The sequence below is a fragment of the Nocardia sp. NRRL WC-3656 genome, assembly GCF_000720265.1.
In the GTDB taxonomy this organism is placed as follows: domain Bacteria; phylum Actinomycetota; class Actinomycetes; order Mycobacteriales; family Mycobacteriaceae; genus Nocardia; species Nocardia nova.
On sequence record NZ_JOJF01000016.1, the window covers coordinates 56838 to 140608 of the forward strand.

General features: G+C 68.5%; 72 protein-coding genes, 1 pseudogene and 1 riboswitch (1 of these 74 only partly in view). Of the genes and pseudogenes, 28 read left to right on the top strand and 45 right to left on the bottom strand.

Annotated elements, in window-relative coordinates:
- The 4 genes in view from IG65_RS0120770 to IG65_RS0120785 are tightly spaced (at most 59 nt apart) and all read right to left on the bottom strand, a layout consistent with a single transcriptional unit that may run on beyond the window.
- Positions 1 to 1771 carry the 5' portion of a biotin carboxylase N-terminal domain-containing protein gene (locus IG65_RS0120770; protein WP_036525303.1) on the bottom strand. It extends 251 nt beyond the left edge of the window, so only the first 1771 of its 2022 coding nucleotides appear in the window; the start codon lies at positions 1769 to 1771; the stop codon falls past the left edge of the window.
- An 8-nt stretch (positions 1772 to 1779) separates the two neighbouring features.
- Positions 1780 to 3321, bottom strand: coding sequence for an acyl-CoA carboxylase subunit beta (locus tag IG65_RS0120775; RefSeq protein ID WP_369801573.1), 1542 nt, complete (start codon positions 3319 to 3321; stop codon positions 1780 to 1782).
- A gap of 59 nt (positions 3322 to 3380) precedes the next feature.
- Positions 3381 to 4532, bottom strand: coding sequence for an acyl-CoA dehydrogenase family protein (locus tag IG65_RS0120780; RefSeq protein WP_030516610.1), 1152 nt, complete (start codon positions 4530 to 4532; stop codon positions 3381 to 3383).
- Positions 4529 to 6244, bottom strand: coding sequence for an acyclic terpene utilization AtuA family protein (locus IG65_RS0120785; protein ID WP_030516611.1), 1716 nt, complete (start codon positions 6242 to 6244; stop codon positions 4529 to 4531). The genes IG65_RS0120780 and IG65_RS0120785 overlap by 4 nt, the downstream gene beginning before the upstream one ends.
- Before the next feature lie 269 nt (positions 6245 to 6513).
- Between IG65_RS0120785 and IG65_RS38580 the strand changes: the two genes are divergently transcribed.
- Complete coding sequence (locus IG65_RS38580; protein ID WP_167332006.1) at positions 6514 to 6666, top strand: hypothetical protein; 153 nt, start codon at positions 6514 to 6516, stop codon at positions 6664 to 6666.
- Positions 6667 to 6678: 12 nt separating this feature from the next.
- Here IG65_RS38580 and IG65_RS0120795 read toward each other — a convergent pair whose 3' ends face one another.
- The 6 genes from IG65_RS0120795 to thiO all read right to left on the bottom strand — a co-directional run bounded on the left by IG65_RS0120795 (position 6679) and on the right by thiO (position 12040).
- Positions 6679 to 7443 carry an adenylate/guanylate cyclase domain-containing protein gene (locus IG65_RS0120795; RefSeq protein ID WP_036525326.1) on the bottom strand — a complete coding sequence of 255 codons (765 nt, stop codon included), beginning with the start codon at positions 7441 to 7443 and terminating at the stop codon, positions 6679 to 6681.
- A gap of 631 nt (positions 7444 to 8074) precedes the next feature.
- Positions 8075 to 8836: an ABC transporter permease gene (locus tag IG65_RS0120800; protein ID WP_030516613.1), complete on the bottom strand. Its 762-nt coding sequence runs from the start codon at positions 8834 to 8836 to the stop codon at positions 8075 to 8077.
- Positions 8836 to 9801: an ABC transporter ATP-binding protein gene (locus IG65_RS0120805; RefSeq protein ID WP_030516614.1), complete on the bottom strand. Its 966-nt coding sequence runs from the start codon at positions 9799 to 9801 to the stop codon at positions 8836 to 8838. The genes IG65_RS0120800 and IG65_RS0120805 overlap by 1 nt, the downstream gene beginning before the upstream one ends.
- 133 nt (positions 9802 to 9934) lie before the next feature.
- On the bottom strand, positions 9935 to 10711 hold the full coding sequence (locus IG65_RS0120810; RefSeq protein ID WP_030516615.1) for a thiazole synthase: 777 nt from the start codon (positions 10709 to 10711) through the stop codon (positions 9935 to 9937).
- 1 nt (position 10712) lies between these two features.
- Positions 10713 to 10949, bottom strand: a complete 237-nt coding sequence (thiS, locus tag IG65_RS0120815) for a sulfur carrier protein ThiS (RefSeq protein ID WP_051756561.1) — start codon at positions 10947 to 10949, stop codon at positions 10713 to 10715.
- Entirely contained in the window at positions 10946 to 12040 is a 1095-nt protein-coding gene (gene thiO / locus IG65_RS0120820; protein WP_030516617.1) for a glycine oxidase ThiO, read from the bottom strand. Before thiO ends, thiS begins: the two co-directional genes overlap by 4 nt.
- A gap of 147 nt (positions 12041 to 12187) precedes the next feature.
- Between thiO and thiE the strand changes: the two genes are divergently transcribed.
- Positions 12188 to 12892 carry a thiamine phosphate synthase gene (thiE, locus tag IG65_RS0120825; RefSeq protein ID WP_030516618.1) on the top strand — a complete coding sequence of 235 codons (705 nt, stop codon included), beginning with the start codon at positions 12188 to 12190 and terminating at the stop codon, positions 12890 to 12892.
- 47 nt (positions 12893 to 12939) lie between these two features.
- On the opposite strand, the gene IG65_RS0120830 is transcribed toward thiE, so the two are convergent.
- On the bottom strand, positions 12940 to 13611 hold the full coding sequence (locus IG65_RS0120830; protein WP_081879629.1) for an NUDIX hydrolase: 672 nt from the start codon (positions 13609 to 13611) through the stop codon (positions 12940 to 12942).
- Positions 13612 to 13757: 146 nt separating this feature from the next.
- On the opposite strand from IG65_RS0120830, the gene IG65_RS0120835 reads away from it, so the two are divergent.
- The 3 genes from IG65_RS0120835 to IG65_RS0120845 all read left to right on the top strand — a co-directional run bounded on the left by IG65_RS0120835 (position 13758) and on the right by IG65_RS0120845 (position 18679).
- Complete coding sequence (locus IG65_RS0120835) at positions 13758 to 15107, top strand: hypothetical protein (protein WP_030516620.1); 1350 nt, start codon at positions 13758 to 13760, stop codon at positions 15105 to 15107.
- Positions 15104 to 16075 (top strand): glutamate ABC transporter substrate-binding protein, encoded by a 972-nt coding sequence (locus IG65_RS0120840; protein WP_030516621.1) that lies wholly within the window; start codon positions 15104 to 15106, stop codon positions 16073 to 16075. Before IG65_RS0120835 ends, IG65_RS0120840 begins: the two co-directional genes overlap by 4 nt.
- 315 nt (positions 16076 to 16390) lie before the next feature.
- Positions 16391 to 18679 carry a tetratricopeptide repeat protein gene (locus tag IG65_RS0120845; protein ID WP_369801572.1) on the top strand — a complete coding sequence of 763 codons (2289 nt, stop codon included), beginning with the start codon at positions 16391 to 16393 and terminating at the stop codon, positions 18677 to 18679.
- A 7-nt stretch (positions 18680 to 18686) separates the two neighbouring features.
- Here the strand turns inward: IG65_RS0120845 and IG65_RS0120850 are convergent, their stop codons facing one another.
- A complete protein-coding gene (locus tag IG65_RS0120850; RefSeq protein WP_030516623.1) occupies positions 18687 to 19883 on the bottom strand; it encodes an acetate kinase in 1197 nt (398 codons plus the stop codon).
- A gap of 73 nt (positions 19884 to 19956) precedes the next feature.
- Positions 19957 to 22038: a phosphate acetyltransferase gene (gene pta / locus IG65_RS0120855; RefSeq protein WP_030516624.1), complete on the bottom strand. Its 2082-nt coding sequence runs from the start codon at positions 22036 to 22038 to the stop codon at positions 19957 to 19959.
- A 176-nt stretch (positions 22039 to 22214) separates the two neighbouring features.
- Between pta and IG65_RS0120860 the strand changes: the two genes are divergently transcribed.
- On the top strand, positions 22215 to 23006 hold the full coding sequence (locus IG65_RS0120860) for an LLM class flavin-dependent oxidoreductase (protein WP_030516625.1): 792 nt from the start codon (positions 22215 to 22217) through the stop codon (positions 23004 to 23006).
- A 51-nt stretch (positions 23007 to 23057) separates the two neighbouring features.
- Complete coding sequence (locus IG65_RS0120865; RefSeq protein ID WP_030516626.1) at positions 23058 to 23567, top strand: nitroreductase/quinone reductase family protein; 510 nt, start codon at positions 23058 to 23060, stop codon at positions 23565 to 23567.
- Positions 23568 to 23570: 3 nt separating this feature from the next.
- Here the strand turns inward: IG65_RS0120865 and IG65_RS36010 are convergent, their stop codons facing one another.
- Both IG65_RS36010 and fgd read right to left on the bottom strand, forming a co-directional pair.
- The gene (locus tag IG65_RS36010; RefSeq protein WP_051756565.1) at positions 23571 to 25910 is read right to left on the bottom strand and encodes a serine/threonine-protein kinase; all 2340 of its coding nucleotides are present in this window, start codon (positions 25908 to 25910) and stop codon (positions 23571 to 23573) included.
- A 173-nt stretch (positions 25911 to 26083) separates the two neighbouring features.
- On the bottom strand, positions 26084 to 27091 hold the full coding sequence (gene fgd / locus IG65_RS0120875) for a glucose-6-phosphate dehydrogenase (coenzyme-F420) (protein ID WP_030516628.1): 1008 nt from the start codon (positions 27089 to 27091) through the stop codon (positions 26084 to 26086).
- 273 nt (positions 27092 to 27364) lie between these two features.
- Here fgd and IG65_RS0120880 point away from each other — a divergent pair, with 273 nt between their 5' ends.
- Positions 27365 to 28123: an HAD-IIA family hydrolase gene (locus IG65_RS0120880; RefSeq protein ID WP_051756585.1), complete on the top strand. Its 759-nt coding sequence runs from the start codon at positions 27365 to 27367 to the stop codon at positions 28121 to 28123.
- Positions 28124 to 28188: 65 nt separating this feature from the next.
- Here the strand turns inward: IG65_RS0120880 and IG65_RS0120885 are convergent, their stop codons facing one another.
- The 5 genes from IG65_RS0120885 to IG65_RS0120905 form a co-directional block, all read right to left on the bottom strand.
- The gene (locus IG65_RS0120885; protein WP_030516630.1) at positions 28189 to 28656 is read right to left on the bottom strand and encodes a MarR family winged helix-turn-helix transcriptional regulator; all 468 of its coding nucleotides are present in this window, start codon (positions 28654 to 28656) and stop codon (positions 28189 to 28191) included.
- The gene (locus tag IG65_RS0120890) at positions 28653 to 29279 is read right to left on the bottom strand and encodes a type 1 glutamine amidotransferase family protein (protein WP_030516631.1); all 627 of its coding nucleotides are present in this window, start codon (positions 29277 to 29279) and stop codon (positions 28653 to 28655) included. Before IG65_RS0120890 ends, IG65_RS0120885 begins: the two co-directional genes overlap by 4 nt.
- 46 nt (positions 29280 to 29325) lie before the next feature.
- Complete coding sequence (locus IG65_RS0120895) at positions 29326 to 30540, bottom strand: O-succinylhomoserine sulfhydrylase (RefSeq protein ID WP_030516632.1); 1215 nt, start codon at positions 30538 to 30540, stop codon at positions 29326 to 29328.
- 40 nt (positions 30541 to 30580) lie between these two features.
- Entirely contained in the window at positions 30581 to 31003 is a 423-nt protein-coding gene (locus IG65_RS0120900; protein WP_030516633.1) for a rhodanese-like domain-containing protein, read from the bottom strand.
- Between the two features lie 18 nt (positions 31004 to 31021).
- Positions 31022 to 31135: riboswitch (SAM riboswitch) on the bottom strand.
- A 54-nt stretch (positions 31136 to 31189) separates the two neighbouring features.
- Positions 31190 to 31621 (bottom strand): hypothetical protein, encoded by a 432-nt coding sequence (locus IG65_RS0120905; RefSeq protein WP_030516634.1) that lies wholly within the window; start codon positions 31619 to 31621, stop codon positions 31190 to 31192.
- Between the two features lie 265 nt (positions 31622 to 31886).
- Between IG65_RS0120905 and IG65_RS0120910 the strand changes: the two genes are divergently transcribed.
- From IG65_RS0120910 to IG65_RS0120925, 4 genes are all read left to right on the top strand, one after another.
- Positions 31887 to 33290: an FAD-dependent oxidoreductase gene (locus IG65_RS0120910; protein ID WP_051756566.1), complete on the top strand. Its 1404-nt coding sequence runs from the start codon at positions 31887 to 31889 to the stop codon at positions 33288 to 33290.
- 49 nt (positions 33291 to 33339) lie between these two features.
- Positions 33340 to 34224: an amidohydrolase gene (locus IG65_RS0120915; RefSeq protein WP_030516636.1), complete on the top strand. Its 885-nt coding sequence runs from the start codon at positions 33340 to 33342 to the stop codon at positions 34222 to 34224.
- A gap of 110 nt (positions 34225 to 34334) precedes the next feature.
- Positions 34335 to 35435 carry a CaiB/BaiF CoA-transferase family protein gene (locus tag IG65_RS0120920; protein ID WP_030516637.1) on the top strand — a complete coding sequence of 367 codons (1101 nt, stop codon included), beginning with the start codon at positions 34335 to 34337 and terminating at the stop codon, positions 35433 to 35435.
- Positions 35436 to 35564: 129 nt separating this feature from the next.
- A complete protein-coding gene (locus IG65_RS0120925) occupies positions 35565 to 38177 on the top strand; it encodes a LuxR C-terminal-related transcriptional regulator (RefSeq protein ID WP_030516638.1) in 2613 nt (870 codons plus the stop codon).
- Between the two features lie 24 nt (positions 38178 to 38201).
- Here the strand turns inward: IG65_RS0120925 and IG65_RS0120930 are convergent, their stop codons facing one another.
- On the bottom strand, positions 38202 to 38627 hold the full coding sequence (locus IG65_RS0120930) for a nitroreductase/quinone reductase family protein (RefSeq protein ID WP_051756568.1): 426 nt from the start codon (positions 38625 to 38627) through the stop codon (positions 38202 to 38204).
- Positions 38628 to 38825: 198 nt separating this feature from the next.
- On the opposite strand from IG65_RS0120930, the gene IG65_RS34935 reads away from it, so the two are divergent.
- On the top strand, positions 38826 to 39233 hold the full coding sequence (locus tag IG65_RS34935) for a hypothetical protein (protein WP_156055703.1): 408 nt from the start codon (positions 38826 to 38828) through the stop codon (positions 39231 to 39233).
- Between the two features lie 52 nt (positions 39234 to 39285).
- On the opposite strand, the gene IG65_RS0120940 is transcribed toward IG65_RS34935, so the two are convergent.
- Complete coding sequence (locus IG65_RS0120940) at positions 39286 to 39966, bottom strand: methylated-DNA--[protein]-cysteine S-methyltransferase (protein WP_030516640.1); 681 nt, start codon at positions 39964 to 39966, stop codon at positions 39286 to 39288.
- An 84-nt stretch (positions 39967 to 40050) separates the two neighbouring features.
- Positions 40051 to 40299, bottom strand: coding sequence for a hypothetical protein (locus IG65_RS0120945; protein ID WP_156055704.1), 249 nt, complete (start codon positions 40297 to 40299; stop codon positions 40051 to 40053).
- Positions 40300 to 40361: 62 nt separating this feature from the next.
- Here IG65_RS0120945 and IG65_RS0120950 point away from each other — a divergent pair, with 62 nt between their 5' ends.
- The gene (locus tag IG65_RS0120950) at positions 40362 to 41852 is read left to right on the top strand and encodes a PLP-dependent aminotransferase family protein (RefSeq protein WP_030516642.1); all 1491 of its coding nucleotides are present in this window, start codon (positions 40362 to 40364) and stop codon (positions 41850 to 41852) included.
- Here the strand turns inward: IG65_RS0120950 and IG65_RS0120955 are convergent.
- Complete coding sequence (locus IG65_RS0120955; RefSeq protein ID WP_030516643.1) at positions 41846 to 43141, bottom strand: adenylosuccinate synthase; 1296 nt, start codon at positions 43139 to 43141, stop codon at positions 41846 to 41848. The two genes, IG65_RS0120950 and IG65_RS0120955, sit on opposite strands and share 7 nt — an antisense overlap.
- 335 nt (positions 43142 to 43476) lie before the next feature.
- On the opposite strand from IG65_RS0120955, the gene IG65_RS0120960 reads away from it, so the two are divergent.
- Entirely contained in the window at positions 43477 to 44100 is a 624-nt protein-coding gene (locus tag IG65_RS0120960; protein ID WP_231509314.1) for a hypothetical protein, read from the top strand.
- Between the two features lie 60 nt (positions 44101 to 44160).
- Complete coding sequence (locus tag IG65_RS0120965) at positions 44161 to 44943, top strand: site-2 protease family protein (protein WP_036525309.1); 783 nt, start codon at positions 44161 to 44163, stop codon at positions 44941 to 44943.
- A gap of 382 nt (positions 44944 to 45325) precedes the next feature.
- Here IG65_RS0120965 and IG65_RS0120970 read toward each other — a convergent pair whose 3' ends face one another.
- A complete protein-coding gene (locus tag IG65_RS0120970; protein ID WP_036525311.1) occupies positions 45326 to 46420 on the bottom strand; it encodes an aromatic acid exporter family protein in 1095 nt (364 codons plus the stop codon).
- 71 nt (positions 46421 to 46491) lie between these two features.
- Positions 46492 to 46950, bottom strand: coding sequence for a DUF3151 domain-containing protein (locus IG65_RS0120975; protein ID WP_030516647.1), 459 nt, complete (start codon positions 46948 to 46950; stop codon positions 46492 to 46494).
- Between the two features lie 197 nt (positions 46951 to 47147).
- On the opposite strand from IG65_RS0120975, the gene IG65_RS38585 reads away from it, so the two are divergent.
- Positions 47148 to 49619 carry a hypothetical protein gene (locus IG65_RS38585; RefSeq protein ID WP_197039881.1) on the top strand — a complete coding sequence of 824 codons (2472 nt, stop codon included), beginning with the start codon at positions 47148 to 47150 and terminating at the stop codon, positions 49617 to 49619.
- Positions 49620 to 49823: 204 nt separating this feature from the next.
- Positions 49824 to 50867, top strand: coding sequence for a fused (3R)-hydroxyacyl-ACP dehydratase subunits HadA/HadB (locus IG65_RS0120990; RefSeq protein WP_030516649.1), 1044 nt, complete (start codon positions 49824 to 49826; stop codon positions 50865 to 50867).
- 16 nt (positions 50868 to 50883) lie between these two features.
- Here IG65_RS0120990 and IG65_RS0120995 read toward each other — a convergent pair whose 3' ends face one another.
- From IG65_RS0120995 to fbaA, 3 genes are all read right to left on the bottom strand, one after another.
- Positions 50884 to 52371 carry a DUF4185 domain-containing protein gene (locus IG65_RS0120995; RefSeq protein WP_030516650.1) on the bottom strand — a complete coding sequence of 496 codons (1488 nt, stop codon included), beginning with the start codon at positions 52369 to 52371 and terminating at the stop codon, positions 50884 to 50886.
- 131 nt (positions 52372 to 52502) lie between these two features.
- Complete coding sequence (locus tag IG65_RS0121000) at positions 52503 to 53660, bottom strand: BTAD domain-containing putative transcriptional regulator (RefSeq protein WP_231509317.1); 1158 nt, start codon at positions 53658 to 53660, stop codon at positions 52503 to 52505.
- A gap of 175 nt (positions 53661 to 53835) precedes the next feature.
- Positions 53836 to 54873 carry a class II fructose-bisphosphate aldolase gene (fbaA, locus tag IG65_RS0121005; RefSeq protein WP_030516652.1) on the bottom strand — a complete coding sequence of 346 codons (1038 nt, stop codon included), beginning with the start codon at positions 54871 to 54873 and terminating at the stop codon, positions 53836 to 53838.
- Positions 54874 to 55182: 309 nt separating this feature from the next.
- Here fbaA and IG65_RS0121010 point away from each other — a divergent pair, with 309 nt between their 5' ends.
- Together IG65_RS0121010 and IG65_RS0121015 are read left to right on the top strand one after the other, a co-directional pair.
- Positions 55183 to 55836, top strand: a complete 654-nt coding sequence (locus IG65_RS0121010; RefSeq protein WP_051756587.1) for a DedA family protein — start codon at positions 55183 to 55185, stop codon at positions 55834 to 55836.
- Positions 55833 to 56504: pseudogene (locus tag IG65_RS0121015) on the top strand (DedA family protein); the annotation flags it as partial. The gene IG65_RS0121010 and the pseudogene IG65_RS0121015, both read left to right, overlap by 4 nt.
- Positions 56505 to 56724: 220 nt before the next feature.
- On the opposite strand, the gene IG65_RS0121020 reads toward IG65_RS0121015, so the two are convergent.
- Together IG65_RS0121020 and IG65_RS0121025 are read right to left on the bottom strand one after the other, a co-directional pair.
- Positions 56725 to 57921: a glycoside hydrolase family 76 protein gene (locus tag IG65_RS0121020; RefSeq protein ID WP_081879633.1), complete on the bottom strand. Its 1197-nt coding sequence runs from the start codon at positions 57919 to 57921 to the stop codon at positions 56725 to 56727.
- A gap of 100 nt (positions 57922 to 58021) precedes the next feature.
- Positions 58022 to 59011 carry a YafY family protein gene (locus IG65_RS0121025; protein WP_030516656.1) on the bottom strand — a complete coding sequence of 330 codons (990 nt, stop codon included), beginning with the start codon at positions 59009 to 59011 and terminating at the stop codon, positions 58022 to 58024.
- A gap of 60 nt (positions 59012 to 59071) precedes the next feature.
- Between IG65_RS0121025 and IG65_RS0121030 the strand changes: the two genes are divergently transcribed.
- Positions 59072 to 61300, top strand: a complete 2229-nt coding sequence (locus IG65_RS0121030) for an excinuclease ABC subunit UvrA (RefSeq protein WP_030516657.1) — start codon at positions 59072 to 59074, stop codon at positions 61298 to 61300.
- Here IG65_RS0121030 and IG65_RS0121035 read toward each other — a convergent pair whose 3' ends face one another.
- Positions 61301 to 62005: a TrmH family RNA methyltransferase gene (locus tag IG65_RS0121035; RefSeq protein ID WP_051756578.1), complete on the bottom strand. Its 705-nt coding sequence runs from the start codon at positions 62003 to 62005 to the stop codon at positions 61301 to 61303. It lies immediately after the preceding gene.
- 107 nt (positions 62006 to 62112) lie between these two features.
- Here IG65_RS0121035 and IG65_RS0121040 point away from each other — a divergent pair, with 107 nt between their 5' ends.
- From IG65_RS0121040 to IG65_RS0121055, 4 genes are all read left to right on the top strand, one after another.
- Positions 62113 to 63516: a sensor domain-containing protein gene (locus tag IG65_RS0121040; RefSeq protein WP_231509320.1), complete on the top strand. Its 1404-nt coding sequence runs from the start codon at positions 62113 to 62115 to the stop codon at positions 63514 to 63516.
- The gene (locus IG65_RS0121045) at positions 63513 to 64190 is read left to right on the top strand and encodes a response regulator transcription factor (protein WP_174555025.1); all 678 of its coding nucleotides are present in this window, start codon (positions 63513 to 63515) and stop codon (positions 64188 to 64190) included. Before IG65_RS0121040 ends, IG65_RS0121045 begins: the two co-directional genes overlap by 4 nt.
- 100 nt (positions 64191 to 64290) lie before the next feature.
- Entirely contained in the window at positions 64291 to 64851 is a 561-nt protein-coding gene (locus tag IG65_RS0121050) for a Uma2 family endonuclease (protein WP_030516661.1), read from the top strand.
- A gap of 182 nt (positions 64852 to 65033) precedes the next feature.
- Positions 65034 to 65480 (top strand): hypothetical protein, encoded by a 447-nt coding sequence (locus IG65_RS0121055; RefSeq protein ID WP_030516662.1) that lies wholly within the window; start codon positions 65034 to 65036, stop codon positions 65478 to 65480.
- 36 nt (positions 65481 to 65516) lie between these two features.
- Here the strand turns inward: IG65_RS0121055 and IG65_RS0121060 are convergent, their stop codons facing one another.
- The 6 genes from IG65_RS0121060 to IG65_RS0121085 form a co-directional block, all read right to left on the bottom strand.
- Positions 65517 to 66209 (bottom strand): lysoplasmalogenase, encoded by a 693-nt coding sequence (locus IG65_RS0121060; RefSeq protein ID WP_030516663.1) that lies wholly within the window; start codon positions 66207 to 66209, stop codon positions 65517 to 65519.
- 57 nt (positions 66210 to 66266) lie between these two features.
- Entirely contained in the window at positions 66267 to 67325 is a 1059-nt protein-coding gene (locus IG65_RS0121065; RefSeq protein WP_030516664.1) for a beta-ketoacyl-ACP synthase III, read from the bottom strand.
- 69 nt (positions 67326 to 67394) lie between these two features.
- Positions 67395 to 67940, bottom strand: coding sequence for an orotate phosphoribosyltransferase (gene pyrE, locus IG65_RS0121070; RefSeq protein ID WP_030516665.1), 546 nt, complete (start codon positions 67938 to 67940; stop codon positions 67395 to 67397).
- A 6-nt stretch (positions 67941 to 67946) separates the two neighbouring features.
- A complete protein-coding gene (locus IG65_RS0121075; protein WP_030516666.1) occupies positions 67947 to 68768 on the bottom strand; it encodes an SDR family oxidoreductase in 822 nt (273 codons plus the stop codon).
- 69 nt (positions 68769 to 68837) lie between these two features.
- Positions 68838 to 70196: a hypothetical protein gene (locus IG65_RS39190; RefSeq protein ID WP_231509321.1), complete on the bottom strand. Its 1359-nt coding sequence runs from the start codon at positions 70194 to 70196 to the stop codon at positions 68838 to 68840.
- Positions 70197 to 70321: 125 nt separating this feature from the next.
- Positions 70322 to 71143 carry an alpha/beta fold hydrolase gene (locus tag IG65_RS0121085; RefSeq protein WP_051756579.1) on the bottom strand — a complete coding sequence of 274 codons (822 nt, stop codon included), beginning with the start codon at positions 71141 to 71143 and terminating at the stop codon, positions 70322 to 70324.
- Positions 71144 to 71218: 75 nt separating this feature from the next.
- On the opposite strand from IG65_RS0121085, the gene IG65_RS0121090 reads away from it, so the two are divergent.
- Positions 71219 to 72046 (top strand): helix-turn-helix domain-containing protein, encoded by an 828-nt coding sequence (locus IG65_RS0121090; RefSeq protein ID WP_030516669.1) that lies wholly within the window; start codon positions 71219 to 71221, stop codon positions 72044 to 72046.
- Between the two features lie 33 nt (positions 72047 to 72079).
- On the opposite strand, the gene IG65_RS0121095 is transcribed toward IG65_RS0121090, so the two are convergent.
- Complete coding sequence (locus IG65_RS0121095; RefSeq protein WP_030516670.1) at positions 72080 to 72946, bottom strand: DUF5666 domain-containing protein; 867 nt, start codon at positions 72944 to 72946, stop codon at positions 72080 to 72082.
- A 152-nt stretch (positions 72947 to 73098) separates the two neighbouring features.
- Entirely contained in the window at positions 73099 to 75666 is a 2568-nt protein-coding gene (gene clpB / locus IG65_RS0121100) for an ATP-dependent chaperone ClpB (protein ID WP_030516671.1), read from the bottom strand.
- A 273-nt stretch (positions 75667 to 75939) separates the two neighbouring features.
- Here clpB and IG65_RS0121105 point away from each other — a divergent pair, with 273 nt between their 5' ends.
- Positions 75940 to 77097 (top strand): FAD-binding oxidoreductase, encoded by a 1158-nt coding sequence (locus tag IG65_RS0121105; protein WP_030516672.1) that lies wholly within the window; start codon positions 75940 to 75942, stop codon positions 77095 to 77097.
- A 125-nt stretch (positions 77098 to 77222) separates the two neighbouring features.
- Positions 77223 to 78008 (top strand): FAD-binding oxidoreductase, encoded by a 786-nt coding sequence (locus IG65_RS0121110; RefSeq protein WP_081879635.1) that lies wholly within the window; start codon positions 77223 to 77225, stop codon positions 78006 to 78008.
- A 16-nt stretch (positions 78009 to 78024) separates the two neighbouring features.
- Here the strand turns inward: IG65_RS0121110 and IG65_RS0121115 are convergent, their stop codons facing one another.
- From IG65_RS0121115 to dnaK, 5 genes are all read right to left on the bottom strand, one after another.
- On the bottom strand, positions 78025 to 79194 hold the full coding sequence (locus IG65_RS0121115) for a globin domain-containing protein (RefSeq protein WP_030516674.1): 1170 nt from the start codon (positions 79192 to 79194) through the stop codon (positions 78025 to 78027).
- 383 nt (positions 79195 to 79577) lie between these two features.
- Entirely contained in the window at positions 79578 to 79973 is a 396-nt protein-coding gene (locus tag IG65_RS0121120; protein WP_030516675.1) for a heat shock protein transcriptional repressor HspR, read from the bottom strand.
- The gene (gene dnaJ / locus IG65_RS0121125; protein ID WP_030516676.1) at positions 79973 to 81145 is read right to left on the bottom strand and encodes a molecular chaperone DnaJ; all 1173 of its coding nucleotides are present in this window, start codon (positions 81143 to 81145) and stop codon (positions 79973 to 79975) included. The genes IG65_RS0121120 and dnaJ overlap by 1 nt, the downstream gene beginning before the upstream one ends.
- A 39-nt stretch (positions 81146 to 81184) precedes the next feature.
- Positions 81185 to 81829 carry a nucleotide exchange factor GrpE gene (gene grpE, locus IG65_RS0121130; protein ID WP_030516677.1) on the bottom strand — a complete coding sequence of 215 codons (645 nt, stop codon included), beginning with the start codon at positions 81827 to 81829 and terminating at the stop codon, positions 81185 to 81187.
- Complete coding sequence (dnaK, locus tag IG65_RS0121135) at positions 81826 to 83667, bottom strand: molecular chaperone DnaK (protein ID WP_030516678.1); 1842 nt, start codon at positions 83665 to 83667, stop codon at positions 81826 to 81828. Before dnaK ends, grpE begins: the two co-directional genes overlap by 4 nt.
- Between the last annotated feature and the right edge of the window lie 104 nt (positions 83668 to 83771).

An 83771-nucleotide genomic window follows, 5' to 3' on the forward strand; every position in this document is an offset into this window, starting at 1 on the left:
CGGCGACCTGGTCGGCCGGGTCCGAGAAGCGCGGGAGCCGGCGCACCGCGACCGGGCCGAGCGGCGAATCGACGGCCACCAGGTCGCCGTAGCGAGCGACCTCGAACCGTCGCCGCACCGAGCCACGCTCGCCGGGCACACCCAGGACCACGACATCCGGTGTGGCCTCGATCAGTTCGAGACCCGCACGGCCCTCGACCTCGAGCCCGGAGCGGGTCAGGCGGTAGCGCACCTCGTGCGTCCCCGACACCCGGCTCTCGTAGGACTTGCTCTGCGCCTGCGAGGGCAGATTGCGCCATCCGCTGGGCAGCGCCGCGCCGACGCGCGCTCGCGCTCGGTTGGCGGCCGCGTCGGCCAGCGCCGCCGCGACGATGGACAGCGCCTCGTCGTCGGCCGAAATCAGCGGCGCGGCAAGATTTTCCAGTCCGTGCGTGGCGAAGAACGCGGTATCGGTATCACCGGCGAGGAAGGCCGGATGCCGCAGTACCCGGACCAGCAGGTCGCGGTTGGTGACCAGACCGTGAATGCGGGCCCGCTGCAACGCGGCCGCCAGCAGATGCGCCGCTTCTTCGCGGGTGTCGGCGTAGGAGATGACCTTGGCCAGCATCGGGTCGTAGAACACCCCGACCGCCGAACCGTCCACCACACCGGAGTCCAGCCGCAGACCGGGCTCGGACAGCACGGCGAATTCGGCTGTGCCCGGGGCGAATTCGATCCGACGCACCGCGCCGCTCTGCGGCTGCCAGTCGTGCGCCGGATCCTCCGCGTACAGCCGCACCTCGATGGAGTGGCCGCGCAGCGGCGGCGGCTCCTGCGGCAGTCGGTAGCCCTGCGCCACCTGCAGCTGCAGCCGGACCAGATCCAGGCCGGTGGTGCATTCGGTGACCGGATGTTCCACCTGCAGGCGGGTGTTCATCTCCAGGAAGAAGAAATCGCCCTGCTCGTCGGCGAGGAATTCGACCGTGCCCGCACCCTCGTAGCCGATCGCCTCGGCGGCGAGGCGAGCCGCCTCGAACAACCGCTCCCGCATCCCGTCGACCCGCTCCACCAGCGGCGACGGCGCTTCCTCGACGACCTTCTGATGCCGCCGCTGAATGGAACATTCGCGCTCGCCCACCGCCCAGACCCGGCCGTGGGTGTCGGCCATCACCTGCACCTCGATATGGCGGCCGGTTTCCAGGTAGCGCTCGCAGAACACCGTCGGATCGCCGAAGGCCGATTCGGCCTCGCGCCGGGCGGCCTCGAGCTGTTCCGGCAGGTCCGCCTGCGAGCGGACCACCCGCATACCGCGCCCGCCACCTCCGGCCGACGCCTTGATCAGCACGGGCAGCATGTCCGCGGTGACCTCGGCCGGATCGAGTTCGGCCAGCACCGGAACGCCCGCGGCGTCCATCATCTTCTTGGATTCGACCTTCGAACCCATCTGCTCGATGGCCGCGACCGGCGGGCCCACCCATGCCAGGCCGGCATCGATCACCTGACGCGCGAATTCCGCGTTCTCGGAGAGGAATCCGTAGCCGGGATGGATCGCATCGGCGCCCGCGGCACGGGCGGCCTCGATGATCAGATCGCCGCGCAGGTAGGTCTCGGCGGGGGTGTTGCCGGGCAGCCGGATCGCCGCATCGGCCTCGGCCACATGCGGTGCGTTCGCGTCCGCGTCGGAATACACCGCGGTCGAGGCGACGCCCATACGCCGGCAGGTCGCGAACACCCGACGGGCGATCTCCCCGCGGTTGGCGACCAGGACGTTCGTGATCGGCCCTACTGTCATCTCAGACCTCACATCCGGAAGACGCCGAAGCCCTCGGCGCCCTTGATCGGGGCATTGTGGATGGCCGACAACGCCATTCCCAATACCGTGCGGGTGTCGCGGGGGTCGATGACACCGTCGTCGTAGAGCCGGCCCGACATGAACATCGGCAGCGATTCGGCCTCGATCTGGGCCTCGATCATCGCGCGCATGCCCTTGTCGGCCTCCTCGTCGAACGCCTGGCCGCGTGCTTCGGCGGCGGCCCGGCCCACGATGGAGATCACGCCCGCCAGCTGCGCACCGCCCATGACGGCGGATTTCGCACTGGGCCAGGCGAAGACGAAGCGCGGATCGTAGGCGCGCCCGCACATGCCGTAGTGCCCGGCCCCGTAGGAGGCGCCCATCAGCAGCGAGATATGCGGCACCTTCGAATTGGAGACGGCGTTGATCATCATCGCGCCGTGTTTGATGATGCCCTTCTGCTCGTATTCCTTACCCACCATGTAGCCGGTGGTGTTGTGCAAGAACAGCAGTGGGGTGTTCGACTGATTCGCCAGCTGGATGAACTGCGCGGCCTTCTGCGCCTCCTCGGAGAACAGCACGCCGCGGGCGTTGGCGAGAATGCCCACCGGGTAGCCGTGCAGCTCCGCCCAGCCGGTCACCAGGCTGGAACCGTAGAGCGGTTTGAACTCGTCGAAATCGGATCCGTCCACCACCCGGGCGATGACCTCGCGCGGGTCGAACGGAATCTTCAGGTCGGTGGGCACGATGCCGAGCAGTTCCTCGGAATCGTAGAGCGGTTCGATCACCTCGGCACGCGGGCGCGGGGCGGGTCCGGTCTTGCGCCAGTTCAGCCGTCGCACGATGGAACGGCCGATCCGGATGGCGTCCTGTTCGTCGGCGGCGAGATAGTCGGCCAGACCCGAGGTGCGGGCGTGCATCTCGGCTCCGCCGAGCGATTCGTCGTCGGACTCCTCACCGGTCGCCATCTTGACCAGCGGCGGTCCGCCGAGGAACACCTTGGAGCGTTCCTTGATCATGACGGTGTAGTCGGACATGCCGGGAATGTAGGCGCCGCCGGCGGTGGAGTTGCCGAAAACCAGTGCGATGGTGGGGATTCCGGCCGCGGAGAGACGGGTGAGGTCGCGGAACATGCGACCGCCCGGGACGAACACCTCCTTCTGCGTCGGCAGATCGGCGCCGCCGGATTCCACCAGGCCGATCACCGGAAGCCGGTTCTCCAGCGCGATGTCGTTCATGCGCAGGTTCTTCCGCAGCGTCCACGGATTCGACGTGCCGCCGCGCACGGTCGGATCCGGAGCGACGATCATGCATTCGACGCCCTCCACGATGCCGATTCCGGCGATCACCGAGGCACCCACGTGGAATTCGCTGCCCCAGGCGGCCAGCGGCGCCAGTTCCAGGAACGGCGAATCCTCGTCGATGAGCAGTTCGATGCGCTCGCGCGCGGTGAGCTTGCCGCGCTTGCGGTGGCGCGCCATCTTGTCCGGGCCACCGCCCGCGATGTTCTTGGCGTATTCGGCTTCGACCTCGGCCAATTTCTCGGTCATGGCGTCGGCGGCGGCGCGGTAGTCCGCCGAATTCGGGTCGATGGCTGTACGGAGAGTGCTCAAGATTGGTACCCCAATCGCTTGGCCGCGAGGCTGGTCAGGATTTCGTTGGTGCCGCCGCCGATGCCGAGGATGCGCACATCGCGGTAGTGGCGCTCCACCTCGGATTCGCGCATGTAGCCCAGGCCGCCGAACAGCTGAACCGCTTGGTGGGCAACCCATTCCGCGGTCTCCACCGCGGTGTTCTTGGCGAAGCACACCTCGGCGATCAGATCGGTTTCCCCGTCCGCCGCGCGTTCGGCCACGTGCCGGGTGTAGACGCGGGCGACGTCGATGCGGCGCGCCATCTCCGACAGCGTGTTCTGCACGGCCTGCCGGCTGATGAGCGGACGGCCGAAGGTCTCGCGGTCGCGGCACCACCGCAGGGTCAGATCCAGGCAGCGCTGCGCATGCCCGTAGGCCTGCACCGCCAGCCCCACCCGCTCGCTGACGAAAGCCTGTGCGATCTGGGCGAATCCGGAGTTCTCCGCGCCCACCAGATTCGACACCGGCACGCGTACGTCGACATAGGACAGTTCGGCGGTATCGGAGGCCAGCCAGCCCATCTTCTCCAGTTTGCGGCTGACGGTGAAGCCGGGCCGGTCCTTCTCCACCAGCAGCAGCGAGACACCGGAGGCGCCGGGCCCGCCCGTGCGCACGGCCGTCACGACGTAGTCGGCGCGCACGCCGGAGGTGATGAAGGTCTTCCACCCGTTGACCACGTACTCGTCGCCGTCGCGCACCGCGCTGGTGGTGAGGTGGCCGACGTCGGAACCGCCACCGGGTTCGGTGATGGCCAGTGAGCCGATCTTCTCCCCCGCCAGGGTGGGCTTGACCCAGCGTTCGATCAGTTCGGCGTTGCCGGACGCGGCCATGTGCGGCACCGCGATACCGCAGGTGAACAGGGACGCGAACAGTCCGCCCGAGCAGCCGGCGTAGTGCATCTCCTCGGCCACGATCGCGGCGTCGATGCCGTCGCCGCCCGCGCCGCCGACCGCCTCCGGAAACTGGATCCCGAGCAGTCCGAGCTCGCCCGCCTTCTTGTGCAGTTCGCGGGGGATCTCGCCGGCCCGCTCCCACTCGTCCAGGAAGGGCAGCACCTCACGCTCGGCGAAACCTCGTACGGTAGTGCGTAATTCACGCCGCTCGGGCGTCTCCCAGACACTGGTCACGGTAGTAACTCCACAGGTATGTCGAGGTGGCGGGACCGCAGCCATTCGCCGAGTCCCTTGGCTTGCGGATCGAATCGGGCCTGGTAGGCGACGCCGAGACCGAGCAGGTCCTCGACGATGAAGTTCACCGCTCGCAGATTCGGCAGGACGTGCCGGGTGACGGTGAGCTTCGCGGTCTCCGGCAGCAGCGCCCGCAGCGTGTCGACGGTGAGGGTGTGCACCAGCCAGCGCCACTGGTCGTCGGTGCGTACCCAAACCCCGATATTGGCGTTTCCGCCCTTGTCACCGCTGCGGGCGAGAGCGATGGAACCCAGTGGGACCCGGCGGGTTTCACCGGCGGGCAGGGGCTGCGGCAGCTCGGGTTCGGCCACCTCGTCCAGTTCCCGGGTCTGCGCGGGCGGGGCGATCGCCACGCGCGAGCCGTCGGGGAGCACCGCGGTGTGCGCGACCTCGGCCGCGTCGACATAGCCCGCGGTGTAGACGCCGTAGGGCGCACCGTTTCCGGGCGGTGTGGTCATCGTGAAGCCGGGATAGCTGGCCAGTGCCAATTCGACTGCGACGCTGGAGAACGCGCGTCCCACCTTGTTCGGGTCGGGATCGCGGACCACGCAGCGCAGCAGCGCGCTGGCCTGTTCCTCGGTCTCGGCGTCGGGACGGTCCAGCCGCGACAGCGACCAGTCGAGTTCGGCCGGGCGCACCGGCAGCCAGCTTTCCAACTGCCGTTGCGCCAGTGCGGCTTTGGCCTCGATGTCGAGTCCGGTCAGCACGAACGTCATCTCGTTGCGGAAGCCGCCCAGGGTGTTCAGCGAGACCTTCAGCCGCGGCGGCGGCGCCTCACCGGTCACGCCGCTGATCAGCACGCGGTCGTCACCGTCGGCGGCGAGCCGGATGCTGTCGAGGCGTGCCGTGGCGTCGGGTCCGGCGTAGCGCGCGCTCTGGATCTCGTACATCAGCTGCGCTTCGACGGTGTCGACGGTGACCGCGCCACCGGTGTTCGCGTGTTTGGTGATGACGCTGCTGCCGTCGCGGCGTACCTCGGCGATCGGGAAGCCGGGCCGGTCGAGATTCTCGATCTCGGTGAAGAACGCGAAGTTGCCGCCGGTGGCCTGGGTGCCGCATTCGATGACGTGCCCGGCGACCACCGCACCGGCGAGGGCGTCGAAATCGTCTCGGGCCCAGCCGAAGTGGGCGGCCGCCGGTCCGACCACCACGGAGGCGTCGGTGACCCGACCGGTGACGACGATATCGGCCCCCGCGTTCAGCGCCTCGGCGATACCCCACGCGCCGAGGTAGGCGTTGGCGGTGAGCGGTGCGCCCAAGCCCAGTTCCTGGGCGCGCGCCAACAGGTCGTCACCTTCGACGTAGGCGATCTTCGGTGTGAGGCCGAGCTTGCCGGCCACCTCGGCGACCCGCTGCGCCGATCCGGCCGGATTGAGTCCGCCCGCGTTCGCGACGATGCGCACGCCGCGTTCGAGAGCCAGGCCCATGCAGTCCTCGAGTTGCCGCACGAAGGTCTTGGCATAGCCGAGGGCCGGATCCTTCATCCGGTCGCGGCCGAGGATCAGCATGGTCAGTTCGGCGAGATAGTCACCGGTGAGCACGTCGAGTTGCCCGCCCTCGAGCATCTCGCGCATCGCGCTCAACCGGTCGCCGTAGAAGCCGGAACAGTTGCCGATCCGGAGGACCTCCGGGTCGGCGCCGAGACTCGTCATCTGCGCGGCGCCTCCTCATGCGACGTGCCTGCCGCAGCGCCTTCGCTGCGTCGGGTTCAAGGGTCACATCGGGTATGGAAAAAATCAAGCCTGCGTGCTTGTTAATTGCGGAAACCGCAGGTAGACACGGTGCGACGCCGCGCCACCGGTCCGAACGTGGCCCGATCGGGTACACCGCGCCCCGGACCGCCGGCTCGCCCGGCGGCTACCGCGAACCGGCGGAACCGGCCGGTGTCCGAGGTCCGCGAGCCGCCGGGCAAGATGGCAGGGTGTCCAATTCCGTGATCGTCGTACTCCTGCTGGCCGTGGCCGGATTCCTGGTCGGCGGCGCCTTCACCATGTGGAAGAACTCTCGGGTGCTGTCGGTGATGCTGGGCGTCTGCGCGGTCCTCGCGGTCGTCGGCGTGGTCACCTGGTGGTAGACCGCCCGGCGTCTAGTCTCCGGCGAGCCGGAAGATGCGCATCCCCTCCGGAACGCCGTTGAGCGGTGCGGCGAACATACTGCGCCGATAGGGCTTGGCCGCGACCTCGAGTTCCTCGAGTGTGCTCGGCTCCAGCGCTTCGAGCGTGGTCTCCGAGATCATCGTGTTGCCGTTGCCGCCGGCTTCCATCACTCGCGCGGCGATGGTGACGTCCACGCCCAGCCAGTCGCCGCCGATCTCGCGCGGCGTCCCGGTGTGCAGGCCCGCCCGCATGCGCGGCCGATACCCCGCCACCTCGACCCGGTCCAGATTCTTCTTCGCGGTCAGCACCGCGCGCACGGCACTGTCCGGGGAGGCGAAGACCGCCATCACGCCGTCGCCCATGCGCTTGACGACCTGACCGCCCCGATCGACGATCGGCGGTTCGATGGCCCTCGCCACCCGCCGCAACAGCTCCAGCGTCGCCTCGTCACCGGCAGACAGCGACCAGCGGGAGAACGCGACGAGGTCGGTGAAGACCACCGTGATCTCCGCATTGCCCTTACCGCGGCCGACACGCTCCAGCATCGCCTGCCAGACCTGCAGCGCGCCCAGCCCCAGCTCCTTGGCCGCGCTGGGATTGTCACCCACGATCTTGTCGGCCGCGCGAGCCACCGCCCGCGCGCCGCCGGGGCCGGACAGCGACAGCGGGTCGCCGAATGCGGGATCGCCGGGCAGGCTCTCACGCGCCTTGCGAATCACGCCGATGACGTCGGCCCGCTGATTGGCCGCGGCCATCAACGAGGACAGCTGACCGGTTCGACGCCGGCCGAACGACCGCAGCCGAGATTCCGCCTCGTCGGCCGGTGTGAGCGGAATCACGATCTCGACGTCCGAGTCGCCGTCGAATTCGACACCGGCCTCGGGCGCGTCGACCGGCAGCACCGTGTCGCCATCGGAACCCAGCCCCCTTTTGCCCCGCCGACCGGCGGTGCCGTTGCGACGCGAACCATCCGTGCGGTTTCGCGCATCTCCGGGACGGACTGCGCGGGACGCGTTTTCGCCGTCGCCGGAAGGTCTTTCGCTCACATCCCGAGCGTAGCCAATGATCGCCACCTGCCACCTCTCTATCGGACGGAGCGGGCACAGCGCTGGGTCCGCCGATGGATAACGTGCTGGTTGCCCGGCCGATGTTACCCATCGGCTCTTCCACACGGAAGGTCCGGCGGCGCTGTTTAACGAAGGCTTTGCACACAGCACACCGGCCCGATGCACAGCGCGAAACGGCTGCACATCGGGCCGGTGATCGTCACATTCGCCGGGCAGTGGCGGCTGTGACCGGGATAGCAGTCCCCCGACAGGACCGCCCTCCCGTTCCCGGGCTTCGCGAGGGTGAACGCCCGGGAGCGGGCAGGTATGAGGTTGTGGATCAGGCGTCGCGGCGATCGACCACGATCAGCGCGGCACCGAAGACGACCAGCACGAAGACGACGAAGTAGACCAGTCCGCCCCACGGCCCCCAGTGCCAGTGCGCCGCGGAGGAGGTGTCCTCGCCGAGGAACCGGTTGATGTTGGCGAAGGGCAGGAACGGCTGCACGGTGCGGCCGAAGCTGCCGAAACTACCCAGCAGCGTCTCGATCAGCAAGGGCCACAACACGATCAGCGAGATCGCCGCCGCCGACTGCCGCACCAGGGCGCCGATGCCGACCGACAGGACCACCGCCAGGAAGGCATAGATCGCCAATCCGTAGAGCGCGCGCCAATCGGCGTCCGAGCTCAGACTCATCTGCCGCCCCGCATCGCCGGCCAGCGGTTTCGCGATGAGATAGGCCAGCAGGCCCAGCACGAAGGTCAGCACCGCCGCGTAGGCGCCGGTCAGCAGGGCCTTGGTGGTGAGGACCAGCGATCGGTTCGGGGTCGCCTGGAACGTGGTCCGGATGATGCCGAAACGGTATTCACTGGTCACGGTGAGGGCGGCCATGATCATCAGGACCATGACGCCGAATCCGGAGACACCGACCGTGGCGCCGGCGGTGGTCAGCGTGGTTTCGTTCTCGTGGCCCATACTCGCCCGCGATACGGCCGCGAACAGAGCGGCCATGCCCAGGCCCAGCGCCACGACGATCGCCGAACACCACCACGGCGACCGGGTCGAGGTGAGTTTGATCCGCTCCGCGGTGACGACACCCATCAGAGCGCACCTCCCATCGCCTGCTCGATGCCCTCACCGTGGTACTGCACCGCACCTCCGGTCATTCGCATGAACGCCTCCTCGAGCGAAGCCTGTTGCGGCGCAAGCTCATACAGGGTGATGCTGTTCGCGCCCGCCAATTTGCCGATGGCGTCGCTGGTTTCCCCGACCACCACCAGGGCGGGGGCGGTGTCGATCGCCCCTTCCCGGTCGGCCGCGCTGCCGTCCTCGCGCACGGTCATCCCGTTCGAGGTGAGCAGGCTGCGCAGCTCGTCCAGCTGCGGACTGCGCACCCGCACGGTCGATTCCGACGACTTCGCGATGAAATCCTTGGTGTCGGTGTCGGCGATCAGCCTGCCGCGCCCGATCACGACCAGATGGTCGGCGGTCTGCGCCATTTCCGACAGCAGATGGCTCGACACCAGCACGGTGCGCCCCTCGGCGGCCAGCCGCTGCATGAACCGCCGGATCCACAGAATGCCCTCGGGGTCCAGGCCGTTGACCGGTTCGTCGAACAGCAGTACCGGCGGATCGCCGAGCAGCGCCCCGGCCAGGCCGAGCCGCTGCGACATGCCGAGCGAGAAGCCACCGGCCTTCTTGTTGGCCACCTCGGTCAGGCCCACCAGCCGCAGCACCTCTTCGACCCGGCCGGCCGGAATGTCGTTGGTGGCGGCCATCCAGCGCAGATGCGAGCGAGCCGACCGGTTCGGATGGACCCACTTGGCATCCAGCAGGGCACCGACCGTGCGCAACGGATGATCCAGCTCGCGGTAGCGCTTGCCCTGGATGAACGCCGTCCCGGCGGTGGGCTGGTCCAGGCCGAGGATCATCCTCATGGTGGTCGACTTACCGGCGCCGTTCGGGCCGAGGAACCCGGTCACCTTGCCGGGGGTGACGGTGAACGACAGGTTCTCGACGGCAACGGTCGCACCGAAGCGCTTGGTAAGACCTCTGCATTCGATCATGGGCACAGTCTTCCCGAGAAAACGGCACGCGACCATCGCTCACAGGTCGCGAGTCCGGTCATCCTCGAGGATGAGGGGGACCCCTAGGGTCCCGGTGGGCTCACCCAGCCGCGACCAGGGGACATCCCCGTGGTCACACCGCGGGTGAGGACGCCTGGGCCCAGAACCGCTTGGGGATACGCCCGGCGTGGCGCGCCAGATGACCGGCCTGCACCGCGGCGGCCATCGCCCTCGCCATCCGAGCCGGATGCCGGGCCCGGGTGACGGCGGTCGCGAGCAACACCGCCGAACAGCCGAGTTCCATCGCCAGCGCCGCGTCACTCGCCGTGCCGATTCCCGCGTCCAGCACGACCGGAACCCCGGCGGCCTCGACGATCATCTCGATATTGTGCGGATTGCCGATACCGAGGCCGGTGCCGATCGGCGAACCGAGCGGCATGACCGCGGCGCAGCCGGCATCCTCCAGGCGTCGCGCGAGCACCGGATCGTCGGTGGTGTAGGGCAGCACCACGAAGCCGTCGTCGACCAATTGCTCTGCGGCCGAGACCAATTCGATGGCGTCGGGCAGCAGCGTGCGTTCGTCGGCGATGACCTCGAGTTTCACCCAGTCGGTCTCCAGCGCCTCGCGCGCCAGCTGTGCGGTGAGCACCGCCTCGGCCGCGGTGCGGCAGCCGGCGGTATTGGGCAGCGGGGCGATGTCGAGGCGTTTGAGCAGGTCGAGCACGCCCGTTCCGCCCGCGGCGTCGATGCGGCGCATGGCGACCGTGGTCAATTCGGTGCCGGAGGCGACCAGCGCCTCCTCGAGCACCGCCAGATTCTCCGCCCCGCCGGTGCCCATGATCAGCCGGGAGCCGAATTCCCGATCCGCGATCCGCAGCGGCTCGGCCGGTAGCGGTTCGGTACCCGACATGTCAGCCACCCTGCACCGCCGTCAGGACCTCGATCTCCCAGCCGCGGCCGACCGGCTCGTCCCACCGCGACTTCGGGAACAGCGCACCGTCGACCGCCAGGGCGACGCCGCGGCACGGCAGTTCGAGCCGCTCGAGCAGTTCCCGGACGGTGAGCGGCTCCGCGAAGACGTGTTCGGTGCCGTTCACCGTGACGCCGATGGGGATCGATGTGGACGCGGAACTCGGTTGCGCGGTCACTGGTTACCTCCTGATGATGATGCGGGAGTAGCGGTTTCGGCGGCAGCGAAGCGGTGCGGATCGGCGGCCTTCGCCTCGGCGAGGACGTCTCCGGCCAGCAGCGCCGCCACCGCGTCGACGGTGATCGGTACGCCGAGGATGCCGTTGCGGCCGTGCCCGGTGGCGGCGATCACCCGATCCGAGAGCCATCCGATCAGCGGCAGGTTGTCGGGCGTGCCGGGACGTCCGCCCGCGGCGGCCTCCGCCAGTTCGTATTCGCCGAGGGCCGGCCACACGGCCTCCGCGTCGGCGATCAGATCGCGGACCCCCGCGACGGTCACGGTGGTGTCGAATCCGGCCTCGTACTGGGTGGCGCCGACCACCAGGCCGTCGGCGCGCGGGACCAGATAGACCGGCCGGCCGTGCACCCGTGCGCGGATCACCGAGGACGGCGGCGGCGGGGTGCCCGGGCGCCGGCGCAACCGCAGGATCTCGCCCTTGACCGGCCGCACCGGCAGATCCCACAGCCGGGCGCTGGCCGCACCCGCGGCCAGCACGATCCGGTCGTGGTCGAGTTCGTCCACCGCCGCCACCGAGACGGGCTCGATGTGCACACCGGCCTGTGCACAACCCCGGCGGAGGGCGTCGAGGAGCAGGCGGTTGTCCACCGCCGGTTCGTCCACCGCGAGCAGGCCGGCCCGGACGGTGCGCGACAGACCGGCCTCGGTCGCGCGGACCCCGGCCCGGTCGAGCACGCGCATCGGATATCCGTGGGTGCCGCAGAAGTCGGCGATCGTGCGCAGGTCGGCGGCATCGGCCGCGTCCAGCGCGAGGGTGAGGGTCTGTTCGGCCACGAAGACGTCGACCCCGGTGGCCTCGCGCAGCCGCGCGCCGAATTCCGGCCACCGCCGCAGCGACGCCGCACCGAATTCGAGCAGATCGTCCTCGCCGGGCCAGCCCTCCGAGAGCGGGGCGAGCATGCCGCCCGCGACCCAGGACGCGCCGGACCCCACGCCGGGATCGAGAATCGTCACCGACCAGCCCTGTTCGGCGGCCCGCCAGGCCACCGCCAGACCGATCACACCCCCACCCACGACGGCCAGACTTCGCATCACTCCACCTCGCTCGGGTCCCGGACTCGCACGCACCGCGCAGTGCACGGCCGACACCGGGAAATCGGCGTTCCCGCGCGGCCGCCATCGCTGCGGGAATGCCCTCTTGTTTCGCCTCTCCACGGTAGCGCGGCTACGGTCGAAGCCGTGCAACCGTCCCAACCGCAACGCCCGATGGCACCGCGCGAACGCCTGGCCTCGGCCCGGCTCTACCTGTGCACCGACGCCCGGCGCGATACCGGTGATCTGGCCGCGTTCGCCGAGGCGGCGCTCTCCGGCGGCGTCGACATCATCCAGCTGCGTGACAAGGGTTCGGCCGGCGAGGCGAAGTTCGGGCCACTCGAGGCCGGTGCCGAACTCGGTGCGCTGGCCGAACTCAAGGCCGCCGCCCGCCGCCACGGCGCGCTGGTCGCCGTCAACGATCGCGCCGATATCGCGCTGGCCGCCGGCGCCGACGTGCTGCATCTGGGCCAGGGCGACCTGCCGCCCTGGTACGCCCGCCGGATCGTCGGGCCCGATGTGGTGATCGGCCGGTCCACCCACAATCGCAATCAGGCCGGACTCGCGGTCGTCGACGAGCACATCGACTACTTCTGCACCGGGCCGGTGTGGAACACACCGACCAAACCGGGTCGCACCGCGGCGGGTATCGAGCTGGTGCGGTCGACCGCGGAGTCGCATCCGACCCGGCCGTGGTTCGCGATCGGCGGTATCGATCGCGACCGCCTGCCGGAGGTGCTCGCGGCCGGCGCCGACCGGGTGGTCGTGGTGCGTGCCATCACCGCGGCGCGCGACCCCCAGGCCGCCGCCCGCGAACTCAAACAGCGGCTGCTGGAGAACGCGGCGAACTGATCCACAGCCGTACACATGGGGAGGACACGGCTATTCACACACGGCGTTCAGCCCAGCACCTGGTCCAGGGTCAGGACCAGCGTTTCCTCGTACCGCACGAATCCGCCGGATCCGTTCTCGCGCTGGGCGATCCGGGCGGTCGGCGCGGCGGAGTCGTGAGCGTCCAGCCACAGGAATCCGCGATCGGCGAGGTCGACCGTGCGCGGCAGCGCCGCCGCGATGGCGGCCGCCTCGGCGAGGCCGTCGAGTTCGAGCCGGGCCGCGGCCGCCCGCAATCCGGGCCATGCGGCGGCGAATCCGGGATGCAGCGGCCGGGCGTCGACCTCCTCCTCGGGAACCCACGCCAGCTCCGCACTTTCGCGATTTGCCGTGGTAGCCAAGGTTTCCGACACATCGGCCACCACGGTGGTGTAGGTCCAGCCGGAGTCCGCGGTACTCGTCACCCGGCTGCCGCGCACCCGCACCGCATCCGGATCGATTCCGGCTTCTTCCTGCGCCTCGCGCACCGCAGCGTGCACGCTGGTCTCATGACTGTCGCGCGCACCACCGGGCAGCGCCCACGTTCCGCCCTGATGGCTCCACGGCGCCCGATGTTGCAGCAGCACCAGCGCGCCGCCGCCCAGCCGGGGTGCCCGCAGCAGCAGTCCGGCGGCCCCGAACAGGCCCCACTGCCGCGTCCCATCGGGGCTTTCCAAGAAGCCGTCTCCGTCACCGCGCATGCTCCGCCTCGTCCCGATCCGCGCCGGCGTCCTGCTCGCCGGCCTCCGGGTACCGCCGTCGTGACCGACACATATCGGGCGGTACCGGTACGACCACAATAAGCTCAGTCCGCACAATGCAACCCGCTGAACGAACGGAGGTGGGCATGGCTCGAATCGGGCATTCGCAGCTCGACGAGCTGTCCCCGCGGGCCGCGGCTGCCGCCGTGCGCAGCCGGCTCGACGCGACCGATGTCCGGGCGTTCGCGCGCTCGTCCCCCGCCCGGCTGATCGCGCTGGGCCTGCTGCTGCTCGGGCTGTGCCTGGTCGCGGGCGCCGTCACCTCGGGCGAGGTGGGCAACCGCCAGCACGCCCTGGACTATCTGCTCGACGAGGCCGAACCCGACGCCAATTCCGCCCAGCATCTCTACACCTCGCTGTCGGTGGCCGACGCGGCCGCCGGCACCGCCTTCATCTCGGGCGGGCTGGAGCCGAAACCGGTGCGCGATCGCTACGACCAGGCGGTCGGTGAGGCCGCGGCCGAACTGGTGGCCCAGTCCGACAACGCCGGGACGCCCGGCTCGGCCACGCCCGATGCCGATTCCCGCCTGCGCACCGGTGTGGCCACCGAACTGCCGGTCTACACCGGGCTGATCGAGACCGCACGCGCCAACAATCGCGAAGGCCATCCCGTCGGCGCCGCCTATCTGAGTGAGGCGTCGAATCTCATGCAGACCACCATGCTCCCGACCGCACAGGAGTTGCAGGAGCACCGGTCCGCCGCGATCGCGGCGACCCAGCGCCGGCACGTGCGGCCGCCGTGGGCGGCGATCGTACTGCCGATCCTGACCCTCGCCGCACTGGTGGCGGCGCAGTTCTATCTGGCCCGGCGCTGGCATCGGGTGCTCAATCCGGGGCTGCTGGTGGCCTCGGGCATTCTGCTGATCCTGCTGGCCTGGACGGTGATCGCCGGATCGTTCTCGGCGGTGGCGACCAGCTCGGGACGCGACGACGGCGCGGTCCCGGGCGCACAGCTGACCGAGAGCCGCATTCTCGCCCAGCAGGCGCGCGCGGCGGAGACGCTGAAACTGGTGCGCCGCGACGCCAGCGGCGACTACGACCACACCTACGACACGGCCACCGCGCGGCTCGACGATCTGCTCACCCACTATCCCGGCGACGCACCGGGGGCCGACGATGTACGCAATGCGCATGCGGCACTGGGCCGTTGGCGCTCGGCACATCAGCGGATGAACGACGCGCTGGGCCGCGGCGATTTCCCGGCGGCCACCGTGGTGGCGATCGGCGCGGATCCGGCGCAGGCCAGCGCCGCCGTCGACACCCTCGACACCGCGCTCGCCGCCGGCATGGGGGAAACGCGAAATACGTTGCGCGGGGAGATATCCGATGCCGCGCGTGCGCTGGATTTCCTGGCCCCGGGCGCACTCACCCTGGCCGCCCTGGCGGCAATGTTCGTGGTGGCCGGGTTGTGGCCGCGTTTGAGGGAGTACCGATGAGGGCGAGGCGGGTCGCGGCAGCGGCATTGGCGGCAACGGCTCTGCTGGCCGGGGGCTGCGGCGGTGCGCCGGCCACCCCGCGCACCGGCGGCAGCGGCAATTACACCGAACCGCCACTGCCCGCCAATGCCGTTGTGACACAACCGCAGTCGGCCCCCGCTTCCGATCTCGAACCACAATGCGGCAATCCCACCGCCAGCCTGCGTCCCGGCGCTGACCACGGACCGGCCCTCGACGCCGTCCGCGCGCGCGGGCGCCTGCTGGTCGGCCTGGACCCGGGCAGCAATCTGTTCAGCTTCCGCGATCCGATCAGCGGCACCCTGGCCGGATTCGACGTCGACGTCGCCGCCGAGATCGCGCGCGATCTGTTCGGCGATCCGCGCCGCATCGAATATCGGATCCTCGGCTCGGCGGATCGCGAACGGGCACTGCAGGATCACAGCGTCGACGTCGTGGTGAAGACCATGACCATCACCTGCGATCGACGTCAGCGCGTGGACTTCTCCACCGCGTATCTGATGTCGCATCAGCGCGTGCTGGCCGTGAAGGGCTCCGGCATCGGCTCGATGGCGGATCTGGCCGGGAAGCGCGTATGCGCGGTGGGCGGCACCACCTCCCTCGACCGGATTCGGCACATCCAGCCGACGGCCGCGATCATGACGGTCCCGACCTGGGCGGACTGCCTGGTGGTGTTGCAGCAGCGCCAGGTCGACGCGGTCAGCACCGACGACGCGCTGCTCGCCGGGCTGGCGGCGCAGGATCCCTACGCGGAGGTGGTCGGTCCCGCCCTCAGCGACGAACCCTACGGCGTCGGCGTGCCGAAGGGGAACGACGATATGGTCCGATTCGTGAATGCCACCCTGCAGCGGTTGCGCACCGACGGCACCTGGGATCGGCTCTATCAGCATTGGCTGGCGCCCGCGCTGGGTCCCGCGGCCGGACCGCCGGAACCGACCTATCGGGACTGATCGATGTCCGAACACCACGCATTCTCCGAATCCGATCCCCCGCCGACGTCGCTCACGTCCACCCCGGATACCGGCGACAATCCGACGACACCGCAGCCCCGCCGTGCGCCGGAACCGCCGCCGACCCAGCGAACTCCCGCGACACGGCACCACCCCGAGACCCCGCACATTCCCGAGACCCAGCGCACCCTGGGAACTCAGCACCCCCCAGGGCCGCGGAACACCCCCGGCACGCGACGCACCCCAGGGCCCCAACACACCCCAGGCACTCAGCACACCCCCGGCACGCAGCGCGCCGACACATACACGGCCGCAATGCCTTTCACCGGCCCCGACACCGCTGCCGCCGCGACCGGCACCGGAGGTCCCGACACCTCGTCGTATGCGAGCGAGCCGAGTCGCCCCACCGGGCGCAGCGGGCGCACGGTCCGCTCCCGCCCGACCGTGCGCCGCCTGGGCGCCGGCCTGGTGCCGATTCCCACTGTGCCGCAAATGGATCCGATGGTGGCCGTCCTCGCCGATCCGGTGGTGGCCGAGGGGCGGCGCTACTGTTGGCGCTGCGGCCGGCCGGTCGGGCGCACGACGCCTGCCCACGCCGCCACTGCCGTCGGAATCTGCGACAACTGCGGCGCCCCTTACGATTTCCGCCCTTATCTGCGTGCCGACGATCGCGTCGCCGGACAGTACGAGATCCAGGGCTGTATCGCGCACGGCGGACTCGGCTGGATCTATCTCGCGATCGATCGCAATGTCAGCGACCGCTGGGTCGTGTTGAAGGGCCTGCTGCACGGCGGCGATGCCGAGGCCCAGGCGGTCGCCGTCGCCGAACGGCAATATCTGGCCGAACTGGCCCATCCGAGCATCGTCAAGATTCACAACTTCGTCGAACATCCGGGGCCCGGCGGCTCGCCGATCGGCTACATCGTCATGGAGTACGTGGGCGGACGTTCGCTGCGCGATCTGCTCGACACACATCCGCGGCCGGAGCGGATGCCGGTGCCGGAGGCGATCGCCTACATCCTGGAGATCCTGCCCGCGCTGGAATATCTGCACGCACTGGAGCTGGCCTACAACGACCTCAAGCCCGACAACATCATGGTCACCGAGGACCAGGTGAAACTGATCGACCTGGGTGCGACGGCTCCCTTCGACTCCTACGGAAACCTATACGGCACCAAGGGTTTCCAGGCGCCCGAGATCGCCACCACTGGCCCCACCGCGGCCACCGACATCTACACGGTCGGCCGGACCCTGGCGGTGCTGACCGTGAACATCCCGATGGTCGCCGGCCGCTACACCGACGGCCTCCCGCATCCGGATATCGAACCGGTCCTGGCTCGCTACGAATTCCTGCATCGGCTGTTGCTGACCGCGACCGATCCCGATCCGGACCGCCGTTTCCCCTCGGCCCGGGTGATGACCACACAGCTCGCGGGTGTGCTGCGCGAAATCCTGGCCACCGACACCGGAACCGAACATCCGCAGCTCTCGACGCTGTTCAGTCCACCGCGTACCAGTTTCGGCACCGACGAGCTGATCGGGCAGACCGACGTCTACGCCGACGGCGTGGTCCGCGACAAGAGTCTCGCCGCCCGCGATATCGCCGCCGCCCTGCCGGTGCCGCTGATCGATCCGGCCGATCCCTCGGCCGCGCTGCTGGCCGGGACCGTGCATTCCGAACCGGAACATGCCCTCGACGCGGTGCGGGCCGCGCGGCGCCGAGCCGAGACCGCGCCGGGTGGTGCGCCGGACAGTTTCGCCACCGAGGCCACCCTGGCCGAGGTGCGCGTCCACCTCGATCTCGACCAGCCGGCCGCGGCCCGTGAACTGCTCGGTGACCTGGGCGTACAGGATTGGCGCACCGACTGGTTCCAGGGCCTGATCGCGTTGCGCGAGCAGGATTACGAACGCGCCTACGACTGTTTCGACGCGGTGCTGTGCGCGCTGCCCGGTGAGATCGCACCCAAACTCGCCATCGCCGCGACCGCGGAACTGGTTCTGCAACAGTGGGATTCGCCGGACCCCGCGCAGTGGCGGCACTGCGCCGAGAAGTTCTACGCGACGGTGTGGCGGACCGACCGCGGCGTGGTCAGCGCGGCCTTCGGGCTCGCCCGGCAATTGGCCGCCGACGGCCGGGTCACCGCGGCGGTGGCGGCCCTGGACGAGGTTCCCTCCGCCTCCCGCCACTACACCGAGGCGCGGCTGACCGCGGTCCTGTTACTCCTCACCGCACACCCCACCGAGCCCGGCGACACGGCGTCCGAAGGCGGCGGCGATCGTCGGCAGGCGCACGTCGGCACCGATCGGCCGGCGGAGTCGACCCTGCACGTCGCCGCGGCGCGCTTGCAGGCGCTGCCCGCCGCGGAACGCCGGGTCGCGCAGCTGCGGGTCCTGGTGCTCGGGACCGCCCTGGCGTGGTTGCAGGCCGGAAACCGCCCTCAGGCGTCCGACCGCACCCTGCTCGGACAACCGTTCACCGAACGCGGGCTGCGGCGGGGGATCGAATCAGGCCTGCGCGCACTGGCCCGCACCGCGCCCGGCCGGACGCACCGGTACGCGCTGGTGGATCTGGCGAACGCGATTCGCGCCAAAAGCTGGTTCTGAGCCCCGTTCAGCCCACCAGCGCGGCGGCCGCGCGGGCGATGGCCAGTTCCTCGTCGGTCGGCACCACCAGCACGGCCACCTCCGCGTCCGGCGGCGAAATACGGCGCGCCGCACGGCCTTTCGCGGTGTTGCGCACCGGATCCACCGCGATGCCGAAGCGTTCCAGCCCGGCCAGCGCGTCGGTGCGCACCTGCGCGTTGTTCTCCCCGACTCCGGCGGTGAAGGTGATCGCGTCGACCCGGCCCAGATCCACCAGATAGGCGCCGATGTAATGGCGCAACCGATGCACGTAGACGTCATACGCCAAACGCGCCGCGGCATCGCCGGATTCGATCAGCCCGAACAACTGCCGGAAGTCGTTGACCCCGGACAACCCCTTGATGCCGGAGCGGCGGTTGAGCAGTTCGTCGATGCCGTCGATGTCCAGCCCCGCGGTCCGCGCCAGATGCAGCGGAATACCCGGATCGATATCGCCGGACCGGGTGCCCATCACCAGTCCCTCCAGCGGCGTCAGTCCCATGCTGGTGTCCACGGCCCGGCCGCCGCGAATCGCCGAGGCCGAGGCGCCGTTGCCCAGATGCAGGACGATCTGGTTGTGCCCGGCCGGGTCGCCGCCGAGCAGTTCGGACACCCGCCCGGACACGTACTCGTGCGAGGTGCCGTGAAACCCGTAGCGCCGGACGCCGTGCGCGGCGGCGAGACCGGCGTCGATGGCATAGGTCTTCGCGGCGTCGGGCAGTCCGTGGAAGAAGGCGGTGTCGAAAACCGCGACCTGCGGGAGATCGGGCAGCAGGGCACGCGCGGAACGGATACCGGTGACGTTGGCCGGATTGTGCAGTGGCGCCAGGGTGGAGAGTTTGTCGATGGATTCCACCACGGCATCGGTGATCAGGGTCGGTTCGTAGAAAACTTCCCCACCGTGCACGACCCGATGTCCGACCGCCGAGAGCCCCTCACCGCTCAGATCGTGACCGCTGCGCGCGAACAGGTCGAACACCACCCGCAGCCCGGCGGCGTGATCGGAGATCTGGCCGGTGTGCTCGAAATTCTTTCCGTCACTGTGATGTTCGACGGTGACCTCGTCCTCGGAGACCGGCTCCCCGATGCGCGACACCAGCCCGGACGCCGCCACATGCGCCGAAACCGGTTCCAGCAGTTGATATTTGATCGACGACGACCCCGAATTGATCACCAATACCTGCATCAGCCCCGCGCCTCCTGTGTCCTGCGGGCCACCCGCACCCGGTCGGCACAGCGAGCCGCTGCGCGATGGTCGCTCACCGTGCCTCCTGCTGCTGCGCCTGAATCGCCGTAATAGCCACAGTGTTCACGATGTCGGCCACCAGGGCGCCGCGCGACAGGTCGTTGACCGGTTTGCGTAACCCCTGGAGCACCGGTCCGATCGCCACCGCGCCCGCGCTGCGCTGCACGGCCTTGTAGGTGTTGTTACCGGTATTGAGGTCCGGGAAGATGAACACCGTCGCGCGCCCGGCTACATCGGAATGCGGGAGTTTGGCGCTGGCGACCGTCGGTTCGATCGCGGCGTCGTACTGGATCGGCCCCTCCACCGGCAGCTGCGGCGCGCGCCGGTGCACGAGTTCGGTTGCGGCCCTGACCTTGTCGACATCGGCACCCGACCCGGACTCGCCCGTCGAATACGACAGCATCGCCACCCGGGGCTCGATCCCGAACTGCTGCGCGGTGCGGGCGGAGGATATCGCGATATCGGAGAGCTGTTCGGAGGTCGGATCCGGCACCACCGCGCAGTCGCCGTAGGCCAGGACCCGGTCCGCCAGGCACATCAGGAACACACTCGACACCGTCGAGACGCCGGGTTCGGTCTTGATGATCTCGAACGAGGGCCGAATCGTATGCGCGGTGGTGTGCGCGGCGCCGGAGACCATGCCGTCGGCGATGCCCCGGTGCACCATCATGGTGCCGAAATACGAGATGTCGGCCATGTATTCGCGGGCCCGGTCGACCGTCATTCCCTTGTGCGCGCGCAGCCGCGCGAACTCTTCGGCGAACTCCGCGCGCAACTCGCTGGTCCGCGGATCGAGTACCTGGGCGGCCTCGATATCGACGCCGAGTTCGGCCGCACGGGCACGCACGGTGGCCTCGTCACCGAGGATCGTCAGCTCCGCGATCTTGCGTTGCAGCACGCGGCCGGCCGCCCGCAGGATGCGATCGTCGTCGCCCTCCGGCAACACGATCCGGCGCGGATCGGCACGAGCCCGTTCCACCAGCTGATATTCGAACATCTGCGGCGTGACCACCGACGGCACCGGAACTTCGATGAGGTCCAACAGCTTCCGGCCGTCCACCCGCTGCTCCATCAGCGCCAGCGCGGTGTCGACCTTGCGCATACTGCTGAGCGAGACCCGCCCGCGGGTGTGGGCGGCGGCGCTGGCGGTGTCGAATGTGCCCAGCTGCGTGGTGAGGATGGGCAGTTTCGGCTTGAGGCCCTCCATCAGGCGCGCGATCGCCGGATCCGGCAACATGCCACCGTTCATGATGATGCCCGACAGCGACGGAAATCCCTCCGCCTCGTGCGCGTTCACCAGCGACAGCAGGACGTCGGAGCGGTCCCCCGGCACGATCACCGCGACGCCGTCGCTGAGCCGCTCGAGAATGTGCTCGGCGGTCATCCCGCCGACCATCACCTTCAGCGCCTCGCGCTGCAGCAGTTCCGGATCGCCCGAGTAGACGGTGCCGTCGATGGCCTCGCAGAGTTCGTTCATGGTCGGCGCGGTCAGCAGCGGCACCTCCGGCATCGTCCACGACGGACAGGGCAGCACCCCCATCGCCTTCCGCACGTCCTCGAGCCGCTCGGGATCGCAGCGGTTGACGATGATCGCCATGAGCTGCGCGTGCTCGTGTTCGAGTTCGGCCTCGCAGACCCGGGCGACCTGCACGACCTCCTCGGGGCTGCGTCCGGCCCCGCGCAGCACCAGCAGGACCGGCGCGCCGAGGTTGACCGCGATCCGGGCGTTGTAGCGCAGTTCACTGGGCCCGGCGACATCGGTGTAGTCGCTGCCGACCACCACCACGGCGTCGCAGACCTTGGCGACCTCGTGGAAGCGCATCACGATCTCACTGATCGCGGCGTCGGGATCGGCGTGCACCTGCTCGTAGGTCACCCCGACCGCCTGGTCGTAGTCGATATCGGCGGTGCAGTGGTCGAGCAGCAGCTCGAGAATGTAGTCGCGGCCGCGGTTGGACCGGGTGATCGGCCGGAAGACGCCCACCCGCGGCGTCGTCGCGGAGAGCATCTGCAACATGCCCAGCGCCACGGTGGATTTGCCGGTGTCACCTTCCAGTGACGCGATGTACACGATGGAGGGTGCGGGTTCGGCCATGGTCCCGAGCTTAGTGAGCGGATCCGCGCCCGCGGTCGTCCGCACGGGCGGTGCCGGTGAAATCACATTCGGGTGACTGTGGACTGGTTCTGCAAGCGGGCTCGATGAGTGTTGCGGACATACTCGTGCGCTTCTCGACCATTCAACGGCTCACGATCAGCCCATAGTCTCGTCTCATGCGACTCGGAACCTTCCTCCCCACGTCCACTCCCGATCCCCAGCAGCCGATCCTCGGCGATGTCGGCGCCGCGGCGCGGTTCGCCGAGGAGGCCGGGCTCGATTCGGTGTGGTCGACCGACCACCTCGTGGCCAGCGCGCCGATTCTGGAGAGTTCGGTCACGCTGGCGACCGCGGCGGCGGTGACCGAACGGATTCAGATCGGCTACGGCGTGCTGCTGCTCGCACTGCGCCCGGCCGCGTGGGCGGCCAAGCAGATCGGCGCGCTGCAGTACGTGTCCTCGGATCGGCTGCTGCTGGGTGTCGGCACCGGCAATCCCGCCCACGGCGATATCGGCTGGCGAGCGGCCGGGCTGTCGTTCGCCGATCGGGGCCGGCGCACCGACGAGAATCTGCGCGTACTGCCCGACCTGATCGCGGGCCGGCCCGCCGTCCTGCCGGACGGCACCGAGGTCACGCTCGCACCCGGTGCGAAGGTTCCGCCGATTCTGGTGGCCGGCGACGGTCCACGCGCCCGGCGCCGGGCGGCCGAATTCGCCGACGGCTGGCTCGCGATCGGCCTCGCGCCGCAGGAGGTAGCCACTGCCACAAAGGAATTGACCGAATTCGCCGCGGAGTTCGGCCGGAACACACCGGCCGTCTCCGTCGTCACGCCGCTGCCCGCGGAGCTCGGCGAAGCCCGGGAACTGTTCGACGCCTATGCCGAGGCGGGTGTGGAACACCTGCTCACCGCGCCGCGCGACGGCGACTGGCGCCGGGGCTACGAATTCGCGGCCGCGATCCGGCGGTAAACGCTCTCACCCGCCCTCGCGACTGCGGCCGGAGCCCTAGGATCACTGTCCATGACGGCACAGTTTCCGGATCGGCAGTGGGGTTCGCGGACCGGTCTGCTCGGACGCACCGCGAGCGCGTTCGCCGCGACGAAGTTCGGTTCGCGGGTGGTCCGCACCCTCACCCCACTGGACCGGAAGGTGTTGCAGCGCACCGGCGCTCGCTACACCGTGCTCGGACCGATCGGCGCGCCGATCGTCCTGCTCACCACCACCGGCCGCAGGTCCGGGCAGCCCCGCACCTCACCGCTGTTGTACGTCCACGACGGCGACACGCTGTACGTGATCGGCAGCAACTTCGGTCAGTCCCGCCATCCGGCGTGGACCGCCAACCTGCTGGCAGACCCCGAGGCGACCGTAACCCTTGCGGGACAGAGCATTCCGGTGCGCGCACAGCTGATCGAGGATCCGGAGCGTAAGCAGCGGATCTTCGACCGGTTCGTGGAGACGACCGAAGCCTATGCCGCCTACCGCAGCCGCACGACGCGCGATCTGCGCCTGTTCGCCCTGACACGGGCGTGAGGTTCACACGATCCGGCTGTGGGACAGATAGGCCCGCCCGGCGAAGGTCCGGATCGGGCTGCTGCCGAAGTCGAGTGACCACACCGGTTGCCGATTCGTTCCGGCCGCGACGACGGTGATGCCGCCCTGCCCGCCACGCGCGACGGTGACCACCCTTGTTCCATCGGTGGCCCAGGGGACCTGGTTGTCCGGCAGTACACCGCCCTCGGCCGTGTACGCGTCGAACCAGGCGTAGGCGAGCTTGTATCGGTTCTCGAGGTAGTCGGAGCCGGATTTCGTGGTGGTGTCCCAGCGAATCAGAATTTTGCTGCCGATTCCGGCGACGGACACACCGTGGCCGTAACTCGCTTCCTTCGGCAGTTGCCTGGACCAGAGCATGGACCCGGTCGCGGGATCGAAGGCGGCGAGCATGCCGCGGTTCGTCATCACCGGCAGCGCCGGGGCCGTGTCCGGTTCGGCGTAGCGCTTGTCGTTGCCGTTCGGCGCCGGATCGTCACCCTGGGTGGCATACGGCTGGCTCGCCACGACCCGCCAGCCGGGACCGGCACCGGCGCGCTTCGTTCCGTCGAGAGTGAAGAAGTCCGCACCGATCGCGAATCCGCCGGAGTACGCCAGCCAATCCGGAGCCCACACCGTATTCGGCTGAACGTGGTCCGGAGCCACCTGATACACGACCTTCCCGGTTTCGATATTGCGCAATTCGAAACCGGCCTTCGAGAACGGATCACCGGACACGGGATTCTTCTGCAGCGACAGCACACCGGAACCGTGGACCAGGCCCGGCTGAATGTCGTCGGCCTGCCAGAGCACCTTGCCGGTGACGTCCGCGGAAATGACCGAACCCGTCCCGGCCCCTTCGCGCTCGGGTTCGAACGTGGCGAATGTTTCGCCTGCGGAGACGATTTCGGTGGCGGCCGGCAGGCGGCCGGAGATCACGCCCGCCTGCGTATCGATGAGCAGCGTCGCGTACGAATCCGAATTCACGTCCCGGGTTCCGGCGGCGCTGTCCCCGGCCTCCGTACGGCAGCCGGCGTAGCGGCCCGAGGCCGTGAACACGCACTCGGCGTAGGAGATGTAACCCACACCGACGCTGTGCAACAGCGCACCCGACTCCACATCGATGATGTCGAGTTTCTCGGTGCCGTTGTAGAGCACCACCTTGTCCGTGCCGCCGATCGGGAGCTCCGATCCGTCGGCCGACCACCGCTTCCCGGTGGGTTCGGCACTCAGATCCGGGCTCTGCGGAGTGACCGAGATCCGGGCCAGCGCCCGGGCGGCATCGGTCGGACCGACCTCATCGGAGCCGGCCGACCGCACCACGAAAACCGTCACGATTGCGATCACGATCAGGACCGCGACACCTGCGCCCCACCAGATTCCACTCGACGGCGCACCGGTTCGCGGTAGCACCGTCGGTGATTCGGTCTGTGCTTCCGACCGGCCCCGCGACGGTACGGGCTGTCCCGCGAGCACGGTCGCGATCGCCGCTTGCGGATCGCCCTGCGGCGGGCCGGCAGTGGCGGCCCGCAAGGCCGCACCCAGCGCCGCCGCGAACTCCGACGACGAGGCGAACCGTGCCTCCGGTCGCTTCGCCATCGCCCGCGCGAGGACCGCGTCCACGTCCGGATGCAGGTGCGGACGCGCCGTCCGCACGCTCGGTGGCGTGGCCGTGGCATGCCGCGTGACGACCACGACGGGATCAGCGTCCGCGAACGGCGCGCCGCCCGTGAGCACGTGAAAGACGGTGCAGGCCAACGAATACTGATCGCAGCGTCCGTCCAGCGGTTGCGCGCTCAGTTGCTCCGGCGACGCATAGTTCAGGGTGCCGAGCATGACCCCGGTTCCGGTCAGATCGGAGGCAACCGCGGCCTGCCGGGCGATGCCGAAATCGGTGAGCAGCACGTCACCGTCCCGGCTCAGCAGGATGTTCGCCGGTTTCACGTCCCGGTGCACCAAACCCTGCGCATTCGCGCGATCCAGCGCTCCCGCAACGGTTTCCGCGATCCGGATCACCTCATCGATGCCGAACGGCCCGGTGGCGGCCAGTCGCTGGGCGAGATCGACGCCGTCGACCAATTCCATCGCGATCCACAGCCGGCCCTCGTACTCGCCGCGGTCGTACACCTTCACGATCGCCGGATGCGACAGACTCGCCGCCAGATCGGCCTCCCGCTCGAACCGCGCCCGGTACTCCGGGTCGGCCGCGTACTGGGCCGGTAGTACCTTCACCGCGTCCGATCGCGGTAACCGCGGGTGCCGGGCGACGTAGACCTCACCCATTCCACCGGCGCCGAGCACCCGTTCGATCCGGTAGCCCGCGAACAACTCCCCCGAATACAGCATTACTCCTCCTCGCCGTGAGCACCCTACCGAGTCCGACCGGCCTGCGAGGGACGGACGGACTGGGCGGAACGGGCACACAGCGGGCGGCTCCGCACCGTACCGGCCCGGAACGTACGGATGTCACGCTCGGGCGGCCGAGCGTGACATCCGAGGGAGCGGACGCGCGGGAAGGCTCAGAGTGCGCGCAAGCGCGGCGCCAGGTCGCGTGCGAACAGGTCCAGGAAACGGCGCTGATCGTGGCCGGGAGCGTGGAAGACCAGGTGGTTCAGCCCCGCATCGACATACGGCTTGACCTGCTCGACCGCCTCATCCGGATCGCTGGCCACGATCCAGCGCTTGGCGATCTGCTCGATCGGCAACGCATCCGCGGCCGCCTCCATCTCGATCGGATCGGTGATCGAATGCTTCTGCTCGGCCGTCAACGACAACGGCGCCCAGAACCGCGTATTCTCCAACGCCAGTTCCGGATCGGTGTCATACGAAATCTTGATCTCGATCATCCGATCGATATCGCCGAGCGTACGACCCACCTTCTCCGCACCCTCGGTCACCGCCGGCATCAACTTCTCCGTGTACAGGTCCATCCCCTTACCCGAGGTGCAGATGAAACCGTCACCGGCCCGGCCCGCATACCGCGCCACCACCGGCCCGCCCGCGGCGATATACACCGGGATCCCCGCCGGCGGCACATCATAGATCGACGCGCCGACCGTGTTGTAGTACTGACCCTCGAAATCGACCCGATCACCACTCCACAACGCGCGCATCAGATCCACCGACTCGCGCAGCCGAGCGAAACGCTCCTTGAACTCCGGCCACTCCCCCTGGTAACCGGTCGCGATCTCGTTGAGCGCCTCACCGGTCCCCACACCCAGCATGATCCGCTCCGGATACAGCACCCCGAGGGTCGCGAACGCCTGCGCGATCACCGCCGGGTTGTAGCGGAACGTCGGCGTCAGCACCGACGTACCCAGCTGAATACGAGAAGTCCGCTCACCGACCGCGGTCATCCACGCCAGCGAAAACGGAGCATGCCCACCCTGGTGCCGCCACGGCTGAAAATGATCACTGACGGTCGCACTGTCGAGGCCGTGTTCTTCGACCAGAACGCCGAGCTCGACGAGCTCGCGTGGTCCGAATTGTTCCGCCGACGCCTTGTATCCCAGTTTGAGATCACTCACTGCGCCACTCCTGTTCGCCGTCACGTGCGTGCTTGGGCCGGCTCCCGGGCGGGAGACGACCGCGTCGACCGAGTGCAGCGCCGGACGGGTGGCCCGAATTCCTGTCCCGACTGTCCACAGCGCGGCAAGCTGCGGTCGCATTCGACCATAACCACAGCGAATTCCGCGGCCGCCGCGCGTACGACCTACCGGAACATCACATCGCGACCGCCGATAGCCCACAATTGGCTCGTGACTGCCGACAGCGAACCGATTCTGTCCTACCTGACCGATATGGACGGCGTGCTGGTGCACGAGGATCACCTCATTCCCGGCGCCGATGCGTTCCTGACGGAGCTGACCGAGCGTGAGATTCCGTACCTGGTCCTGACCAACAATTCCATCCGCACCCCGCGCGATCTGCAGGCCCGCCTGCGCCGGATCGGGCTGGACATCCCGGCGTCCTCGATCTGGACCTCGGCGACCGCGACGGCCACCTTCCTGAACGAGCAGCGTCCCGGCGGGACGGCGTATGTGGTGGGCGAATCGGGATTGACGACCGCCCTGCACGAGATCGGCTACGTGCTGACCGACAGCGATCCTGATTACGTCGTCCTCGGTGAGACGCGAACCTATTCGTTCGAGGCGATCACCACTGCCATCCGGCTGGTCGAGCGCGGCGCCCGGTTCATCGCCACCAATCCCGACCCCACCGGGCCCTCCCGCGAGGGCGTGCTGCCCGCGACCGGTTCCGTGGCCGCGCTGATCACCCGGGCCACCGGCCGCGACCCGTACTACGTGGGGAAACCGAATCCGCTGATGATGCGCTCGGCGCTGCGGCAGATCGGCGCGCATTCGCAGTCGGCGGTGATGATCGGCGACCGGATGGACACCGATGTGATCGCCGGACTCGAGGCGGGCATGCGCACGGTCCTGGTGACCTCGGGGATCTCCACCCGGGCGTCGATGGAACAGTTCCCGTACCGGCCGACACTGGTGATCGATTCGGTGGCCGATCTCGTGGGCCGCACCGAGAATCCGTTCGCGGCCTGAGCGGGAAAGTCCGGCCGGCGCACCGGAGGTCCCGCCGGCACGGTACTTCCCGGCGCAGGATCCCATCAGTCCGGACTTCCGCCGCGCTCCCCGGATTCCAGCGCCTCCAGCGCGGCCGACAGATCACCCAGCGCATCCACCACTTCGGCGAACCGTTGCGAACCCAATTGTCGCGCAAGCTGTTTCGCCATGACAGCATGCTTCGGGGTGATCCGGCGGACGGCAGCGTAGCCCGCATCGGTGATCGCCACCAGCTTCGCGCGGCGATGCGACGGATTCGGCCGGTATTCGGCCAATCCCTTGCCCACCAGTAGATCCGCGATGCGCTGGACGCTCTGGCGGGTGATACCCATCTCCCGCGCGATCCCCGATACCGGCAGCGGTTCGTGCAGCACCGCACCCAGCACCTGCCACCAGGCCGCGGTGATCTCCGCCGGTTTCGCCAATTCCTCTGCGATCGTGAGGAATTGGCCGTTCAGTTTGAAGGTCGTGATCGCCGCCGCGGAGAACAGTTCGGCGTCACCGCGGCTCATGCCGGCTCGACCGCCGCGGCCTGCAGGGCGAAGAACCCGCTCGGATCCCGGTCCGCGTAGAGCCGATACCACGCATCCAGGACGGCCGGCTCGAACAGATCCAGCCGCGCGAAGATGTGGCGTGCGAAGTCGATCGGTGCGATCCCGCTCGCGGTGATCAGATCACCGTCGGTCACCGCCGGCTCGTCCACATAGTGGTGCGCTCCCGAATATCCGGTCGAGGCGAGATTGTCCGCCGCATTGCCGGTGTGCGGACGAGCATCGAGCAGGCCCTGTTTCGCCAGGCCGTAGGTCGCACCGCAGATCGCCGCGACCGGTACGCCGGCCTTCAGGAAGTCCTCTGCAGCCTGAGCGAACGGCGCGAGTTGCCCGTCCTCCCAGATGTCGGCGCCGGGCAGGATCAGCATCGCGCTGTCGGCCGGGGAGAGCTGGTCCAGAGTGAGATCGGGAACCACGCGCAATCCGCCCATCGAGGTGACCGGCGCGGAGGTGGCGCCGACCGTGCGAATCTGCCGGCTTCCCGGCTCGCGCTGCATCAACGGGCGATTGATGCCGGCCGTCACGTAGCTCGGCTCCCAATCCGCGAACGTGTCGTACACCGCCACATGAACCGTCTGAGTCATGACAGCATGCTGTCATGATTGACAGCATGCTGTCAACGCCCGGCGGTCAGCTCAGCGCCTGCTCCAGATCACCGAGCAGATCCTCCACATCCTCGAGACCGATCGAAATGCGCAGCACCCCGTCGGTGAGTCCCACCGCCGCACGACCTTCCGGACCCATCGCACGATGCGTGGTGGTCGCCGGATGCGTGATCAGGGTCTTGGCGTCGCCGAGGTTGTTGGAGATGTCGACGATGCGCAGCCGGTTCAGCACCTCGAAGGCCCGCTTCTTACCCTCGTCGGGGCCCGCGGCGAGTTCGAAGGTCACCACGGTGCCGCCGCCGGACATCTGCGCGGTCGCCAGTTCGTGCTGCGGATGCGAGGCGAGGAACGGATACTTCGTCCAGGCCACGCCCGGATGCTGTTCCAGGAACTCGGCGACGGCCAGCGCGGACTGCGTCGACTGACGCACCCGCAGCGGCATCGTCTCCAGTCCCTTCAGCAGGGTCCAGGCGTTGAACGGGCTCAGCGCCGGGCCGGTGTGGCGCATCAGATTCTTGACCGGCCCGTTGATGTAGTCGCTCGTGCCGAGGATCGCACCGCCGAGGACGCGCCCCTGTCCGTCGATGTGCTTGGTGCCCGAGTAGACCACCACATCGGCGCCGAGGTCGAGACTGCGCTGCAGCAGCGGCGTCGCGAACACGTTGTCCAGCACGACCTTCGCGCCGGCGGCATGGGCCAGTTCGCTCACCCGCCGCACGTCGACGAGGGTCTGCATCGGATTCGAGGGAGTTTCGAAGAACACCGCGGCCGTCGGCTGCGAGAGCGCCTGCTCCCACTGGTCGAGATCCTCACCGTCGACGAAGACGGTCTCCACGCCCCACCGCGGCAGGATCTCGTTGCACACCACGAAACAGGAACCGAACAGGCTGCGCGCTGCCACCAGCCGGTCGCCCTGCCCGAGCAGCGCGGCCAGCGCGGTGAACACCGCGGACATGCCGCTGGCGGTGGCGAAGCACGCCTCGGCACCCTCGAGCAGCCGCATCCGCTCCTCGAACATCGCGACCGTCGGATTGCCGTAGCGCGAATAGACGAAATGCTCGATATCGCCGGTGAAGGCCGCCTCGGCCGCCTCGGCGCTCTCGTAGACGAATCCGGACGACAGATACAGCGCCTCGGAGGTCTCCTCGAACCCGGAGCGGCGCAGCCCGCCGCGCACGCCCAGGGTCGCCGGTCCCACACCCTCGGGCAGCGGCCGATCGAATGCACCGCCGGTGATCATGACTGCCTCCACGAAAAGAATTGCCGCACAACAGATCCGCTCACGACTGCCGCCACGGCAGGCCGAGTGCGCGCCAACCGGCGCCGCCGCGATGCCCCTCGGCATCCAGCGGACCCTCGAAACCCTCGAGCACGTTGTAGGAGGGCGCGAAACCGGCCGCCGTCGCCGCCGTGGCCGCACCGATCGAACGCTGCCCGGACCGGCACAGGAAGATCACCGGGGCATCGCTTTCGCCCGCGCGATCGGCCAGCACCTGCTTCAACTGCTCCACGAATACGGGGTTGGGTGCGCCGGTGCCGTCGACCCATTCGATGAGGGCGGTCGGCCGCTCGATCGAGGTGGTGTCGGGCACTCCGACGAACCGCCATTCGGCCTCGGTGCGCACATCCACCAGCACCGCATCCGGATTGTCGCGCAACAACTCCCACGCCTGCCCGGGCGTGATGTCACCGGCGTAGCTCACTTGTCGAACCTCCTACGGAATCCGCACTTGCCGCGTCCGGTCGGACCGCGGCCAGGTCGTCACCCGGAGCACCCCACCGCGGAGGAGGGTTGCCGACCAGCGAGCCGGGGCTTACCGCTGGTACTCATGACCTGAACCGAGAATGCCTGGTCACAGGCCCGATTGTCAAACATGGACAGCGGCGGCTCAGGGGTTGACGCACACCAGCCAGGTGCCGTTCTCGCGACTGAAATTCCAGTTCGCCGCGGTCTGGCGGCCGTCGATCCGGCTGGTCACCGACGCCGTCGCGCGATCGCCGTCGATGTGCACCGCGTCGACTCCGGCGATCTCCACCTTCTTGCCCGCCGAGTCGGCACCCAGCGGCGACTTCTTCTGGTCGAACCCGGTGCATTCGGTGGTCTTGCGCCGGTCGGCGTCGGAATCGCTTCTCGCCGTGGCGAAGTTGCGCGCCGCGATGGCGACCCGATCCGGATCTGTGAGATTGTTCTCAGCCGGGCGGGTGATTCCGAGGATGACGACGGCGAGCACCGCCAGGACGGCGATGGCCGCGGCGATCAGGAACGGCTTCGCCGACCGCGTCGTGTCGCGCTGATCGATCGAGGTAGCCGGATCATTCATGCCTGCATCATCCCCGGCGGGTCGAAGTGTCGAAGATCACGCCCGCATTTTCGCGCGGATACCGGGAATAGCGGCGGTGTGTGCCACCGATAGAATCACCAGAACTCCGGCCACATCCGGTGCACGGATCGGGAGAGCTCCGCGCGGCAACGAGGCAGCATCGGCGGAGCAGTCGGGCAGGCGCCCGGCCCGCACGTCAACTTAGCCTAAGCTAAGAAGGACGGCTGACAAGACGAGAGTTTTCGACCAAAGGGTGCGCGTAGAAATGACCGAACACGCTGGAACGAATAGCGGCGCGGGCGACCGCCCCCTGCGCATCGCGATCGTCGGTGCCGGACCGGCCGGAATCTACGCCGCCGACGCGCTGATGAAGTCCGACGTGGAGGCGAGTATCGACCTCTACGAGCGCATGCCGGCCCCGTTCGGTCTGATCCGCTACGGCGTCGCACCCGACCACCCGCGCATCAAGGGCATCATCACCGCCCTGCACAAGGTGCTCGACAAGCCGCAGGTCCGCCTGCTCGGCAATATCGACTACGGCAGCGACATCGACCTCGAGGACCTGCGCCGCTTCTACGACGCGGTGATCTTCTCCACCGGCGCCAACGCCGACCGCGCCCTGGGCGTCCCGGGTATCGAACTGGACGGCAGCTACGGCGCCGCCGACTTCGTGTCCTGGTACGACGGCCACCCGGACGTGCCGCGCACCTGGCCGCTCGACGCGGAGAAGGTCGCCGTCCTGGGTGTGGGCAACGTGGCGCTCGACGTGGCCCGCGTGCTCGCCAAGACCGGTGACGAACTGCTGCCGACCGAGATTCCGCCGAACGTCTACGAGGGCCTGCGCAACAACAAGGCCGTCGAGGTGCACGTGTTCGGCCGCCGCGGTCCCGCCCAGGCCAAGTTCACCCCGCTGGAACTGCGCGAACTCGATCACTCGCCGAATATCGAGGTGATCGTCGATCCCGAGGACATCGACTACGACGAGGGCTCGGAGGCCGCGCGCCGCCACTCCAAGCAGGTCGACATGGTCTGCAACACCCTCGAGCAGTGGGCCATTCGCGACGTCGGCGACCGCCCGCACAAGCTGTTCCTGCACTTCTTCGAATCCCCGGCCGAACTGATCGGCGAGGACGGCAAGGTGGTCGGCCTGCGCACCGAGCGCACCACCCTCGACGGCACCGGCAACGTCAAGGGCACCGGAACCTACAAGGACTGGGACGTCCAGGCGGTGTACCGCGCCGTCGGCTACCTGTCGCAGAACATCCCGCAGCTGCCCTTCGACGACCAGGCCGGCACCGTGCCGAACGAGGCCGGGCGCGTGCTCGTCGACGAGGGCTCCGACGGCGCCGCCCGCTACCTGCCGCAGACCTACGTCACCGGCTGGATCAAGCGCGGCCCGGTCGGCCTGATCGGCCACACCAAGGGCGACGCCAACGAGACCATCGCCTGCCTGCTCGACGACGCCGCCTCCTTCACCCCGGCCGCCGAACCCGATCCCGAGGCCGTGACGAAGTTCCTCGAGGACAAGGGCATTCCGTTCACCACCTGGGCCGGCTGGTACCGCCTCGACGCCCACGAGCGCTCGCTCGGCGAGCCCGAGGGCCGCGAGCGGGTCAAGGTCGTCGAACGCGAGGACATGCTGCGCGCGAGCGAGCCGCACAAGGTCTGAACACCACGCCGGATCCGCATTCGTCACCGACCTGAGGCATGCTGATCACGTGTTCGATTCACACGTTCACATCATCGACCCGCGGTATCCGCTGGTTGAGAATCAGGGCTACCTGCCGGAGCCGTACACCATCGCCGACTATCGAAAGCGCATGGCGCACTTCGATGTCGACGGTGGTGCGGTGGTGAGTGCGTCCTTCCAGGGCACCGACTCGACGTTCATGATCGCCGCGCTGGCCGAACTCGGGCCGAACTGGGTCGGCGTGATCAATCTGCCTTCGGACGTCACCGACGAGCAGATCATCGAACTGGACCGGGCCGGGGTACGGGCCATCCGGTTCAATCTCAAGCGCGCCGCGGTCGACATCGTCACGCTGACCATGCAGGCCGTGCGCGCCTACGAACTCGCCGGCTGGCATGTCGAGCTCTACATCGACGGATCCATGCTGGGCTCGCTGGAACCGGTCATCTCCAAACTGCCGGCGCTGAGCATCGACCATATGGGCATGTCCGACGAATGCCTGCCCTATCTGCTGAATCTGGTCGATCGCGGGGCCCGGGTGAAAGCCTCCGGGTTCGGGCGGGTGTCGATGGATGTGGAATCGGCGATGCGGCGGGTGCACGCGGTCAATCCCGGTGCGCTGATGTTCGGCTCCGATCTGCCGGGTAATCGGGCCGGACGGCCGTTCCGCGATGCCGATATCGAGATCATCGGCCGGGCCGTCGGCGCGGACATGTACCGGGTGCTCGAGGACAACGCCCGCGCCTGCTACCGGCTGCCGGTGAAGGTGCGCTCGGCCGAGGATCCCGTGCCGACGCTGCCGATTCCGCGCACCGAACCGCCGACGCTGCGGCTGCGCCGCTCGGAACTGCCCCAGCCGCCGGGACGGAACCAGCCACCGGACCGGACGCGACCGCTGCGGATCGTCGAATAGCCGCGCACACCGCACCCGGATGCCGTGCGTCACATCCACCGCTTATTGTCGTAGTGTCAACACCGGCGCGCGCCGCCGGTCGCAGGATCGACGACGAACCGAGGTAGGGCGTGAGCACTTCATCCACCACCACCGGGCAGGGCCCACTCGCGGGCATCAAGGTTCTCGAGCTGGCCGGAATCGGCCCCGGCCCGCACGCGGCACTGCTGCTGGCCGATCTGGGCGCCGATGTGGTGCGCGTGCAGCGTCCCGGCCAGCTGCCGGGATTCATGGAACGACCGCAGTGGCGGGGACGCACCATCGTCGAGGCCGATCTCAAGGATTCCGCCGATATCGAGAAGGTGCTCGGCCTGATCGACAAGGCCGATGTGCTGCTGGAGGGTTTCCGGCCCGGTGTCACCGAGCGGATGGGACTGGGCCCGGACGTCACCCTCGAGCGCAACCCGCGCCTGATCTACGGCCGGATGACCGGATGGGGACAGTACGGCCCGCTCGCCGACCGTGCCGGCCACGACATCAACTACATCTCGCTGACCGGTGTGCTCAACGCCATCGGCCGCAAGGGTGAGCGCCCGGTCCCGCCGCTGAACATGGTCGGCGACTTCGGCGGCGGTTCGATGTTCCTGGTGATGGGCGTGCTCTCCGCGCTGGTGGAGCGGTCGATCTCCGGTAAGGGCCAGGTGATCGACGCCGCGATGATCGACGGTGCACTCTCGCTCTCGCACATGATCTGGGGTATGCGCGGCATGGGCCTGTGGTCGGACGAGCGGGGCACCAACCTGCTCGACACCGGTATGGCCTTCTACGACACCTACGAGACCTCCGACGGCAAGTACATGGCCGTCGGCTGCATCGAACCGCAGTTCTACGCCGAATTCCTGAAGGGTCTCGAGATCGACCCCGAGGGCCTGCCGATGCAACTCGACCCCAACGGCCAGGATCAGCTGCGCAAGCTGTTCACCGAGAAGTTCAAGACCAAGACCCGCGACGAATGGGCCGCGATCTTCGACGGCACCGACGCCTGCTGCACCCCGGTTCTCACCTTCACCGAGGCCACCGAGAACGGCCATATCGCCGCCCGCGAATCCCTGGTCGAGATCGACGGCGTGGTCCAGCACGCCCCGGCCCCGCGTTTCTCCCGCACCCAGGGCGGCACCCCCACCCCGCCTCCCTCGGCCGCCACGGCCATCGACGAGATCTGGGCGAACTGACCCGGGGCCCCGGTGGCGAGCGCCGCCACCGGGGCGTTCCCGGCAGGCCGGCATTTGCGCTGGATAGGGCTGCGGCCGTTCGCGGTTCGTTCATTCCGCGCAAATTCGCCAAGGCACTACAGTAATTTCATGGCTCGGAACTGGCCGATGATCGAGCGCGGTGGCGAATTGGAGTCGATTCGCGCCGCGTTGACCGGCACCGAATTCGTCGGCGCGATCCTGACCGGCGACGCGGGGGTGGGGAAGACGACCCTGGCGCGGCAGGCGACGGCCGCGGTGGGCGGGGGTGTGCGCTGGGTGGCGGGCACCGAGTCCGCACGCAGTATTCCGCTCGGCGTGTTCGCGCATATGGTCGGCGTGTACACCGCACACGACCCGGTCACCTTCATGGCCGCCGCGCGGGAGGCGCTGCTGGCCGACGGCGACACCATCATCGGCGTCGACGATGCCCACCTGCTCGATCAGCTCTCGGCAACACTGCTGCTGCAGTTGGCCATCGACAAGGCCGCGCGGATCGTCTGCACGGTACGCAGCGGGGTGCAGGTGCCGGACGCGGTGACCTCGCTGTGGAAGGACGGGCATCTGCTGCGGATCGACCTCACGCCGTTCTCCGAACCGCAGAGCGTCGAACTGGTCGAATCCATGCTCGGCGGGCAGCTGGAGGGGTTCACCGCCAATCTGATGTGGGAATCCTCGGGCGGCAATGCCCTGTTCCTGCGTCATCTCGTGGAGGGTGCGCTGGAGGCGGGCACGCTGCGACAGGTCAACGGGGTGTGGCAGCTGCGCGGGCGGGCGGCGGTGACCTCGGAACTGGCGGCATTGCTGGAGGATCGCGTCGAGCAGCTGCCGGAGTCGGTGCTGCGCGTCCTGGAATTGCTCACCTTCTGCGAGCCCATCGATCTCGACGTACTGGCCGAACTGGCCGGCGAGGATGCGGTCGAACAGGCCGAAACCCGTGGCGTGATCCGGATCGTCGAGAACGGTCACCAGTTGCTGGTGCGCTACAACCATCCGCTGTTCGGCGAGGTGATCCGGCGGCGGCTCGGTATCGCCTCGGCTCGCCGGCTCCGGGGCCGGTTGTATTCGTCGCTGCGGGAGCGGCCGATCAAATCCGCCTCCGATCGCATCCGGTTGGCCGAATTGGCTTTGGACAGTGACAAATCCGCGGATCTGGAGTTGTTCGAGGCGGCCGCGGCCGATGCCATCGGGCTGGCGAACATCCCCCTCGGTGAACGGTTCGCGCGCGCGGCGGTGGAGCGCCGAGGCGGTGTCGAGTCCGCGGATCTGCTGGCGCGCGCGCTGCTGTGGCAGGGACATCGCATCGAGGCCGAACGCACCCTGGCCAGTTTCGATCCGGATCAGTTGAACGAGGTGCAGCTGGCCCGCTGGGGCAGCACCCGCGTCTCGAATCTGTTGTGGGCCATGGGCGATGCCGACCGCGCCGACGAGGTGCTGTCCCTGGTCCGCAGCCGGGTCCGGCATCCGAAGATCGTCCTGACGTTGCAGGGCTTGGCTTCCGCGTGCGAGGTGAACGAAAACCGCCTGGAGGAGGCCTTCACCGACGCCGAGGCGGTGATGTCCACACCGGACGCGCCGGCCTGGGCGGTGTGGTGGGCATCGTTCGGCGGCGGTCTGGCGCTGGCGCTGATGGGCCGCAGTGCGGCCGCGCGCGAATACACTCTGCGCGGCCATCAGGTCGAGGAGCAGGTCGACGGGCCGACGCGCTTCATGTCCGCGCACGCGGAGGTGCTGGCGCTCACCTTCACCGGTGAACTGGAGGCCGCACGTCGCTGTGCCTCCGGCTATTTCGGATATTCGGCGCCGGGACAGTACCTGGCCTGGGGCCTCTCGAAGATCCTGCAGGGCACCGTCGACGTGGCACAGGGGCACTTCCCGGAGGGCGTCGAGAATCTCGAACAGGCGCTCGCGGCGCTGACCGCCGAGGGCGCCGCCGCGTGGATGTTCCCGGCGAGAATCCGTCTCGCCGAAGCCTATTCGGCCTTGGGCCGGGCCGCGGAGGCCGCCGAGACGATCGCCGAGGCGCGGCTGCGCGGTGGCCGGCACAGTGCGGTCTACGAACCACAACTCGAGATCGCGCGCGCGTGGCAGGCCGCGGCCGAAGGCACCGTCGCCCCGGCCGTGCGGCTGGCCATCGGCGCCGCCGACGCCGCGGCCCGGTCCCACCAGCACGCGATCGAGGCCATGGCCCTGCACACCGCGGCCCGCTTCGGCGACCGCACCGTGGCCGGGCGGCTCGCCGATATCGCGGCGCGGATCGACGGCGCGCTGGTGCAGGTGCAGGCTCGCCACGCGGTGGCCGTCGCCTCCCAGGACGGCCCCGGATTGGACAACGCCGCAGCGGAATTCGAGCGAATGGGCGCCCTGCTCTCGGCCGCCGACGCCGCCGCGCAGGCCGCCTCGGTGCATGAGCGGCACGGCGATCGGCGCCGATTGCTCGAATCCGCCGCGACAGCCAATCGCCTGGCCGCGGTCTGCGGCGGCGCGAGCACACCGGCGCTTCGGCAATCGGCACAACCACTTCCGCTCACCGCGCGAGAGCGCGAAATCGCCAATCTGGTCGCGGCCGGACTCAGCAATCGGCAGATCGCGGATCGGCTGACGGTGTCGGTGCGGACCGTCGAGGGACATCTCTATCGGGCCTGTATGAAGCTCGACGTCACCGATCGCGAGGCGCTCGCCGATCTGATGCGCGGCGAGCCACCGCGAGGCAAACAGCGCTGAACCTTTCGCCGCGGCCGGGCCGAGTCACTCCAGGTCGATGCGAATCGTCAGCAGGTTCGAGCCGACGGCGCGCACGACCGAACTGTTGACGCGGTTGAGCTTGCGCAGACGTGCCCGCGCATCGTCGTCGTCGAGCAGGACCGCCGTACCGTCGTGCCAGACACCGCGAATCTGCAAGCGCACCTTGGGATTCGCGATGATATTGCGCACATACTGCGAATTGCGCCCGAACTCGGAGACGAACCAGTAGGAGGAGCCGACCAGCCTCCCCCCGATCGGCGTCCGCCGCGGCTGACCACTGCGCCGCCCGATCGTCTCCAGTACGGCGAGTCCGCCGAGGTACCGCGCGACCCGGCTGCCCACGGGAATCGCGATATACCGCTGCACCGGCACCGCGAGCCGGCGGCGGATATCGCGGGCCGGAGGTGACGCTTTCCGTTCGTGTCCCATGCTGTCTCGCCCGCCACTCCCCTTCGTCATGACATCTACGGTAGGCCTCCGCTCCCGGGCATACATCGTTCGACGGGATGCGCCGCGTGTCCGACCACGGTTGGAGGCCGTCGCTGTGCGGAATTCGACACTGCGTCGCCGCTATCGGTCGATTACGATGCTGGCGGCGGCCGTGGTCGCCACACAGGCAGGCTGCTGATGAGGGTGGTGCTCGGCGTGATCCGTCGAAATCGGTATCTGATGACGGGTATTCGGGTCGCGATGGCGGCGGTGCCGCTCGCGGTGGTCCTCGGTTTCGCCGGTACGGCCGCGGCGATCGGTCCGGTTCAGCCCGGTGTCACCACCCCGGATGCCCCGGCTCCTTCCGACGAGCCCGCCGAATTGCGTTCCGCCTCACCGCAACACGTACCGGCTCCGCAGTCCGCGCCCCGGGCCGCGCCGAAGCCGGAACCGAAGCCGACCGAACCGCCCGCTCCGCGCGAAGTGCGCGTGGGCGGCTTCAGCGCACCGGTGCCGGATGCCGTACCGGATGCGGTGGTCGACGGCGTCAACCGCGCCAACGACGGCATCCAAGGCGCGATCAACCCGGACCCCGAACACAAGTAGCAGCCATCGGCGCCGGCGACTCGGTGCGGTCGCCGAGCCGGCCGACCGGCGCTCAGAACAGGGTCGGTTCGCCGAATCCCGAGGTGCGTTCGATTTCGAGCAGGCGGGCCTTGGTCGCGATGCCGCCGGGCGCGGAGAAACCGTGCAGTCCGTGATCGGCCGCCAGCACGCGGTGGCAGGGCACGATCAAGGGAATGGGATTGCGGCCCAAGGCTTGTCCGACGGCTTGGGCCGCGCCGGGCGCTCCGGCCCGGGCGGCGACCTCGCCGTAGGTGAGAGTGTGTCCCGGGGCGATGGCGCGCGTGATGTCGTAGACCGCGCGATGGAATTCCGGTTGCGCGCGATAGTCCACCGGAATCCACCGCAGATCGTCGAGTTCGCCGGTCAGATGCGCGCGAATGGCCCGGATCGCCTCGGCCATCGCACCGGACGGTTCGACGGTGCGAACCCTCGCGGACGCGATCGCGTCCACTCCGCGGCGCAGCATGCCGGACATGAGGGCGGAAGCGTCCGGGGAGTCGGCGAGCGGCGCGGATTCGTCACGTTCCGGGGATCCGACGAGCCCGGAGGATTCGGCGAACTCCGGAGATTCGACACGCTCCGGGACGCGCACGCCGACGACTTCCGGCAGTTGGAACCGCACGACGCCGTCATCGGTCCACCCCATGGCGCATCGGCCGATGGCGGTATCGAATTCGGTCACCACGACCGAGGACAACTTGCCCGCAGACATACCCCACAGTGTGCACCGAGGGTCCGACATTCCCGGCTGTTGCAGTCCAGTACCACACGACTGGACTGATGCCGCTCCCGAAGGTCAGGGTGTCGCAGGCGGTCGAGTCGCCGACCGGTCCCGTGCCACACCGGTCCCGCGGCCGCGCACGACCGCGAGATCCCGGGCCCGACCGCAGCGATCCGCCTCTCCCAGCGACCAATCCGCCATCGGCGCATGCGGTCGATACCGGTCGAAGAGTGCGACGACCCGGCGGCCGGATCCGGTGGCGTAGCGATAGACGGCCACGAGAACCACCACGACGACCAGCAGGGCGGCAAGACCGGAGAACATGAGGTCCACCCTGCCCGCATCTGGACTTGAATCAAATAGCCACTACCCGGATACTGGCCTCTATGGCGATACGCGTGATCAGTGCGGCCACCCTCACCCGCGACCTGGGCCGCTGGCGGCACGACGAATCCGGCGCCGCCCGCCGGGGTGCGCGCCCGGCCTATCTGGCACTCGCGGAGAGTATTCGCCTGCTGATCCACGACGGCCGCGCCCCGCTGGGTATCGCCCTGCCGAGCGAACGCGATCTGGCGACCGCGCTGGGCGTCAGCCGCACCACCGTCACCTCCGCCTACGCGCTGCTGCGGGAGCACGGCTATCTGATCAGCCGGCAGGGCTCGCGCAGCACGGTCGCCCTGCCCTCCGACGTCGCACACGACGGCACCAAACCGGCCCGCAGCATCCTGGCGGTGATGTCACCGACGGCCCAGCCCACCATCGACCTCACCTACGCCGCGATGTCGGCGCCGCCGCAGATGAACGACGCGTATTCGGCTGCGCTGCAGGGTCTTCCGATCTATCTCGGCACCCACGGCATGGACCCGGTGGGCGTGCTGCCGCTGCGGGAGATGCTCGCGCGCCGCTACACCGAGCGCGGCCTGCCCACCGAGCCGGATCAGATTCTGGTGACTCTCGGTGCGCAGCACGGACTTCGGCTGCTCCTCAATGTGCTCACCGCACCCGCCGAGCGCGTCCTGATCGACCACCCGACCTATCCCAACGCGATCGAGGCGATCCGCGACGTCGGCGCCCGGCCGGTCCCGGTGCCGCTGCGCCCCGAACAACCGGATGCCGCCTGGGATCTCGACGGAATCCGCAGTGCCGCACGGCAAACCGCCGCCAGCACCGCCTACCTGGTGCCGGACTTCAACAATCCGACCGGTCTGCTGATGAGCGCCGATGCCCGGGCGGAACTGGCCGCGATCGCCCGCGAGACCCGCATGACGGTGATCGTCGACGAGTCCATGGTCGATCAGCAACTCGACGGCGAAACCCCTCCTCCGGCGGCGGCTTTCGCACGCGGTTCGGAGATCGTGACGATCGGGTCGGCGTCCAAGTCGTTCTGGGGCGGCCTGCGCGTGGGCTGGATTCGCGCCAACCAGTCGCTCATCGCGAAACTTCTCGGCACCCGCTCCACGGTGGACCTCGGCACGCCGGTGATGGATCAGCTGGCCACCGGCTATCTGCTCGATCATGCCTGCGTCATCCTCGAACAACGCCGCGAACAACTACGCAGCCGGCGTGCGGCCCTCTTGGACGCCCTGTCCGAGGAATTGCCCGACTGGCAGGTGAGTCCCGGTTGCGGCGGCATGTCGATCTGGGTGCAACTTCCGGCTCCCGTCTCGACCGCTCTCGCCGCCACCGCGCCGAATCACGGCGTACTGCTGGCCGCCGGACCCCGTTTCGGGGTCCAAGGTGCCTTCGAGCGGTTCCTGCGAATCCCGTTCACCCACACCGAATCCGATCTGCGGGTGGCGGTGAAGTCGATCGCGGCGACCTACGCTTCGCTGACCCCGCACGCCACCGAACCCTTGGCGCCCCTCACCTGCTACTGATGGTTCAGGACGTCGTGACGCACGATCGTCTCGTCACGGCCGGGTCCGACGCCGATGCAGGACACGCGGGCGCCGGAAAGCTCCTCCAGCCGTTCGACGTACGCGCGCGCGTTGGCCGGCAGGTCGTCGAAGCTGCGCGCTCCGGAGATGTCCTCCCACCAGCCCGGCATCTCCTCGTAGATGGGCTTGGCGTGGTGGAATTCGGTCTGGGTGGTCGGCATCTGCTCCACCCGCTCGCCGTCGATCTCGTAGGCCACGCAGATCGGCACGCGGTCCAGGCTGGACAGCACATCCAGCTTGGTGAGGAAGTAGTCGGTGATGCCGTTGACCCGGGTCGCGTAGCGGGCGATCACCGCGTCGAACCAGCCGGTGCGGCGGGCACGGCCGGTGGTCACGCCGACCTCACCGCCGGTCTTGGCGAGATACTCGCCGGACTGATCGAACAGTTCGGTCGGGAACGGGCCGGAGCCGACGCGCGTGGTGTAGGCCTTGAGGATGCCGAGCACCGTGGTGATCTTGTTGGGTCCCACGCCCGCGCCCACCGCGGCACCGCCGGAGGTCGGATTCGACGACGTCACATAGGGATAGGTGCCGTGGTCGACGTCGAGCAGGGTGCCCTGCGAACCCTCCAGCAGGACGGTCTCGCCGTTCTCCAGCGCTTGGTTGAGCAGCAGCCGGGTATCGCTGATGCGGTGCTTGAAACCTTCGGCCTGATTCAGCACCTCGTCGACCACCTGCTGCGGGTCGAGTGCGCGCCGGTTGTAGATCTTCACCAGCACCTGGTTCTTGAATTCCAGTGCGGCTTCGACCTTCTGGGTGAGGATCTTCTCGTCCAGCACATCGGCGACGCGCACGCCCACGCGGGCGACCTTGTCCTGATAGCAGGGGCCGATGCCGCGTCCGGTGGTGCCGATCTTCTTGTTGCCGAGGAAGCGTTCGGTGACCTTATCGATGGCCACGTGGTACGGCATGATCAGGTGCGCGTCCGCCGACAGCAACAGCCGGGAGGTGTCCACGGAGCGCTGTTCCAGTCCGGCGAGTTCGTCGAGCAGCACACCCGGGTCGATGACGACACCGTTGCCGATGACATTGGTGACACCCGGCGTCAGGATGCCGGACGGGATGAGGTGTAGCGCGAAGTTGTCGCCGTTCGGCAGGACCACGGTGTGACCTGCGTTGTTGCCACCCTGGTAGCGGACCACCCACTGGACGCGGCCACCGAGCAGATCGGTAGCTTTGCCCTTACCCTCGTCGCCCCACTGGGCGCCGATCAGCACGATTGCCGGCATGGGAGTCTCCTACGGTTTCGACACGCAGCATCGGCGACGCTGCAGCTACCTGCCGTTGCAGAGCCCGATGACGGCGCTCCCGAGGCCCGTCGCTCGCGCCAAGTGGCGGTGGCCGGAGGGACAGTCTAGTGGACACAATTCGTGCCGTAACCAGCCACCTCCTTCCCCGCGTGGCGCAGCGGAGAGCGCGCCGACCGCCCGAGCCGATTACAGTGGCCTGCGGAGGCGTCCCGGCAGGGGTGCGCCCGGTAGGCAGCGAGGGCGATGGCGTTGGCAGGTCCGAGGAGGGTGTTCGGCAGTTGAGTACTCATGTTCTCCGCTGCAACGGCGCTCCCGTGCCCATCGCGCTCGCGTCGCTGCCCACCACCCAGACCACGGCGATTCCCGACACCACAGAACTGGACGAACTGCTTCCGGTCCTGGCTGCCGACAACCAGCCGCGGCTCATCGTGCTCGGTGAGGATGCCGGTCTGGCCGCGGTGCTCACCCATCTGCTGCGCACCGAACGGCTGACCGTCGAAATCGGCTATGTGCCGGTGGATCGCACCTACGGTTCCCGGGCATATCAGACCGGCACGGGCTCGCACGCCGCCAAACGCGCGCTGGAGGGCCGTGCCGAGCCGACCCCTCTGATCCGCGACGAGACCGGCACCGTCCTGGTCGGCCGGGCCACGATCACCGGCCGCGACGGCGGCAAACTCGAGGGGGAGGCGTACGTCGACGAGGTCCGGTTGTTCACCGGAAAGGTTGCGGCGCTGCATGTTTCACCCACCCTCGATATGCCGGGCGTGCGCGCCACGGTGCAGCGCGGCTGGGGTAAGAAGCGCTGGGTGGCCGGGCGCGCCGTACAGCTGGGATCACCGGGGGCGGCGGTGACGCGCGACGGCATCGCCGCCGATCGCACGGTGCCGCGGTCGAGTTTCTACCGTCATCACGAGCCCTGGCTGCTGGTGCGATGACCTACTCCTTTCCGGCTCGGCGGGCGGTGCGGTACGTACGACGGCCCCGAAGGCGGCAGCGTGCGTAACCACGTAGGGGCCCGGGAGTACCGCCGGGGTATCAGCCCGAGCCCGATCTTCTTGCTGATCGTGGTGATCACCGCTCTGGGCGGGGCGCTGGCCTGGGATGCCGATCCGCTGTCCACCCGGGCCAAGGCCGGAGTGTTCGTCTTCGTGGTGGCGGGCTGGATTCTCAGCGTGTGCCTGCACGAATTCGGCCACGCCTACACGGCGTATCGGGCCGGGGATCGCGAAGTGCAGATGCGCGGGTACCTGACGCTGAATCCGGTGAAGTACAGCCATCCCCTGCTGTCGATCGCGCTGCCGATCTTCTTCATCGCGCTGGGCGGATTCGCGCTGCCCGGTGGCGCGGTCTATCTGAATACGCAGAACTTCTCCACGCGCACCCAGCGTGCGATCAGCGCGGCCGGTCCGGCGGTCAACGCGTTGTGCGCGGTGGTGCTGCTGGTGATCGTCCGATTCGCCGGCTCCACCCATGACCACGCCGCGTTCTGGTTCGGCCTCAGTTTCCTTGCGTTTCTGCAGATCACCGCGACGATTCTGAATCTGCTGCCGATTCCGGGAACCGACGGCTACGCGATCGTGGAGCCGTCGCTCAGTTATCAGACACGGCGGTCGCTGGATCAGGTGAAGCCGTTCGGGCTGCTGCTGTTGCTCGCGATTCTGTGGGTGCCGGAGCTCAATCGCGTGTTCTTCGATGCCGTCTACTGGGTGTTCGAACTGTCCGGCGTGCCGTCGGACTGGGCGGCCATCGGCAGTTATCTGACCCGCTTCTGGACCTGACACGCGTTTCGGCGGGCGCGCCCGATTCCCGTTCGATTCGCCGGCGAACAGGAACCGGGCGGCCCTCTTCGCGACGGAGCGCCCGCCCCCTACGCGGTCGGCCGCACACCAATCGGCCGCACGTCGCATCCGTCACGAAGTTTTCCGACCGCGCCACCCCTCGTCGACGCGGTCGAGACAAACGTACGATCCGCGCCGACCCGCGACACGAGTAGTCGACTACCCGATTCGGCCGCGGTGGCCGTGCGCAGCCGGACCCGGCGACCTCGCGGACCGCTCGGCGACTACTGGTACCGGAGCGCTCGCTCGGGAAACCTCCGGCCCGGCGAGGCTACCGAACACGCGCTGCCGCAAGGGTTCCCACGGGTGGCGTCACGTCCGGTCAATCCTTGGGCGCCACATAGGGGTTCTGCACGGTGGGCGGCAGCAACGCGATCGCCGACAGGCGTTTGATCCCGCAGACCTGCATCAGATCGACCACGATGGAACGCAATTGGGCGAAGACCACGTGGGACGACAGGCCGGCGCCCGCGACCAGATCCTTGGTCGCGCCCTTCGCCACCCGCCGCAGGACGCGTGTCGCCTCGGCGGCATCGGGCTGTTCACCGGGTTCGGCAACCATGTAGCGGCGCACCACTTCTACCGCCTGCCCCAGTTCTTCGACCTCGGCGATCATTCGGGGATCGAGGATTTCGTCGTCGCGCACCAGAGTCAGCGCGCGGCGCAACAGCACTCGGGTATTGCGCACGGCATTGTCGAGCGGGTCGACCGCCGCGCGAATCGCCTCCAGCCGGGGCCGGGAATTCCAGTACAGCGGCGAGATCCGGCTGACCTCGCGGCCGCCTTCGACGGCGTTGCGCAGACCGTCGATCTGCGGTTGCGTGCCGCGCACGGAATGCAATGCGGCGCGGACCTTCTCCGCGTTCTGCTCATGGAGGCCGTCGGCGCATTCGGTCAGCGCCGCACCCAGGACGGTGAGGATATCGGCGGCCTGCTGCCGGGCCCGGCGCACGGGATGCAGCGGAATCGCGGCCACCACCACGACGCCGACCAACCCGCCGACCAACGCGTCGACCATGCGATTGAAACCTCCGCCGGTATGCGGCGGCATCAGCGTGGCGACCAGCACCGCCGAACTGGCGGCCTGCATCGGGATGACCGCACCTCGATCGAGGAATACCGCGGTCGCCATCGCCACCCCGACGACGAGCGCGATCTGCCACGCGCCGGTTCCGACCTGCCCGATGAAGAAATCGCCGATCCCGATCCCGACGGCCACACCGCCGACGAGTTCCACCGATCGGCGCAGCCGCGCACCGAACGACACCCCGATCGAGATGACCGCGGCCATCGGCGCGAAGAACGGTTGGGGATGCCCCACCAACCGGTGGGCGACGAACCAGGACAGCGCCGCGCCCACCGCACACTGGAAGATCGGAAGCGCGGACCGGCGCAGACGCACCCAGCCACTGCGCATGCGCTGCTTACCGCTGTCGCGAACCGCATCGACGGTGATGGCGGTCGCGAACCGTTCCGTGCCGGCCAGTCTCAGTCCAATCCGAGTTCGGCGGCGGCGCGGGGATCGCAATCCTCGAGCAGATCCAGGCAGCGGGCGTATTCGTCGCTCTCGCCGATGGCCTGGGCGGCGCGGGCGAGGGCGCCGACCGCACGGAGGAAGCCCTGGTTGGGTTCATGGCTCCACGGCACCGGGCCGAAGCCCTTCCACCCGTTGCGGCGCAACAGGTCCAGCCCGCGGTGGTAGCCCGTGCGGGCGAAGGCGTAGGCCGCCACCACATCGAGGCTCACCTCGGCCTGGCCCTCGGGTGCGCCCACGACGCCGGCGCGGTCCAGCGCGTCCTCGGCCAGCTGCGCCCAGGCCACGGAGGCCGTCGGATGGGCGGCGGCGACCTGGACCGGGTCCTGGTTGTCCAGCAGGGCCTGTTCGGCTTCCGTGTTTTCGGGAAGCAATACCGGCTGCGGTCCGAGCAGATCACCGAAGGAGGTCATGGGCTTCATTGTGCACCGCCACCGCGGCGGCTCGCCGGGCAGCGGGTGCGCGGGTCCCGATGCCGAGTCCCCCTCCTGATGGCGAGGCCTTATATGGTTGCGCGTCTGCCGCCTCCTACGCGCCCCCACCCCATTAGGCTGGCCGTCTGAGACCGACAGTCGACGACCGACAGCTGATACTGAGCAAGGGGTAGCGCGTGTCCGACCCGAACGACGACCAGAAGCCGCACCAGGGCGCCTCCGGCGACCGCCCGCGTCAGGCTGCATCCGGTGCGGGTCCGGACGGACCGGCGAAGCCCGGCGCCAAGGGCGGGCCCACCGCCGGTCGCGAACCGGATACCGGCGCCCCGGACCGCACCCAGCGCATCTCCCGGGATCAACTTCCCGGCGCCGCCCCCACCACACCCATGCCGTCACCGTCGGCGCAAACCCAGGTCATTCGCACACCGGGGGCAAAAGGCGCTGCGGGACGGGCGAAGTCCGCCGCGGGCGACAAGTCCGGCGCGAACGCTTCCGGTGCGAAGTCCGGCGCTCCCGGCTCAGCCAAGTCGCCCGCCGCTGCGCCCGGCTCGACACCGAGCGGCGGCGGCGCGGCAGCCGGTGCCGGCAAGGCGGGCACCGCGCCGAGCGGTGGGGCGGGGGAAGCGGAGACGGTCGCCATCCCCAGGCGCGACGAATCCGGCAAGAAGCCCGAGGAAACCGGCAAGGCTCCCACCTCCGAGAACTCCGGCAAATCCGACGCCGCGACCGGCTCTGCCGGATCCGACGCCGCGAACGGCCCGGCGAAAACGAACGGCCCGGCCGCCGCACCCGACGCCGAGCGCACCGCGAAGGGCGCCGAGGGTGCGAAAACCTCGAAGGCTGCGGACGCCGGGAGTGCCGCAACCGGCCAGGGCTCCGCCGATTCCGCACGCGCCGCCGCGCCGGGCTCGAATGCGCCGAGCGTCGCCGCGAACGAGAGCGGGTCCGGCGAGAGCGACGACGAGTCGAAAACCGTTGCCTTGCCCAAGGTTTCGTCCGGCAAGGGCGTCGGGAAGACCGCGAAGTCCGGCCCGGCGCAGCAGTCCGGCGCGAACGACGGCGGAGGCACTGCGGCGCCGGACACGAAAAACAAAGCGCCACAAGACGTTCCCGCGATATCGAATCCGTCCGACGACGCCACCACGATCCTGCCGATTCAGAAACCCGATCCGGCGGCCACCGAGAAGCTTCGCGCCACGCCGCCGGGAGCCGGGCAGAGCGGCTCGAAGCGTCCTGGGGCTCAGGGCGGACCGGGCGGTGAGCAGGGTCAGGGCGCGCCCGGCGCTCCGGGATCGCGGGGCCCGGGCGGACCGGCGGCCGGAGGTCCGAAGGGCCGCGTCGGCGGAGCGGCCGCCGCGGCCGGTGCCGCGGGACTCGGCGCGGCCGCGGCCGCCGCCGGTTCCCAGCGCGGCCCCGCGGGCGGCGCACCGGGACAGGGGCGGACGAGCGGTTCCGGTGGGCCGGGGCAGCAGGGCCCGGCAGGCGGCGCACCGGGGCAGGCTCCGGCGGGCGGCCCCGGTGGACCAGGGCAGCAAGGTCCGGGTCGACCGGGACCGCAATCCGCTGCGAGCGGGCCGAACGCCCCGGGGCAGCAGGTTCCGGGCGGGCCGGGACAGGGCCCCGGAGCCGGTCCGAACGGACCTGCTCAGCAGGGCCCCGGTGGCCCCGGCGCGCAGGGTCGTGGACAAGGTCCGCAGCGTCCCGGCGGGCAGAACCCCCAGGGCCCGGGTGCGCAGGGGGCCGGGCGGCCGGGTCCGCAGGGTCCGGGTGCGCAGGGTCCTGGCCAGCAGGGTCCCGGCGCACAGGGTCCCGGCGCACAGGGTCCCGGCGCACAGGGGCCAGGTGCACAGAACCAAGGCGCGCAAGCCCCGGGAGCGCCCGGCCAGCAGCGTCCCGGTGGGCCGGGCCAGCTGGGAGCGGCGGCGGCACTCGGCGCGCAGGGCCTGAAAGGTCCTGCGGCGCAAGGTGAACAGGGCCAGCGCCCCGGCGGCGCATCGTCACCCGCCGACACCAAGATGACGGCGCCGACACTGTCCGCGCAGCCGGCCGGCCCGGGTGGACCGAACCGGCCGGGCGCACCGGGACAATCGGGCGCACCGGGACAACAAGGCGGACCGGGCCAGCCGGGTGCACCGCGCCCGGTGGCACAGCCACAGCGAGTACCGGCGCCGGAACCGGGACCGGACGCCGCGCCGGGACAGCCCGCGCGCAGTAAGCGCTGGTTGCTGCTCGCCGGCGGCGCGGTCGTGGTGGTGATCGTCGCGATCGTGGCGGTGGTCGCACTCGTCACCGGCGGATCCGACAATTCGCCGGAGGCACAGGTCAAGGGCGCGGTGAACAGCTACACCAACGCACTGGCGTCCGGAAACCTGAGTCAGCTGCAATCCGCGACGTGCGGCAAACTGCACGACTTCTATCAGAACATCGCGCCCGATCAGTACGCCGGCGTGCACAAGCTGGCGGTGGATCAGAAGAAGATCCCGAAGGTCGCGGGCGTGGACGGCGTCCAGATCACCGGGGACAAGGCCGTCGCTCAGGTCGACATCTACACCGATGCCGATCCGAGCCGCTCGACCGCCCGCACCTTCGATCTGCAGCAGACCGACGGCGGCTGGAAGGTGTGCGATCCCGCCGGTGCCGCGCAGTAGACGCGCCGGAGTCGATGACGTGCGTCACCTTGGTGTCACATCGCGCCGCTTCCCGGCGATGCACGTCACAGACACCTGGTCAGCGGTCCGGTCCGCCGATAGCATGGCTCGGATTGTCACCCGCCGACCTTCCGCCGATCTATTCCGGGGCGGTCGACCGGTGCTGTCGTTTACGCAGTAAGAATCGAGCAGGGAGCAAGGGACATGCCGGAGCTGGCACCCGACGCGCCGGCATCCACGGCACTGGCCGGTCGGCATTACCGGATTCGGGACCGCTACGAGGTGGGCAGGGAGAAGGTCCGCGAATTCGCGCGGGCCGTTCAGAACCATCACCCCGCCCATCACTTCGAGGCCGACGCCGCCAAGCTCGGCTGGGATGCCGTCGTGGCGCCGCCGACCTTCGCCTCGGTGCTCGGCATGGCGACCACCCAGGCCCTGCTCGACAGCGTGCTCAGCGAATACGACCTGTCGCAGATTCTGCAGACCGACCAGGTCTTCCACATTCACCGCCCGATCCTGGCCGGCGACGCCCTGCGCAGCGAGGCGGAGATCGAATCGATCCGCCACCTGCGCGGAAACGATTTCATCACCGTGAAGGCCACCATCCTCGATGCCGAGGACACCGTCGTCCAGGTGGGACTCACCACCATCGTGGCGCGCCTGGGCGCCGAGGTCGATGCCGATATCGTGCGGCTGGTCGAAGGTGTGGTCATGCATCGCCGGGAGGTCGGCGCGACCACCCCGGAGGTGCTGATCCCGATCGCCGCCGAGGAGGCCACCCCCGAACCCGGGCTCGCCGAATCGCGCAAGGACGTCACCGTCGAGACCCAGCCGAATTTCGACGATCTCGCGGTGGGCGACCAACTGCCCCCCGCCACGATGCGGCTCACCCGCGGCGATCTGGTCAACTACGCCGGTGTGGCGGGTGATCCCAACCCGATCCACTTCAGCGACCGCGCGGCCGAACTGGCCGGCCTGCCCACCGTGGTCGCGCACGGCATGCTCACCATGGGCCTGGGCGCGCAGTATCTGACCTCGTGGCTCGGAGATCCGGGCGCGATCGAAAGCTACAGTGTCCGCTTCTCCGGATACGTTTCGGTGGAACGCCATTCGCCGGCGCAGATCGACTTCTCCGCCAAGATCAAGTCGCTGGATCCGGAGCGTCGGGTCGCGACGATTCTGCTGAGCGCCACCTCGGCGGGGAAGAAGCTGTTCGGCCGCGCGATGGCCGAGGTCCAACTGTCCTGAGCCGCCGGCTCGAACGTCAGTCCAGCCGGGCGTGCATCAGGTAGACGTTGTAGTCGCTCCAGGTGCTGACGGTGAAGTACAGATCCGCGGACGTCGACCACGGGTGGATGAAGCCGCCGTAAAGTTCGGGATATTCGGCCGAGACGTGCACCAGCGGCGAACTCGGCGACCACAGACCCTGCGGCGTGTTCGATTCGCGCACGACGACCGCCGCCTTCGCGGTGTCGAGATAACTCATCTGCCAGACACCGCGAGCGTTGTCGTAGCGCACCGACAGTTCGCCGGCCGGTCCGTCGACGATCGGTGTGGCGGAAGCGGCTCCGCCGACCGGAGTCCAGGTGCCGTCGCGCCAGTACTGGTAGGCGGAGGTGTCGAGCACGTGCTCCGTGGGCACCCGGGCGAGGCCGACCGAGCCGAGCCGCGTATTCGGCGTGCCGAACAGGTAGACGTAGTCACCCTGCGGAACCATCGCCGACACCTGGAAATTCGCGAGGCCGAAGATGTTGTCCCAGTGCGCGTGCGGATCCTTGGTCCAGGTCTGCCCGTGGTCGTCGGAGTACGCGATACCGCCGTAGTTGGTGTAGAAGGTGCCCGGCAGGCTGTTCCAGGTCCGAATCGACATGTAGCTCATGAACTGCCGGATGCCGTCGGCCGAACCTCGATGCGGCAGCGCGAAACCGGAGGTCGGAATCGTGGTGATCTCGATATTGTCCTTCTTGCGACTGGCGAGCACCTCGGCGGCGTGACAGCGATCGTCGGTGACCATGCGGTCGATGATCATGCCCTTGCCGAGGTCGCGATTCGTGCTGAAGGCGAGCAGATTGCTGCGCCAGTCCTCGCCCATCCCGCCCGGCGGGTGGAACCCGTGCCCGACGGTGTCGCCGAAGGCCGTCGCGATCTCCCCCGGCGCGCTCTCCCACATGATGCCCAGGTCGGTCCCGTTGACCTGCCAGCGCTTGTCGGTGCGGTTCACCGAATTCGCGCCGGTCTCCTTGGCCACCTCGCGGACCTGACTCACCGTCGGCGCCGGCCGCGCGGCCACCGCCGGCCCCGGTTCGGTCGGCGGTGCGGCTCGCGGCGGCGGAGGCGGCCCGGGTTCGGGCGAGGGTCCGGGCGGCAGTGCGAAATAGAACGGCTTCGGCTTCAGCAGCACCTCCGGCACGCCGAGCCGGTTCAGCAGACCGGGCGCGGGCGGCGGACCATCGGTGAGATCCGGGCACGGGCTCACGCACGGATCGACCGGCAGCTGCACGCTCGTGCGCTTCGGTATCGCGGGTGGCGGTGGTTGATCGACGGTCACCACCGGATACGGAATCGGCACCTCGAGGGTCTTCGGCACCACCGGCTCGTGCACGGGGACGGGGTCGGTGGCACACGGCCCCGTACCGGGAACCGTTGCCGCCGAACCTGTCCCGGGTTCGGCGACGGCAGATCCGGGCAGCCCCACCAGCAGTCCGGCACTCAGCAACACCACTGCGGCCGAAGCCGGCACGCGCACACGCATCAGCAACCCCTCGGACCGATCGATTTCCCCTACCCGCGACCTCATCCCGCGGACGGCACCCGCGCCGACCCTACCCGGGAAACGCCCTGGAACGGCGGTTATCGCGCAAACGTGGGTGTGTTCGGCGCGACCTACTCGGTGTCCGCCTCGAAACTCAGTACCGTCGAACCGATCCGGATGAGTTCCCCGCCGAACAGCATGGTGCCGCTGTCGACGACCTCGTCGTCGACGTAGATGCCGTTGGCCGAGGCCAGATCCTTGATCAGCATCCCGGCCCGGCTGGGCAGGACGTGCGCGTGATAGCGGCTGACCTTCGGATCGTCGAGGATCAGATCGTTGTCGGTCATGCGGCCGATCTTCAAGCCGCCCTTGGCAATCGGTATCACCCGGCCGTCCGCCAGCCGCAGCCGTCCGGCGCGGGCGCTGCGCGGGGTTTCGGTGACGGTTTCGGTCATCGCCTTGGCCATCCGCTCGACCTGGGCGATGGCCATCGTGTTGAGCGGTTCCTGCCGCAGGACGCGCTTCTCCAGTTCGACCAGCGCCGGCCCGGGATCGATCCCGAGTTCGTCGGCGAGAACAGCCCGGACCCGGCGGCAGGCCTCCAGCGCGTCGGCCTGGCGGCCGGACAGATACAGCGCGGTGATGAGCTGCACCCACAGCGGTTCCCGCATCGGATGCTCGTTCGTCATCGCCATCAGTTCGCCGACCACAGAAGAGGCGCGGCCGCAGGCGATTTCGGCATCGATGCGGGCGGAGGCGACGAGCAGGCGTTCCTCGTCCATCGCGGTGGCGAAGGTGTCGGCGAAGCGGGTGCCGGACAGATCGTCGAGCGCTCTACCGCTCCACTGGTCCAGTGCCGCACCGTACAGCCGCGACGCGCTCTCGTGGTCGCCCGCCGCGCCGGCCTCGATCGCGGCCTTGTGGGTGGCCTCGAAGCGGCCCAGATCGCATTCGTCGTCGGTGATGTCGAGCCGGTAGCCGGAGGATTCGGTGCGCAGCACCGTTGCCGGGTCGACTCCCGAATTACGCAGCGCCTTACGAATATTGGAGACGAATACCTGCAGACTCGCTTGATAGGAATCCGGCGGCTCCTCGTTCCAGACGATATCGGCCAGCGCCTGTGACGAGACGGCACGCCGCCGGTTGACCGCCAGCGCGGCCAGCAGCGCTCGCGGCTTGGGTCCGCCCACGGGTACGGCCGTGCCGCCGACCGAGAGTTGTACGGGCCCGAGCACGCGGACGTCGAGCCCGGTGGGCGGAATGGATTGGGGGCCGGTCGGATTGCTCACCGGTCCAGCGCCTCGTGTCGTCCGGATTCTCGGCACAGTGTCCATCTGCTCACGGAGAAGATCATCTCGTGCCCTTCCGGCTGGGACAACCCGCCGTCACGGTGGCGGCCGCGTACGCCGAGGGTGCGCCGCCCATCGGACGACGCACCCTCGATCCGTTCCGCTGCGGGAACTACTACTTCGCGCTGACCGACTTGCCGGCCGACCGCAGGTCGTTGCAGGCCTCGATGACCCGCTCGGCCATCGAGGTCTCGGCCTTCTTGAGGTAGCTGCGCGGGTCGTAGGTCTTCTTGTTGCCGACCTCGCCGTCGATCTTCAGCACACCGTCGTAGTTGGTGAACATGTGCGCCGCGATCGGACGGGTGAACGCGTACTGGGTGTCGGTGTCGACGTTCATCTTCACCACGCCGTACTTCAGCGAGTCGTCGATCTCCGACTTCAGCGAGCCCGAGCCGCCGTGGAAGACGAAGTCGAACGGCTTCGCGCCGTCGCCCAGGCCGAGCTTGGCCGCGGCCACGCGCTGGCCCTCGGCCAGCACCTCGGGCTTGAGCACCACGTTGCCCGGCTTGTAGACGCCGTGCACGTTGCCGAAGGTGGCGGCGAGCAGATACTTGCCGTTCTCACCGGCGCCCAGGGCGTCGATGGTCTTGGCGAAGTCCTCGGACGAGGTGTAGAGCTTCTCGTTGATCTCGGCCTCGACACCGTCCTCTTCACCGCCGACGACACCGATCTCGACCTCGAGAATGATGTTCGCCGCGGCGGCCTGCTTCAGCAGTTCCTTGGCGATCTCGAGGTTCTCGTCGATCGGGATGGCGGAGCCGTCCCACATGTGGGACTGGAACAGCGGGTTCTGCCCGGCCTTGACCCGCTCCTGCGAGATGGCCAGCAGCGGACGGACGAAGCCGTCCAGCTTGTCCTTGGGGCAGTGGTCGGTGTGCAGCGCGATCGTCACGTCGTACTTGGCTGCCACCACATGAGCGAACTCCGCCAGCGCGACCGCACCGGTGACCATGTCCTTCACACCCTGGCCGGAACCGAATTCGGCGCCGCCGGTGGAGAACTGGATGATGCCGTCACTGCCGGCCTCGGCGAACCCGCGGATGGCCGCGTTGATGGTCTCCGAGGAGGTGCAGTTGATCGCGGGGAAGGCGAAGGAGTTCTCTTTGGCCCGACCGAGCATCTCGGCGTAGACCTCCGGAGTCGCGATGGGCACTGAGTGACCTCCGTATGTGTGCTGCGAACAACAATTCTGTCAGCCCATACCCTAAGTTCATGGCCCGTTGTCGCGAAAGGCGGCCCGGGATCGGGAGTGCTTGCGGCGGACTTGCCGGGCCGGGCACGCACCCGCGTCGACCGCCGGGAGCGGTCCGAAACTCGGTTGACCGAAATTCGCCAACGCCTGAGAGGTTCCCGTGAGGTTCGGTGAGATCGCACGGTGACCGGTACTGTGGGGCCCGTGACCACGCTGGCCATCACGAACACTCTCGCCGACGGATTCTCCGTCCACAAGCTGCTCGACCCCATGTATCTGCTGACGGATACCTGGATGTCGAATGCGGTGCTGCCGGCCATCCTGGTCATCGTCTTCATCGAGACAGGGCTGCTGTTCCCGATCCTGCCGGGCGATTCGCTGCTGTTCACCGGCGGCCTGCTCGCGGCGCTCGAACATCCGCCGGTGTCGATCTGGGTGCTCGTTCCGGCGGTGGCGGTGACCGCGATCGCGGGCGATCAATGCGCCTACTGGATCGGCCGGGCCATCGGGCCGGCGCTGTTCCACAAGGAGGATGGGCGCTTCTTCAAACAGCGCTACATCACCGAGACGCACGCCTTCTTCGAGAAGTACGGTCCGAAGACGATCATCCTGGCGCGCTTCGTGCCGATCGTGCGGACCTTCATGCCGGTGCTCGCGGGCGTGTCGAAAATGGATTACCGCAAATTCCTCACGTTCGACATCATCGGTGGCATTCTGTGGGCCGGCGGCATCACGGTCCTCGGGTACTTCCTGGGGAACGTCGGGTTCATTCGCGATCACGTCGAGGCCATCTTCCTGCTGATCGTGTTCGTCTCGATCCTGCCCGCCATCATCTCCGTGGCGAAGAAGCTGCGTAACCACGAGCCGGTGCTCGAGATCGAGGAGCCCACGATGTCCGTACCGACGAACGAACCCACGCACTGACACCATTGCCTGCTACGCTGTTACCCCTTGCACTGGGCGGATTCGATCCGCTGCAGTCCGCCGGGCCGGCACTCGTCTGGACCGTCGTCCTGGTCTTCGTCTTCCTCGAGTGCGCGGTGATCATCGGCCTGTTCCTGCCCGGCGATTCGATGCTGCTGACCGCCGGCATCATCTTCGCCTCACACGAGACCGGGCATACGCAGGTGTGGGCGCTGGTGGTGGCGACCATGCTCGCCGCCATCGCAGGTAACCAGGTGGGGTACGTGATCGGCACGCGCACCGGCCATCGCCTGATCGCCCGTAAGAACGGCAAATACGTCAACGCCGAGAATCTGGCCCGGGTATCGGATCTGCTGCACCGGCACGGGTTCGTGGCGGTGCTGATCGCCCGCTGGATTCCGTGGGTGCGCACGCTGTGCCCGCTGGTCGCCGGGGCAGCCGGAATGGACCACCGCCGCTACACCGTGGCCAGTTCGATCGGCGCGGTGATCTGGGCGCCGATTCTGCTGCTGCTCGGCTACTACACCGGCGGCTATCTGAACAAGGTGTCCTGGCTGATGCCGACCGTGAGCGGCTCGCTGGTCGTGGTGCTGATCATCGGCACGATCATCGGCCTGCGGCAGTACCGCGCGGAGATGTCGCGTCCGGCCGAGGACTTCGATGTCGAACTCGAATCCGACGGCCAGACCTTCGACGCCCAGGGCTTCGACCGGGCGGCTTTCGATTCGGACGCCCTCGACACGCTGCCTCTCGAGATCCGGACCGCCGACTATCCGGACACCGTGCCGCTGCGCACCGTGCGCCCCGAGCGCGCGGCCACCGCGGCGCCCGCGCGCATCGTGTGGACCGATCCCCGGCACTGATCTGCCCTGGGGCCGCCGGCTCCCGCTAGAGTCCGGCGGCCGTCACCACGTGCGCGGCCTCCATCAACATCCAGCCCGACAGCTGCACCGACAGATCTCGTTCCGGTGTCCGCGACGAGGTGACCGAACCACCCGGGGTAGACCGGGCCGCCCCGGCGGTGCCGCCCGGCAGCCGTGCCGGTTCGTTCCAGTCGTGGCCGAACAGCGGATCGCCCTCGACCTCGAGCCGATGGTCCCAGGCTGCGCGGGCCGAGGCCTTTACGATTGCGGCGGCCGAGCGCCGGGCCGAGCGGTGCGCAACCTCGTCTCCGGGCAGCATGATCGCCACCAGCGCGAGATAGCGGGCCAGGATCCCGTTGAACAGACCACCGTCCCCGCCGCCCCCGCCGGTGACGACATTCCGTTCCGTCATCCGGTCCTCGACCGCGCGGAGCAATCGCTGCACGCGCTCGAGGTGACGAACATCTCCGGTCCGGACCGCCAGTTCGGTTTCCAGCCCGAGGACCACGCCCTGGCAGTAGCTGAACGTCGGCCGTTCGATCCGGCCCGAGGGCAGGTGGATGCCGTCGAGGATCAGTCCCGTTTCCGGATCGCGCAGGGTGGCATCGATCCAGTCGGCGATCTGCGCGGCGCGCTCGTGATGCCCCAAGCGTGCGAGTGCGATGGCGACCGGGCCGTTGGCGGGAGCGTTGAAGTAGTCGGAGCCCTTGCGCCACGGCACCGCGCCGATCTCCGGCTGCCATCCCGCCATGAGTTGCTGCTCGAGCGCGATCAGCCCGCCGCGCACCTCGGTGATGCCCCGGGTGCGTTCGGCCCGCTCCAAAGCGAGTGCGAGCCAAGCCATATCGTCGTAGTAGTTGTTGGTCCAGCCGGTGATGTTGCGCAGCCGGTGGGCATGCGCGATGGCGGCGATACGTCCGGTGCGGGCCGGGGTGGCCTCCCGGTCGGCGGCATCGATCGCGCAGTCGACGAGATGAGCCTGCCACCAGTAGTTCCAGCTGAAGAACAATCGTTCCGCGGTGGTCGCGGGCCAGCCCACCACACCCAGCTCGGTCCCCGGCAGCAGCCACAGCCGCCGCAGATGCCGGGACACGATGGCCGATTCGGCCGCATCGGCTCGCTGTGCCCAGATATCGGCGCCCGGCTCGGCAGCGGAATCGACTCGTGCGCGCCCCCGCCGCAGATGCGGACGCGGTTGCACGTCGTCGCTCCGCGAGTTCATGGGTACATCGTGCCAGTCCGAGCCCCGATTTCGCGCCCGATTTGTTACGCGATCGACTCGTGTCCGCGACGTGCCGAGTCGGCCCGGTACGCGCGGCGTGTCAGCCAGGTTCCACGACGGCGGACGCGCGTTCCACACGTGCTGCGAGAGCGCGACAGCGGTCGCGGAACGCGGGCGGCTCCTCGATCACGAAATCGGCGTCGAGGAAGGCGAGATTGAGCACCAGCCATTCGAACGAATCCACCCATGTGGTGACCCGGCAGCGCTGCGGTCCGCGCGACTCGATATCGCAGTCCTGGAATTTCAGGATGTCGGCGACCGCCGTGACCGCAGCCTCCACGGTGACGACCGCGCGATGCCGCCCGGCGGTGAGTTCGCGCCGGAGGTAGCCCGCGGCCGTCTCGGCCGGTAGCGGGCGCGGTTCGAAAAAGGTTCCGGTAGCGGCGATATCGGCGATCCGATCCAGGCGGAAGGTGCGCCAATCCCCACGATCGCGGTCCCAGGCGAGCAGATACCAACGCAGATGCTGATACACCTGCCGATACGGTTCGACCCGGCGCCGGGCGAGCACGCCGGTGCGGGTGCGGTAGTCGAAGACGAGGTGTTCGTGTTCGGCCGCGGCCCTGGCCACGAGCGCCAGCACCGCCGCGTCGACCGCGGGCGCCGCCACCGCCGCCGTCTCCACCGTCGCCCGCACCGCGTTCGCCCGGCCCCGCAACCGCTTCGGCAGCAACTGGTCGATCTTGCCGAAGGCGCGCAGGGCGGCGGCGCCGATATCCGACGAGCCCTGGCGCTCCCCCTGGCTGTGCGGTTCCGACGTCGCCGCGAGCATGCCGAGGGCGACGACGGTGGCGATGGCCTCGTCGTCGTCGAAGACCAGCGGCGGGAGGATGCGGCCGGCGGTGAGTTGGTAGAAGCCGCCCGGGCCGGGCTGGGTGGCAACCGGATAGCCGTATTCGCGCAGCCGCTCGACATCGCGGCGCACGGTGCGCGGGCTGGTCTCCAGGCGGGCGGCCAGTTCGGCGCCGGTGTAGCGGCGGCCGGTCTGCAAGTAAGCGAGCAGATCGAGCAGGCGGCGAGTGGCGCTCATGACTCCATCCTCCGGCAATTGCGGTCAAAAGCCGGCCACATCTGTCCCTAGCGTCGAGATATGACTTCGATCCGCATTCGCGCAGCGCGTACCAACAACCTGAAAAGTGTGGATATCGATGTGCCGCGGGGCCGGCTGGTGGTGTTCGCCGGGGTGTCCGGTTCAGGCAAATCGTCGCTGGTTTTCGACACCATCGCGGCCGAGGCGGGATATCAGGTCAACGAGACCTATCCGCCGTTCGTGCGCAATCGGCTGCCGCGGTGGACGCGTCCGGAGGTGGACCTGATCGACGGCCTCTCGCCGGTGGTGGTGATCGATCAGAAGCGGCTCGGCGGCAACGCCCGTTCGACGGTCGGTACCATCACCGATGCGTACACCTATCTGCGGCTGTTGTTCTCGCGTATCGGGCAGCCGTACGTCGGGGAATCCAATCATTTCTCGTTCAACGATCCGGCCGGAATGTGCCCTGCCTGTTCCGGTCTCGGCGAAACGCTGGTTCCCGATCTCGAGCAGGTGCTCGACCCGGATCTCTCGCTGGAGCAGGGCGCGATCCGATTGCCCGGCTTCGCCGCCGGTCAGTACTGGTACCGCCGCTACGCCGAACTCGGAGCCTTCGATGCGACCGTGCCGCTGCGGGAATGGTCGCCCGCCGAACGCGACGCATTGCTGCACGGCGGGCCCGCGGCCGCGGCCCTGCGGCCGAGTCCGCCGAAGGATTACGAAGGCGTGATCGAGCTGTTCGAGCGGGTGTATCTGCACACCTCCGACAACCTGTCCGAACGCAAACAGGCTGTGCTGCAGCGGTTCACGCGCTCGGGACCGTGTCCGGAATGCGACGGGCAACGGTTGAATCCGGCGGCCCGCTCGGCGCGGGTACTCGACCACACCATCGTCGAGATGAGCCGGATGGAGATCGGCGAACTCGCCGAGCTGATCACCGAGGTGCGCGCCCCCGAAATGGTTTCGGTGGTGTCCGCGCTGCACGAGCGGCTCCGCGCCCTCGCGCACATCGGCCTCGGTTACCTGTCGCTGTCACGTCCGACGACGACGCTGTCCGGCGGAGAATCGCAGCGCATCAAGACCGTTCGCCATCTCGGCAGCAGTCTCACCGAAATGCTGTACGTCTTCGACGAACCCACCGTCGGATTGCATCCGCACGATGTGCGGCCGATGACCGAACTGCTGAAATCGTTGCGGGACAAGGGCAACAGCGTTCTGGTGGTCGAACACGATCCGGATGTGATGCGGGTGGCCGACCATATCGTCGAGGTCGGTCCGGGGGCCGGGGCCGAGGGCGGGCGGATCGTGTTCACCGGCGACTTCGAGCGGTTGGCGACCGTGGACACACCTACCGGGCAGGCGTTGCGGATCCGGCGGACCGGCCGCCCACCGCGGGTGCCGACCGGAAAACTGCGGATCGACAACGCGACTCGCAACAATCTGCGCGACATCTCGGTCGACATCGCGACCGGTGTGCTGACCGTGCTCACCGGCGTCGCGGGTTCGGGTAAATCCAGTCTGGCCGCGGAACTGGTGCAGCGGCATCCGGCCACCGTGGTCGATCAGCGTCCGGTCGGCACCAACCGGCGGTCGACGCCGCTCACCTACGCCGGGATCGCCGGCGCGGTGCGCACCATGTTCGCGAAGCGCAACGGGGTGAGTGCCGCCCTGTTCAGCGCGAATTCCGAGGGAGCCTGCCCGGTGTGCGAGGGCGCCGGCGTGATCTACACCGACCTGGCGTTCATGGACGGTCAGGAAACGGTGTGCTCGGCGTGCGGCGGACGCCGGTTCACCGATCGGGTGCTCGGTTACACCGTCGACGGCCTGACCATCGCCGATATCGACGATCTGACCATCGCCGAGGCGATGCGGCGACTGCCCGCGGTCGCGCGGGGTCTGCGGCATCTCGACGAGGTCGGACTCGGATATCTGCGGCTCGGGCAGTCGCTGACCACGCTGTCCGGCGGGGAATGTCAGCGGCTGAAGATCGCCAGGGAACTCGCGCGCGGCGACCGGCACACCCTCTATGTCCTCGACGAGCCGACGACGGGGCTGCATCTGCGCGATATCGATACGCTGATCCAGCTGTTCGACCATCTGATCGACCGGGGCAATACCGTGGTCGTCATCGAACACAATCTCGACGTCGTCCGCGCGGCCGACCGGGTGATCGACCTCGGGCCGGGCCCCGGCCGGCACGGCGGCCGGATCGTCTTCCAGGGCAGTCCGGGGGAACTGCTGCGCTGCCGCGAATCCGCGACGGCCGCGGCACTGCGTGATTCCCGATGATCACCAGGAACGTTCGAGGTCCGCGTGCTGAGTTATCCACGCGTGCATGGCGATTCCGGCGGCGACACCCGCGTTGATACTGCGGGTCGAGCCGAACTGCGCGATCGATACCGTCATGACCGCGGCCCGTTTGGCGGCCTCGGTGACGCCCGGACCCTCCTGGCCGAACAGAAGCAGGCAATCACGCGGCAGCGCAACGGTTTCCAGCGGTACCGAACCCGGCACGTTGTCGACGGCCACCACGGTGAGATTCTCGCGCTCGGCGAACTCCAGCAGTTCGGCGATATCGCTGTGGTGCACGATGTGCTGATACCGGTCGGTCACCATGGCGCCGCGCCGATTCCAGCGCCGGCGTCCGACGATATGGACCGCCGCCGCGGCGAAGGCATTCGCGGTGCGAACCACCGTGCCGATATTGGCGTCGTGCCCGAAATTCTCGATCGCGATGTGGAACGGATGGCGACGGCTATCGATATCGGCGACGATCGCCGCGCGCGACCAGTACCGGTAGGCGTCGACCACGTTGCGCCGGTCGCCGTGCGCCAGCAGTTCCGGGTCCAGACGCGGATCGTCCGGCGGTTCGGTGCCGAATTCGTCGCGCCACGGGCCCACGCCGTGCGGATGCTCACCCCATTCGGTCGGGCCCGGCACATCGCCGTCCGATGGGCCGGGCAGCGGCTGGAGCGGGTGATTCACGCCGGTCATCGTAACCGCGCCCGGTACCGTCGGATCCGATGGTGGTGCTGTCCACACCGTCGATTCGCCGGTCTGCTCCCTCGCTGCGCGGATCGGCTCCGACCAGCATGGAAGCTATGACCGAAACACTCGCCGAACCGACGCTCGTACTCGACCGTCCGGACTCGCGCCCGACCGCCGGGTCGGTGCTGCGGGCGATCCTGCGCGCCCCGTTCCAGGCACGCACCTGGAAAGAGCTGGCCTACCTGGTCGTCGCCGCGATTCTGGGCTGTCTGGTGCTGGCCTATCTGTTCGTCGGCTACGGCGTCGGGCTCTACAGTTCGATCCTGATCATCGGCGCTCCGCTGCTGGCCGGGGTGCTGCTGGGCGGCCGGATCTGGGGACGGCTCTACCGGGCCGTGGGTGCCGCGTTACTGTCCGCCGATCTGCCGGCGCCGCCGAATTTCGCCGCCCGGCCGGGACTGGTGGGCTGGTTCCGCAGCGTCTTCACCGATCGCACCGCATGGCGGGCACTGGCCTTCCTGGTCGCCGAGGCGGTCCTCGGGGTGTTCGTCGGATACGTGGTGCTGACCGTGATCGCGGTGACCGTCTTCACCGCGATCTCCCCCGTCCCGTGGGCGGTTTTCCACCCCGTCAATGTGGATCCGCAAGGGCGCGAACATCATTCGCTGGCGCAATTCGGCGACTACTACATCGACACCTGGCCGCGCGTACTCGGTCTGGCGGCACTGGGCGTCATCGGCTGCTTCCTGCTGCCGTGGCTCGTGCGCGCGGTGTGCTGGGCGCATCGCGGACTGATGCTGGTGCTGCTGACACCGACGGCGGGCGATCGGCGGATGGTCGAACTGCAGGAGAGCCGGCGCGTCGCGGTCGAGGATTCCGCGGCGACGCTGCGGCGGCTGGAACGCGATCTGCACGACGGCACCCAGGCACGGCTGGTGAGTATCGCGATGACGCTGGGGCGTGCCGAGGAACGACTCGCCGCGGGCGCCGACCCGGCCGCGCTCATCGCCGATGCCCGGGCGAGCTCGAAGGATGCCATCGCCGAGCTGCGGGAACTGGTGCGCGGCATCCATCCCCCCGCACTCGAACTGGGACTGGAACCGGCGCTGGAGACGCTGACCGCACGCTGTGCGATACCGGTCGAACTGCGCGTCCACCTGCCGCAGCGGCCCAGTCCGGCGATCGAGGCGATCGCGTATTTCTCGGTCGCGGAACTGCTCACCAACGTGGTGAAGCATTCGGGGGCGACCGCGGCGTGGGTGTCCGTCGCGCCGGCGGGCGCCGCGACGATGATGGTGAGCGTGCGCGACAACGGTCACGGTGGGGTGCGACAGCCTGGTCCGATGGGTGGCGAATCCGAGGCCGGGGCCGATGCGCCGACCGGGCGGCTGGTCGGCGGTGGTCTGGCCGGTCTCGCCGCACGGGCGCGCTCCGTCGACGGCAGCCTGACCGTCGACAGCCCGGTCGGAGGGCCCACCAACATCATCGTCACCCTGCCGATCGCGGGCCCGCGATGAGTACGGCCGAGGCCGGCCGCACCGCCGACGCCCTGCGGATCGTGATCGCCGAGGACAGCGCGATCCTGCGGGACGGTCTGGCCGGACTGCTCACCGATCGCGGTCACGAGATCGTGGCCATGGTCGGCGACGGGATCCGGCTGAGCGAGATCGTGGCCGAAACCCGTCCCGACGTCGCCGTGGTCGACGTGCGGATGCCGCCCTCGTTCACCGACGAAGGTCTGCTCGCCGCCATCGAACTGCGCCGGAAATTTCCCGCCACCGGAGTGCTCGTATTCTCCCAATGGGTCGAAACCCGTTATGCCACCGAACTTCTCGCCGGCGGTGCGGGCGGTGTCGGCTACCTCCTCAAGGACCGGGTAGCCGACGTCCGCGAATTCGTCGACGCCCTGCAGCGCGTCGCCACCGGCGGTACGGCCCTCGACCCCGAGGTGGTGAGCCAGCTGTTCGGCGCTGCCCGGCAACAGGATTCGCTCGCCCGCCTCACCCCGCGCGAACGCGAAGTCCTGGAACTGATGGCCCAGGGCCTCACCAACGCCTCCATCGCCACCACCCTCACCGTGACCGAACGCGCGGTGGAAAAACACATCGGCAACATCTTCCTGAAGCTGGACCTCCCCCCGTCCGACACCCACCACCGCCGGGTCATGGCGGTGCTGCGCCTACGGGGATAGGCGTTGCGGCAGCGGCTCGCCGCTGGACTGCCCGGAGCTGTCGGTCACCTGTGGAACACTGAGAGGACCAGGGCAAACGAGAGGAGGGGAGCACGTGGTTATGCATTGGCCCGATCGTCTACTGACGATGGCGGACTGGGAGGCGCTGCCGGAGGACAACAGCCGTAGCTACGAGCTCGTGGAGGGGGTGCTCGTCGTGTCACCGAGGCCGGTGTCGAAACATCAACGAGCGATGTGGCGCCTTGCCGCACAGCTGGAGCCACAACTGCCCCCGGCGTTCGGCGTCCTGACCGAGACCGAGGTTGTCATCGACCCGGTCGCTCCCCCGACTATCCGAGTCCCGGATCTCATCGTCGTCCCCGAGGCCGGAATCGAGACCAACCCGCGCTGGAATGCCGACGAGGTCTTGCTGGCGGTGGAGATTCTCTCCCCTGGCTCACGGCGCACCGACCGTGTCACCAAGTTCGCCGAATACGCCGAGGCCGGGATCGAGCACTATTGGCTCGTCGACCTCGACGCTCCGACAACACTCACCGGCTATCGATTGGTCGACGACTACTACGAGCTGGTCGCAGACACGCGATCGACGGTTCGAATCGACGTGACCGGCACGCCCGTCACCCTCGATCTGTCCGCGCTGACCGAATCCCGATCCGAATAGCCGCGGCCTGCGGTAACGGGCCGATATGCGGCGGTGACGCGGGTGGCGGACTCGCGCGGTGAGCTGGAGACCACCGGTCTCGGTGGGGTGGCCGAAACGTGTCTGTCCGTTATGCGCTATACGGGCGGGGTGGGAGTGGTGGGGCTTATTCTTGAGGTATCCGCGGGGTGGTGGAGGCGGTTATGGACCACGTACGCATTCTTCGGGCCGTGCTCGGGGTGACGGTCGGGTATGTGATCGTGCTCGGGGTCTGGCTGGGGTGGGTGCATCAGCACACGCCGCCGGGGACCGAGCCGTATCAGATCATGGCGATGGTGGGTGCGTTCGGGTCGTGTGTGGGGATCGGGATGTTGCTGGCGCAGCGGCCGTCGCGGTCGGATCGGCGGTTGTTGCGGCACGGGCTGGAGGGGTGGGCGACCATCGAGCGGGTGCACCCGCTGCAGTACACGGATCACCACACGGAACTGACCGAACTCGATCTGGAGCTGACCGTTCCCGGTTCGGAAACCTATCGGGGCACGGTCGTTTTCGACGTCGCACCGATCGACCGGCCGAGAATGCATGTGGGCGAGACGATTTCGATCCGGGTGGATCCGGCCGACCGCGATCGGATCATGCTCTGCCTGTGAGCATCCGCCCGCGCGGTCGCGCGATGGCGGTGGGGTTCAGTCGAAGTGGGTCGGCGCGGTCAGCAGGTACTGCGCACCGGCATAGGTCGCGAGGATGACGGCCTCGCTCGCACGGCGCGACCGTGTCGTCCGTGCGAACAGGCGACGCAGCACGATCAGGCCGTCGGAGAGAGTGAACAACAGCGCGCCCAGAGCCAGGCGGCTGCGCGGGTCGCTTCCCGGAACCACGGTTCCCGCAACGACTTTCGCGCCGGGAGCCAGGGCCGGATCGGAGGCGAGAGTCGCCGCCGTGCCCAGCGTCGCACCGTAGGCGGTCAGCGACGCGGCGATGCGGGGCGCGCGCGCCCGCAACAGCATGGCGGCGCCCAGCCACGCGAAGAGCCGGGGCGCCGCGACCATCGGCTGCGGCCGCGCACCGCGCCGCCACCACAGCGCCGAGTATCCGCACTGCATGACCGCGAAGGCCGAAGCGCCCGCGACCAGACGGCGGTCGTCGTCGGGATCTATCAGGAGTACGTCGCCGACGGTGGCCGCCGCCAGCGACCCGAGCAGAAGAGCCCGATCGGACTGCGACGATCTCGACGCGCGCCCGGCCTGGATCGCATCGGCCGCCAGCAGGGGCATGAGCAGCGGCTTCGTCGCCCACTGCCACTGGTCCCGCCCGGTGGCCGCGCCGAGGATGGTGATCACCGCGGCACCCACGTACGCAGCACGGAACGGTCGCGCCATTCGGAATCTCCTCATCAATCCACGACGACGGTCGACCGGTGCGACGGTCGCGGCCGGTCAGAAACTGGGTTCGATCGGCTTGGGCGGGAGGGTGACCACCTGCCCGGCGTAGCTCAGCCCGGCGCCGAAGCCGAGCAGCAGGGCCAGCTGTCCGCCCTTGGCCTTACCGGTCACCAGCATCTCCTCCATGGCCAGCGGGATGGACGCGGCGGAGGTGTTGCCGGTGTTCTCGATGTCGTTGGCCATCGGGATGTCGTCGGCGAGGCCGAGGTTCTTCTTCATCAGCTCGTTGATGCGCGCGTTGGCCTGATGCGGCACGAAGACCTCGATATCCTCCTTGGCCACGCCCGACATCTCCAGTGCGGTCGACAGGGCGCGCGGCAGAGTGACTGCGGCCCAACGGAATACGCGCGGCCCCTCCATCCGCAGCGCCATCCGGCCCACCGGCTCCACCTCGGGATCGGTGCCCTGCAGTCGCTCCGCCCGGTCCATGTAGTCGAAGAAGTTGACGTCCTGGGAGATCGCCTCGGCGCTCTCCCCGTCGCTGCCCCACACCGTCGGGGAGATGCCGTTGACGTCGCTGGGGCCGACCACGACCGCACCGGCGCCGTCGCCGAAGATCATGGCGGTGCCGCGGTCGGTCGGGTCGAGGCCGACCGTCATGGTTTCCGCGCCGATCACCAGCACGTATTCGGCGGAACCGGCCCGGATCAGATCGGCCGCCACGCCGAGGGCGTAGCCGAATCCGCCGCAACCGGAAGTGAGGTCGAAGGCCGGGATGCCGTTCATCCCGAGATCGAAGGCCACCGAGGGCGCGCCGTGCGGGGTGAGCTTGAGCCAGCTGGAGGTAGCCAGAATCAGCGCGCTGATCTTGCTGCGATCGATACCGCTGTTGATGACGGCCCGCTCCCCCGCGGCCGCCGACATGGAGCGCAGGGTCTCTTCACCGCTGATCCAGCGACGATTGCGGATGCCGGTGCGCTCGAAGATCCACTCCGGGGTGGAATCGAGAACCTCGCAGACGTCGGCGTTGCTGACGACACGCTTCGGCCGGTATGCCCCGATGCCGAGCATCGCAACATTCTTGCGACCCTCGTTGATTGCAATGCTCACCACAGGAGACTCACTCGACCCTTCACGCTGTCGTACATAAGACCAGCGTCCAGGCTAACCCAGGCCCAAATATCACCCCAGAGCCAGATCCTTCAGGCCCAGAATGGAGCGGTACTCCAGTCCCTCCTCGGCAATCACCTGGTCGGCGCCGGTCTCGCGATCGACCACGGTGGCGACGCCGACCACGGTCGCACCGGCCTCGCGCAGTGCCCGGACGGCGGTCAGCGGCGAATTGCCGGTGGTCGTGGTGTCCTCGACGACCAGCACACGCTTACCGGAGATTTCCGGCCCCTCGATCTGGCGCTGCATGCCGTGCGTCTTGGCGGCCTTGCGCACCACGAACGCGTTCAGCGGGCGGCCGGGGGCGTGCAGCATCGCCAGCGCCACCGGATCCGCGCCCATGGTGAGCCCGCCGACGGCGTCGAATTCCCAGTCCGACACCAGCTCTCGCAGCAGGGTGCCGATCAGCGGCGCCGCCTGATGATGCAGGGTCGCCCGGCGCAGATCGACGTAGTAGTCGGCCTCCTTACCGGAGGACAGGGTCACCCGGCCGTGCACGACAGCGAGCTCCCGGACCAGCTCGGCCAATCTGTCGCGGTCGGTGGTGGATTCGATCATGTGGGTTTATGTCCTTCCCCGTGCGTTGAACATGCCTCGGTTGAGCCGGGTCACCAGATTCCGCGGGATCAGCCCGGCGACGGTGGTGAGCACCTTGTACTGCACCCCGGGCACACTGATCACCCGGTCCTTCTCCAAATCCTGCAGCGAACCGGACACCACCTGATCGACGTCGAGCCACATCGGCTTCGGTAGCGACGACATCTCGATTCCGGCACGCTCGTGAAATTCCGTGTGCACGAATCCCGGGCACAGCGCCTGCACCCGGACCCCGGTCCCGGCCAGTCCGCCGGCCAGGCCCTCGGTCAAGGATATGACGTAGGCCTTGGAGGCCGAATAGGTCGAGCCGCGGCCCGGTACCAGTCCGGCCACACTGGCGACATTGACCACCGAACCCTTGGCGGCGGCGATCATCGGCGGCAGTGCGGCACGCGTCAATTGCAGCACCGCGGTGACATTGACATCCAGTTGGGCCTGCAATTCCCGCGGATCCACGGTCCAGAACTCACCCGAGATACCGAATCCGGCATTGTTGACCAGGAAGTCCACGCCCTCGCCGAGCCGCTCGGCGACGGTGTCGCGGTCCTGCTCGCGCGCCAGATCCGCGGCCAGGATCTCGCTGCGGGTATCGAAGCGGTGCTGCAATTCCGCGGCGAGGGCGGTCAGGCGTTGCTCGTCGCGCGCCACCAGCACCAGGTCGTAGCCGAGGGAAGCCAGGCGGGTGGCGTAGCCCTGGCCGATACCGGAGGTCGGTCCGGTCACCAGGGCGACCGGACGGGTGGCACCGGGGAGGCGTGCGGCCCCCGGATCTGCGGGGCTATCGGTCATGGGTCGTCAACCACCTAGTGTCGGGCGGATAATCCCGGTGCCCGGACACCGGTTCGCGAACCGGACCGGTCACCGCGGTGCGGGGCCCTGATAGGGACGGAACCCCGGATGGAACGGACCGCCCGGCCGCTGCGGCAGCTCGTCCTCGGCCTGCGGTTCATCGGAATCCGCTGCGGCCGAATCGTTTTCCTCGTCCTCGAGGAATTCCTCGGCGGGCGGCCAGTTACGGCGGACCCGGTTGCGGGGATCCGGCACCACCGCGAGCGCCGGGCGGCGCGGCGGCTGCTGCTCGGCCTCGCCCGCGAGATCGCCGACCGGCGCGGCGATCACACCGGACTCGCGGTCCGCCGAATCGGATGCCGGGCGCTCACCGGAGTTACGAGTGTCGCCGGGGCGAGTGTCGCCGGGGCGGGGGCCGGCCGGTGCGTCGGTGCCGCCACGAGCGATGTTCCCGCGGTCGATGCCGTCCACGTTCTCGTGCGCGAACCCGCTCCGGCCGCCGTGTGCGTCGCCGTCCCGGGGCCCGGATGCGCGCTCGTCACGGAAATCGCGGTCGTCGTCGAACCGGTCGCCTGGACCTTGCTCGTCGTCGAATCCGTCGTCGAACTCGTCGTCTTCGAAGCGCTCGAACCGGTCGCCGTAATCCTGATCGCGGTAGTCGCGGTCGGCCCGGTCGTCGTAGCTCTGGTCCCGGTAGCTCTGGTCGGCGTAGCCCTGCTCGCGGTAGCCCTGGTCGGCTTCACCGGGTTCCTCGGCGTTCGGGCGCGGACGACCGGGATCGTGCTGATCGGATTCCAGGCGGCCGCGGTCGCCGCCTGCCACCGGCGGCAGCACATGCAGCAGACCCGAGAGCCGCAGCACGGCATCGATCGCGGCCTCCCAATCCTTGGCCGCGGTGCCGACCGGCAACATGCCCAGCGTCCAGTTGCCCTCACTCCACAACTGCTGCACGGTATGCGGCAGCGTTTCGATGAAGTGGACCATCCGCTGGTCGACGGCGTGGCGGGCGACGTCCGGATTGGTGGCGAAGACCACGCGGTCGCCGATCGCGCCGAGCAGTTCCAGATCGGCGTCCTTGGGCGGGGAGGCGGTTTTCAGGCGCAGGTCGATATCGATGTCCGAGCCGATCTGGCGGCGCACGGCGACCAGCGTCGCGGCGTCCTCCAGATCGAACAGAACGAACTTCTCGCCCTTGCGATTACCGGAAACCACATCGATCGCGGACAGATACCCCAGTTTGGCCATCGCGCCCCGCCGCCATGTCGATGCCAGCGAAGGTTCGACCGAAACGTAGGTGTATCCCTGGGATTTGGCCCAGACCTGCCGTACGTGTCCGGTCCGCTGCCGCTGCACGCGATCGAAATACAGCAGTACGATCGCACCTACCAGTGCGATCGCCGCGAGGCCGAACCAGATTGCTGCTGTCATCGCACCTGAGTCTAGTGGGTTCGGGTGCAATTGCTCGCGCCCGTTCGTCCCGCGGTTCGCGCCTGCCTTCCGACGTCACACCCCCGAGCGGGCACGGCGGAGGCGCCGCACCCGCGGCGCCGCACTCACGGCGCGGGTGCGGTTGTCGAAACTCGTTGTGGGGCATCGTCGGCCGCCGCATCGAGGAAGGTGCGCAGCAGCGCGGCGACCGCGGCGGGGTGGGTCACGGGCGGGGTGTGCGCGACACCGTCCAGCAATTCCAGCGGTTCCGCGCCGGGTAGCGCGGCGGCGAGGGCGGCGCCGGACGCAGCCGGAATGGGCAGGTCGGCGCCGCCGTGGACGACCAACGCCGGGGCGGTGATCTCGGCGAGGCGGCCGGCGATTCCGTCGGCGCCCATCAGCACACCGACCGCACGAGCGAGTCGATCGGCAGGCTGCCGTCGTATCCGGGCCAGCCAGTGCTCGACCGCCTCGGCGTCACCCAGCAGCAGATCGAGAACCGCGCCCCCGGTCGCCTCGATCGCACCGGCGGCGAAACCGTCCCGGATGCGAGCCATTTGTTCCAGCGCCGGGCCGGGGAACGGATCCGCGGCGGTATCGATGAGTGTCAAGCTCCGAATACGTGCCGGGGCCAGCAGTGCCGCCCGCAGCGCGGTGAATCCGCCCTGCGAGTGACCGACGATGTGAGCGGCCGGCACGTCGAGCGCGTCGAGGACGCTCAGGGCGTCGCGCGCGGCGTCCCAATAGGTGAAGGGCAGACCGTCGTCCTCGGTATCGCCGTGCAGCCGGAAGTCGAAGCGGATGCGGCGGTAGCCGGAGAGGTTCGAGACGACGCCGTCCCACATGGTCGAGTCCATGAGGTTGCCGTGCAGGAAGAGGACGGCCGGGCCGGTGCCGCCGGAGTCGCGGAGATGGAAGCGCCGGCTTCGGGTGGCGAGGGTGTTCATCGTGCTCCTTTCTGGTCGGATATCTCCATCCCACTCCGCTCAGGACGCCACGACGAGGTAGTTTTACGACCGGTTATGGTCGAAACAGGTCAACACGTACTCGGCGTCGGCTACGCACCCGCTGCTGCGGGCCGTGCGGTCGAGTTGCGGCGCCTCCCGGATGTTTTCCGGGGCGTGGTGCGGCACCGGCCGGTTCGCCCGGATTTCCACGTCGTCGGTGTGATCACCGGTGGCGCGGGCCGGCATGCCGTCGACTTCCGCCCGGACGATCTGGCCGCGGGCACGGTGTTCTGGTTGCGGCCCGGGCAGGTTCATCAGGTGCTCGATGCCGACCGGCTGCACGGAACGGCGATCCTGTTCACCCCCGACGCCCTCGCCCCCGGCAATCGGATCGCGACGTTCGCCGACGATGCGGTCCGGCCGAGCCGATGGGCGATGGATCCGCGAGATCCGCTCGTCCCGACCGCACTGCGACATCTGGAATTGGTGCTCGCCGCGCCGTCGTGCGCTCGCGATATCGCCGACGCACTCCGCCTGGCGCTCACCCCGCTCGTGGCCGCGGCGCCGGGCGCTGCGGCGGACAACGGGCCGGTGTCCGCGGTCTTCGCGCGTTTCGCGGCGGCGGTCGAAGCCGAATTTCCCCGGCGGCATCGGGTCGGTGACTACGAGCGGGCCGTGCACGCCGGCACCAAGACCATCGACCGGTCGGTGCGCCGGGCCCGGGGTATCAGCGCGAAGCGGTATCTCGACGAGCGACTGGCGCTGGAAGCCCGCCGCCGCCTGGCCACCACCGACGTCACCGTCGCAGCGCTGGCGCGCGAACTCGGTTTCTCCGAGGCCACCAACTTCGTGAAGTTCTACCGCCGCATGACCGGCACGACCCCCGCCTCCGTGCGGCAGTGACGATGCAATCCGCCGCAGCGATGCGGAGGCGAACTACCTCGGCAACTGGGTGCTGATGATGATCTTCGCCTTGATGGACCCGTCCGGGTTCTTGTCGCCCTGTACGACCACCATGTCGCCCTGTTTCAGATCGGAGACCTTCCCGGATCCCATCGAGATCACCTGGGTCTGCGCGTCCGTGTGCACGGTGACCGAGTTGCCCAGCATCGACTGCAGCATGATGGTCGTTCCGTCGTTGCTGTTCACGGTCCCCATGGTCGCCCCGAGACCGTCGATGTCGCCGAGGCCCGGTAGCTGCGGGAGGCTGGGTTGCGCGCCGCCGGACGGGTTGGGCGGGACGACCGGTACGCGCGTCGGCGCGGGCCGGCCGGTGGCGGCCGCATCGGAGGACGAGGAGTCGTTGCCGGCGAGCAGCAGGCCCGCGGCGATACCGCCGAGGACCACCAGGACGAAGACGGCCGCGGTCAGCGCGATCCACAGGCCGGTGCGGTGGCGCCGCGGCGGTTCGACGGGCAGTCCGGTCGGGCCGACCGCTCCCTGCGGGCCGGTGGGGCCGGGGGCGCCGGAACCGTAAGGGGGGTATTCACCCGGTTCGCTGTACCCGGATTCGTAGGCGCCCCATTGGCTGTCGTAGGGCGGAAGTTCGCGGGTCGCGTTCGGGCCGGGCGATTGTTCGAAGTACCGGCCCTGATATTCGGGATGGGACGGGAATTCGTAGGGCCCGGGATGTCCGTAGGGGCGAGTGCTCTCGTACGGCTCGGGGCTCTGACCGTACGCTTCCGAGTATTCCGTCGTGTGGTCGGCGCCGTCGTCCGGATGCCGGCCCGATGCGCCGAGCTTCTCGGTCGGCGTATCGGGTGAATCCGGACGCTGCGCCCACGGGTCGCTCGGATTCGTCATGCTCACCAGGGTAGGTGCAGATCGGCGTTGCTTCAGCGAAGTGCGACAACCTCGGAAACCTGAGCGGGCGGAATCCGGCGGATACGCGGGGCGCGGTGTGCGATTCACTCACACACCGCGCCCCGATCATCGAATCCCGGACGGCTCGGTCGTCACCGTCCGACGATCAGCCCGTCGCCGTCGGGTGCGACGTTGACCTTCACCAGGTCGCCGTCGGTGACCTCACCGGCCAGCAGCTCCTTGGCGAGCGAATCGCCGATGGCCTGCTGGATCAGGCGGCGCAGCGGCCGGGCGCCGTAGACCGGGTCGTAGCCGCGCACGGCCAGCCAGAACCGCGCCGAATCGCTGACGTCCAGCTTCAGCCGCCGCTGCGAGAGCCGCTTCTGCAGCTGCGCCAACTGGATGTCGACGATGTTCTCGAGCTGCTCCTCGTTGAGCGCGGAGAACATCACCACGTCGTCGAGGCGGTTGAGGAATTCCGGTTTGAACGCCGAGCGCACGGCGTTCATCACGAACTCCTTGTCGCCACCGGCACCCAGGTTGGAGGTGAGGATGAGGATGGTGTTGCGGAAGTCCACCGTGCGGCCTTGGCCGTCGGTGAGCCGCCCCTCGTCCAATACCTGCAGCAGGATGTCGAAGACATCGGGGTGCGCCTTTTCGATCTCGTCGAACAGCACCACCGTGTACGGCCGTCGCCGGACCGCCTCGGTGAGCTGACCGCCCTGGTCGTAGCCGACATATCCGGGCGGGGCGCCGACGAGGCGAGCCACCGAATGCTTCTCGGAGTACTCGCTCATATCGATGCGGGTCATCGCGCGCTCGTCGTCGAACAGGAAGTCCGCGAGAGCCTTCGCCAGCTCGGTCTTACCGACACCGGTGGGTCCGACGAACATGAACGAGCCCGTCGGCCGGTTGGGGTCGGCGACCCCGGCCCGGGCGCGGCGCACCGCGTCGGAGACCGCGGTCACGGCCTCGGCCTGTCCGACCACTCGATGCCCGAGTTCCTCCTCCATCCGCAGCAGCTTCTGGGTTTCACCCTCGAGCATGCGGCCGACCGGGATGCCGGTCCACGAGGAGACCACTTCGGCGATGTCGTCCGGACCGACCTCCTCCTTGAGCATCACCTCGTCCTCGAGGCTGCCGCTGCCGGCCTTGCCCGCGTTCTTCTCGGCCTCCGCGAGCTGCTTCTCCAGCTGCGGGATGCGGCCGTACCGCAGTTCGGCGGCCTTGCCGAGATCACCGTCGCGTTCGGCGCGCTCGGATTCACCGCGCAGCGATTCCAGCTGCTCCTTGATGGTGCGGACCGAGTCGATGGCCTGCTTCTCGTTCTGCCAGCGCGCCATCAGCTGGTTCAGCTTCTCGCGGTCGTCGGCCAGTTCCTGGCGCAACTTGTCGAGTCGCTGCTTGGACGCCTCGTCGGTTTCCTTGGCGAGGGCGACCTCCTCGATCTCGAGGCGGCGCACCGCCCGTTCGACCTCGTCGATCTCGACCGGCCGCGAGTCGATCTCCATGCGCAGCCGCGAGGCCGACTCGTCGACCAGGTCGATCGCCTTGTCGGGCAGGAACCGCGAGGTGATGTAGCGATCGCTGAGGGTCGCGGCCGCCACCAGCGCGGAGTCGGTGATCCGCACGCCGTGGTGTACCTCGTAGCGCTCCTTGAGTCCGCGCAGGATGCCGATGGTGTCCTCCACCGAGGGCTCGCCGACCAGCACCTGCTGGAAGCGGCGCTCGAGGGCGGCGTCCTTCTCGATGTGCTTACGGTATTCGTCGAGCGTGGTCGCACCGACCAGGCGCAGTTCACCGCGCGCCAGCATCGGCTTGATCATGTTGCCGGCGTCCATGGCCGATTCGCCGGTCGCGCCGGCGCCGACGATGGTGTGCAGCTCGTCGATGAACGTAATGATCTGTCCGGCACTGGATTTGATCTCCTCCAGCACCGCCTTGAGCCGTTCCTCGAACTCACCGCGATACTTCGCGCCGGCCACCATCGCACCAAGGTCCAGCGAGACCAGCGTCTTCCCGCGCAGCGATTCCGGAACGTCCCCGGCGACGATGCGCTGGGCCAGCCCCTCGACGATGGCGGTCTTACCGACACCGGGCTCGCCGATGAGAACCGGGTTGTTCTTGGTGCGCCGGCTCAGCACCTGCACCACGCGCCGGATCTCGGTGTCGCGGCCGATGACCGGATCGAGTTTGCCCTCGCGCGCGGCGGCGGTGAGGTCGGTGGAGTACTTCTCCAGCGCCTGATAGGTGCCCTCGGGGTCCGCGCTGGTCACGCGGGTGTTGCCACGCACGGCGGTGAACGCCTCGCGCAGCGCGTCCGCGGTGGCGCCGTACTTCAGCAGCAGCTGCGAGACATCGGAGTCACCTTCGGCGAGACCCACCACGACATGCTCGGTGGAGACGTACTCGTCACCGAGTTCGGTGGCGAGGTGCTGGCCGGCGGTGAGCGCGGCGAGCGCTTCCCGGCCGAGCTGCGGCTGCGTGGTGGCGCCGGTCGCGCGGGGCAGCCGGTCGACGATGTCCTGTGCCTCGCGTCGCACCGTTGCCGGGTCGACCGCGACAGCCTTGAGCAGGGGGGCGGCGATGCCGTCGGTTTGATCCAGCAGCGCCACCAGCAAGTGAGCCGGACGAATCTCCGGATTTCCGGCGGCCGAAGCCGCCTGCAGGGCAGCCGTCAGGGCAGCCTGAGTCTTGGTGGTGGGGTTGAACGAGTCCACGATCACCTTCCTACGGTCGTCTCGCGTTGTGGTCGGTCGGGTCCGGGCGGTCCGACTCTTCTGAGTAGTCCAACGCGGTAGGAGTTGAGTCTGTTCCGCTCAAGTTTGACATATTTCAGGAACCTGTGGCCAATCGTTTCACCCTTGGTGGATCTGGGTAAAGTGATCCGCTCATCACCGCACGACCACGGTTTTTTCGGGGATACTGGTCCGCGGGGGCCGACGACACGGCAGCTGTAGTCGGACACATTGAAGGAAAGGAAGCTCGACGTCGTGGATGCGCGTTCGGCAGCGCTGGTCCGCGCCAACTTCCGGTCGATCGTCGAGGCGCCGCAAGGGCCCGAACGATTGATCGGCGCGTTTTACAGGCATCTGTTCGCGGAGGCTCCCGGCCTGCGCGAATTGTTCCCGCACACGATGGATATGCAGCCCAAGCGGGTTGTCACCGCCATCCAGTTCGTGCTGGATCATCTGGAGAACTGGGACCGCGCGCAGCGGTTCCTGGAACAGTTGGCCCTCGACCACCGCAAATACGGTGTCGCGGCGGCACATTACGATGCCGCCGGACGCGCGTTGCTCGCTGCCTTCGTCACCTACAACGGTCCGCTCTGGACACCCGATCTGGAGGACGGCTGGCGCGATATCGCCATCCTGATCTCGGCCTCGATGGCCATCGGCGCCAATTCCGACACCTCGCGACCGTATTGGGAAGCGACGGTGGTCGGCCATCGGCGCGTACTCGACGACCTGGCGATCGTGCGCCTGCAGTCCGACGAGCCGATCCCCTACCAGGCCGGGCAGTACGTACCGGTCTCGATCCCGCAGCGGCCGAAGATGTGGCGGTATCTGTCCCCGGCCATTCCCACGAACCCGTACGGCGAGATCGAATTCCACGTCCGCAAGATCCGCACCGGCTGGGTCAGTCCCGCGATCGTCGGCGAAACCGAGGTCGGCGACACCTGGTTGATCGCCGGGCCGCTGGGCGGCCTGCACATCGACACCGAATCCCAGCGCGACGTGCTGATGATCGGCTCCGGGACCGGAATCGCACCGCTGCGCGCCCAGTTGATCGAGATGGGCCGGCGCGGCGTGAACCCACGCGTGCACTTCTTCATCGGCGGCCGCTATCCGTGCGATCTGTACGACGTGGAGAACATGTGGCAGCTGTCGCTGAGCAATCCGTGGCTGACGGTGGTGCCGGTCTGTGAGAGCGACACGAATCCGTGGTGGCATCCACATCCGCCCGCGGACCCGCCGTACGGCATGCATCGGCGGCTGATCGGGAATCTGGGCGCGGTCGTGGCCAGCTTCGGCTCGTGGTCGGATCGGCAGATCCAGATCGCCGGATCGGCGCGGATGATCGCCGACACCAAGCGGGCGCTGCTGGCGGTCGGCACCCCCGAACACATCATCAGCGCCGACCCGGTGTGAGCGGCAATCGGTAGGCAACCCGGCGTCCGCGGCGTACCTTGGTGGGCGGGCGCGAGCGCACGGGACTGCGCCCGGCACAAGACTTTTCGGGGGCGGGAGCTGTCCCTCGGATCACAGGAGGAACGGTGACGTTGGGTCCGGATGAGACCGGGGAGATTCGGCTGGACGCGCCGACGGAATGGTCGTCGACCGTCGTCGGACATCATCGGCTGCGCCACGATCTCGCGGTGGTCCGGTTGATCGGCGAATTCGTCCCGTTCGAGGCGGGCCAATCGGTCGAGGTCCAGATTCCACAGCATCCGGGTATGCGCCGCCGGCTGTCGCCCGCGCTGCCGCCCTCACTGGACGGCAAACTCGAATTCCACGTCCGCACCGTCCCGGGCGGATGGTGCAGCGGATCGATCGTCACCGAAACGGCTCCCGGCGACGAGTGGCGGATCAGCGCTCCCGCCGGGTGGCTGAGCGTCGACCCCGGCACCACCGACCTCGTGATGATCGCCGGCGGAACAGGTCTGGCGCCGATGCGCTCGCTCCTGCTGGATCTGTCCCGTCGCCCGGAGCCGCCGCGCACCCATCTGTTCATCGGTGGACGCAGCCCGCGCGACCTCTACGCCTCCGACATGCTCTACCTGCTCGCCGGCGAAATGCCTTGGCTCACGGTGATTCCCGTGGTCGAGAGGGCCGAGGACCCGAATTGGGTCGACCAGTGGTACGAGAGCTGCCGCGTGGATGTCGGATTCGATGTCGACGAGATGATGGAGGGCACGCTGGCCGACGTGGTGGGCGATATGGGCCCGCTGCTGCACCACCAGGTCCTGGTGTGCGGTTCGCCCGGAATGACCCAGGCCACGCTGGAAGTGCTGGTCAATACGGGTACGCCGCCGGAGGCGATCCGCTTCGACGGGCTCTGATCCGCGCCGGGGCCGACTAGAACAGCGGATCGTGGCGAATGTTCTCGGTGGGCGTGCCCGCCGCCATCAACCGGAATTTGGTGGTCTGCACCGTACTCGGTGATCCGACGATCTGGACATCGCAGTCCGACCAGTCGCCGCCGCGGGCCACGACCGCTCCGATCTGTCCCGTTTCGCGCGGCGCTATGCCCGGAAGATCGGGCTCGACACGTTCCGGATGGTAATACCACCAGGGGTTTTCGTCGCTTTCGGTGACCGGAACGACGGTGAGCCATTTGTTCGCGACGGCCAGTTCGCTCAGCGTCGGCAGATCGTAGAGATCGCACGGATGGTGACCGCCGACGAACAGGTGGACCTTCGGATTGGACCGGCGTTGCGACATCGCCAGCAATTGCGCGCGCAGCGGAGCGATTCCGGTGCCGCAGCCGACCATCAGCATCTTGCGGCGCGTGTTGCGCGGCACCCCCAGCCCGCCGAGCGGCGCCCCGAGCAGCCACTGGTCGCCGATCGCGGTATGGCCGACCATCGCCGGACTGACCCAGCCGCCACTGACGCTGCGAATATGAAATTCGATCTCGCCCTGGGGATTCGCCGGAATCGCCGGGGACAGGTACCGCCACATCCGCGGGCGGGCCGGGATCTGCACACTCACATATTGTCCGGCCGCGTAGGTCATGGGCTGGTCGAGCTGCAGCCGGACGACGGCCAGATTGCACAGCACCTCGCGATGTTCGACGACGGTTCCGGTCCAGACCGGCGGCGTCGTCTCCTGGTCGGCGGCGCCGATCATCGTCTGGGTGATCAACGCGAGGCCGGCGTCCCAGGCATGTTCCACCTCATCGGTCCACAATTCGGTGCCGGCATGTGCACGCAGGGCGCCCTTGAGCGAATTACCCACGGCCGCATAATGTTCGGCTACCACACCGTATTTGCGATGGTCGCGGCCGAGCTGCGCCAGGAAGGGCAGCAGTTGCTCGGGCTCCTCCAGCCGGTCCACGGCATACCCGATGGCCTTGACCAGCCGGTCGCGCTGCACCTCCAGAGCGGCGGGGAAGAAATCCCGGAGCTGCGGATATTCGGTGAACAGCAGGGCGTAGAAGGATCGGGCGAGCTGTTCGGGGCCGCCTTCCTCCGCGGCCACCGCCTTGAACGTGGTTCTGATCAGCGCGACGGTCCGCGAATCCATCTGTCCACAACCCCATTTCGCACGTCGAACACGGGCCGGTCCGGTGAGCGCGGTGCCGCCGGACACGCGGCGCAAGCGATGGAGACCGAGTGTAGGCGAGGTTTGCCGGGCGCGGGACGCACTGAAGGAACAACAGGGAGGTAATTCGGCCGAACCGAGGTCCCGGAGTGTGTAGCCCCCTGGAAACCGACTCAAAGACCGTGACACGCCATGTATTTCGGCGTGTTCGAGAGTGGTTGCGCACGACTCGATATGCGATTTTCATATTTGCCGGGTGCATGCTGAGCGCCGAGACGACGCCGGGATACGCGAACAGCGCCCCCTATCCGGGGGCGCTGTCGCACGGTGTGTCCGGTCGCGGAACGGCACAGAGCCGAAACCGCCTACCGCCGTTTGTTGCGTGGCTGCCACACCACCAGTGCGGTACTGCGTTGCGGCGGAGCCATATCGGGCCGATGACCGGCGCGCAGGCGTTCGACCTCGGCGGTCAATTCACCCAACCGCTGCTGCAGCGCCTCGACCTGATTGGTGAGTTCGATGATCCGCTTGATCCCGGCCAGGTTGACGCCCTCGTCCTGGGACAGGCGCTGCACCTCGCGGAGCAGTTCCACATCCCGGGACGAATAACGTCGGCCGCCGCCGGAAGTGCGTTGCGGCGTAACCAATCCCAGCCTGTCGTAGGTCCGCAGCGTCTGCGCGTGCATTCCCGCCAGCTGAGCCGCCACCGAGATCATGAAGTACTCGGTGCCGGTTGCCCGATTCTTCGGATCACCGTTCATTACGCACCTGCCCAACCTGCGCGCGGGTCGAACCCGCCGGCCTTCTCCGTCTCCGCATAGCGCCGCAGCGCCTCGGTGGCTTCGTCGTCCAGCTTCTGCGGTACCGCGACCTTCACCGTGACCAGCAGGTCACCGGCGCCGCCGCCGCGCTTGGGCACACCGCGCCCGCGCACTCGCAGCGTCCGGCCGTCGGCGGTGCCGGGTGGCACCTTCACTCCGACTCTGCCTTCCAGTGTAGGCACGGAAACCGTTGTACCCAGCACCAATTCGCTGTAGCTGACCGGCAGCACCAGGGTCAGATCGTCGCCGTTGCGGCCGAAGACCTTGTCCTGGCTGACGTGCACGGTGACGTACAGGTCACCTGCGGGCGCGCCCCGCAGACCGGCCTCGCCCTGGCCCGCCAGCCGAATCCGCTGCCCGTCGCGCACCCCGGGCGGGATGCGCACGGTGATGGTGCGGGTCCGGTTCTGGATGCCGGTGCCGTGACAGTCGGTGCACGGGTCGTCGATGATCGAGCCGGTGCCACGGCAGTCGTCGCAGGGTTCGCTGAACCCGAACGCGCCCTGGTTGCGGCTGATCACGCCGGTTCCGTTGCAGTGCGGGCACACTCGCGGGCTGGTGCCCGGCTTGGCGCCGCTGCCGTGACAGGTCGTACACGGCGACGGACTGGTCATCCGCAGCGGAACGGTCACGCCCTGGGCCGCCTCGCGGAACCCGAGAGTCGTCTCGGTCTCCACGTCGCTGCCCCGTCGCGGGCGCGACGTGGTCCGTGTGCCACCGCGGTTGAACAGGCCGCCGAGGATATCCCCCAGACCGCCGTCACCCGCGCCGGCGGCCGCACCGCCGAAGATGTCACCCAGGTTGAATTCGTTGGAGAAGCCGCCACCGCCGGTGTAGCCGCCACCCGGGGCGTAGCCGCCGCGGCCGAAACCGCCGCTGGCGAACAACCGCCGGGCCTCGTCGTACTCCTTGCGCTTCTCCGGATCGGCCAGCACGGCATGCGCCTCGCTGACCGCTTTGAAGCGCTCCTCGGCCTTGGTATCTCCCGGATTCTTGTCCGGATGCAGATCCCGGGCCAGTTTCCGGTAGGCCTTCTTGATCTCGTCCTGGGTCGCGCTGGAGGAAATACCCAGCTCTTTGTAGAAGTCCTTTTCCAGCCACTCCCGATTCACCGGGCATCTCCTCCTTCCGTCACATTGCGCGACTGTGTGTTACTCGGCACCGTCGGCATCTCGGCCGGCATTCGCAGTGTCCGACGAATCGGACAGATCCGCTACCCCATCGGTGACTCCGACCAGCGCATGGCGCAGGACGCGGTCGCCGAAGCGGTAACCCTTACGCATGACCACCCCGATCACCGGGTTGTGTCCCTCACCCTCGTGCTGCACGGCCTCGTGCAGGGTCGGGTCGAAAGATTCACCCTCGACGCCGAATTCCTCGAGGCCCTGCTTCTGCAGCGCGTCGGCGAGCTTGTCCGCGACCGACTTCAGCGGTCCGGACTCGAGATCTCCGTGGGCACGGGCACGATCCAGATCGTCGAGCACACCGAGCAATTCGGTGACCACCGCGGCCTTGGCCGAGTCGATGGCGGCCTTGCGGTCGCGGTCGACGCGGCGGCGGTAGTTCGCGTACTCCGCGGTCAGCCGCTGCAGATCCGCAGTGCGCTCGGACAATTCGGCGCTGATGCTGTCGGCGAGGGCGTCGCCCTCGCCGGCCGAAGCGGAGGCCGAAGCCGTGTCGTTTCCGGCTGCGGCCTCGCTCACATCACCCTGCGGAGCGGACGGTTTCCCGTCCTGGTCGATCTTTCGGTTGTCGACGATGGTGACCGGCTCCTCTTTCGGGTTCTGTTCCGTCACTTCTTCTCCGGCTCTTCCACGACCTCTGCGTCGACCACGGTGTCGTCACCGGCGGACGCGTTGCCCGCACCGTCGGCGGCGGCGCCACCCTCGGCAGCCGAAGCCTCGTAGATCGCCTGGCCCAGCGCCTGCGATTCGGTGGCCAGCTTCTCCACCGCGGACTTCACCGCGGCGATATCGCTGCCCTGCAGGGCCTGCTTGGCCTCGGCGATGGCCGCTTCGACCTTCTCCTTGGTCTCGGCCGGCACCTTGTCGGAGTTGTCCGCGATGAACTTCTCGGTCTGGTGGACCAGCGACTCCGCCTGGTTGCGGGTCTCCGCCTCCTCGCGACGCGACTTGTCCTCGGCCGCGTGCGCCTCGGCGTCCTTGATCATCCGGTCGATCTCCTCCTTGGACAGGCCGGAGCCGTCCTGGATCTTGATCGTGTTCTCCTTACCGGTGCCCTTGTCCTTCGCGGTGACGTGGACGATGCCGTTGGCGTCGATGTCGAAGGTGACCTCGATCTGCGGCACGCCGCGCGGGGCCGGCGGGATGCCGGTCAGCTCGAAGGAGCCGAGCAGCTTGTTGTGCGAGGCGATTTCGCGCTCACCCTGGAAGACCTGGATCTGCACCGACGGCTGGTTGTCGTCGGCCGTGGTGAAGGTCTCCGACCGCTTGGTCGGGATGGTGGTGTTGCGCTCGATGAGCTTGGTCATCACGCCACCCTTGGTCTCGATACCCAGCGACAGCGGGGTGACATCGAGCAGCAGGACGTCCTTGACCTCACCCTTGAGCACACCGGCCTGCAGGGCGGCGCCGACGGCCACGACCTCGTCCGGGTTCACGCCCTTGTTGGGCTCCTTGCCGCCGGTCAGTTCCTTGACCAGCTCGGAGACCGCGGGCATACGGGTGGAGCCACCGACGAGCACGACGTGGTCGATGTCCTTGACCGAGATACCGGCGTCCTTGATCACCGACTGGAACGGCGCGCGGGTGCGGTCCAGCAGATCGGAGGTGATCTTCTGGAACTCGGCGCGGGTCAGCTGCTCGTCGAGGAACAGCGGGTTCTTCTCCGCGTCCACGGTGATGTAGGGCAGGTTGATCGAGGTGCTCTGCGAGGAGCTCAGTTCGATCTTGGCCTTCTCCGCGGCCTCACGCAGACGCTGCAGGGCCATCTTGTCCTTGGTCAGGTCGATGCCCGAGCTGGCCTTGAACTTGTCGACCAGCCAGGTGACGATCCGGTTGTCCCAGTCGTCGCCACCGAGGTGGTTGTCGCCGGAGGTGGCACGAACCTCGACGACGCCCTCGCCGATTTCCAGCAGCGAGACGTCGAAGGTGCCGCCACCGAGGTCGAAGACCAGGATGGTCTGCTCTTTGTCACCCTTGTCCAGGCCGTAGGCCAGCGCGGCGGCGGTCGGCTCGTTGACGATGCGCAGGACGTTCAGACCCGCGATCTGGCCGGCCTCCTTGGTGGCCTGGCGCTGCGCGTCCTCGAAGTAGGCGGGCACGGTGATCACCGCGTCGGTGATCTCCTCGCCCAGGTAGGCCTCGGCGTCGCGCTTGAGCTTCATGAGGGTACGGGCGCTGATCTCCTGCGCCGTGTACTTCTTGTCGTCGATCTCCACGGTCCAGTCCTCGCCCATGTGGCGCTTGACGGACTTGATGGTGCGATCGACGTTGGTCACCGCCTGGTTCTTCGCCGGCTGCCCGACGAGAACCTCTCCGTTCTTGGCGAACGCGACGACCGACGGGGTGGTGCGCGAACCTTCCGAGTTGGCGACGACGACCGGCTCACCGCCTTCGAGAACAGCGATGACCGAGTTCGTGGTCCCGAGGTCGATACCGACCGCACGAGCCATAGTGGTTCCTTACCTTTCTTTCGTGGTGATAGAGCCCGCAGCCATCGGGTTCCGAATCACCTGGGAGCGGTGGGTTTGGCTTCATGGTCGTTGCCGAGGTTCAT

Bases quoted from the DNA above. Each gene is read 5' to 3' on its own strand.
- IG65_RS0120775 (WP_369801573.1), bottom strand. From the start codon at position 3,321: ATGACCGAGAAATTGGCCGAGGTCGAAGCCGAATACGCCAAGAACATC.
- IG65_RS0120785 (WP_030516611.1), bottom strand. From the start codon at position 6,244: ATGACGAGTCTCGGCGCCGACCCGGAGGTCCTCCGGATCGGCAACTGT.
- IG65_RS0120795 (WP_036525326.1), bottom strand. From the start codon at position 7,443: ATGGCCGCGGCCAATCAGCGGGCCGACGTCATCGGCGTGATTCGCAAG.
- IG65_RS0120800 (WP_030516613.1), bottom strand. From the start codon at position 8,836: ATGGGTGTCGTCACCGCGGAGCGGATCAAACTCACCTCGACCCGGTCG.
- IG65_RS0120805 (WP_030516614.1), bottom strand. From the start codon at position 9,801: ATGATCGAATGCAGAGGTCTTACCAAGCGCTTCGGTGCGACCGTTGCC.
- IG65_RS0120810 (WP_030516615.1), bottom strand. From the start codon at position 10,711: ATGTCGGGTACCGAACCGCTACCGGCCGAGCCGCTGCGGATCGCGGAT.
- thiO (WP_030516617.1), bottom strand. From the start codon at position 12,040: ATGCGAAGTCTGGCCGTCGTGGGTGGGGGTGTGATCGGTCTGGCGGTG.
- IG65_RS0120830 (WP_081879629.1), bottom strand. From the start codon at position 13,611: ATGCGCGGTGACGGAGACGGCTTCTTGGAAAGCCCCGATGGGACGCGG.
- IG65_RS0120835 (WP_030516620.1), top strand. From the start codon at position 13,758: ATGGCTCGAATCGGGCATTCGCAGCTCGACGAGCTGTCCCCGCGGGCC.
- IG65_RS0120840 (WP_030516621.1), top strand. From the start codon at position 15,104: ATGAGGGCGAGGCGGGTCGCGGCAGCGGCATTGGCGGCAACGGCTCTG.
- IG65_RS0120845 (WP_369801572.1), top strand. From the start codon at position 16,391: ATGCCTTTCACCGGCCCCGACACCGCTGCCGCCGCGACCGGCACCGGA.
- IG65_RS0120850 (WP_030516623.1), bottom strand. From the start codon at position 19,883: ATGCAGGTATTGGTGATCAATTCGGGGTCGTCGTCGATCAAATATCAA.
- pta (WP_030516624.1), bottom strand. From the start codon at position 22,038: ATGGCCGAACCCGCACCCTCCATCGTGTACATCGCGTCACTGGAAGGT.
- IG65_RS0120860 (WP_030516625.1), top strand. From the start codon at position 22,215: ATGCGACTCGGAACCTTCCTCCCCACGTCCACTCCCGATCCCCAGCAG.
- IG65_RS0120865 (WP_030516626.1), top strand. From the start codon at position 23,058: ATGACGGCACAGTTTCCGGATCGGCAGTGGGGTTCGCGGACCGGTCTG.
- IG65_RS36010 (WP_051756565.1), bottom strand. From the start codon at position 25,910: ATGCTGTATTCGGGGGAGTTGTTCGCGGGCTACCGGATCGAACGGGTG.
- IG65_RS0120880 (WP_051756585.1), top strand. From the start codon at position 27,365: ATGGACGGCGTGCTGGTGCACGAGGATCACCTCATTCCCGGCGCCGAT.
- IG65_RS0120885 (WP_030516630.1), bottom strand. From the start codon at position 28,656: ATGAGCCGCGGTGACGCCGAACTGTTCTCCGCGGCGGCGATCACGACC.
- IG65_RS0120890 (WP_030516631.1), bottom strand. From the start codon at position 29,279: ATGACTCAGACGGTTCATGTGGCGGTGTACGACACGTTCGCGGATTGG.
- IG65_RS0120895 (WP_030516632.1), bottom strand. From the start codon at position 30,540: ATGATCACCGGCGGTGCATTCGATCGGCCGCTGCCCGAGGGTGTGGGA.
- IG65_RS0120905 (WP_030516634.1), bottom strand. From the start codon at position 31,621: ATGAATGATCCGGCTACCTCGATCGATCAGCGCGACACGACGCGGTCG.
- IG65_RS0120910 (WP_051756566.1), top strand. From the start codon at position 31,887: ATGACCGAACACGCTGGAACGAATAGCGGCGCGGGCGACCGCCCCCTG.
- IG65_RS0120925 (WP_030516638.1), top strand. From the start codon at position 35,565: ATGGCTCGGAACTGGCCGATGATCGAGCGCGGTGGCGAATTGGAGTCG.
- IG65_RS0120930 (WP_051756568.1), bottom strand. From the start codon at position 38,627: ATGGGACACGAACGGAAAGCGTCACCTCCGGCCCGCGATATCCGCCGC.
- IG65_RS34935 (WP_156055703.1), top strand. From the start codon at position 38,826: ATGAGGGTGGTGCTCGGCGTGATCCGTCGAAATCGGTATCTGATGACG.
- IG65_RS0120940 (WP_030516640.1), bottom strand. From the start codon at position 39,966: ATGTCTGCGGGCAAGTTGTCCTCGGTCGTGGTGACCGAATTCGATACC.
- IG65_RS0120945 (WP_156055704.1), bottom strand. From the start codon at position 40,299: ATGTTCTCCGGTCTTGCCGCCCTGCTGGTCGTCGTGGTGGTTCTCGTG.
- IG65_RS0120950 (WP_030516642.1), top strand. From the start codon at position 40,362: ATGGCGATACGCGTGATCAGTGCGGCCACCCTCACCCGCGACCTGGGC.
- IG65_RS0120955 (WP_030516643.1), bottom strand. From the start codon at position 43,141: ATGCCGGCAATCGTGCTGATCGGCGCCCAGTGGGGCGACGAGGGTAAG.
- IG65_RS0120970 (WP_036525311.1), bottom strand. From the start codon at position 46,420: ATGCGCAGTGGCTGGGTGCGTCTGCGCCGGTCCGCGCTTCCGATCTTC.
- IG65_RS0120975 (WP_030516647.1), bottom strand. From the start codon at position 46,950: ATGACCTCCTTCGGTGATCTGCTCGGACCGCAGCCGGTATTGCTTCCC.
- IG65_RS0120990 (WP_030516649.1), top strand. From the start codon at position 49,824: ATGCCGGAGCTGGCACCCGACGCGCCGGCATCCACGGCACTGGCCGGT.
- IG65_RS0120995 (WP_030516650.1), bottom strand. From the start codon at position 52,371: ATGCGTGTGCGCGTGCCGGCTTCGGCCGCAGTGGTGTTGCTGAGTGCC.
- IG65_RS0121010 (WP_051756587.1), top strand. From the start codon at position 55,183: ATGTATCTGCTGACGGATACCTGGATGTCGAATGCGGTGCTGCCGGCC.
- IG65_RS0121020 (WP_081879633.1), bottom strand. From the start codon at position 57,921: ATGAACTCGCGGAGCGACGACGTGCAACCGCGTCCGCATCTGCGGCGG.
- IG65_RS0121025 (WP_030516656.1), bottom strand. From the start codon at position 59,011: ATGAGCGCCACTCGCCGCCTGCTCGATCTGCTCGCTTACTTGCAGACC.
- IG65_RS0121030 (WP_030516657.1), top strand. From the start codon at position 59,072: ATGACTTCGATCCGCATTCGCGCAGCGCGTACCAACAACCTGAAAAGT.
- IG65_RS0121035 (WP_051756578.1), bottom strand. From the start codon at position 62,005: ATGACCGGCGTGAATCACCCGCTCCAGCCGCTGCCCGGCCCATCGGAC.
- IG65_RS0121040 (WP_231509320.1), top strand. From the start codon at position 62,113: ATGACCGAAACACTCGCCGAACCGACGCTCGTACTCGACCGTCCGGAC.
- IG65_RS0121045 (WP_174555025.1), top strand. From the start codon at position 63,513: ATGAGTACGGCCGAGGCCGGCCGCACCGCCGACGCCCTGCGGATCGTG.
- IG65_RS0121050 (WP_030516661.1), top strand. From the start codon at position 64,291: ATGCATTGGCCCGATCGTCTACTGACGATGGCGGACTGGGAGGCGCTG.
- IG65_RS0121055 (WP_030516662.1), top strand. From the start codon at position 65,034: ATGGACCACGTACGCATTCTTCGGGCCGTGCTCGGGGTGACGGTCGGG.
- IG65_RS0121060 (WP_030516663.1), bottom strand. From the start codon at position 66,209: ATGGCGCGACCGTTCCGTGCTGCGTACGTGGGTGCCGCGGTGATCACC.
- pyrE (WP_030516665.1), bottom strand. From the start codon at position 67,940: ATGATCGAATCCACCACCGACCGCGACAGATTGGCCGAGCTGGTCCGG.
- IG65_RS0121075 (WP_030516666.1), bottom strand. From the start codon at position 68,768: ATGACCGATAGCCCCGCAGATCCGGGGGCCGCACGCCTCCCCGGTGCC.
- IG65_RS39190 (WP_231509321.1), bottom strand. From the start codon at position 70,196: ATGACAGCAGCAATCTGGTTCGGCCTCGCGGCGATCGCACTGGTAGGT.
- IG65_RS0121085 (WP_051756579.1), bottom strand. From the start codon at position 71,143: ATGAACACCCTCGCCACCCGAAGCCGGCGCTTCCATCTCCGCGACTCC.
- IG65_RS0121090 (WP_030516669.1), top strand. From the start codon at position 71,219: ATGGTCGAAACAGGTCAACACGTACTCGGCGTCGGCTACGCACCCGCT.
- IG65_RS0121095 (WP_030516670.1), bottom strand. From the start codon at position 72,946: ATGACGAATCCGAGCGACCCGTGGGCGCAGCGTCCGGATTCACCCGAT.
- IG65_RS0121115 (WP_030516674.1), bottom strand. From the start codon at position 79,194: ATGGATTCGCGGACCGTCGCGCTGATCAGAACCACGTTCAAGGCGGTG.
- IG65_RS0121120 (WP_030516675.1), bottom strand. From the start codon at position 79,973: ATGAACGGTGATCCGAAGAATCGGGCAACCGGCACCGAGTACTTCATG.
- dnaK (WP_030516678.1), bottom strand. From the start codon at position 83,667: ATGGCTCGTGCGGTCGGTATCGACCTCGGGACCACGAACTCGGTCATC.